General features: G+C 56.5%; 109 protein-coding genes, 1 tRNA gene and 1 pseudogene (1 of these 111 running past the window's edge). 82 read left to right on the top strand and 29 right to left on the bottom strand.

Translation table 11 applies throughout. The features are described from left to right. Positions 1-891: the 3' portion of a lactate racemase domain-containing protein gene (locus H8699_RS04130; protein WP_249284606.1), read on the top strand. The gene continues 531 nt to the left of window position 1, outside the view; 891 of the gene's 1,422 nt are visible here — the last part of the coding sequence; the start codon falls outside the window, past its left edge; it ends in the stop codon at positions 889-891. A 74-nt stretch (positions 892-965) separates the two neighbouring features. Here the strand turns inward: H8699_RS04130 and H8699_RS04125 are convergent, their stop codons facing one another. Further along, on the bottom strand, positions 966-2,315 hold the full coding sequence (locus tag H8699_RS04125; RefSeq protein WP_249284605.1) for an MATE family efflux transporter: 1,350 nt from the start codon (positions 2,313-2,315) through the stop codon (positions 966-968). Between the two features lie 12 nt (positions 2,316-2,327). Then, positions 2,328-2,762, bottom strand: coding sequence for a MarR family winged helix-turn-helix transcriptional regulator (locus H8699_RS04120; RefSeq protein WP_249284604.1), 435 nt, complete (start codon positions 2,760-2,762; stop codon positions 2,328-2,330). A 197-nt stretch (positions 2,763-2,959) separates the two neighbouring features. Here H8699_RS04120 and H8699_RS04115 point away from each other — a divergent pair, with 197 nt between their 5' ends. The 8 genes from H8699_RS04115 (at position 2,960) to H8699_RS04080 (ending at position 10,175) form a co-directional block, all read left to right on the top strand. Continuing rightward, entirely contained in the window at positions 2,960-3,550 is a 591-nt protein-coding gene (locus H8699_RS04115; protein WP_249284603.1) for a helix-turn-helix domain-containing protein, read from the top strand. Positions 3,551-3,597: 47 nt separating this feature from the next. Continuing rightward, a complete protein-coding gene (locus H8699_RS04110) occupies positions 3,598-4,314 on the top strand; it encodes an ABC transporter ATP-binding protein (RefSeq protein WP_249284602.1) in 717 nt (238 codons plus the stop codon). A gap of 15 nt (positions 4,315-4,329) precedes the next feature. Then, positions 4,330-5,931, top strand: coding sequence for a hypothetical protein (locus tag H8699_RS04105; RefSeq protein WP_249284601.1), 1,602 nt, complete (start codon positions 4,330-4,332; stop codon positions 5,929-5,931). Between the two features lie 158 nt (positions 5,932-6,089). Next, positions 6,090-6,941, top strand: coding sequence for a sensor histidine kinase (locus H8699_RS04100; protein WP_249284600.1), 852 nt, complete (start codon positions 6,090-6,092; stop codon positions 6,939-6,941). 98 nt (positions 6,942-7,039) lie between these two features. Further along, entirely contained in the window at positions 7,040-7,549 is a 510-nt protein-coding gene (locus H8699_RS04095; protein ID WP_138295169.1) for an NfeD family protein, read from the top strand. A gap of 105 nt (positions 7,550-7,654) precedes the next feature. Then, entirely contained in the window at positions 7,655-8,641 is a 987-nt protein-coding gene (gene floA / locus H8699_RS04090) for a flotillin-like protein FloA (RefSeq protein ID WP_138295252.1), read from the top strand. Between the two features lie 35 nt (positions 8,642-8,676). Next, on the top strand, positions 8,677-9,372 hold the full coding sequence (locus tag H8699_RS04085; protein WP_249284599.1) for a hypothetical protein: 696 nt from the start codon (positions 8,677-8,679) through the stop codon (positions 9,370-9,372). A 62-nt stretch (positions 9,373-9,434) separates the two neighbouring features. Continuing rightward, positions 9,435-10,175 carry a LytR/AlgR family response regulator transcription factor gene (locus H8699_RS04080; RefSeq protein ID WP_249284598.1) on the top strand — a complete coding sequence of 247 codons (741 nt, stop codon included), beginning with the start codon at positions 9,435-9,437 and terminating at the stop codon, positions 10,173-10,175. A gap of 110 nt (positions 10,176-10,285) precedes the next feature. On the opposite strand, the gene H8699_RS04075 is transcribed toward H8699_RS04080, so the two are convergent. From H8699_RS04075 to H8699_RS04055, 5 genes are all read right to left on the bottom strand, one after another. Beyond that, positions 10,286-10,735, bottom strand: coding sequence for a GNAT family N-acetyltransferase (locus H8699_RS04075; protein ID WP_249284597.1), 450 nt, complete (start codon positions 10,733-10,735; stop codon positions 10,286-10,288). A 103-nt stretch (positions 10,736-10,838) separates the two neighbouring features. Beyond that, positions 10,839-12,095, bottom strand: coding sequence for an HlyC/CorC family transporter (locus H8699_RS04070; RefSeq protein ID WP_249284596.1), 1,257 nt, complete (start codon positions 12,093-12,095; stop codon positions 10,839-10,841). A gap of 62 nt (positions 12,096-12,157) precedes the next feature. Beyond that, complete coding sequence (locus H8699_RS04065) at positions 12,158-12,328, bottom strand: hypothetical protein (protein ID WP_249284595.1); 171 nt, start codon at positions 12,326-12,328, stop codon at positions 12,158-12,160. A gap of 123 nt (positions 12,329-12,451) precedes the next feature. Continuing rightward, positions 12,452-12,853 carry a hypothetical protein gene (locus H8699_RS04060; RefSeq protein ID WP_249284594.1) on the bottom strand — a complete coding sequence of 134 codons (402 nt, stop codon included), beginning with the start codon at positions 12,851-12,853 and terminating at the stop codon, positions 12,452-12,454. Positions 12,854-12,866: 13 nt separating this feature from the next. Then, positions 12,867-13,934, bottom strand: a complete 1,068-nt coding sequence (locus tag H8699_RS04055) for an undecaprenyldiphospho-muramoylpentapeptide beta-N-acetylglucosaminyltransferase (RefSeq protein WP_249284593.1) — start codon at positions 13,932-13,934, stop codon at positions 12,867-12,869. Between the two features lie 231 nt (positions 13,935-14,165). Here H8699_RS04055 and H8699_RS04050 point away from each other — a divergent pair, with 231 nt between their 5' ends. The 7 genes from H8699_RS04050 (at position 14,166) to H8699_RS04020 (ending at position 21,820) form a co-directional block, all read left to right on the top strand. Next, on the top strand, positions 14,166-16,334 hold the full coding sequence (locus H8699_RS04050) for a sulfatase-like hydrolase/transferase (RefSeq protein ID WP_249284592.1): 2,169 nt from the start codon (positions 14,166-14,168) through the stop codon (positions 16,332-16,334). Between the two features lie 232 nt (positions 16,335-16,566). After that, positions 16,567-17,925, top strand: a complete 1,359-nt coding sequence (locus H8699_RS04045) for an MATE family efflux transporter (protein ID WP_147518539.1) — start codon at positions 16,567-16,569, stop codon at positions 17,923-17,925. A 150-nt stretch (positions 17,926-18,075) separates the two neighbouring features. Further along, positions 18,076-18,264, top strand: a complete 189-nt coding sequence (locus tag H8699_RS04040; RefSeq protein WP_249284591.1) for a hypothetical protein — start codon at positions 18,076-18,078, stop codon at positions 18,262-18,264. Between the two features lie 25 nt (positions 18,265-18,289). Beyond that, positions 18,290-19,939 (top strand): DNA polymerase III subunit gamma/tau, encoded by a 1,650-nt coding sequence (gene dnaX / locus H8699_RS04035; protein ID WP_249284590.1) that lies wholly within the window; start codon positions 18,290-18,292, stop codon positions 19,937-19,939. Positions 19,940-19,972: 33 nt separating this feature from the next. After that, on the top strand, positions 19,973-20,332 hold the full coding sequence (locus H8699_RS04030) for a YbaB/EbfC family nucleoid-associated protein (RefSeq protein WP_138295158.1): 360 nt from the start codon (positions 19,973-19,975) through the stop codon (positions 20,330-20,332). After that, the gene (recR, locus tag H8699_RS04025; RefSeq protein WP_249284589.1) at positions 20,333-20,932 is read left to right on the top strand and encodes a recombination mediator RecR; all 600 of its coding nucleotides are present in this window, start codon (positions 20,333-20,335) and stop codon (positions 20,930-20,932) included. It begins immediately after the preceding gene. A 51-nt stretch (positions 20,933-20,983) separates the two neighbouring features. After that, a complete protein-coding gene (locus H8699_RS04020; RefSeq protein ID WP_249284588.1) occupies positions 20,984-21,820 on the top strand; it encodes a sugar phosphate isomerase/epimerase family protein in 837 nt (278 codons plus the stop codon). 63 nt (positions 21,821-21,883) lie between these two features. On the opposite strand, the gene H8699_RS04015 is transcribed toward H8699_RS04020, so the two are convergent. Further along, complete coding sequence (locus H8699_RS04015) at positions 21,884-22,720, bottom strand: helix-turn-helix transcriptional regulator (protein ID WP_147518534.1); 837 nt, start codon at positions 22,718-22,720, stop codon at positions 21,884-21,886. Between the two features lie 144 nt (positions 22,721-22,864). Between H8699_RS04015 and H8699_RS04010 the strand changes: the two genes are divergently transcribed. Continuing rightward, on the top strand, positions 22,865-23,944 hold the full coding sequence (locus tag H8699_RS04010) for a phosphotransferase enzyme family protein (protein WP_249284587.1): 1,080 nt from the start codon (positions 22,865-22,867) through the stop codon (positions 23,942-23,944). Further along, positions 23,945-24,961, top strand: a complete 1,017-nt coding sequence (galE, locus tag H8699_RS04005; protein ID WP_249284586.1) for a UDP-glucose 4-epimerase GalE — start codon at positions 23,945-23,947, stop codon at positions 24,959-24,961. It begins immediately after the preceding gene. A gap of 349 nt (positions 24,962-25,310) precedes the next feature. Here the strand turns inward: galE and H8699_RS04000 are convergent, their stop codons facing one another. After that, positions 25,311-25,907: a hypothetical protein gene (locus H8699_RS04000; protein WP_249284585.1), complete on the bottom strand. Its 597-nt coding sequence runs from the start codon at positions 25,905-25,907 to the stop codon at positions 25,311-25,313. 285 nt (positions 25,908-26,192) lie between these two features. Here H8699_RS04000 and pdxR point away from each other — a divergent pair, with 285 nt between their 5' ends. From pdxR to H8699_RS03950, 10 genes are all read left to right on the top strand, one after another. Continuing rightward, positions 26,193-27,599: a MocR-like pyridoxine biosynthesis transcription factor PdxR gene (pdxR, locus tag H8699_RS03995; protein WP_249284584.1), complete on the top strand. Its 1,407-nt coding sequence runs from the start codon at positions 26,193-26,195 to the stop codon at positions 27,597-27,599. Between the two features lie 127 nt (positions 27,600-27,726). Then, complete coding sequence (locus H8699_RS03990) at positions 27,727-28,107, top strand: hypothetical protein (RefSeq protein ID WP_249284583.1); 381 nt, start codon at positions 27,727-27,729, stop codon at positions 28,105-28,107. A gap of 153 nt (positions 28,108-28,260) precedes the next feature. Then, positions 28,261-30,297 (top strand): sodium-translocating pyrophosphatase, encoded by a 2,037-nt coding sequence (locus H8699_RS03985; RefSeq protein WP_249284582.1) that lies wholly within the window; start codon positions 28,261-28,263, stop codon positions 30,295-30,297. A 15-nt stretch (positions 30,298-30,312) separates the two neighbouring features. Next, on the top strand, positions 30,313-31,332 hold the full coding sequence (locus H8699_RS03980; protein ID WP_138295148.1) for an inorganic phosphate transporter: 1,020 nt from the start codon (positions 30,313-30,315) through the stop codon (positions 31,330-31,332). Positions 31,333-31,356: 24 nt separating this feature from the next. Beyond that, the gene (locus H8699_RS03975; protein ID WP_249284581.1) at positions 31,357-31,971 is read left to right on the top strand and encodes a DUF47 domain-containing protein; all 615 of its coding nucleotides are present in this window, start codon (positions 31,357-31,359) and stop codon (positions 31,969-31,971) included. A 180-nt stretch (positions 31,972-32,151) separates the two neighbouring features. After that, on the top strand, positions 32,152-32,424 hold the full coding sequence (locus H8699_RS03970) for a pro-sigmaK processing inhibitor BofA family protein (protein WP_138295146.1): 273 nt from the start codon (positions 32,152-32,154) through the stop codon (positions 32,422-32,424). Positions 32,425-32,573: 149 nt separating this feature from the next. Beyond that, positions 32,574-33,191, top strand: coding sequence for a uracil-DNA glycosylase (locus H8699_RS03965; RefSeq protein WP_249284580.1), 618 nt, complete (start codon positions 32,574-32,576; stop codon positions 33,189-33,191). Continuing rightward, positions 33,148-33,780: a uracil-DNA glycosylase gene (locus tag H8699_RS03960; protein ID WP_249284579.1), complete on the top strand. Its 633-nt coding sequence runs from the start codon at positions 33,148-33,150 to the stop codon at positions 33,778-33,780. The genes H8699_RS03965 and H8699_RS03960 overlap by 44 nt, the downstream gene beginning before the upstream one ends. 105 nt (positions 33,781-33,885) lie before the next feature. Beyond that, on the top strand, positions 33,886-34,704 hold the full coding sequence (locus H8699_RS03955) for a MerR family transcriptional regulator (protein WP_249284578.1): 819 nt from the start codon (positions 33,886-33,888) through the stop codon (positions 34,702-34,704). A gap of 164 nt (positions 34,705-34,868) precedes the next feature. Further along, positions 34,869-36,056: an MFS transporter gene (locus tag H8699_RS03950; protein WP_249284577.1), complete on the top strand. Its 1,188-nt coding sequence runs from the start codon at positions 34,869-34,871 to the stop codon at positions 36,054-36,056. 45 nt (positions 36,057-36,101) lie between these two features. Here the strand turns inward: H8699_RS03950 and H8699_RS03945 are convergent, their stop codons facing one another. Both H8699_RS03945 and H8699_RS03940 read right to left on the bottom strand, forming a co-directional pair. Continuing rightward, on the bottom strand, positions 36,102-36,899 hold the full coding sequence (locus tag H8699_RS03945; protein WP_249284576.1) for an HAD family hydrolase: 798 nt from the start codon (positions 36,897-36,899) through the stop codon (positions 36,102-36,104). 15 nt (positions 36,900-36,914) lie between these two features. After that, on the bottom strand, positions 36,915-37,757 hold the full coding sequence (locus H8699_RS03940) for a sugar phosphate isomerase/epimerase family protein (RefSeq protein WP_249284575.1): 843 nt from the start codon (positions 37,755-37,757) through the stop codon (positions 36,915-36,917). Positions 37,758-37,885: 128 nt separating this feature from the next. Between H8699_RS03940 and H8699_RS03935 the strand changes: the two genes are divergently transcribed. Then, a complete protein-coding gene (locus H8699_RS03935) occupies positions 37,886-38,266 on the top strand; it encodes a DUF6483 family protein (RefSeq protein ID WP_249284574.1) in 381 nt (126 codons plus the stop codon). A 37-nt stretch (positions 38,267-38,303) separates the two neighbouring features. On the opposite strand, the gene H8699_RS03930 is transcribed toward H8699_RS03935, so the two are convergent. The 3 genes from H8699_RS03930 to H8699_RS03920 form a co-directional block, all read right to left on the bottom strand. Beyond that, a complete protein-coding gene (locus tag H8699_RS03930; RefSeq protein ID WP_249284573.1) occupies positions 38,304-38,897 on the bottom strand; it encodes a nitroreductase family protein in 594 nt (197 codons plus the stop codon). A gap of 216 nt (positions 38,898-39,113) precedes the next feature. Continuing rightward, entirely contained in the window at positions 39,114-40,838 is a 1,725-nt protein-coding gene (locus H8699_RS03925; protein ID WP_249284572.1) for an ammonium transporter, read from the bottom strand. 120 nt (positions 40,839-40,958) lie between these two features. Then, on the bottom strand, positions 40,959-43,055 hold the full coding sequence (locus H8699_RS03920) for a glutamine synthetase III family protein (protein ID WP_249284571.1): 2,097 nt from the start codon (positions 43,053-43,055) through the stop codon (positions 40,959-40,961). Between the two features lie 433 nt (positions 43,056-43,488). On the opposite strand from H8699_RS03920, the gene H8699_RS03915 reads away from it, so the two are divergent. The 7 genes from H8699_RS03915 (at position 43,489) to H8699_RS03885 (ending at position 51,841) form a co-directional block, all read left to right on the top strand. After that, positions 43,489-44,592: a class II glutamine amidotransferase gene (locus H8699_RS03915; protein ID WP_249284570.1), complete on the top strand. Its 1,104-nt coding sequence runs from the start codon at positions 43,489-43,491 to the stop codon at positions 44,590-44,592. A 3-nt stretch (positions 44,593-44,595) separates the two neighbouring features. After that, on the top strand, positions 44,596-46,101 hold the full coding sequence (locus tag H8699_RS03910; protein ID WP_249284569.1) for a glutamate synthase-related protein: 1,506 nt from the start codon (positions 44,596-44,598) through the stop codon (positions 46,099-46,101). A gap of 14 nt (positions 46,102-46,115) precedes the next feature. After that, complete coding sequence (locus H8699_RS03905; RefSeq protein ID WP_249284568.1) at positions 46,116-46,547, top strand: 4Fe-4S dicluster domain-containing protein; 432 nt, start codon at positions 46,116-46,118, stop codon at positions 46,545-46,547. Between the two features lie 5 nt (positions 46,548-46,552). Beyond that, positions 46,553-47,794, top strand: a complete 1,242-nt coding sequence (locus H8699_RS03900) for an NAD(P)/FAD-dependent oxidoreductase (RefSeq protein ID WP_249284567.1) — start codon at positions 46,553-46,555, stop codon at positions 47,792-47,794. Continuing rightward, positions 47,784-48,509 carry a GltB/FmdC/FwdC-like GXGXG domain-containing protein gene (locus H8699_RS03895; protein WP_249284566.1) on the top strand — a complete coding sequence of 242 codons (726 nt, stop codon included), beginning with the start codon at positions 47,784-47,786 and terminating at the stop codon, positions 48,507-48,509. The genes H8699_RS03900 and H8699_RS03895 overlap by 11 nt, the downstream gene beginning before the upstream one ends. A 148-nt stretch (positions 48,510-48,657) precedes the next feature. Continuing rightward, positions 48,658-49,575 (top strand): acyltransferase domain-containing protein, encoded by a 918-nt coding sequence (locus H8699_RS03890; RefSeq protein ID WP_249284565.1) that lies wholly within the window; start codon positions 48,658-48,660, stop codon positions 49,573-49,575. Positions 49,576-49,624: 49 nt separating this feature from the next. Continuing rightward, positions 49,625-51,841 carry a hydratase gene (locus tag H8699_RS03885; protein ID WP_249284564.1) on the top strand — a complete coding sequence of 739 codons (2,217 nt, stop codon included), beginning with the start codon at positions 49,625-49,627 and terminating at the stop codon, positions 51,839-51,841. A gap of 53 nt (positions 51,842-51,894) precedes the next feature. Here H8699_RS03885 and H8699_RS03880 read toward each other — a convergent pair whose 3' ends face one another. Together H8699_RS03880 and H8699_RS03875 are read right to left on the bottom strand one after the other, a co-directional pair. Then, positions 51,895-52,410: an AAA family ATPase gene (locus H8699_RS03880; RefSeq protein WP_249284563.1), complete on the bottom strand. Its 516-nt coding sequence runs from the start codon at positions 52,408-52,410 to the stop codon at positions 51,895-51,897. A gap of 27 nt (positions 52,411-52,437) precedes the next feature. Further along, a complete protein-coding gene (locus H8699_RS03875; RefSeq protein ID WP_249284562.1) occupies positions 52,438-53,361 on the bottom strand; it encodes an AEC family transporter in 924 nt (307 codons plus the stop codon). A gap of 257 nt (positions 53,362-53,618) precedes the next feature. Here H8699_RS03875 and H8699_RS03870 point away from each other — a divergent pair. Then, a tRNA-Thr gene (locus H8699_RS03870) sits at positions 53,619-53,694 on the top strand. 122 nt (positions 53,695-53,816) lie between these two features. Here the strand turns inward: H8699_RS03870 and H8699_RS03865 are convergent. Further along, positions 53,817-54,007: pseudogene (locus H8699_RS03865) on the bottom strand (transposase); the annotation flags it as partial. A 414-nt stretch (positions 54,008-54,421) separates the two neighbouring features. Between H8699_RS03865 and H8699_RS03860 the strand changes: the two are divergent. The 8 genes from H8699_RS03860 to H8699_RS03825 all read left to right on the top strand — a co-directional run bounded on the left by H8699_RS03860 (position 54,422) and on the right by H8699_RS03825 (position 61,500). Further along, positions 54,422-55,495, top strand: coding sequence for an RHS repeat domain-containing protein (locus H8699_RS03860; RefSeq protein WP_249284561.1), 1,074 nt, complete (start codon positions 54,422-54,424; stop codon positions 55,493-55,495). 57 nt (positions 55,496-55,552) lie between these two features. Next, positions 55,553-56,065, top strand: coding sequence for a hypothetical protein (locus tag H8699_RS03855; protein ID WP_249284560.1), 513 nt, complete (start codon positions 55,553-55,555; stop codon positions 56,063-56,065). A gap of 264 nt (positions 56,066-56,329) precedes the next feature. Beyond that, positions 56,330-57,454 carry an RHS repeat domain-containing protein gene (locus H8699_RS03850; RefSeq protein ID WP_249284559.1) on the top strand — a complete coding sequence of 375 codons (1,125 nt, stop codon included), beginning with the start codon at positions 56,330-56,332 and terminating at the stop codon, positions 57,452-57,454. Positions 57,455-57,471: 17 nt separating this feature from the next. Beyond that, entirely contained in the window at positions 57,472-58,008 is a 537-nt protein-coding gene (locus H8699_RS03845; protein ID WP_249284558.1) for a hypothetical protein, read from the top strand. A gap of 179 nt (positions 58,009-58,187) precedes the next feature. Then, the gene (locus H8699_RS03840; RefSeq protein ID WP_249284557.1) at positions 58,188-58,796 is read left to right on the top strand and encodes a hypothetical protein; all 609 of its coding nucleotides are present in this window, start codon (positions 58,188-58,190) and stop codon (positions 58,794-58,796) included. 1,046 nt (positions 58,797-59,842) lie between these two features. Then, positions 59,843-60,475 carry a TlpA disulfide reductase family protein gene (locus tag H8699_RS03835; protein WP_249284556.1) on the top strand — a complete coding sequence of 211 codons (633 nt, stop codon included), beginning with the start codon at positions 59,843-59,845 and terminating at the stop codon, positions 60,473-60,475. Then, positions 60,462-60,614 (top strand): CD1871A family CXXC motif-containing protein, encoded by a 153-nt coding sequence (locus H8699_RS03830; protein ID WP_243125625.1) that lies wholly within the window; start codon positions 60,462-60,464, stop codon positions 60,612-60,614. Before H8699_RS03835 ends, H8699_RS03830 begins: the two co-directional genes overlap by 14 nt. A gap of 4 nt (positions 60,615-60,618) precedes the next feature. Continuing rightward, complete coding sequence (locus tag H8699_RS03825) at positions 60,619-61,500, top strand: 4Fe-4S binding protein (RefSeq protein ID WP_249284555.1); 882 nt, start codon at positions 60,619-60,621, stop codon at positions 61,498-61,500. 33 nt (positions 61,501-61,533) lie between these two features. Here the strand turns inward: H8699_RS03825 and H8699_RS03820 are convergent, their stop codons facing one another. Then, positions 61,534-62,352, bottom strand: coding sequence for an MBL fold metallo-hydrolase (locus H8699_RS03820; protein WP_249284554.1), 819 nt, complete (start codon positions 62,350-62,352; stop codon positions 61,534-61,536). Between the two features lie 303 nt (positions 62,353-62,655). On the opposite strand from H8699_RS03820, the gene H8699_RS03815 reads away from it, so the two are divergent. Next, positions 62,656-63,924: an ROK family transcriptional regulator gene (locus H8699_RS03815; RefSeq protein WP_249284553.1), complete on the top strand. Its 1,269-nt coding sequence runs from the start codon at positions 62,656-62,658 to the stop codon at positions 63,922-63,924. Between the two features lie 57 nt (positions 63,925-63,981). Here H8699_RS03815 and H8699_RS03810 read toward each other — a convergent pair whose 3' ends face one another. The 4 genes from H8699_RS03810 to H8699_RS03795 form a co-directional block, all read right to left on the bottom strand. Then, on the bottom strand, positions 63,982-65,379 hold the full coding sequence (locus tag H8699_RS03810) for a glycosyltransferase (protein WP_249284552.1): 1,398 nt from the start codon (positions 65,377-65,379) through the stop codon (positions 63,982-63,984). A gap of 22 nt (positions 65,380-65,401) precedes the next feature. Further along, positions 65,402-66,553 (bottom strand): DUF1972 domain-containing protein, encoded by a 1,152-nt coding sequence (locus H8699_RS03805; RefSeq protein WP_249284551.1) that lies wholly within the window; start codon positions 66,551-66,553, stop codon positions 65,402-65,404. Between the two features lie 24 nt (positions 66,554-66,577). Beyond that, positions 66,578-67,507, bottom strand: coding sequence for a glycosyltransferase family 2 protein (locus H8699_RS03800; RefSeq protein WP_249284550.1), 930 nt, complete (start codon positions 67,505-67,507; stop codon positions 66,578-66,580). 165 nt (positions 67,508-67,672) lie between these two features. After that, a complete protein-coding gene (locus tag H8699_RS03795) occupies positions 67,673-68,626 on the bottom strand; it encodes a uroporphyrinogen decarboxylase family protein (RefSeq protein WP_249284549.1) in 954 nt (317 codons plus the stop codon). 203 nt (positions 68,627-68,829) lie between these two features. Here H8699_RS03795 and pyk point away from each other — a divergent pair, with 203 nt between their 5' ends. The 6 genes from pyk (at position 68,830) to H8699_RS03765 (ending at position 76,194) form a co-directional block, all read left to right on the top strand. After that, a complete protein-coding gene (gene pyk, locus H8699_RS03790; protein WP_249284548.1) occupies positions 68,830-70,590 on the top strand; it encodes a pyruvate kinase in 1,761 nt (586 codons plus the stop codon). Between the two features lie 143 nt (positions 70,591-70,733). Continuing rightward, entirely contained in the window at positions 70,734-72,080 is a 1,347-nt protein-coding gene (locus H8699_RS03785) for a polysaccharide deacetylase family protein (protein WP_249284547.1), read from the top strand. Positions 72,081-72,186: 106 nt separating this feature from the next. Beyond that, a complete protein-coding gene (locus H8699_RS03780; protein ID WP_249284546.1) occupies positions 72,187-73,401 on the top strand; it encodes a M24 family metallopeptidase in 1,215 nt (404 codons plus the stop codon). 45 nt (positions 73,402-73,446) lie between these two features. Further along, complete coding sequence (gene cysE, locus H8699_RS03775) at positions 73,447-74,151, top strand: serine O-acetyltransferase (protein ID WP_249284545.1); 705 nt, start codon at positions 73,447-73,449, stop codon at positions 74,149-74,151. Between the two features lie 165 nt (positions 74,152-74,316). Next, complete coding sequence (locus H8699_RS03770) at positions 74,317-75,474, top strand: serine hydrolase domain-containing protein (RefSeq protein WP_249284544.1); 1,158 nt, start codon at positions 74,317-74,319, stop codon at positions 75,472-75,474. A 504-nt stretch (positions 75,475-75,978) separates the two neighbouring features. Beyond that, positions 75,979-76,194: a helix-turn-helix domain-containing protein gene (locus H8699_RS03765; protein WP_138295113.1), complete on the top strand. Its 216-nt coding sequence runs from the start codon at positions 75,979-75,981 to the stop codon at positions 76,192-76,194. A 57-nt stretch (positions 76,195-76,251) separates the two neighbouring features. On the opposite strand, the gene H8699_RS03760 is transcribed toward H8699_RS03765, so the two are convergent. Beyond that, the gene (locus H8699_RS03760) at positions 76,252-76,992 is read right to left on the bottom strand and encodes a TVP38/TMEM64 family protein (RefSeq protein WP_249284543.1); all 741 of its coding nucleotides are present in this window, start codon (positions 76,990-76,992) and stop codon (positions 76,252-76,254) included. 246 nt (positions 76,993-77,238) lie between these two features. Between H8699_RS03760 and H8699_RS03755 the strand changes: the two genes are divergently transcribed. The 13 genes from H8699_RS03755 (at position 77,239) to H8699_RS03695 (ending at position 89,190) form a co-directional block, all read left to right on the top strand. Next, positions 77,239-78,039, top strand: a complete 801-nt coding sequence (locus tag H8699_RS03755) for an ABC transporter ATP-binding protein (protein ID WP_249284542.1) — start codon at positions 77,239-77,241, stop codon at positions 78,037-78,039. Continuing rightward, positions 78,005-78,838, top strand: a complete 834-nt coding sequence (locus H8699_RS03750) for an ABC transporter permease (protein WP_249284541.1) — start codon at positions 78,005-78,007, stop codon at positions 78,836-78,838. The genes H8699_RS03755 and H8699_RS03750 overlap by 35 nt, the downstream gene beginning before the upstream one ends. A 152-nt stretch (positions 78,839-78,990) precedes the next feature. After that, a complete protein-coding gene (locus H8699_RS03745; RefSeq protein WP_249284540.1) occupies positions 78,991-79,773 on the top strand; it encodes a transketolase in 783 nt (260 codons plus the stop codon). A gap of 4 nt (positions 79,774-79,777) precedes the next feature. Beyond that, positions 79,778-80,707 carry a transketolase family protein gene (locus H8699_RS03740; protein WP_249284539.1) on the top strand — a complete coding sequence of 310 codons (930 nt, stop codon included), beginning with the start codon at positions 79,778-79,780 and terminating at the stop codon, positions 80,705-80,707. Positions 80,708-80,711: 4 nt separating this feature from the next. Continuing rightward, on the top strand, positions 80,712-81,707 hold the full coding sequence (locus H8699_RS03735; RefSeq protein ID WP_249284538.1) for a LacI family DNA-binding transcriptional regulator: 996 nt from the start codon (positions 80,712-80,714) through the stop codon (positions 81,705-81,707). Positions 81,708-81,719: 12 nt separating this feature from the next. Then, complete coding sequence (locus H8699_RS03730) at positions 81,720-83,195, top strand: FGGY family carbohydrate kinase (protein WP_249284537.1); 1,476 nt, start codon at positions 81,720-81,722, stop codon at positions 83,193-83,195. 79 nt (positions 83,196-83,274) lie between these two features. Beyond that, positions 83,275-84,678, top strand: coding sequence for an L-fucose/L-arabinose isomerase family protein (locus tag H8699_RS03725; protein ID WP_249284536.1), 1,404 nt, complete (start codon positions 83,275-83,277; stop codon positions 84,676-84,678). A gap of 122 nt (positions 84,679-84,800) precedes the next feature. Further along, positions 84,801-85,490 (top strand): DUF3592 domain-containing protein, encoded by a 690-nt coding sequence (locus tag H8699_RS03720; RefSeq protein WP_249284535.1) that lies wholly within the window; start codon positions 84,801-84,803, stop codon positions 85,488-85,490. A gap of 127 nt (positions 85,491-85,617) precedes the next feature. Next, positions 85,618-85,809 carry a sulfur carrier protein ThiS gene (thiS, locus tag H8699_RS03715; RefSeq protein ID WP_138295105.1) on the top strand — a complete coding sequence of 64 codons (192 nt, stop codon included), beginning with the start codon at positions 85,618-85,620 and terminating at the stop codon, positions 85,807-85,809. 3 nt (positions 85,810-85,812) lie between these two features. Next, positions 85,813-86,625, top strand: a complete 813-nt coding sequence (gene thiF, locus H8699_RS03710; protein WP_249284534.1) for a sulfur carrier protein ThiS adenylyltransferase ThiF — start codon at positions 85,813-85,815, stop codon at positions 86,623-86,625. Between the two features lie 25 nt (positions 86,626-86,650). Continuing rightward, on the top strand, positions 86,651-87,424 hold the full coding sequence (locus H8699_RS03705; protein WP_249284533.1) for a thiazole synthase: 774 nt from the start codon (positions 86,651-86,653) through the stop codon (positions 87,422-87,424). 13 nt (positions 87,425-87,437) lie between these two features. Further along, positions 87,438-88,589, top strand: a complete 1,152-nt coding sequence (thiH, locus tag H8699_RS03700) for a 2-iminoacetate synthase ThiH (RefSeq protein ID WP_249284532.1) — start codon at positions 87,438-87,440, stop codon at positions 88,587-88,589. Beyond that, positions 88,582-89,190, top strand: a complete 609-nt coding sequence (locus H8699_RS03695) for a thiamine phosphate synthase (protein WP_249284531.1) — start codon at positions 88,582-88,584, stop codon at positions 89,188-89,190. The genes thiH and H8699_RS03695 overlap by 8 nt, the downstream gene beginning before the upstream one ends. Before the next feature lie 50 nt (positions 89,191-89,240). Here the strand turns inward: H8699_RS03695 and H8699_RS03690 are convergent, their stop codons facing one another. From H8699_RS03690 to H8699_RS03680, 3 genes are all read right to left on the bottom strand, one after another. Further along, a complete protein-coding gene (locus tag H8699_RS03690; RefSeq protein ID WP_249284530.1) occupies positions 89,241-90,350 on the bottom strand; it encodes a GGDEF domain-containing protein in 1,110 nt (369 codons plus the stop codon). A gap of 191 nt (positions 90,351-90,541) precedes the next feature. After that, positions 90,542-91,111, bottom strand: coding sequence for a chromate transporter (locus tag H8699_RS03685; protein WP_249284529.1), 570 nt, complete (start codon positions 91,109-91,111; stop codon positions 90,542-90,544). Then, positions 91,108-91,674, bottom strand: a complete 567-nt coding sequence (locus tag H8699_RS03680; RefSeq protein ID WP_249284528.1) for a chromate transporter — start codon at positions 91,672-91,674, stop codon at positions 91,108-91,110. Before H8699_RS03680 ends, H8699_RS03685 begins: the two co-directional genes overlap by 4 nt. Positions 91,675-91,811: 137 nt before the next feature. On the opposite strand from H8699_RS03680, the gene H8699_RS03675 reads away from it, so the two are divergent. The 4 genes from H8699_RS03675 to H8699_RS03660 all read left to right on the top strand — a co-directional run bounded on the left by H8699_RS03675 (position 91,812) and on the right by H8699_RS03660 (position 96,164). Then, the gene (locus H8699_RS03675; RefSeq protein WP_249284527.1) at positions 91,812-92,687 is read left to right on the top strand and encodes a LysR family transcriptional regulator; all 876 of its coding nucleotides are present in this window, start codon (positions 91,812-91,814) and stop codon (positions 92,685-92,687) included. Positions 92,688-92,903: 216 nt separating this feature from the next. Continuing rightward, positions 92,904-93,188, top strand: coding sequence for a hypothetical protein (locus H8699_RS03670; protein WP_138295096.1), 285 nt, complete (start codon positions 92,904-92,906; stop codon positions 93,186-93,188). A 190-nt stretch (positions 93,189-93,378) separates the two neighbouring features. Next, positions 93,379-95,388, top strand: coding sequence for a glycoside hydrolase family 31 protein (locus H8699_RS03665; protein WP_249284526.1), 2,010 nt, complete (start codon positions 93,379-93,381; stop codon positions 95,386-95,388). A 20-nt stretch (positions 95,389-95,408) separates the two neighbouring features. After that, the gene (locus tag H8699_RS03660; protein ID WP_249284525.1) at positions 95,409-96,164 is read left to right on the top strand and encodes an exodeoxyribonuclease III; all 756 of its coding nucleotides are present in this window, start codon (positions 95,409-95,411) and stop codon (positions 96,162-96,164) included. Between the two features lie 95 nt (positions 96,165-96,259). Here the strand turns inward: H8699_RS03660 and H8699_RS03655 are convergent, their stop codons facing one another. Then, positions 96,260-96,643: a desulfoferrodoxin family protein gene (locus tag H8699_RS03655; RefSeq protein ID WP_249284524.1), complete on the bottom strand. Its 384-nt coding sequence runs from the start codon at positions 96,641-96,643 to the stop codon at positions 96,260-96,262. 395 nt (positions 96,644-97,038) lie between these two features. Between H8699_RS03655 and hydG the strand changes: the two genes are divergently transcribed. The 5 genes from hydG (at position 97,039) to H8699_RS03630 (ending at position 102,115) form a co-directional block, all read left to right on the top strand. After that, positions 97,039-98,478, top strand: a complete 1,440-nt coding sequence (gene hydG, locus H8699_RS03650) for a [FeFe] hydrogenase H-cluster radical SAM maturase HydG (RefSeq protein ID WP_249284723.1) — start codon at positions 97,039-97,041, stop codon at positions 98,476-98,478. A 46-nt stretch (positions 98,479-98,524) separates the two neighbouring features. Beyond that, positions 98,525-99,724 carry a [FeFe] hydrogenase H-cluster maturation GTPase HydF gene (gene hydF, locus H8699_RS03645; protein WP_249284523.1) on the top strand — a complete coding sequence of 400 codons (1,200 nt, stop codon included), beginning with the start codon at positions 98,525-98,527 and terminating at the stop codon, positions 99,722-99,724. Positions 99,725-99,735: 11 nt separating this feature from the next. After that, positions 99,736-100,797, top strand: coding sequence for a [FeFe] hydrogenase H-cluster radical SAM maturase HydE (gene hydE / locus H8699_RS03640; protein ID WP_249284522.1), 1,062 nt, complete (start codon positions 99,736-99,738; stop codon positions 100,795-100,797). Positions 100,798-100,889: 92 nt separating this feature from the next. Then, a complete protein-coding gene (locus tag H8699_RS03635) occupies positions 100,890-101,402 on the top strand; it encodes a ferritin (protein WP_147518594.1) in 513 nt (170 codons plus the stop codon). Between the two features lie 128 nt (positions 101,403-101,530). Continuing rightward, entirely contained in the window at positions 101,531-102,115 is a 585-nt protein-coding gene (locus H8699_RS03630) for a DapH/DapD/GlmU-related protein (RefSeq protein WP_249284521.1), read from the top strand. 142 nt (positions 102,116-102,257) lie between these two features. On the opposite strand, the gene H8699_RS03625 is transcribed toward H8699_RS03630, so the two are convergent. Further along, entirely contained in the window at positions 102,258-103,361 is a 1,104-nt protein-coding gene (locus H8699_RS03625; RefSeq protein WP_249284520.1) for a DUF362 domain-containing protein, read from the bottom strand. 276 nt (positions 103,362-103,637) lie between these two features. On the opposite strand from H8699_RS03625, the gene H8699_RS03620 reads away from it, so the two are divergent. From H8699_RS03620 to H8699_RS03585, 8 genes are all read left to right on the top strand, one after another. Further along, on the top strand, positions 103,638-107,297 hold the full coding sequence (locus tag H8699_RS03620) for an efflux RND transporter permease subunit (protein WP_249284519.1): 3,660 nt from the start codon (positions 103,638-103,640) through the stop codon (positions 107,295-107,297). Further along, entirely contained in the window at positions 107,281-107,889 is a 609-nt protein-coding gene (locus H8699_RS03615; RefSeq protein WP_249284518.1) for a TetR/AcrR family transcriptional regulator, read from the top strand. Before H8699_RS03620 ends, H8699_RS03615 begins: the two co-directional genes overlap by 17 nt. 336 nt (positions 107,890-108,225) lie before the next feature. Continuing rightward, positions 108,226-109,461 (top strand): MFS transporter, encoded by a 1,236-nt coding sequence (locus H8699_RS03610; protein ID WP_249284517.1) that lies wholly within the window; start codon positions 108,226-108,228, stop codon positions 109,459-109,461. Positions 109,462-109,566: 105 nt separating this feature from the next. Further along, positions 109,567-110,760, top strand: a complete 1,194-nt coding sequence (locus H8699_RS03605) for an OFA family MFS transporter (RefSeq protein ID WP_249284516.1) — start codon at positions 109,567-109,569, stop codon at positions 110,758-110,760. 104 nt (positions 110,761-110,864) lie between these two features. Beyond that, a complete protein-coding gene (locus H8699_RS03600; protein WP_249284515.1) occupies positions 110,865-111,296 on the top strand; it encodes a hypothetical protein in 432 nt (143 codons plus the stop codon). Positions 111,297-111,479: 183 nt separating this feature from the next. Then, the gene (locus H8699_RS03595) at positions 111,480-112,322 is read left to right on the top strand and encodes an HAD family hydrolase (protein WP_249284514.1); all 843 of its coding nucleotides are present in this window, start codon (positions 111,480-111,482) and stop codon (positions 112,320-112,322) included. Further along, on the top strand, positions 112,323-113,726 hold the full coding sequence (locus tag H8699_RS03590) for a four-carbon acid sugar kinase family protein (protein WP_249284513.1): 1,404 nt from the start codon (positions 112,323-112,325) through the stop codon (positions 113,724-113,726). A gap of 29 nt (positions 113,727-113,755) precedes the next feature. After that, a complete protein-coding gene (locus tag H8699_RS03585; RefSeq protein ID WP_147518469.1) occupies positions 113,756-114,415 on the top strand; it encodes an aspartate/glutamate racemase family protein in 660 nt (219 codons plus the stop codon). A gap of 52 nt (positions 114,416-114,467) precedes the next feature. Here the strand turns inward: H8699_RS03585 and H8699_RS03580 are convergent, their stop codons facing one another. Further along, a complete protein-coding gene (locus H8699_RS03580) occupies positions 114,468-115,202 on the bottom strand; it encodes a sulfite exporter TauE/SafE family protein (protein WP_249284512.1) in 735 nt (244 codons plus the stop codon). Between the last annotated feature and the right edge of the window lie 141 nt (positions 115,203-115,343).

The following is a 115,343-nucleotide window of genomic DNA, read 5'->3' as shown; positions in this document are numbered from 1 at the left end:
CACGTGCAGTGCAACCCCTACGGCGGCTACAGCGGCGGGTATAAGATGTGCGTGACCGGCATTACCGGCTGGCGCTGCATTGCCAGCCACCACGTGCCCTCGACCATGCACCGGGATGACTTTTTGCCGGTCAATACCGAGCATAGCTATATGCGCAAGCAGTTTGACGCCATCGGCCGCGCGATGGAAAAGGGCATGGGCAAGCGGTTCTTCTGCGTAGATGCGGTGCTGGGCAGCCGCGCCCAGGTGCTGGGCGTATGGGCCGGCGCGCCGGATCTGGTACAGGAGGCCTCCTGGCCGCTGGCGCAAAAGCGTACGGATGTGTTCCTTGAGAATCAGGAGCCGTTTGATATCATGATCTTTGGGCAGCCCAAGACCTTCCACTATGGCCCGGGCATGGGCACCAACCCGATTTTGATCCTCCAGGCTATCGGCAGCCAGGTGGCGCGGCACAAAGAGGTGTTCCGCGAGCAGGGCGTGGTGATCTGCGCCTCTCTTTGCGATGGATGGTTTAACGATGAATGGTTCCCCTCCTACCGCAAGCTGTATGAGAAGCTGCAGACCATTAACGATTTTGGACAGGTAACCCAGTTTGCCGAGGAGATCTCTACCGACCCTGACGATATTGCGGCCTACCGGGCGGGGACGGCGTATCACCCGTTCCACGCGCTTTCCATGGTTTCCATGGGCGGGGTAGCGCTCAACCATACCTCGGCGATCTACCTGCCCGGCGCCAAGGCGGGCGGCTATGCGCGCGGCATGGGCATGCGGCCCACGGATACCTTTAAGGAATCGCTGGAAAAGGCCATCAAAATGGTGGGTAAGGATGCGCGCATTCTGGTGCAGCAAAAGGCGTTCACAGCCGTCTCTGTACATTTGAAGAAGAAATAAAATAAAGGTTGGAAACGAATAAAAGCGGGCTCCCGTACGTTACGGGAGCCCGCTTTTTTAAGAGGCGTTTAATGTTATTGTAGGGCAGCGCTGCGATCGCGGCGCAAAATGCGGGCCATCAGCATTAGGGCCAGGGCTGCGGTCAGCGCACAACCCACAGGAGGGGCGAGCCAAACGCCATTAAGCCCTAAAAATGATGGGAGAATGGCAAGCGCGATGAGGGGGAAGACCAATGCCCGGCAAAGCGCCAGCGTCAGGGACAGGCCGGGGCGATTGACTGCGGTGAAAAAAGCGCTTAAACTGGTCCCCAGCCATCCGGTCAGATAGGATAGAGAGAACAACTTCATGGCGTTGACGCTCATCTCCAGCAGATCGGCTGTACCGTCCGCCACAAAAAGGGAGATTACGCTATGCCCGCCCCACTGCATCCAGATAAGGGCGGCCAGGGATATCGCGGCACACGCGGCCAGCACTCGCTTTTCCAGCGCGAACATCCGCCGGCGCAGGCCGGCCCCATAGCAGTAGCTGATGGCGGGTTGCATGGCGTCTGACAGGCCATAGAGCAGCGAGGCTACAATACTGTCTACATAGAGCACGATAGAGAAGGCGGCTACGGCCATCGCCCCTGAAATGCGCAGCAGCACGCTGTTGAGCACGAGCATCAGCAGGGAACCTGCGATATTGGAGAAAAACTCGGAAGATCCGTTTGCAAAAATGTTGCCCAGCAGCGCCAGCGGAATGCCGCCGCGCGTAAACCTCAGCGCAAGCTTATGCCTTAAAAATGGCGCAAAGCCCAGCAATGTGCCCAATGCCAGACTCAGACAAGAGGCTAGGGCTGCAGCCTCTATCCCCCAGTGCAGCACGCCGACAAAGAGCCAATCCAGCAGGATGTTGAGCAGAGAGATCCCTACGTTAAGCCCCATGCTGTAACGGATCTTTCCGCAGATACGCAAATAGTTGTCAACGGCAAAAAAGACTGTGATAACCGGTGCAAACAGGGCATAGATCCTGAGGTATTTTACGGCCAGCCCGGTCACAGTTGGATCCGCGCCCATGAGGCGCAGCAGCGGCTGGGCTAGCGTATAGCCCGCCAACCCGATCAAACAGGCGATGCCGATAATGAGCAGCGTACAAACGCTGAAAATACGGCTGGCTTCCCGTTCCTTTTTCTCACCCAGGCGAATGGCGATCTGTACGGAAGAACCAACCGCCAGCATATCCGAAAGGGCAAAACTCATCATAATAGGCGGCATCACAAGGTTGACGGCTGCCAAAGCCTCCATGCCGATAAAGTGGCCGACAAAAAAGCCATCGGCCACGGTGTATAGTGCTGTCATCGCCATGCTGAGCATACTGGGCAGCGCGCACCGGAAAAATAAGCGGGTAGGAGATTGCGTCGTATAAAGCTGTTCGTGCAGTGTCATGATTCCCTTCCTTTAGGCGTTTTTAATGTACTCCTGGCTAAAGGTATCCAGTATTTCGCAAAATGTATCGATCTCTTCTTTTTTGAAGCGTGCTTCTACCAGCTGCACAGCGCGCTCAAAGGGCCCGTCGTACGCGCGCAGGGCAGAGACGACCATATCTGTCACGTTTAGGTAAACGACGCGTCGGTCGGCCTGACTGCGGTTTTTTTCAACCAGCCCTAACTTGACCAGATCCCCCACCTTAATCGTAGCTGCGGCGCGAGAGATATGCAGCGTATCGGCCAGAGTCGTCAAGGTGCAGCCCCCCTGCTGGTGCTGGTAGGAGATGACATCCAGATACATAATGCTGTTGTAGGACAGCGTACCACCGCCTGTGCGGCCAAGCTGGCGCAGATCGGCAACCGTTGTATCATAATAATAGCGATTGAGACTATCTCGCAAGTTCATTGACACACCTCATTTTATTAAGCTAATTTAATTAAATTTACTTAAATATACTGCCGGGTAAAAGATTTGTCAATACGTATTGATGGCCGATAAGGACGGTGCATGTTGCTTTCATGCGCGCTGCCCGTCATTTGGGGCAAAAGGGTTTGACATTTTATTATCAGTTTGATAATGTAAAGCAAACAGGAGGGGTGAGGTTGAAAGAGCGCACGATCGATATACTGATGCATCCGCTAAAGGGCAGGCTGATGCTTGAAATATGGCGCCGCGGTGAGGCAACTACCCGGGAACTAGGCAAGGTATGCGCGGATATCCCTCAGGCCACGCTGTACCGCCATGTCCGCGGATTGTTGGATGCGGGGGTGATCGTCGTCGTTCGGGAACAAAAGGTGCGCTCCGTCAAAGAGAAGGTCTATGCGGTCAGCGAGTCTTTCCGGAAGGAGAATGCGTATTCGCAGGATCAGGTGATGACGGGCGACCAGTTTTTGGCCTTGATCGCACATGGCATGGCGAATTTGATGGAGCAGTTCACCGTGTACCGAGGGCAGAAGAATATCGACCTTTCGGGAGATTATGTTTCGTTCCGCGTGGCCGGGTTTTATGCCAGTGATGCGGAAATGGAGCAGATTTTTATGCAGTTGGGTCAAATCATCAGCCGGGCAACGGCCAATGACTATGCGCCCGGGCGCAAACTGCGCAACCTGGCTACGATCTCCACCCCGCCCAGGACGGGGAGATGCGGGACCCCACAAGAGGAAGGCCGCGGGCCGCAAGGCCCGGCTAAATAAAGGCACCCTGAAATCAGGACTGCCAGAGAAAAATGAAGAGGTGCGTTATGTTAAACATCAGGAACCTGACAAAGCAGTACGCCGGAGGCAAAAAGGCGGTAGACGGGCTGACACTGGATGTGCAAAGCGGCGAGATCTTCGGCTTTATCGGGCATAACGGCGCTGGAAAGACCACGACGCTGCGCGCTGTAGCCGGGATACTGGATTTCGACGAGGGAGAGATCACTATCGACGGTAAATCCATTACCAGCGAACCGGTTGCGGCCAAGCAGATCATGGCGTTTTTGCCGGATAACCCGGACATGTATGAGTTTTTAAGCGGCATTGCCTATTTAAAGTTTATCGCGGATATCTACGGTATCCCCAAGGAGAAGCGGGAGGCGCTGATCGCCAAATATGCCGATGCCTTTGAGATGACCGGCGCCCTGGGCAGCCCGATCGCCAGCTATAGCCACGGCATGAAGCAGAAGCTGGCGCTGATCAGCGCTTTTATGCGCCAGCCCAAGCTGCTGATCCTGGATGAGCCCTTTGTGGGGCTGGACCCCAGCGCGGCCCATCTAATGAAGGGCTTTTTGCGCGAGCTGTGCGATGCGGGCGGGGCGGTTTTCTTCTCCACCCACGTGCTGGAGGTAGCCGAAAAGCTGTGCGACCGGGTGGCCATCATCCGGAACGGCAAGCTGGTCGTCCAGGGTAAAATGGCGGACATCGTGGGCGATTCCTCGCTGGAGGAAGTGTTTCTGGAATTGGTCGAACAGGGCAAGTAGGCGGGGTGAAGCGTAATGAAAAAGTTTTGGACCCTATTAAAGCTGGATTTTAAGGCCCTGCTGATGAACAGCAATATGGGCGGCCGGCGCAATAAGCGCCGGGCGGCAACGGGCCTGGGTGCGTTGATCTTGATCTGTGCGGTCATGCTCTACATTTCGGGCATCTATTCGTTTATGTTTGCCCAGGTGCTCTCTCCGGTTGGCGGGCTGGACATCATGCTGATGCTGATGGCGACCCTGGGCGCGGTGATGATGTTCGTCTTTACCGTGTTCAGCGCACAGGGAGTCGTATTTGGCGGAAAGGATAAGGACCTGATTTTTTCGCTGCCGGTAAACGCCTTTACAGTCATGCTCAGCCGGGTGTTTGCCGTGTACCTTGAGAATCTGGTCATCGGGCTGTTTCTGGCCGTGCCGGCGGGCATTGCCTACCTGGTCTACGGCGGCGCGGGCGGCGTCGGGTTTTTGCTGCTATTTTTAGTAGGCATGGCATTTTTGGCGCTGCTGCCTACGCTGCTGTCCCTCATCGTGGGATTTGTGATCTCGCTGATCTCCAGTCGTATGCCCAAAAAGAAGCTGATCAGCAATATCCTTTACTTTGTGGCACTGGCGTTGCTGATGGTATTTGCCTTTAGCCTTAACGCCCAGATGACCGGGATCACCCAAAACCCGGAGGGGATACGCTTAGCGCTGCAGCAATACGTGTTCCCGGTGGCGCTGATGCAGCAGGCGGCCTGCAATGCAGACCTGTTGGCGCTGCTGGCGCTGATAGCCATCAGTGTATTGCCCTTTGTGGCGCTGGTGTACCTGTTCTCCCGGTGCTATAAAAAGGTGATCACAGGCCTTGGGAGCCATCAGCTGCGCAGGGATTATAAGCTGCGCGAGGTAGCGGCGGGCAGCGCCTTTGGCGCGCTGCTCAAAAAAGAGTTTAGCCGCTACACGGGTTCTTCCATTTATCTGATGAATACGGCCTTTGGCATCGTATTGATGCTGGGCGGTGGGATCTATTGTCTGTTTGCCAGCGGCCAGATCGGCGATATGATCGCGCAGATCGGCCTTGATACGCAGGTGATCTTCCCCATGGTGCTGGCGGTCATCCTGTTTATGGTTTCCACTTGCTGCACCACGGATGTATCCATCAGCCTGGAGGGCAAGACGCTTTGGATTTTAAAAGAGGCTCCGATCGATCCTATGGAGCTGTTTAAGGCGAAAATTTTGCTTAACCTATTGGTTGCGGTGCCGGGTACGGCGCTCAGCGCCCTGCTGATCGGGCTGGCCTTCCACTTTACAGCGGCACAGACGCTGATGCTGATCCTTTTGCCGGCGCTATTCTCAGCGCTGGTGGCGGTCTTTGGCCTGATGGTCAACCTTTACCTGCCCAAGCTGGATGGCACCAGCGATGCGATCATCGTCAAACAATCCATGAGCGCCTTTATCGGCATCTTTGGGCCGATGCTGTTGGCCATCGGCCTGGGGCTGTTATATGCGTTTGCCTTGAGCGCGGTGATGGCCTTTGAGAGCTTTTACGCGATCTGCTGCGGCGTACTGGCGCTGGCTATCGCGGCGCTTTGGGGGTGGATGCGCAAAAAAGGGGTCAAACTCTTTTTAGCGCTGAATTAAAGCGTCGTATAAAACGGCGGCACCGCAAGGGATGTGCGGCGCCGCCGTTTTAATACTGATCGAGCAGGAATATCCCGATATGAAATTTTTACATATTGGGCGTACAATGGCCATAATAAGGGTAGTAGGGCTGGGAATGGCCCTGGAGAGAGATGGGTATGAATAAAAAGAACTTGGTCGTGCGCAAAGCGGTGGTGGGGATGGCGATTCTCGCTGCGCTGCAGGTACTGGCGCTGGGGGCGCTGGTGATCCTGCTGATAAACGATGAGGACATCGCCTGGCTGGGCGGCGCGCAGGGGGCGCTGCTGGTGGCTGCGCTGCTGGTGATCCTCAACGGCATCCTCGCCGTGCGGGAGACCATGATGCTCTGGGGCAGCCGCGAGCGCAATGAGATGCTGATCGATACCGTGGGACAGATGGAAAAGCTGAACCTGACGCTGCGCGCCCAGCGGCACGACTTCTTAAACCATCTGCAGGTGTTGCACGGGTTGATGGAGATGGAGGAATATGCCGCGGCGGACGAGTATATCGGCGATATTTACAGCGATATCAAGCGCGTCAGCCGGATGATGCGCACGGCGCAGCCGGCCGTCAACGCGCTTTTACAGGCAAAGGCGGGCGACTGCGAGCAAAAGGGCCTTCAGTTTGAGTTGCAGGTGGGCACCCGGCTTGAGCACCTGGCCATCGAGCCTTGGGCGCTGTGCAGGGTGCTGGGCAACCTGATCGACAACGCGGCAGAAGCGGTAATGCTTGCACAGTGCAAGGGGACGATCCTGGTCGAGCTGAGCGAGGATCTAAAAAGTTACCGGATCAGCGTGCATAATAATGGCCCCGAGATCCCCGCTTCCCTGCGGGAGCAGATCTTTAAACCTGGGTTTTCCACCAAGGGGGACGAGCGGGGCATGGGGCTGGCCATCGTTTCGCATATTTTAGAGGAAAACGGCGGCAGCATCGCGCTGCAATCCGATGGAAACGGCACCACTTTCTCTTTGCGGCTGCCCAAGGCATGACAATTGGGACGCGTGGGTGTATCTTTGGCGCGCCTGGCCTTGTGCAGATCGGGCCGCGCCTCTATACTGAATATAGATGTTGGAAAGGAGGGTCGCCGATGTTGGAGGCATTAACAGCCATCGTATGGCTGCCCATTGCCATGATCGTCTTTGGCGTGATCTTGGTGATCGTGGAGATGTTTATACCGGGCTTTGGGGTGCCGGGCACCCTGGGGATCATTTTACTGATCGCGGGCATCGGCCTGCAGGCCAAATCGCTGATGGAAGCGATTCTATTGGTGATCATCGTACTGGCGGTATTGGGCGTTGCCCTGGCGTTTGCATTGCATTCGGCCACCAAGGGCATTATATCAAGGACGCCGCTGATCTTAAAAGCGCGCCTGAACCGGGAGCAGGGCTTCCGCTCCACGGAGGATATGGAGGTCTTTTTGGGAAAGGTGGGCAGAACCTTGACCACCCTGCGGCCTACCGGCAGCGCAGATTTTGATGGCGTCAAGCTGGACGTGGTCAGCGATGGGGAGTACATCGAACCGGGCTGTCCGGTGGAGATCACCAAGGTCGAGGGCCGGCGGATCCTGGTGCGGGCGCTTGCCAAAGAGCAGGCTTAGTGTAAATCCGCGCTGGACTGTAAACAGGAATTGGGTTGCACCTTCTCGAATATAGAGAGGGACGAGATAGGTTTAACGACAAAAAGGGAGGTACCCCATATGCCAATGGAAATCTTATGGATCATTATCGCCGTGGTGGCGGCGATCATCGTTCTGACCATCTTCTTCACCTTTGTTCCGCTGGGGCTGTGGATCAGCGCCATGGCGGCGGGTGTAAGGGTAGGCATCTTTACGCTGATCGGCATGCGCATCCGCCGCGTGGTGCCCTCGCGCATCGTCAACCCCATGATCAAGGCCGTTAAGGCGGGGTTGGATGTGCAGATCGATAAGCTTGAGGCGCACTACCTGGCCGGCGGCAACGTGGACCGGGTGATCAACGCCTTGATCGCCGCGCAGCGCGCGGATATCCCGCTGGAGTTTGAGCGGGCCGCCGCCATCGACCTGGCCGGGCGGGACGTGCTCCAGGCAGTACAGATGTCGGTCAACCCCAAGGTCATCGAGACCCCGGTGGTGGCGGCGATCGCCAAGGACGGCATTGAGCTGCGGGCCAAGGCGCGGGTAACGGTGCGCGCCAATATTGACCGGCTGGTCGGCGGCGCGGGGGAGGAGACGGTCATCGCCCGCGTAGGCGAGGGTATCGTTACCACGGTAGGTTCTGCTGAGACCCATAAACAGGTGCTGGAAAACCCGGATCTGATCTCCCGCACGGTGCTCTCCAAGGGCCTGGACGCGGGTACGGCCTTTGAAATTCTCTCTATCGACATTGCGGACGTGGACGTAGGGCGCAATATCGGCGCACAGCTGCAGATGGACCAGGCCGAGGCCGACAAGCGTATTGCCCAGGCCAAGGCGGAGGAGCGCCGGGCCATGGCCGTTGCCAAAGAGCAGGAGATGCAGGCCGCGGTGCAGGAGATGCGCGCCAAAGTGGTGGAGGCCGAGGCCGAAGTGCCCAAGGCCATGGCCAGCGCGCTGCGCGAGGGCAAGCTGGGCGTGCTGGACTATTACAATATGCAAAATGTGGTAGCGGATACCGGCATGCGCGATTCGATCTCCCGCATGGGCGCTCCCAAAAACGACCAGCCGCAAAAGTAACCCCTTAGGGCGGCCGGGGCAAGGAGCCTAGATAAATGGACGTTTTAGTATTTATCATCATCGTGATCGTGGCGATCGCCTCAAGCGCGGCAAAAAAGTCGGGCAAGAATGCCCAGAAACAGCCGCCGCAGACGGGTGCGCGCCGCAATCCGGCGGTGGATGAACTTAACGAGCTGATGCAAAAGTACAGCCAGCCGGTGCAAAAAGAGGTTGAAGAGATCCGGCAGGACCCGGAAGTGCAGGCCGCGGGCGGCAGGATCGTCGATACGCTGCAACAGGCCCTGCAGGATCAGCCCTGGCAGGCTGCCGTATCCGCCGCGGTGCAAACGGCGGTGGAGAAAAGCGCCCGCACTAAGCAGACAGAGCAGGGCAGTCTGTTGCAGGCCCAAGGGCAGGGCAGCCATATCCTTGGGGACGGAACCCATTCGCCTGAGGGGTGCGAGACGCTGAGCACCCAGGGCAGGGGGCCTGGAGGCTCTCTGGGAGAATCGGCCATGGATATTGAAAGCCGCAAAATTGCCCTGGAGCGGGAACTGCGCAGGCGGCAGGACGACTATGCGCCTCCGCAGGTAGCGGCGGCCATGCAGGTGCACGGCAAGGCGCAGGATACGGTGATGCAGCTTGAGCTGGACCGGGAGACCCTGTTGCAGGGGATCGTGCTGAGTGAGGTGCTGGGTCCGCCGCGCGGGCGTAGACCCTTCCGGCCGGGCGGCTATGCCAATATCAAGTAGAAAAAGGGCGCGCGGCAGCTTTGGCCGCGCGCCTTGTCTTTGGGTGAAAGGTGGCGTATCCATTGAATATCCGAACGATGGTGGCAGACGATGACGCGGGGATGCGGCTGCTGCTTAAAAAAATCGTGGAAAAAACGCCGGGATTTGAAGCGCCTGTGGAGGCGAAAGATGGGCTGGAGGCGCTGGAGCTGTTTGAGCGCTACCGGCCGCGTCTGGTGTTTTTGGACATTGAAATGCCGCTGCAAAGCGGGGTGGAATGTGCCAGACGCATTCAGGATATCGACCCGCGCGCATTCATCGTGTTTGTAACGGCACATGAGGAGTACATGCGGGAGGCCTTTGAGCTGTATGCCATGGACTATCTGGTCAAACCCTTCAAGGTCGCCCGGGTACAGGAGACGCTGGAGCGGATGCGCCAGATCGAGGCGGGCGAATATTTGAGGGGCATGGATCCTGCGGCATCGATCTCGGCAGGGACGCGCCTGGTCATCAAGCGCAAGGAGAGCGTGCAGGTGGTGGATACTGCCGAGATCATCCTCATCCAGCGGGAGGAGCGGCAAAGCGCGATCTACACCGTGGGCGGACGGGTGCTTTCGGGCGATACCCTGTCGGAGCTGGAGCGCCAGCTGCCGCCGGACCGGTTTTTCCGCAGCCATAAATCCTACATCATCAACGTAGGCGCTGTTCAGGGCATTTATCCCTATGGCCGGTGGACCTACATCGTTAAACTGCGCGGCCTCCAGCAGGATGCGCTGCTGACCTTTGAGCGCTATCCGGAGCTGATGCGGCGGATCGGCGGGTAAGGGACAAAGCCGAATGTAAAAGAGATGAAAAATAAGGAGGGCCTTCCGGATGGAAGCCCCTCCTTATTTCGTATAAAATCAAATGCAGCGCCCGCTGGGAATAAGCGCTTTTAGCGCTCCAAGCGTACAAGATACTCCGTGGTTCCCTCCTCATACTTCCTTTTACCGGTGAGGTGAAAGCCCCTTTGCAGATAAAAACGGAGCGCTCTTTCGTTTTTCTCCAGAGCCCACAAAAAGGTGACCGCATGATGCGCGATGGCATAATTCAATAACTGGGCGCCGATGGACTGGCCTTGTAATACCGGCTCGACAAACAGCTTGACGACCTCGCCACCCTCAATGCGGATAAAGCCTTTTACCACGCCGTCATCATAAACATAAGTGTTTTTTACGTTCTCCTGCGTACGGCGGTAATTCTCTACCGCGTTTGCAACCGTCAACTCGCCAAAGTAGTAGGCGTCATCCCGGAACACCGGGTAAAAGTTAAGGCGGTAATTAAATACCTCGATCTCGGCAAGCCGCGAGATGTCCTCCAGGGTTGCCGGGCGGATATTATCCATACGCGTACCTCCGAAGATCAGAACTAGATAATATTATCATGGCCAGAGCAAAGGCGCCTTAGGTGAAAAGCGAAGCCCTGCGGCAGGGCGAATCTCCGCTGCGCTAGTCCTCCGTTTGTGGGGCGGCCTGGGGGCCGATATGCACTTTGGCCTCTAACACCCTGCGGCCATCGGCCTTGAGTACGGATACATCCAAGTTTTGGTACTGGAAAGTATCGCCTACCCGGGGGATACGCCCCAGGTAATCGGCGATCCAGCCGTTGACGGAGTTGAACTCTACTTCCTCATCCAGCCCGGCCAGCTCGAACAGATCGTCCACATCCGCGCTGCCCAGGACCCGGTAGTAATCGCCGCCCAGGGGTTCAAAATCCTGAACGACTTGATCGTGCTCATCCCAGATTTCGCCCACCAGCTCTTCGATGATGTCCTCCAGGGTGATCAGCCCCAGTGTGCCGCCGTATTCGTCCAGCACGATCGCCATGTGGGATTTAGACTGCTGAAGCTGTTGCAGCAGCTGTGAAATTTTGACCGTGGGCGGGATAAAGGGCACTGTATACAGCACGTCAGTCAGAGGCTGATGCTCGCGCAGGATGAGCTTAAAGAAATCTCGCTGATGTAAAACGCCTATGATGTGATCCAGATCCTCGTGATATACAGGCAAGCGCGAATAGGTATTATCCATAAATGCGGACATGATCTCCTCTGGGGTTGCCGTATCGGCGATACCGGCAATCTCGGTACGGGGCGTGCAGATATCTACCGCGTCCAGATCGTCAAATTCGATGGCGCTGCGGATCAACTCGCCCGCCTGGGTATCGATGCCGCCCTCCTGCTGGGCCTCCTCCACCAGGGTAAGCAGCTCCTCCTCGGTAACGCCCGCATCGTTCCCGCTTTTAAAAAGCCGGCCCAATAGCTTTTTCCACTGGGCAAAGAGAAAATTCAAGGGTTTAAGGAGTATGCAGCACATCTTCAGCGCAGGCGCGGAGAACATGGAAAAGCGTTCAGGATGATCTTTGGCCAGACTTTTAGGCGAAATCTCGCCAAAGATCAACACCACCACAGTCATCACGATAGTGGAAAGCGTGACCCCCATATCGCCAAAAGCCTGGGTGAAGATGATGGTTGCTAGAGAGGCCGAGGCGATGTTGACGATGTTGTTGCCGATCAGGATCGTCGAGAGCAGCCGGTCGTAGTCCTCGGAAAGATGCAGGACAAGCGCCGCGCGTTTATCGCCCTGCGCCGCCATGTTTTTGATGCGAATGCGGTTGAATGTAGAAAAAGCCGTTTCCGTCGCCGAAAAGTAGGCGGACATCGCCACCAACGCGACTAAAACGAGAATGATGATATACTGTGTTTCCAAAAAGCAGCCGTCCTTTCTTTATATACAAATGCTATAACAAATGTGCAAAAAAGGGCGGCCGGTCAAAGCCGGTAATCATATTCCTGCAGGGCTATCTGGATATAGCGCGGGCGATAACCGCCAAAGGCGCTGCCATTTTGCAGGATAATCCCCGCGCAGTGCGCGCCGCAGCCATTAAGGGTAAGAAGTGCCTTCAGGTAAGGGCAAGGTCGTCCGGTACTGTCGTCAGACATGGTACACCATCCTTTTTTAAGTGAAATTGATTCAATTATAAGCGAAGGCAGGGGTTTGCGTCAATAAAAGCAATACAAAAAGCCCTATGGACGGCTATGCCGCCATAGGGCTTTGTATAGGCGTTACTTCTTTTTCTTGGGCTTAGGTTTGGCCGTGGTGAACCGGCTGCTCAGCTCCGGGTCATCCCAGGGGGTGCGCACCCGCGGATATTTTTTCAGCGCCTGTGCATACAGGGCCTCGCGCTTGCGCCAGATAAAGTAGGCGATCAGCAGCCCTGCCAGATACCCGACGATAAACTCGATCACCAGGTAGAGATAAAACGCGTCCATAGCGTAAAAGCTGCCGCCGTAAAGGGATACGCCGATGGCGATCCAGATCAAGGCCATGACGAGAAACAGCACTGTGCCGATGGCGCCGGACCCTACGCGGACGATATATTTTTTAAGCCCGCGGCGGTGAGGCTGCTCCCAGGCGGAGATAAAGATGTCGGCGTTTTCTTTTGTATCGATCGAATATTTGGCCATTAGTAGATTCTCCTTATTTTTTTGCGCTAGCGTAAATTTCCTGCAGAACCCGCTGGGCGCCGCTGCGCCGGGGTTCGCGGCCCATAGCTGCCACGTACTGGCCCCGGTTCTCCCACAAGTCCAGCAGGGCGGCTACCAGCGTCTCTCCGGTCATCTCCTCCTGAGGAAGGACTTTAGAATAGCCCGCTTTTTCAAAATTCTGGGCGTTGAGCAGCTGATCGCCCCGGCTGGCGGCCAGCGGCAGCGGGATCAATAGATTGGGCTTGCCCAATGCCAGTAATTCAAAGATCGCATTGGACCCGGCCCGGGAGAGCACCAGCGAGCAGAGGGCGAACAGGTCCGGCAGCTGGTCGGAAACGTATTCTCGCTGAAAATAACCCGGCGTGTTTTTTAGCTTGGGGTCCAGTCCGCCCGCGCCGCAAAGGTGGATGATCTCAAAATGCTTCAGCAATTCGGGCAGCTTTTCCCGCAGGCAATCGTTGATGGCCTGCGCGCCCAAACTCCCCCCCATCATCAGCAGCACGGGTTTGCGCCCGGGGAGCCCGGTAAAGGCCAAGCCGGCTTTCGCATCGCCGTTAAAAAGGCTTTCTCTCATCGGGGAACCGGTATAGACTGCCTTGGCGCCGATGGATTTTGCGGTTTGTTCAAACGATGTGAGGATCTTTTTGGAAAAGGGGGCACACAGTTTATTGGCCAGCCCCGGCGTCAGGTCCGATTCGTGCAGCACAGTGGGAACGCCGCAAAGCGAGGCGCCGATTACCGCCGGGACGGAAACGAACCCGCCTTTAGAAAACAGCACTTGGGGGCGCAGCTTGCGCATCAGCCTGGCCGATTGCCCTACGCCCTTGATGACGCGGAAAGGATCGCGCAGGTTTTTAATATCCAGGTACCGGCGCAATTTACCTGAGCTGATGGCATGGTAGGTCACCTCTTTATAGGCGGCCATCAGCTCCCGCTCGATCCCATCGGCCGTGCCGACGTAGTGGATTTCCCAGCCGTCCTTTAAGAGCTGCGGGATCAACGCCATATGGGGCGTAACATGGCCAGCGGAGCCGCCGCCGGTCAATACGATTCTTTTCATAAAAGTCCTCCGTTCGCCAAGTGGGTAAATCCCTTGCGTTACTATTTTATTTCCCGCAGGAAGCAAAACATTCCAAAAGATACACGTACCTTTTATTGTAGCGGATTCAGCTGAAAAATCAAGCAGCTTTCCTTTGCAGGTACTACTGGCAGCATTAACTTGCAAAATTGTTGTGTTTGCAGTAGAGTGAAAAATATATATTTAAAATTTGGGTTTTCGGCGGAGGAAATAATGGAGAAAAGCAGTGAAGAAATAAAACTGGAAAATAAGCTGGCGAAACTGCGTGGAGAGACGGCACCAGAACCGCAAATGACAAACTGGAAGACGCCGCTTGGATTGGCTATTTTTCTTTCATTTAGTTTTGCATTTAATATAGCTGTTTTTGGACCTGCGGAGATCTATTTTTCAAATTCCTCCGATTTTTGGTTTGGCCCTCAATCTATTTTGCCGGTAATTGCGGCTATTTTTTTAATTGTTTTTGCAATATGCTTTGTTTTTTGCAAATTTCTTCCCGGAAAAGTGAGCGGTGTGATGGTCTCACTGATTTTCTCGGGTCTAACTGCGTTATATCTTCAGGGAAATTTCATGTCCAACGGATACCCGATCATGGATGGTGAAGCGATTCCGTGGGATGAGATGATAGGACGCGGCTGGCTGAATATGGCCATTTGGACGGCTATTATCGTCATTCCGCTGGTGATTTTTCATTTCCGCAAAAACATATTCCGCACACTGGTAAAGGCTGGATCACTATTGATCCTCGGTATTGAAATCGTTACGCTGATTACGCTGGCTGTGACGGAGTCTTTGCCATCGGGGACGAACAGTTACCTCTCGACGGAGGATATCTATAAAATGTCCCAAAAGGAAAACATAGTTGTTATTGTTTCGGATACATATGAGGCTGAATATATGCGCTGGACTTTGGAAGACCAGCCGCAGGTTGCCGAGATGTTAAGGGGTTTTACATTTTATGAAAATACAACAGGAGTATCTACAAACACATATTTATCCATGGGCACGCTGCTGAGCGGCGGCGAAGTATTTCCTGTAGCCAAAGATGCCAATGCCGGCATGCGGGATTGTATGAGCAGCGAAACCAGCTTGGCCTTCCATAAAAATTTACATGATTTGGGTTATGATATCAATTATTATACGGATGGAAGGTTTATAGGCCCTAATGAAGCGGGGATGGTTGATAATCTAGTTGTACAATCCGTCGTACCCAATGCGGCGGCCTTGACCCGGGTCAGCAAACTGATTTACAAATTTACATGCTTTAAATATATGCCGCATTTTTTAAAACCACGGTTTGTTGTGGATACCGCTGCTTTCGATCAGGCAAAGGCGGAAATTGAAGATTACCCGCTTTATACGTTTGACGATCAGAAATTTTATAACGATCTCAAAAATCGAGGGATTGATCCAACTGCTGAAAGAGGACAATATATCATCTATCATCTATCGGGCGTGCATGCTCCCTATGTGGAAGACCGCAATTTTAATCCCGTAAAATATGATGATAACGTTTCGCTGGCCAGCCGGCGCTATGAGAAAAGCTTAAGCCAAATGAAAACGCTTCAAGAAATGATCCAGCAGATGAAAGATGCGGGGGTATATGATAATACCCATATTATTTTTACTGCTGACCATGGCAATAGAAATCGTTTCAATCCCGTCTTTATGGTTAAACTGGCGGGAGATGAATCGGATTTTAAGGTGTCGTCGGCGCCCGTTTCGCTGGCTGAGGACTATCCACAGCTGATTAAAGAACTGGCAATGGGTAAGGGGACGGACGCGGCATTGTTCCAGATACCAGAAAATGAAAAACGCGAGAGGTTTGTTTACAGTTATTTTAGCTTAAGTGGATATGGCCGGAACAATGATTGCCGGATCACCATTGCCATAAACGGCCATGCGGAAGATATGGACAGCTATGAAATTGTAAAAGATGAGTATGCTGCCGATGAAAGTGAAAAAGAAGAGTATCAGTTAGGAGATGTGATCGGAAACATAGGCCCGAATTGCGAAAATGCGCATGTTCTTGGAATCGATGCGGAGAACGCCGCCTTTTCCAAGACGGCTTCGATCTGTTTGAAATTTACTGAAAAACCCCAAGCCGATATGGAAGCGGTGATTAATTTGAAAGAGGTATTCGGCGAGGAACAATCGATGACGATTCGCGCCGGAGACAAGATGCTTTTTAATGAAGCGGTGCCACAGGGACACAAATCAATTGTATTTAACATACCAGCAGATACTGTGGCAGACGATGGAACGTTGACATTAAGTTTTGATTTCCCGGATACACATGAAAGGATAGAGGATTTTGAAGGCCTATGGTGGTTTGTTTACCAATCTTTTGCCTTTGATACATTGACGCTGAATACAAGTGAATAGTATGGCTTTTAAAGAGCGTTATAAAACAATAATATAAATAGGGCTGGTAATTGCTCCGGAAAGCTTTATAATAGAAACAGGGGGAATTCTGTCTGTTTTTAACCGGCCCTTTTTATCTGGCGGCCGGAAGTTCTGCGCGGCTTGCCTTTCCGCGAAGGTAGCGGGAAACGATGTGGGATGAGGTAGGCCCAGACTGTTTACACGATATAAATAAGGGCGGGGGTATAAACATATGGCGATATTTGTGCGTGATAAAAGCTTTTATAAATCGCTGATCGCGCTGGCGATCCCGATTTCGTTGCAGAACCTGATCGCTTTTGCGGTAAACTTTGCCGATAACCTGATGGTGGGGACGCTGGGGGATGTGGCGATCTCGGGCGTATATATGGGCTCGCAGATTCAGACGATCCTGCAGATGTTCATTAACGGCACGGGCGCGGCCATGCTGATCCTGATTGCGCAGTACTGGGGCAAGCAGGATTTAGAGCGCATCCGGCGGATCACGGTGATGTGCATTAAAATCGTGCTGGGCATCGGCGTTGTGGTATCGATCTTATCCATCGCCCTGCCCACACAGATCCTGCGGCTGCTGACCAATGACGAAGCCGTGGTTCAGGCTGGGCTGCCCTACCTGCAGATCATGGGTATCTCGTATATCTTCTTTTGCCTATCCCAGATTTTGATCTCCGCCATGCGCGGGGTGGAAAATGCAAAAGTCGGCATGTATGTTTCGTTGATGTCGCTGTTCGTCAACATCTTTTTAAACTGGGTGTTGATCTTTGGGCACTTGGGCTTCCCGGCGCTGGGGATCACCGGCGCGGCCATCGCCACGCTGATCGCCCGCATCTTTGAATGCGCAGTCATGGTGATCTACACGTTCTTTATCGAAAAAACGCTGCACTTGCGCTTTGGCGACCTGAGGCTTAAGGCCGGCGTGCTGGGCAAGGATTTTATCAAGTACGGCCTGCCGGTCATGGCGGGGGACTTGGTGTGGAGCGCCAACGTATTTGGGCAGGGCATCATCGTGGGCCGGCTATCCGCTGAGGCCATCGCCGCCTCCAGCATCATGGGCATGATGAACAACTTGACCTTTATCTGGATCATGGGATTGAGCGCGGCGGTAGGCATCCTCACTGGGAAGACGGTAGGCCGCGGCGAATTCGAAAAGATGAAGGCCTACGCCAAGACGATCCAGGTGATGTTTCTGATTATCGGCGTGGCCAGCGGGATTTTGATCCTGCTGATCAAGGGGCCCTTTATCTCGCTGTACGATATCAGCGATCAGGCGGCGATCTATGCCGATCAGCTGATGTGTGTGCTATCGGTCAGCATTGTAGGCACCTGCTACCAGGCCACGGGCTTAAGCGGCCTGGTCAAATCCGGAGGCGATACGGGATTCGTGTTCAAAAACGATTCCATCTTCGTATTTTTGGTGGTGCTGCCCGCCTCGGTGCTGGCGCTGGTGCTAAACGCCCCCGTGTGGGTGGTGTTTGCCTGCCTTAAGTGCGACCAGGTGCTTAAATGCTTTGTGGCCGTGGTTAAAATCAACCGGTTTAACTGGATGAAAAAACTGACGCGGGAAGTGGGTTAACCGATGCGATTGGTCGGGGAGGGGCTTATGGCGGCCCCTCCCTGTTTATGCGCTGCAAGCCCCTTTGCTGGCTGATGAAAATTTGATATAATAAAACAGTACGATATTTTTGCGCCAGGGGATATGCCGGCGGAAAAGGGGGCGAGAGCAATGCGCATCCTATTTGTGATCCTTGCGGCGGTGGTGATGATCGCGTCCTTTGTGCCCCTGGGGTTGGCCTTTCGGTATATGCGCCGCCAGGAGGACGCCGGAGGGTTCCGCAAGCGGATCATCTGGGCCTTTATTGCCCCGGTGATCGGCGGGGCGGTCATTACCGGCCTGGGGTTTTTGATGTTATAACGACCAACGATGGGTTTAGGAGGAAATGATGGATCATTACCGCGCGCTTTACCGGCGTTTCCGGCCGGCGCGCTTTGGGCAGGTGCTGGGGCAGGAGCATGTTGCGCGCACCCTGCGCAACCAGGTGGCATCCGGGCATATCGCCCATGCCTTTTTGTTCTGCGGCCCCAGGGGGACGGGCAAGACCAGCCTGGCCAAGATATTTGCCAAGGCGATCAACTGCCAAAATCCCCAGGAGGGAGAGCCCTGCCTGGAATGCCCCACCTGTACGGCGGGGGAAAACAATATGGATGTGGTGGAGATCGACGCGGCCTCCAACAACGGCGTAGACGAGATACGCGACCTAAGGGATAAAGTGCGCTTTCCGCCCTCGATGGGCAGGTATAAGGTCTATATCATAGACGAGGTGCACATGCTCTCTCCCGGCGCGTTTAACGCGCTGCTTAAAACTTTGGAGGAGCCGCCGGCACACGCGGTCTTTATTTTGGCCACGACGGAGGCCCAGCGCCTGCCGGCGACCATCGTATCCCGCTGCCAACGGTTTGATTTTAGACGCATCGACGTGGCGACCATGGTGGGCCGCCTGCAGGACATGACCCGGGAGCTGGAAGTGAAAATATCCCCCGAGGCGCTGGCGTTGATTGCCCGCGCAGCCGAGGGGGATATGCGCGATTGCCTGTCGCTGCTGGATCAGAGCCTGGCCTTTAGCCCCGACGGGGTAGAGGAAAAAGACGTCGTGCAGCTGCTGGGTGCGGCGGACCCTGCGGCGCTCTCGCAAATGGTGCGCGCCATGCTGCACGGGGATGAGCGCGGGACGATTACCAGCCTTGCCGATCTGCTGTCGGGCGGGGCGGACCTGGGATTTTTGATCAAGGAACTGGCTGAGGAGCTGCGCAGGCTGCTGCTGTGCCAGCTGTTAGATAAGCCGGAACAGCTGCTGGTGTGCGATACTCAGACAGTAGACCGGCTGCGAAAAGAGGGAATGGGCATCCCGCAGGCGGCGATCATGCGGGCGATCGAGCTGCTGCTGCACTGCGAGGCGGAGCTGCGCTTTGCCGCCCAGCCCCGGCTGATCGCCGAGTGGACGCTGTTGCGCATCTGCCGGGCCAGCGATGAAGATTCTATCACCGCGCTTTGTGAGCGGGTAGCGCGCCTGGAAGAGGCCCTGCAAAGCGGCAGTTTTGTGCCGGCGGGCGATGTGCCGTCTACGCCGGTGCAGGATGCACCACCGCCTCCTGACGAGGCGCCGCCCCAGGCAGATGAGGGCGCGCTGCCCTTGCCGCAAGAGGAGCCGGCTGTAGCCGAAACGCCACCGGCCCCAAGCGCACCGGCGCAGCCGCTTGGACAGGAGCAGGTGATGGAGGAACTGAGCCGGCGGGTCAAACGGGAGAAGATCGCCCTGTTTAGCGCCCTGCAAAAGGGCAGCTTTTCCGGCGTGGAGGGCAATCTATTCAAACTCAACTTTGCCCCGGAGAACGAGATCTTTGCCAATATGGTGGAGATGGAGGTCAACCGTAAATTTATCGAGGGAATCTTACAGGAATTGCTGGGGCAAGAGGTGCGCCTGCAGTGTAAGATCGTGGAGGAAAAAAAGGACCCCAAGCAGGCAAACCCGGCCTTGAAACGGCTGGAGGAGCTGTTTGGCAAGGATTCGATCGAGATCGTAGAAGATTAGTAGAGGCGAAAAGCCCGAAAGGAGTAAGTAACTATGGCAAGAGGCGGATTTCCGCGCGGGGGATTCCCGGGCGGCGGTATGGGAAATATGCAGCAGATGTTAAAGCAGGCCCAGAAGATGCAGCAGGATATGGCCAAAGCCCAGGAGGAGTTGGCCCAGGCGGAGATCGAGGCATCTGCCGGCGGCGGCATGGTAACGGTGACGGTGACAGGGGATAAGCAGCTCAAATCCATCGCCATCAAGCCCGAGGCGGTAGACCCTGACGATGTGGAAATGCTGCAGGACCTGGTGCTGGCGGCAGTGAACGAGGCCCTGCGGCAGATGGACGAGTTGACCCAGGAGAAAATGGGCAAGGTGACCGGTGGCATGGGCGGCATCCCGGGGCTTTTTTAAATGCAGACCCATATTGAGCCGATCGCCCGCATGATCGAGCAGCTGGCCAAACTGCCGGGCATAGGCAGCAAAACGGCGCAGCGTCTGGCTTTCTTCATCCTGTCGATGGAGGAAAATGAGGTGCGCCAGCTGGCCGAGGCGATCTATCTGGGCAAGAAAAAAGTACATGCCTGCGCCGTATGCGGTAACCTGACCGACCAGGACCCCTGCGCGATCTGTACCGACCCGCGGCGCAGGGACGACGTATTGTGCGTAGTCTCGGATGCGCGGGACCTGCTGGCGATGGAGCGAACGCGGGAGTTCCGCGGCCGCTACCATGTACTGGGGGGGACGATCTCGCCCATGGAGGGCATTGGGCCCGACCAGCTACGCATTCGGGAGTTGGTCACCCGCATCGGCCGCAGCGAGGTCAAAGAGGTGATTTTGGCGACCAACCCGGATGTGGAGGGGGAGGCGACGGCCGTGTATCTGGCCAAGCTGCTCAAACCCCTGGGCGTCAAGGTCTCCCGTATTGCCCACGGCGTGCCGGTAGGCGGCGACCTGGAATATACCGACGAGGTGACGCTGGGGCGGGCGCTGGAGGGCCGGCGCGAGATGTAGGGCGGATAAGGCGCGCAAGCGCTTTGCCAAATAAATTAAGGGGATGGAAAAATGAGCAAGTTAAAGGCAGCATGGGTAGGCTTCCGCCAGCCGGATGCAGACCCTTGGAAGGTTTATGAGCGTTACGCCGCCATCGGCTATCATGGCATGGATGGCGACCTTTGGGAGATGGAAGGCGACCGGGTAGAGAACCTGAAGCATTTTAACGACCTGGGGCTGGAGGTGGTTTCCAGCTGGGCCGTGCGGGGGGATATGAAAGAATTTGCCGCGGACGACCAGAAAATCGCCGAGGTTATCGAGCGGGCGCACTTTTACAACCTGGACGCGGTGACCATGGGCGGCATCTCGGTCATCTCCAGCTTTAACTCCTATTATGGCAACAACGGTACGTACGACGAGCTGATGTACGATATCGAGGGCATGAACGCCGTGATCGAGAAGCTGGGCCGTGAAGGGATCGGCCTGATGTATCACAACCATTATCAGGAGTTCACCGTCAGCTACGACGGGGTATCGGTAATGGATTATCTGCTCACGGACGTGGACCGCAGGCTCAAGCTCAAGCTGGATGTGGGCTGGGTATGGGTTGGCGGCGTGGACCCGGTAGCGTTTATGGAGAAGGCTAAGGATCGCATCGGCCTGCTGCATATCAAGGATTTCTATGACCAAGAGATCCCCCGCCACCTGGTCAACCAGAAACCGGAGACCCGCATCGGCTTTACCATGCTGGGCACGGGCAAGGTGGATATCCAGGGCTGCCTGAAAAAGGGCGTGGAGATCGGTCAGAAATGGGCGATCGTGGAGCAGGATACCATGCGCAACCTGACGATGGAAGAGGACCTGACCGGCTCCTTCCTGGCGATGAAGGAAAGCGGATACGTGGAATAAAAGGGTATAATAAAAAGCGCGCTGCCCCAATTTTGGGGCAGTGCGCTTTTGTTTTTCACTCGTCTAAAGGCCGGCCTGTTGGCGCGCCTGTGCGCGAAAGGCGGAGGGTGTGCAACCACAGTGCTTGCCGAAAACCTTGGCAAAATAATTCTGGTCGGAAAAACCGCAGCTTTGAGCGATCTGGCGGATCGAATCCTTGCTGCCCGAGAGCAGGCTGCGGGCATGGCGCAGGCGAACCTCGGTCAAATACGCGTTGATCCCCTGCCCGTAGGCGCGCTGAAAAGCGCCTACTAGCGTGGGCTTGCTGCAAAAAAACTGCTGGCTTAAATGATCCAGCGTGATGGAACGGGCAAAGTTTTGATTGATGTATTGGCGGATATCCTCAGCCAGGTTCTTATCGGCCAGATTCATGCGGTTGCTCAGCGTGATATACGCCGCGCAGATATTCATTAGCGCGATGCAGCTGCTCAGCTTATCCTGTGGGATATCGGGTATCTTATAGACCCGCTGTTCCAAAAGCGCGCCGTCCTCCACATAAGGGGCTGCGGTGCGCATGATAGGTGTCCGGTCGGTCTGGGAGGAATCCAAAATCTGTCCCATCATCAAAAAACCGCTGAGAACGCCGTATTGATAAAGCGGCGCTACGGCTTCGTGCAGCCCAAAGGGGCAGCGATAGATGTAGATCTGCCCCTGGCTGCGGACGATCTCAAAGGCGACGGCATCCTGCCGGCGGCATAGGTGATCGGCATGCTTATTTTGCCGTACCAGCGCGCAAAAGGGGCTGAGCGCCTCCGGATAGGCGGCGATCTCTCGTAAATGCGTATCGTATAGGGACATGCGGCAGCCGGAAATATTGTAAAGTTCCTTTAGCACGGAAATAATCTCCGCATCCTGTTGCATGGCCGCACCTCCTATGGGTTGATTGGTAAGATCGCTAAAATATATTTATGATTTTACTAATTATTATCCATTATTCTCTGGAAAAGGCAAGTGCTATTTTTTATAATAACAGTAGCGCAACGAGGAGAGGGGCTGTGCAACAGGATGGAGGAGGCTTTGCGGGCTGCCGCGCATTTTGATTTGAGCGGCCGTGTGGCCCGGGCGCTGCCCTGGGGGCAGGGCCATATCCACCGAACTTTTCGGGTAGGAACGGATGGGGGTAAAGAGTATATCCTGCAAAAGATCAATACCGCCGTATTTCCCCAGCCGGAAAAGTTGATGGAGAATATCCTGCGCGTTACGCGGCATATGGCCGATGGGGCGGGCAAAAGCGTTTTCCGCGTAAGTCTGGCAAGGGATGGGCGCCCCTGGTGGCAGGACGAGCACGGCGGGGCCTGGCGGGTCTATCCGCTGATCCCCAATACCTTTACCCTGCAAGAGCCGCGCACCCCGCAGGATATGCTGGAAAGCGGGCGGGTATTCGGCTGTTTTATAAAGGACTTAATGGGGATGGCGCCTAAGACGCTCTACGTCAGCATCCCCGGCTTTCACGATACGCCGGCGCGGTTTGACGCGCTGCGCGCCGCGGTGCGGAAGGATCCGAAGGGCCGCGCGCAATTCGTAACGGAGGAGCTTAAATATCTGTATAGCTGCGAGGCGCGCGCCTGCCGGCTGTATCAACAGGCCCTGCAAGGGCAGCTGCCCCTGCGCGCGACGCATAACGATACCAAGCTCAACAATGTTCTTTTTGACCGCTCCAGCGAAAAAGGAGTATGTGCCGTAGACCTGGACACCGTGATGCCGGGCCTGGCAGCCTATGATTTTGGGGATGCTATCCGCTTTGGCGCCAGCAGCGCCCCGGAGGATGCGCAGGATACCCGGGCGGTCCATTTGGATTTGCCGCGCTATGCGGCATATGCGCGCGGCTTTTTGCAGGGCTGTGCGGGCGCGCTGACGCATGCGGAGCTGGATTCGCTTGCTGAGGGGCCGTTTTCCATAACCATAGAGCAGGCCGTCCGTTTTCTGACGGACTATATTCTGGGCGATATTTATTACAGGGTCGACCGCCCGGGGCATAACCTGCAACGCTGCCGGGCCCAGCTGGCTCTGGCCAGGGATATGGAAAAAAGGGCGGCGCAGATGCGTGATGTGATCGTTGAGTTGACGGATAGGGAGGAAAACTAGATGGCGATTTTGGTGACCGGCGGCGCCGGCTATATCGGCAGCCATACCTGTGTGGAACTATTAAACCAGGGTTACGAAGTGGTGGTGGTGGATAACCTGAGCAACTCCAGCCGCAAGGCGATTGCCCGGGTGGAGCAGATAACCGGCAAGAGCCTGACTTTTTACGAGGAAGATCTGCTTGATTATGCGGCCCTGGAAAACATCTTCAGCCGGGAGAAGATCGACGCGGTGATCCACTTTGCCGGGCTAAAGGCGGTGGGCGAATCGGTACAGATGCCGCTGGAGTATTACCACAACAACATTACCGGCACCTTGCTGCTATGTCAGGCGATGCGCGAGCATGGGGTGAAAAACATCGTCTTTAGTTCCTCGGCCACTGTCTACGGCCGGCCGGAGACGGTGCCGATCCGGGAGGATTTTCCGCTGTCGGCCACCAATCCGTACGGGCATACCAAGCTGATGCTCGAGCAGATCTTGACCGATCTGTACACGGCCGACCCGGAGTGGAGCGTGATGCTGCTGCGGTATTTTAACCCGATCGGCGCGCACGAGAGCGGGATGATCGGCGAGGATCCCAAGGGCATCCCCAATAACCTGATGCCCTATATTACGCAGGTGGCAGTGGGCAAGCTGCCGCATTTAAACGTATTTGGCAATGATTACGATACGCCCGACGGCAGCGGCGTAAGAGATTATATCCACGTAGTGGACCTGGCGCTAGGACATATCAAGGCGCTGCAAAAGATGGAGGGCAGGCCGGGGGTAAAGATCTACAACCTGGGAACCGGCAAGGGCTATAGCGTGCTGGATATGGTGAGCGCCTTTGAAAAAGCCAGCGGCAAGCCGATCCCCTACAAGATCATGCCGCGCAGGCCTGGGGATATCGCGATCTGCTATGCCGATCCCGCCAAGGCGCGGGAGGAACTGGAATGGACCGCCCAGCGCGACCTGGCCCAGATGTGCGAGGACTCCTGGCGCTGGCAGAAGAACAACCCCGATGGCTATGGCAACGAGTAAAGAAAGAAACGGCCCGCAGTTATTTGCTGCGGGCCGTAGTTTATTGATCCGTACGCCGGAAAATCACCTGCTGCTCCGGCATCTTTTTGTGGACGGCGGGGGATTAGGCGGGATACCCTAGGCGCAGGGCACAAACCAGGCTGCCGGACTGACCGGCTCAAGCATTTAGCTCCCCCTCTGGTCAAATGATACGTCGCGGATTCAAAGAGTGTCTAAGCTTTGACCCCGCGCGGCGAGACAGATGTTTTCTACAGCCGCGTCCATGGAAGGCAGGCGGGTGTTAAACGATTTTTTATCAAAAAAAGGGCGAACAAGCTGTTCGCCCCTTTATTAAATTCATCTTAAAGCGTCACTCCGGCCGCTCTTCCTGGGTGATCTGGGTCTGATACCGGGCAAGCCAGATGCTAAAGACGACTACTGCCACGACGGGAACCAGCCAGGAGCCCACCCCCGGGATGCTGATGGCGATCAGCGCCGCGGGATAGAATAGCCAGCGAGCCGTCTGCTTGATACGGCGCGTGCGTTCGGAAGGCGATTCCAGATCTTTTTCGTCTAAACAGAACAAAAGGCAAAAATCCCGGAGGATAAAGGCTTCAACGCCGCCCAGTATTCGGGCGGAGATCTCTAATCCGTCGCGGTGAGACAGGCCGATGATGATATAACAGGCCACCAGCGCGCAGATACGGCTGATGGAGAAAAGCACCATTTGTAAGCCCGGCCCCGCCTGTGTAACGGCCTTGACGCCCTGGGCCACCAGCGATACGGCCAGCAAACCCAGGTACCAGTTCCATAACTGCTGGTAAGAAAAGACGACAACTTCGCCCCGGTAGTAATTATAGGAATCCACCGCCGTTGCGCCGGCGCTGTTCATAAACCATACGATATATCCCGCAAGCATCGCCCAAAGCAGCAGCGATAAATAGTCCGGATGCCTGCTCTTACGCAATCATTCCACCTCCAAGCCGGGGTATACCGGCTACTGCACCAATGCCTTTTTGCTGCACGGGGTAGAAAGTAAAAAAGATTCTACTCAATAGCAATCGATTCAAAATGACAGGGCGCCATAATTGTACAAAATTATATCAAATTATTTTTATCGTATCACATTTGAGGTGCCTTTGCAAGATTTGCCCGCTTGCCGCAAAAGGGTAGATGCGTTACAATAAAAAAGATGTGACCCTAGAAATAGTTGTAATAGAGAAATAATTAAGGGGTCAGTTTTGGAGGATACATGGAATATTGCCGCTTACAGCTGGATCCTTCGCGCAAAGAGCCGCTGTACCGCCAGCTTTACCTGGCTATCGCCGCCCAGATCCGTTCGGGAACGCTGCCCCAGGGGGAGAAGTTGCCGGGTAAGCGCGCCATGGCCGGGCAGCTGGGCGTCAGCCAAAATACCGTTGAAACGGCTTATGAGATGCTGTTGAGCGAAGGGTATCTGCGCTCAAAACCGCGCAGCGGTTTTTATGTGCAGGCCATGCCCACTCGTCCTCAGGTAACCGCGCAGGGACGGCCGGTCTGTCCGCCGGAACGGCCAGCTCCGCCACGGGCTGCATACGATTTTGCCACATCCGCCGTGGATACGGCCTGCTTTCCCTATGCTACGTGGGCGCGCATCACCCGCGATATCTTCAGCGACCATCGCGAGCTGCTCTCAAGAGGGGAACCACAGGGCGAGATCGAGCTGCGCGAGGAGCTGTGCCGCTATCTGGCCGAAAACCGCGGGATGCAGGTAGAACCTGCACAGGTGGTCATAGGCGCGGGAGTGGAATATCTTTGCGGGTTGATCGTGCGTTTGCTGGGCGGGGGCTGCACTTTTGGCCTGGAGGAGCCGGGCTATCAGCGCAACCGCGAGATCATTTATAACCAGGGCTGCCAGGTCTGTACCCTGCCGGTAGACGGCGAGGGCGTCGATATGGCGGCGCTTGAAAAGAGCAGCGCGCAGGCCGTATATGTGACCCCGGCCCACCAGTTCCCCACGGGAGTGATGATGTCCGCCGCACGGCGGATGGCGCTGCTGGACTGGGCCGAGGCGGCGCAGGGGCGCATGATCATCGAGGACGATTACGACAGCGAATTTCGCTATGAATTCCGTCCCGTGCCCGCCCTGCAGGGCTTGGACACGGGCGGCAAGGTGATCTACCTCAATACCTTTTCCCGCAGCCTGGCGCCGGCTTTCCGCATGGCTTATATGGTATTGTCGCCCCAGCTGCTCAAGCGTTACCGGCAGGATTTTGCCTTTTATTCCTGCACGGTCTCCCGTTTTGAGCAGCAATGTCTGTGCCGCTTTATTCGGGATGGACATTTTAGCCGGCACTTGAACCGGGCGCGCACGCTGTACCGCGCGCGGCGCGACACCCTGATGCAAGAGCTTGAGCGCATGGCGCCCGAGGGCGCGCTCCAGTTTTCCGGGGGCCAGGCGGGGACCCACCTGATCGTAACCGTTGCAAACGGGATGGATGAGGCTGCTTTGGTCGGCGCCTGCCTCAGGCAGGGGGTGCGGGTATATGGGCTCAGCCAATTTTGTGCGCAGGACGGAACGGCGCATAGCGCAAGCGTTGTGATGGGATACGCGGGCATGGAGCGGGGCCGTATCGAACAGGCTGTGCGGCGTATCGGCAAAGCCTGGTTTGGAGATTAGATACATTTGTCAAGCATCTGTCAAATAAGGTTTGACATTTGACAGATGCTGTCCATATAATATAAGGAGTAAAATTTGTTTTTTCGGCAGGATACCCTAAAATAGGATGGATGAGGGGGGATAGCGCGTGCACAAGAATCGGTGGATCCATTGGATCGCTCTGTTCGCCGTGCTGGCGCTGCTGTTCCTTCCCATGGCGGGCAATATGGATTTAACTTCCGGAGCGGCTCATCCGCAGGGTAGCGTTGCTGATCCATTTACGCAGGCTGCGCTGCGCACTGGGGATGTGGTGACCGCTGACGAGGTGCTTTTGCCCCGTGCTGGAGAGAGCTTTGGCTTTTCCGGGCTGCGTCTGATCCTGCTATTTGTGGCTATCGTAGCGCTATCGCTATGTATGTTCCGCATGTTGGTGTGCTACCGGCTGGGGCATTCTTATACCGCTTTCAAATCTTCTATCATCGCCCGGTCGCTGGGCGGGCATGCACCTCCAAAGGCCTTTTCTATCTAACTTTTTTACACAACCTCATACGCGGTATTTTGTGCGGCTGGACTAGGCGGCAGCATTTTGCCATATGATTTTGGTAGGCTGTCTTTAGCTCCTGTTACCGTTTTAGCCGTGTATGGCCAAAATTTAGCGTTAGACGTGAAAAGGATGATCTTGATGAATTGGGCGCTTTTTGCAATTCTGATTTCCGCTTTAGCTTTTATCGTAGCCGGATATTTTTACCGGTGGGTCTCAAAATTACCCGTTGCCGAAGGGCCGCTGCGTCATGTAGGGATGCTGATCCGAAAGGGCGCGTTCGCCTTTCTTAAACGGGAATACCGCATCCTTGCGATCTTCGTGGGCGTTGTTGCGCTGCTGCTGGTGCTGTTTTTCCCCATACCTTTCTGGATGGGCTCGATCCTGGAGAACCTGGGCATGGCCGCCGCATACATCCTGGGCTCGGTATTGAGCGCGCTGGCCGGGGTGATCGGCATCAGCATTGCCACCATCGCCAACGTACGCGCGGCGACCGCTGCGCGCCAGGGGCTGGCCCCCTCCTACATGGCGGGCTTCCGGGGCGGCGCCGTTATGGGGATGGCGGTGGTGGGCAGCTCGCTGTTTGGGGCGGCTGTGCTGTACCTTTTGACCAGTGACCCCAATATCGTGCTGGCCTTCAGCTTTGGCGCAAGCTCCCTGGCGCTGTTTGCCAAGGCGGGCGGCGGCATCTTTACCAAGACGGCCGATATCGCCGCCGACCTGACCGGTAAGGTGGAGCTGGGCATCCCGGAGGATGACCCGCGCAACCCCGCCGTGATTGCCGATAATGTGGGGGACAATGTGGGCGACGTGGCCGGCATGGGCGCGGACCTGTTCGACTCCAACATCGCGGCCATCGCCGCAGCCATGGTCATCGCGCTGCCGCTGGGCCAGGTAGACCTGCTGTTCTGCTTCGGCGCGCTGGGGCTTTTGGCCTCCATCATTGGCGTGCTGACGGCGCGGGTGGGCAAAAAGGGCAACCCAGGCGCGGCGCTGAACCGCGGCACCTATTTAACCTGCGGGATCTTCGCGGTTTTGACGTTTGTAGCTTCTATGATCTATCATTTCGACCTGCGGCTGTGGGGCGCCACGGTGGTAGGGATGGTCGCCGGCGTTGTGATCGGCCTGACCAGCGACTATTTTACCGGCGATAACCGCAAGCCTGTGGCGCGTGTGGCCCACGCCTGTGAGAGCGGGCCGGCCTTTACCATCCTCTCGGGCATTTCCTACGGGCTGATCAGCGCCCTGCCCTCCCTGGCTGGTATCGGCGCAGCCGCGCTGATCGCCTTTAAGCTTTGCGAGCCCATGGGCGCAGGGTACGCCATGCTGGGCGTATCGATGAGCGCCATCGGCATGCTGGCTATCGTAGGCATGATCATTTCTAACGACGCCTATGGCCCCATTGTGGATAACGCGCGGGGCGTGGCTGAAATGGGCGGCCTGGGCGAAGAAGTGCTGAAGATCACCGATGAACTGGATGCGGCGGGCAATACCTCTAAGGCCATCACCAAGGGCTTTGCCATCGGCGCGGCGGGGCTTACGGTCATTGCGCTGCTGGGCGCTTTCCGCGAGATCGTGTACAATGCCACAGGGCAGACGCTGGTCTTTGACATGATGGATCCGCTGATCTTTTTCGGCATGCTGATCGGCGCGGCCATCCCGGCGGTATTTGCCGCCATGCTGATGATGGGGGTCAACCGCAACTCGCAAAAGATGGTTGCCGAGATCCATCGCCAGTTTAATACCATTCCGGGCCTGAAAGAGGGTAAACAGGGCGTTTTGCCGGACTATGACCGCTGTATCGACATCGCCACGGTAGGCGCGGTGCGCGAGCTGATCCCCGCGGGGTTGATGGCCATCGTCGCCACGCTGGTCGTAGGCTTTATCGGCGGGGTGGCCGCGGTAGGGGGCTTTCTGGCTGGCAATATCGTTTCCGGGCTGCTGCTAGCCATGCTGATGAGCAACGCCGGCGGCCTGTGGGACAACGCCAAAAAGTATATCGAAGCCGGACACTGCGGTGGCAAGGGCTCGCCCGCGCACAAAGCGGCGGTCATCGGCGATACGGTAGGCGATCCGTTTAAGGATACGGCAGGGCCCTCCCTCAACACGCAGGTGACGGTCGTCTCTCTGGTATCCTCGCTGGCGGCGGCGCTGTTCATCGCCATATCCATCTTCTAACACAAAGGGGAAAATATGAATCTTGCGTTTTTGATCAGTATGCTGCTGGTGTTGGGCGTAGTCTTTGTCAACGGTTGGACGGATGCGCCCAACGCCATCGGCAGCGCGGTAGCTACAAGGGTGTTTCGGCCCCGCACGGCTATCCTGGTGGCCATGATCTTCAACTTTTTAGGCGTGCTGCTGATGACCGCTATCTCCACGCAGGTAGCCGACACCCTGTCGAACATGGTGGATTTTTCCTCCGCCTCCCATAGCGATGCGCTCATCGTCATGGCTGCGGCCATGTTTGCCATCGTGGTATGGGCCGTGGCGGCCTGGGCCTTTGGCATACCCACCAGCGAGAGCCACGCGCTGATCGCCGGATTGACGGGCGCGGCGATGGCCCTGGGTGGGATCGGCGCCATCAACATGGGCGAATGGCAAAAGGTGCTGATCGGCCTTGCCGTTTCCTCCGTACTGGGTTTTGGGGCCGGCTTTGGCTTTGCCAAGCTGATTGCCCGGCTGTTCTATCGGGCGGACCGGCGCAGGACCGAGCGGTTCTTTACCGCAGGACAGGCTGTTTCAGCCTGCGGCATGGCGTTTTTGCACGGGGCACAGGACGGGCAAAAGTTCATGGGCGTGATGATGCTGGCGTTGTTTTTAAATGGCATGGTACAAAAAAATGCCGGCGGTACCTTTGACATCCCGCTGTGGGTGATGGTACTTTGCTCAGCCGTGATGGGGCTGGGCACCTTGGTCGGGGGCTGGCGCATCATCAAAGCCGTTGGATTTGACATGGTCCATCTGCAAAAGTATCAAGGCTTTGCTTCGGACCTGGCGGCGGGCGGATGCCTGCTGCTCAGCTCGCTGACCGGGCTCCCGGTATCCACCACCCACACCAAGACCACGGCGATCATGGGGGTGGGCGCGGCACGCCGTTTTTCCAGCGTGAATTGGGGCGTAGCCCGCGAGATGATATTGGCCTGGGTATTGACTTTTCCGGGCTGCGGCCTGATCGGCTATGGGATGGCCAAGCTGTTTTTGCACTTGTTTTAGCTGTGAGGATTGGGGAGGTAAGGGATGAAGATCAAAAAAGATGCGGATTATTTTGAATTGCTTTCGAAAATGATCGCCTGCACGCATGAGGCGGCGCGCAAGCTCCACGAACTGGTGGTGGTGTATGACCAGGTACCGGAGCGCTGCGGGAAGATACACGATATCGAACACGCCTGCGACGACCTGCTGCATATCCTTTTAAAGAAGCTGAATGCGGCGTTTATTACCCCTATCGATCGGGAGGATCTGCTGGCGATCGCCAAAGGGATCGACGATATTACCGATGCCATCGAAGATGCGGCCAACGCATTTGATATGTTGTGCGTAGACACCATACGCCCGGGCGCGGTAGAGATGGCGGAATTGATTTTGCAGGCCATGGAGGCATTGGTCAAGGCGGTGGGGGAATTTAATCAATTCAAGAATTCCCAGAAGCTGAGTACCTATATCGTAGAGGTCAACTCCATTGAGGCCAAGGGCGACACGCTGCACCGCCACCTGGTAAAGGACCTGTTCCACCGGGGCGATCCGTTGACCATCCTCCAGTGGAAAGAGATCTTCGACATCATGGAGCAGGTGCTCGATGCAGGCGAAGAGGTCGCCGATCTTCTAGAAGCCATGGCGATGAAGAACCGGTAAGTTTAAGCCCACCAAGCCTTTTTGCCCGGCGCTCCTCCTTAGCGCGGGGTAAAAAGGCATGAAGCCGTACCCCTATGGGGCGCGGCTTTTTTTATCCCCTTTTCGGGACGCATGCAGAGCGAATATCGCAAGGAGCATATGCATAGGATAGGACAAGGCGGGAAGATGGGGGGATTGTTGATGGGTTTGAGTATTCCCTATGAGGCGATCATCGCCTATGCATTGGGATTGGTTTTGTTGTACGTAGTCGGCTATCTGCTGCTGGTGCCGTTCAAAATGGTGCTGCGTTTTATCTATAACGGCTTGCTGGGCGGGCTGATGCTCTGGGGTTTAAACGTGGTCGGCGGCTTTTTCGGCGTTAATATCGCCATCAATTTTGTCACCGCGCTGATCGCAGGGTTTTTGGGGATACCCGGGATCATCCTATTGCTGATCTTACAGATGATCTTATAAAAAAAAGAAGGTGCCCGCCGGGGCATCTTTTTTTTCAGCGATATTTTTCCATGGGTTCGATGAAAAACCGGCAAATGGGTACAATAAAAAGGATTATCAGCCTCCCTTCCCGAATAATGCAAAAAAAGCATGAAAAGGGGCGTAGGGGCATGCAGGTTTCCTGGGCGGAATTATTGGCGCAGATCGACGGTTGCACGAAGTGTGGACTTTGCCGCGCGCGAACCAACCCTGCGCCGGGAGAAGGGGATCTGCAGGCCCGGATCATGTTTGTAGGCGAAGGGCCGGGCGCACAGGAGGATCTGCAGGGCAGGCCCTTTGTAGGCCCGGCGGGGCAACTGCTGGACAAGATGCTGGCCGCCATCGCCTTAAAACGCGAACAGGTCTATATCGCCAACATTGTGAAGTGCCGCCCGCCGGGAAACCGAGTGCCTACGCCGGATGAGGCCGCCGCCTGCCTGCCCTATCTCCGGGCGCAGGTAGGGCTGGTATCGCCCCGGATCATCATTTGCCTAGGGGCCACTGCGGCGCGCTATTGCCTGGGCGGGGAGGTACGCATCACCCGGGACAGGGGAAAGTGGGTACAGCGCAAGGGCGTATGGATGATGGCCACCTATCACCCGGCGGCGCTGCTGCGCGCACCGGAAAAAAAGCGGGAGGCCTGGGAGGACTTTAAGTCCATCCGGGAACGGCTTAGAGCAATGGAATTGGAAGAAGAGGAGCAAGATGATGGCAAAAGCGCAAACGCAGAGCCGGGAGAAGATACATGAACAGATCCGCCAGGCCTGCGTGGATTTTATCGAGCAGATCTATCCGGATCAATCCAAGATCGTGGTGTTTGGAGAGGGAAATTTAAGCGCCAAGCTGATGCTGGTGGGCGAGGCCCCGGGCGAACAGGAGACCCTGCGCCAGCGCCCCTTTGTGGGCAGCGCGGGAAAAAACTTGGACCGGTTTTTGGAATTGGTGCATTTGGAGCGGGAGGCGCTGTATATCACCAATACGGTGAAATTTCGCCCCACCAAGCGCAATGAAAAGACCGGGCGGCTCTCCAACCGCCCGCCGGAGCGGGAGGAGGTGCTGCTGTGCACCCGCTTTTTGCGGGAGGAGATCAACCTGGTTTCCCCGCGGGTGATCGCCAGCCTAGGCAATGTGGCCCTGCGCGCGCTGGCGGGCGACCGGCGGCTGACCATTGGCGCCGAGCATGGGCGCCCGCGGCCCTGCCAGATGGCGGGGGGCGGGGTAGAGTTTATCCTCTTTCCACTCTATCACCCGGCCAGCGTGATCTATAATAACAAGCTCAAAGAGACTTATGAGCAGGATGTGGCACAGCTGGCACAGTATTTGAAAGAACGCATGTAAGGTTGATCCGCCCCTCCAAGGGGCGGATTTTGATTTGCCGCTTGACTCTCCCGCTGGGGGAGGGGATAAAGTGGGTTTGTCGGAAAGGGAAAGGGGCGCGAAGCGATGTACCGGATCGGAGAATTTTCACAACTGAGCAAGACCACCATTAAGACCCTGCGCTATTATGGCGAGGTGGGGCTGCTCAACCCCGCTTTTGTGGACGCGCAGAGCGGTTACCGGTACTATACTACGGAGCAGCTGATCCCGCTGCAACGTATCGTCGCGCTGCGGCAGGCGGGTCTGGGCGTGGAAGAGGTGCGCCAGATCATGTCCGGAGCGGACGCACAGGATATGCTGATGCGCCACCGAGGGCAGATGCACCGCGAACTGCAGCAGATCCAGCGCCAGCTGGCCCGGATCGACACATTACTCAAAAGCGGCAAGGAGGAATTATTTATGAAGTATCAGGCGGTCATCAAACAAGTGCCCTCTTACACGGTGTACTACAAACAGGGCCTTGTGCCCACGCCCGCGCAGCTGGAGGCATTTATTCTGGGCTCGGCGCAAGAATGCCTGGCGGCCAACCCGGGCATTACCTGTGTGGAACCGGACTACTGCTATGTCTCCTATTTAGACCCGGAGTACAAGCCGGAGAACATGTTGGTGGAATACGGGCAGGCGGTCAACGCGGCTGGGACGCAAACGGATACAATCAAGTTTAAGACGCTGCCCGCCACGGAGGTGATCTCCGTTTACCACCAGGGCCCTTACGAAAGCGTGGGCAGCGCCTTTGCCTTTGCCCTCAACTGGGCGAAAGACAATGGCTACCGGACGGCAGGCCTTCCCCGAGAGCGGTATATCGACGGTAAGTGGAATCAACCGGACCCAGAAAAGTGGCTGACGGAGATTCAGATTCCGATCCAATCGGCAGCAAAGATATAAGAAACTATAATCTGTATAAAAAAGCGAAACGGTTGTCCGTTTCGCTTTTTTCATAGATACTGGCTATTGACTTTGAGTCAACTTCAACCTGTATAATGGGTAACGTGACGCCTAGATATCAGATCGAATTTTCGGACTGCATGCTTTTATAGGAGAGGATACACATGATACAGGAAAAATTCTGGTCTAAAGATTATATTTGCATACTATTGGTATCCACCTTTGCTTCCTTTACTAATAATGTATTTCAGGTGATATTCCCCGTATATGTGCTCGATTTGGGAGGGAGTAATGCTTTGACCGGGATGATGATGACGGGTCTGACGATCGCGGGCATCATCATACGGATCGTCATGGGTCCCCTGATCGACGGATGGGGGCGAAAAAAGATGCTGCTTTTAGGTAGCTCACTATACGCACTCAACGCCTTGGCATATTGCTTTGTAACGGATTTTACGGGATTATTTATGTTACGCATCTTTCACGGCGTTTCGCAGGGCATTTTTTTTCCGGTGCCGCCCACCATCGTAGCCGACGTTACGCCCAAGCGGCGGCTGGTGGACGCAATGGGATTTTTTGGTGTTTCCTCCTCCATCGCATTTGCCGTAACACCCACCATTGGCTTTGCGATTTATGAGGCATTCGGGGCGCGTACGCTGTTTTTCTGCGCATTTCTGTGCGCTGCTATTTCGGTATTGTTCGCCGTGCTGGTAAAGGAACGATATCAAAAACCGGTTAATCCGGAATCCCAAATAGACAAACCTAAAAAGAAGGTCAGATTATCTGCAATAATTGAGTTTTCAATCCTCCTACCCTCGATGGTCAGCTTTTTCGTCTACCTTGGCAACAGTTCGGTAACTAGTTTTTTGGCGACTTGCGGCATCGAAAGAGGGATCTCACAAATCAGCCTGTTCTTTATGCTCAACAACATTGTTATGATCGTGATGCGGCTTTTGACTGGGAGGCTGACCCGCTGGTTCGACATGCACAAGATTATCATGGGCGGAATTGCCGCATGCTTTGTCGGGACGTTGATCATCGCCCTTGCACAGGACATTTGGTGGATGCTGGTTGCATCATTGTTATTGGGCATCGGGATGACCGTAGTCATTCAATTATTGCAAGTAAGGGTGTTAAGTTTGGTAGCCGAGAACCGGCGCGGTGTTGCAAACTCAACCTTTATGCTGGTAGGAGATGTTGGTAATGGTTTGGGCGCTGCAGTGTGGGGCGGTGTATCGTCCTACTTTGGTTACTTATGGACTTATCTGCTATCTGCCGTAACGGTTTTGATAGGCGGCATGACACAGATTCTTGATGATAAAAAAGAAAAATACAAACTGACGCATAGCTAACTACCAAAAGCCCCCGCTTAAAGCGGGGGCTTTTTTGCAATCTTTTTACACATCAAACAGGCCGGCGTGATCCCGCAGGGCCTTTGTCACCCCGCCTTCATCATTGCTGGCCGCCTGATAGCGGCAGATGGCCTTGATCTCCGGCTGGGCGTTGGCCATGGCAAAACTGTGGGCGCAGTACGTCAGCAGCTCCAGATCGTTAAAGTAGTCGCCAAAGGCCATGACCTGTTCCCGATCCAGCCCCAGCCGGGCACACAGAGCCTGTACGGCGCTACCTTTGTTGACGCCCGGGTTGGTCAGGTCGGCCCAATGTCGGCCGGATAAGGTGACTTTAAAGCGCCCTTCAAAGTGCAACAGGCGGGCGTAGCTATTCTGTGCGGCGGGCGCATCGTCAAACACGGCGATGCGGCAGATATCGTCATCGATGGGGGTGCAGAGATCGTCCACAAATTGGATGGTTTTATAGTACCGGCGGGCCTGCGCTAAAAAGTTTGGCTGGCGGCAATCGGTATAGGCAGCCTTTACGCCGCAAAACAGGGGATATACGCCTGCCATCCCCCGAATAGCCTGCAGGGGTGCGCCGCAGTTTTGCGCAGGGATCGCGCTTTTGTAGAGCACCTGGCCCTTTTCCATAATCAACGCGCCGTTTTCGGCGATATAGGTCAGTTGGTCTTCCAGGTGAGAAAAATAGCTGCGGATATTATCGTATTGGCGGCCGCTGGCGATGGCAAACCGCACGCCTCGCCGCAACAGCGGGGCGACCACGTCAAAAAAATCCGGCGGGAGCTGTTTTTGGCTGCTCAGCAGCGTGCCGTCCATATCGGCTGCGATCAATTTTACCATAGCGGTGTCTCCTTCTCAGGCATCCAGGGCGATGCCGCTTTCCCGACACAGGTTGCGCACGTGCCGCAGCGCCTCATAATACTGATCGCGCCCCGACAGATGCTCGATTATGACCGGCAGATCGGGATCTTGCGCCTCGATTTTTTGCAGGTAATAGGGGAGGTCCACCTGCCCGCGGCCGGGAACCACTTCCTGCGTGGCCCAAGCCATGCCGGGGAGGATGCGCAGGTCCTTTACATGGCAGCTGCGGATAAAAGGCCCCAGTTTTTCAAAGCAGGCATCCATATATTCGCGCTGGCCCAGCAGCCGGCGCGGGGTGAACAGCAGGTTGCAGATATCCATATGGACCTTAAAGGCCGGCCGGTCGATCTGCGCGATCAGCGATAGATAGCTCTCCGGCGAATCGGGCACCATCCATTGCATGGGTTCCAGCGCAAAACAGGTATGCTGGGGCTGCACAGCGTCGATGATCTCCTGCACGGCGCGCACGGCCAGGGCCACGTGCTCCGGCGTGAAATTCTGCGGATAAGGGGCGTACCATACGCTGCCCGCGCTGCCGGACACGTTGACGCAGCAGCGGGCGTTCAGCCGCTCGGCCAGGGCTAGACGCAGCTTGCCCTGCTCAAGGGCCATCATCCGCTCCTTCGGGTCGGGCGAGACGGGGTTGTTCCAGATGCCCACCTCGGCCACCACAAGACGATGCTGGCGGCAATAGCGCTCAAACAGTGCAACGTTCTCCTCGCTCAAGGACGCCTCCGCCGGGTAGACCACCGCGCGGTAGCCAAGCGATAAATTGATATCCAGATATTCCGCCATGGAAGAGACCTGCCCGTAGGGAAACATTCCGCCTACATGCATACCTGCACCCTCCTTTACTTTGCCCTTATTGTACCATGTTTGGCCGGAGGAAGCAGCCTGTAAGGTGCGACAAATACGGCATAAAGCGGTATAATAAAGAAAAGATACGATAAAGGCGGAAACCGGCTATGTTTGAAAACGATTACATTATGCGCCAGATCGAGGGGCTGACCCGGTTTCTGGCAAAAGTTCTAATGCAAAAGGATATGGGGAGCGCGGATGTGATCGACGAGCAGGGGCATCTGGACCCGGGCAACTTTTTGCTTTACCGGTTGCAGGGCATGGTCGGGCAGGGGGCGATAAACGAGGCGGAGGACCTGCTCTTTGATACGATCAGGGCCGAGCCGCGGGAGGCGTATTTGAAGGTGGCGATCGACTTTTACAGTCTGCTGCAGGGAATGGAGGATGATGCCTTAAAAGCGGCGGATTTTACCCGGCAGGAGATCGCCGAAGGGCTGCGGGACGTGCGCGCGATCTACGGCGCTGACGGCCCGGGTGCATTGGTTTAAATGGATAAAAGGAAGGGTTGCCCGGCAAGGGAATGATTCAAAGCCTCCATTCAACCACCTCTTCAAGCCCTTTGCGCGTGCGCGCCCGGGGAAATTCGTTAGGATAGCCCAAGGCAACCGCTGCTACCAGCTGACCATCGCTGTGCAGCCATTCGCATAATTCTGGATATGCAAAATATATATCACAAATCCACAAGCTGCCGATCCCTCTGTCTGTAGCGGCAAGGACCATATTCTCTATGGCTGCGCCGATGGATTGAATATTGCAGATCTCAGCGATGCGCTCTTCTGTAGTTAGATCCTCCCAAATACTTTTGCCCAATGAATTAGAAACAAATACGATGACCGGAGCCTCTGCCATGATGTCCACGGTATATTTTGCCCCGGCAATATGCTGCTTGCTTTGCGGCAGTAAAGTATAATCGTGCTCTTCCCTTAAAATCCCCCGGCGAAAGGCAGACAGCATTTCTTCTTTGGCCCGCCCCTGTACGACCGTAAATTTCCACGGCTGCCGGTTTTTAGAAGAAGGGGCTTTTATCCCGCTTTGGATGATCGCCTCAATATCCTCTTTGGATATTGGGGCATCTAAAAATTTTCTGATGCTCCGCCTATCATAAACGGCTGAAATCATTATTTATATCCTCCTAAGAATAACTTAACGTTGTTCTCTCGCATTTTAACACAATTAGAGTTTGGGGTAAATCTATGGTAAATTGCTGGGGAGGGTATCCGCAGAACACCGTTACAGACGACAAAACGGCATAGCCATTTTGGCTATGCCGTTTGTATCACTTCCGATTAGGGATATGCCTCCCTGTTATGGAGCGCGATTGGAGGTGGGAACGGATCACTCCTCATCCTGCAGGGCGTCATACCCTTCCTCACCGGTGCGGACCTTGACCACATTCTCCACGTCGTATACGAAGATCTTGCCATCGCCAATGTGGCCGGAATACAGTACCCGCTTGGCCGCCTCGATCACGCTGCGCACCGGAACCTTGCATACCACGATGTCCACCTGCACCTTGGGCAGCAGGTTGATATCCACCGCAACGCCGCGGTAGTACTCGCTGCGGCCCTTCTGCATGCCGCAGCCCAGCACCTGGGTGACTGTCATACCGGAGATGCCCAGCTCGTTCATCGCGGCCTTAAAGGGCTCAAACCGGCTCTGGTTGAAGATCAGCACCAGTTTGGTCATCTTGGGCGTCCCTTCGGCAGGCGTGTGACCGGCGGAAGAATAATCCTGTACCGGGATGGCCTGCTCTACCGGGACGGCAGGGGAAGCGGCCATCGCGGCTACGCTAGCCGGCATGGCGACGCCATCGCCGGTTAAGCTGGCCGGCATGGGCATAAAATCCGCATAGCTGGAGGCCAGGCCGTGCTCTTCGATATCCAGACCCGCGATCTCCTCTTCGGGCTTGACCCGCAGGCCGATGGTCTTTTTGATGATGAAAAAGATGATCGTCATGGTCACGGTAACCCAGGCGATGACGGAAAGTACGCCAACGACCTGGATGCCCAGGAACTGGAAACCGCCGCCGTAAAACAGGCCGCCGTCGGTGGCCAGCAGACCCGTGAGGATCGTTCCGGCCGCGCCGCAGATGCCGTGCACGCCAATGGCGCCTACCGGGTCGTCGATCTTGAGGATCTTATCGACAAACTCAACGCCAAATACGATCAGCACGCCGGCCGCCAGGCCGATGATAGCCGCGCCCAAAGGGCTGACCATATCGCATCCGGCCGTAATGGCTACAAGGCCAGCCAACGCACCGTTGAGCGTCATGGAAACATCCGGCTTTTTGTAACGGATCCAGGTGACGCACATGGCGGTTACCGCCGCGACGGCAGCTGCCAGGTTGGTGGTCATAAAGATCGAGCCCATGCTGGTCAGGGTATCGTCACCCGTGGCGCTTAAGGTAGAGGTGCCGTTAAAACCAAACCAGCAGAACCACAGGATGAATACGCCCAGCGCGCCCAGGGTCAAACTGTGGCCCAAGATGGCTTTAGGCTTGCCGTCCTTATCATACTTGCCGATACGGGGCCCCAGCATCTTGGCGCCGATCAGGGCCGATACGCCGCCCACCATGTGCACGGCGGTGGAGCCGGCAAAATCGTGGAAGCCCATCTCGCTGAGCCAACCCCCGCCCCAGATCCAATGGCCGGATACGGGATAGACGATAAGGCTGATAGCGATGGAGTACAGACAGTAAGAGGCAAACTTGGTGCGCTCGGCCATGGCGCCGGAAACGATGGTGGCCGCCGTGGCGCAAAATACGGTCTGAAAGATCATGAACACCGGGGTGGGCACGCTCAGGCCCAGGAAGCTGTAATCCGCCTGGCTCATAAAATCGAACCAGCCGAAGAACTGATTGCCCGCGCCGAACATGATGCCAAAGCCTACCAGCCAGAAGATCGGCGCGCCCAGGGAAAAGTCCATCAGGTTCTTCATCACGATGTTGCCGGCGTTTTTCGCCCGGGTGAAACCGGTCTCTACCATGGCAAACCCGGCCTGCATGAAAAATACCAGCGCAGCGCCCAGCAATACCCAAATGGTATCAGCAGATGAAAACATACAATCCCTCCTCTAAATAATAAGCGTGCATCCCGCTTGGGGGCCGTGGGCAGCAAACGGTTGCCGCAAGGCCTTGTTTCGGGATGCACGCCTTTGTGCATCGACGATATTTGATTGCGCTTACACGCTGAACAGCAGCGTGGTGTAGGTGGGGAAGGGCCAGTAGCGGTCGCCCACCAGGGTCTCCAGCTCATCGGCTACCGCGCGCAGCTCTTGCATGGCGGCAAATACGGTATCCCGGTAATACTGGGCACAGGCTAGCGGATCGCTGGAGCAATGCTTGCCGCAAAGCAGCGCGTCGTCCAGCGCCTCGGTCTTGTGGTAAAGGCAATTGCCAAGGTCGCTCAGCTTGGTCAGCAGCGCCTTTTCCACTTCGCAGGAGATCCCGCCCAGGGCTTTTTTGGCCGCCGCCGCTTCGCTTAAATCCTTGATGTAGGCACAGACAGAAGGCAGAATGTCCCGCTTGGCCATTTCCAGCATGGTCAGCGCTTCGATATTCAACGCCTTACTGTAGCCTTCCAGCAAAATCTCGTAACGGGCGCGCATCTCTTCCTCGGTAAAGATCTTGTGGCGCTGGAAAAGCGCGATGTTTTCGTTGCTGATAAAATAGGGCAGCGCCTCAGGGGTGGATTTGAGGTTGAGCAGGCCACGCCTTTGCGCCTCTTGCACCCATTCATCCGAGTAGTTGTTTCCGTTAAAAATAATGCGCTTGTGTTCGGCAATGGTCTCGCGGATCAACTCGTTCAGGTCATGCGTAAAGTCGCTGGAGGTCTCCAGCCTGTCGGCAAATTGCGCCAGGGCGTCTGCCACGATGGTGTTGAGCACCACGTTGGGCCCGGAGATGGAGAAGGTGGAACCCAGCATGCGGAACTCAAACTTATTGCCGGTAAAGGCAAAGGGACTGGTGCGGTTCCGGTCTGTGGTATCCCGGGCGAAACGGGGCAGGGTGTGCACGCCGATCTTCATCTCCACCTTTTCCTGCCCATCGTATGTGGAGCCGCTCTCAATGGCCTCCAGCACATGGGTCAGATCCTCGCCCAGGAACATGGAAACGATGGCCGGCGGCGCCTCGTTGGCGCCCAGGCGGTGATCGTTGCCCGCGCTGGCTACGCTGATGCGCAGCAGGTCCTGATGCTCGTCGACCGCCTTGATGACGGCGGAAAGGAACAGCAGAAATTGCGCGTTCTCCTGCGGGGAATCGCCCGGTTCCAGCAGGTTGAGCCCCGTGCTGGTGGATATGGACCAGTTGTTATGCTTGCCCGAGCCGTTGACCCCGGCGAAGGGCTTCTCATGCAGCAGGCAGGCTAAGCCGTGCTTATCCGCTACTCGTTTCATGACCTCCATGGTCAGCTGGTTATGGTCGGTAGCGATATTGGTGGTGGTAAAGATGGGGGCCAGCTCGTGTTGGGCCGGCGCCACCTCGTTATGCTTGGTCTTGGCCAGTACGCCCAGCTTCCATAGCTCCTCGTCCAGCTCCTTCATAAAAGCGGAAACGCGGGGGCGGATGGTACCGAAGTAGTGATCCTCCAGCTCCTGCCCTTTGGGCGGTTTGGCGCCGAACAGCGTGCGGCCGGTAAAGATCAGATCCTTACGTTTTTGGAAGGCCGCCTTATCCACCAGGAAATACTCCTGCTCCGGCCCTACCGTGGTGTAGACCCGCGTGCCGACGGGGTGGCCGAACAGCCGGAGGATGCGCAGCGCTTGGCGGTTGATGGCCTCCATGCTGCGCAGCAGCGGCGTTTTTTTATCCAACGCCTCGCCGCCGTACGAACAAAAGGCCGTGGGGATGCACAGCGTTCCATCTTTAATGAAGGCATAGCTGGTGGGGTCCCAGGCAGTGTAGCCCCGCGCCTCAAAAGTGGCGCGCAGTCCGCCGGAGGGGAAACTGGAGGCGTCCGGCTCGCCCTTGACCAGCTCTTTGCCCGAAAATTCCATGATCACCTTGCCATCCCCGCAGGGGGAGATGAAACTGTCATGCTTTTCGGCGGTCACACCGGTCATGGGTTGGAACCAATGGGTAAAGTGCGTGGCCCCTTTCTCTACGGCCCAATCCTTCATGGCCGTGGCCACGACATTGGCGATCGTCAGATCCAGGCTCTTGCCGGCATCCATGGTCTTTTTCAGCGCTTTGTACGTTTCTTTAGGCAGCCGCTCACGCATGACGGAATCGTTAAAAACCATGCTGCCGAAATAGGTGGGGACATTGGCGCAACTCATCATCCATTCCTCCTTTTAGACGCTTGCCACTTTCTGCGGCAAGCCTAAAACAAAAAAGACGCTGCGGGTAATTGGACTACCCACAGCGTCTTTGCTGTTTGATGAGGCCATTATAGTGCGGCAGGTTAAATTTGTCAACCCTTTCACGGCAAAAATATGCAAGTTTTTTTATGGGACATGCAGAAAAATGGATATTACCTTATATATACGCAAGATAAAAGCTAATTGTTGCAGGAAAAATAGTTAAAATATCAAAAAGAGCGCCGCAAGGGTTGACAAACGCGGAAGGAGCGGCGTATACTTAAACAACAGGAGAACAAAGGAGTTCACGGGAAGTATTTTTATTTCCCATGTGAACTCCTTTTTTTGTTACTCGTAAATGCGGGCGTCAGCCTTAGGGCGGTTGGCGCTTTATGACAAGGAGGAAAGGCTGATGTTGCGGGAAGGACAGGTACGGATTCCATCGGGCTGCGCCATCTCCGGAATATTTGACCGGAGCGGCAGGCGCTTTGACGGCGGGGAGATCATTACCTCCATCGCCACCATGCACGACCGATCCAATGGCCTTGGCGGCGGGTTCGCAGGCTATGGGATCTATCCGGAGTATAAAGACGACTATGCGTTCCATATTTTTTACGATACCGCGCAGGCGAAAGAGAAGTGCGAGCGGTTTTTGGAGCGTCATTTTGATATCGTCAACCTTTCCAAGATCCCCACGCGCAAAAACCCGGCCATTACGCGGGAGCCGCTGATCTGGCGCTATTTCGTAACGCCGCTGCCCACCCGGCTGCAGGAGAGCCAGCTGGAGGAAAAGGAATTTGTGGTGGAGTGCGTCATCAGGATCAATACGCAGATCGAGGGCGCGTACGTATTCTCCAGTGGTAAAAATATGGGCGTGTTTAAAGCGGTGGGTTTCCCGGAGGATGTGGGCCGTTTTTACCGGCTGGATGAGTACGCAGGCTATGCGTGGACCGCGCACGGGCGCTACCCCACCAACACGCCGGGCTGGTGGGGCGGGGCGCACCCCTTTGCGCTGCTGGATCTGTCCATCGTCCATAACGGCGAGATTTCCTCTTATGATGCCAACCGGCGCTACATCGAGATGTTCGGTTACCAGTGCACGCTGCTGACGGATACGGAAGTGATCACCTATATCATCGACTATCTGGTGCGCAAGCAGGGGCTGACCATGGAGGAAGCGGCCCAGGTGATCGCCGCGCCGTTTTGGAGCGCCATCGATAACCTGCCGCCCCAGGCGCGGGATAAGATGCTGTACCTGCGCAATGCGTTTTCCGGATGCCTGGTCACCGGCCCGTTTTCCATTTTGGTGGGATTTGAAGGCGGCATGATGGCACTAAACGACAGGCTGAAGCTGCGCAGCATGGTGATCGGCGAAAAGGGAGACCGGGTGTACATGGCCAGCGAGGAGTGCGCCATCCGCATCATCGCCCCGAAGCTGGATAAGGTATGGGCGCCCCAGGGCGGAGAGCCGGTCATCGTGACGCTGCGCGGACAAGATGCAGGGGAAGGAGTGTAAGAGATGGCCATTGATTTTTTGTATCCGGAATACGAAGTGGTGCGTAATCCTGACCGCTGCATCGCCTGCAGGGTATGTGAGCGGCAATGCGCCAACGAGGTGCACCGCTTTGATGAGGAGCGAGGCAGGATGATCGCAGACGAGAGCAAATGTGTGAACTGCCACCGTTGTGTTTCGCTTTGCCCCACCAGGGCGCTTAAAATTGTAAAGAGCGACCACACCTTCAGAGAAAACGCCAACTGGACGGGCCAGACCATTGCCGAGGTCTACCGGCAGGCGTCAAGCGGCGGCGTACTCTTAAGCTCCATGGGCAACCCCAAGCCCTACCCTGTTTACTGGGATAAGATGCTGATCAACGCCTCCCAGGTGACCAACCCCTCCATCGACCCGCTGCGCGAGCCCATGGAGACCAAGGTATTTTTGGGGAAAAAGCCGCAGCTGGAGCGGGATCAGGCAGGCAATATCCGGACCGATAACCTGCCGCCACAGCTGGAGCTGGAGGTGCCGGTAATGTTTTCGGCCATGAGCTATGGTTCGATCTCCTACAACGCCCATGAGTCCCTGGCCCGGGCGGCCACGGCGCTGGGCACCTATTACAATACCGGCGAGGGCGGGCTGCACGAGGATTTTTATCCCTACGGGCCTCACACCATCGTTCAGGTCGCCTCCGGCCGCTTTGGCGTGTATAAGGATTACCTGGAGGCGGGCGCGGCCATTGAGATCAAGATGGGGCAGGGCGCAAAGCCCGGCATCGGCGGCCACCTGCCCGGGGCCAAGATCGTAGGGGATATCTCCAAGACCCGCATGATCCCCGAGGGGACGGACGCCATCTCCCCGGCGCCGCACCATGATATCTACTCTATCGAGGATCTGCGCCAGCTGGTCTACTCTTTAAAGGAAGCCACCGATTACCGCAAGCCGGTGATCGTAAAGATCGCGGCGGTGCACAATGTGGCGGCCATTGCCAGCGGCGTAGCCCGCAGCGGGGCGGATATCATCGCCATCGACGGGTTCCGAGGCGGCACGGGCGCGGCGCCTACCCGCATCCGGGATAACGTGGGCATCCCCATCGAACTGGCGCTGGCCAGCGTGGACGAGCGGCTGCGCCAGGAGAAGATCAGAGACAACGTTTCCATCGTCGTGGGCGGCTCCATCCGCTCCAGTGCAGACGTGGTCAAGGCCATTGCGTTGGGGGCGGACGCGGTGTACATCGCCACCAGCGCGCTGCTGGCGCTAGGCTGCCACCTTTGCCGCAGCTGCCAGGCGGGCAGGTGCAACTGGGGCATCGCCACCCAACGGCCGGAGCTGGTCAAGCGCCTGAACCCGGATATCGGCTGCCAGCGCCTGATCAACCTGGTATCGGCCTGGAACCACGAGATCAAAGAGATGATGGGCGGCATGGGCATCAACTCTATCGAGGCGTTGCGGGGCAACCGGCTGATGCTGCGCGGCGTTGGGCTGACCGACCGGGAGCTTGCGATCTTAGGGATCAAGCACGCGGGCGAGTAAAGGAGGCAAGGGATATGAAGCGGATCTATGTCAACGAAAAATGGTGCCTGGGCTGCCACCTTTGCGAGTATAACTGCGCCTTTGCCAACTCTGGCAAGCAGGACATGGTGGACGCGCTTAAGGGGAAGAAGATCTATCCCCGCATCCAGATCGAGGAGGGCAAGGATATCTGCTTTGCGGTATCCTGCCGGCACTGTGAGGAACCCTTGTGCGTAAAAAGCTGTATCTCCGGCGCGATGACCCGCACCGATGGGGTGATCCACGTAGATCAGGACAAGTGCGTGGGCTGCTACACCTGCGTGATGGCCTGCCCCTATGGGGCGGTCATGCCGGGGCCGGAGGGAAGCGTGGTGCAAAAGTGCGAGCTGTGCCTGCAAAACAGCTGTGGCGCGCCGGCCTGCGTGGCGGGCTGCCCCAATAACGCGATCTGTTACGAGGAGAGGTGAGGAACATGCGATACGTCATCATCGGCAACGCTGCAGGGGCTATCGGCTGCGTAGAGGGCATCCGGAGCCTGGATAGGGCGGGGGAGATCACCCTGGTTTCCAAAGAGCGGGAACATACCTATGCCCGTCCGCTGATCTCTTACCTGCTATGCGGAAAGACGGATGAGGAGAAGATGCGCTACCGCCCGGCGGATTTTTATGATAAGATGGGCTGCCAAACGCGCCTGGGCGTCAGCGCCGTGGAGATCGACCGGGCGCAAAAGCAGGTGATTTTGGAGGATGGAAGCAAGCTGCCCTACGATAAGCTGCTGATCGCCACCGGCTCGCGCCCCTTTACCCCGCCTATCAAGGGCTTAAGCAGCGTGCGCAGCGCCTATACTTTTATGACGCTGGAGGATGCCAAGGCGCTGCAGGGTATTTTGCGGCGGGACCGGCGGGTGCTGGTGCTGGGCGCGGGGCTGATCGGCCTAAAGTGCGTGGAGGGCATCGCCGGTAAGGTGGCCGCCATCGACGTAGTGGATATGGCTGACCGCATCCTCCCCAGTATTTTGGATGCGCAGGGCGCACAGATGGTGCAGCGCCACATCGAAGAAGCGGGGGATATCCGCTTTCACCTGGGCAAGAGCGTGGACTGCTTTGAGGGGAGCCGGGCGATCCTGACCGACGGGGAGGAACTCGCCTTTGACATATTGGTGGTGGCCGTGGGCGTGCGCCCCAATGTGGGGCTGGCCAAGAGCTGCGGCCTGGCGGTGGAACGGGGAATTTTAACGGATGCGCGCTGCGGAACGGACGATCCGGATATCTTTGCCGCGGGCGATTGTACCCAATCGCTGGATGTGACCACCGGCCAGAGCAAGATCTTGGCGTTGCTGCCCAACGCCTATATGCAGGGCGAGTGCGCGGGCATCAACATGGCGGGCGGGCAGGCGGCGTACGATAAAGCCATCGCCATGAATGCCATCGGCTTTTTCGGCCTGCATATGGTGACCGCCGGAAGCTACGACGGCCAAGCGGATCTCCAGATAGGCGAAGGCCTATACAAAAAGCTGTTTATTAAAGAGGGAAGGTTAAACGGCTATATCATCATCGGAGATGTGCGGCGCGCGGGGATCTATACCGCCTTGATCCGGAATCAAACGCCCCTTGACAGCCTGGATTTTGACCTGATCCGCGAAAAACCGCAGCTGATGGCCTTTTCCCAAAAGGCGCGCAAAGAAATGTTAGGAGGGGTAAGCCATGCGCATTGACGCATCCGGAATGCATTTTAAGGACCTCAACGACCAGATCAGAAATTGTGCGGACGCCAGCATTCAGGTGGAAAATTGCGTGGGTCAGCGCTACCTGGCTGCGGCCATGGGCGAGGATAAGGCATTGGAGATCCACGGCACGCCGGGCAACGCCCTGGGCGCTTACCTGGATGGCGGATGCGTGACGGTATATGGCAACTGCCAGGAAGCTACAGGCAATACCATGAACGCTGGCACCATCACTGTACACGGTTCCTGCGGGGACGCTACCGGTTACGCCATGCGCGGCGGGCGTATTTTTGTGCAGGGGGATGCGGGCTACCGTGCGGGTATCCATATGAAGGCTTATGAGCAAAAGGTGCCGGCGCTGGTCATCGGCGGGCGCACGGGCAGCTTTTTGGGCGAATATCAGGCGGGCGGGGTGATCGTCGTGCTGGGCCTGGGGACGCAAGATCAGGTGCCGGTCGGCCCGTTTTGCGGTACGGGCATGCACGGCGGGCGGATCTATATCCGCTGCAAAACGCCTCCGGAAGGGCTGCCCGCCCAGGTAGCGGCCCACACGGCCTGTGAAGAGGATAAAGCAGAATTGCGCCCGCTGCTTGAAGCGTACTGCGCGGCCTTTGGCCTGGACGCCGAAGCGCTGATGCGGGACGATTATTGCCTGTTGACGCCCAATACACAAAATCCCTATCGGCAACTTTACACGCCCAACTGATGGGCGGCAGGACAAAAGGCCTCCGGCTTTACCGGGGGCCTTTTGCCGCCCTTATCGCCCCAGCGGGATTTATGGTATAATTATATATATAGATAAAAAGCGGCGCGGCCCCAAAGCGGCCCGCAGCTGGGAAACGGGGGAGCTTGGCATGATCGATATTTTGGAATATTGGGATCGGGATGCGGCGGCGCGGCTCTGCGCGGCTATCGGGATGCCGCCGAAGGCTACGGAAGCCATCCTGCCCGAGTATGGACGGTTTGACCCCGCCAGTATTGCGCGGGCCTTTCCGCTGCTACTGGACCGGGCCACCGGCCCAGCGGGCGTGGCGGCGATAGAACCGGTGGTAGCGGCCACCGGCGCGCGGGCGCCCTGGGTATGGCTGGCCATCTTGCTGGCGGCCGCGGCGCGCAGGCGCCAGTTGGACGGGGAGATGGGCATCCCCGAGTCGGTGACGATGGATACGCTGGCTGCGCTTTCCCGCTTTGTGCGGGATTTTTATACCCAGGAGGGCCGCTGGGGCTTTAAGGGCCAAGGCTGGATCTGGCGGCAGTTAAGCGGCGGCATCTACCGCATTGGGGCGCTGGAGTTTGAGCGGTTCCGCTATCCCGGCCTGGCCATTGGGGCGGGCGAAGCCGCGTTGACACCGGGGGAAAAGCTGCTTTCGGTGCACATTCCGGGGGACGCGGTGCTGACAGAGGCCGCCATTGCGGATGCTTACGCACGGGCGGAGGGCTTTTTTGCCCGGTTTGCACCGGATTGGGATTACCAAAAGCTCTATTGCGATTCGTGGATGCTTTCGCCCCAGCTTAAAAAGCTGTTAAAGCCCGCTTCCCGGATACTGCGCTTTCAGCGCGATTATCAGATTTTGGAGTTTAACAGAGAGGATTGCCATTATATCCGCTGGATCTTTGGGGCGCAGACCGACCCCGCACTTTTCAAAGAGGAGACCTCTTTGCAGCGCAGCGTCAAAGCTTATGTGCTTGCCGGCGGCAGGGTAGGGGCGGGCGTAGGGGTGTTTGCCAAGGGGCGCTATGGCCTTATTGACGCGGACCGCCCGATACAGTAATATGGAGAAGGAAAGTTTTAAGGGACAATTTGAGATGGAGGGACGAAATATGGTGAATTTAATCGCGGAAGGCCGCGTGTACCGGGGCGGCGCTTTTGAGCCTTTAAAAGAGGGCAAGCCGGCGCGGGAAAAGACCATGGCCTACCGTATCTTGGAAAAACATAATACTTCGGGGAACATGGATGAGCTCAAGATCAAGTTTGACGCCATGGCATCCCACGATATTACCTACGTGGGCATCGTGCAGACGGCCCGGGCCAGCGGCATGGAGGCCTTTCCGCTGCCCTATGTGCTGACCAACTGCCACAACAGCCTGTGCGCCGTGGGCGGCACCATTAATGAAGATGACCATGTGTTCGGCCTGTCCGCCGCGCGTAAATACGGCGGCATCTTCGTGCCGCCGCATCAGGCGGTCATCCACCAGTACATGCGCGAGCGCATGGCCGGCTGCGGCTACATGCTGCTGGGCAGCGACAGCCATACCCGCTATGGCGCTTTTGGCACCATGGGCGTGGGCGAGGGCGGCCCGGAGCTGGTTAAGCAGCTGTGCCGCAAGACCTACGATATCGCCTATCCGCCGGTCATCGCGGTGTATTTGAGCGGCAAGCCCCAAAAGGGTGTAGGCCCGCAGGATGTGGCGCTGGCCATCATCCGCGCGGTGTTTAAAAATGGCTTTGTAAAAAATAAGGTGATGGAATTTGTGGGCCCGGGCATCGGCAACCTGACGATGGATTTCCGCAGCGGTATCGATGTGATGACTACGGAGACCACCTGCTTAAGCTCCATCTGGGAGACGGATGAGCAGACCCGCGGCTGGTATCAAACCCATGGTCTGGAGGAGCGCTATGCCAAGCTTTCTCCGGAGGAGGGCGCGTACTACGATGGCGTGGTGATGGTGGACTTAGACAAGGTGCGCCCCATGATCGCGCTGCCCTTCCACCCCAGCAATGCCTATACCATTGAGGAGTTTAAGGCCAATGCGCAGGACCTGCTGCGCGGCGTGGAAAAAGAGGCCGAGGGCATCTTCGGCAAGGCCGAAGGGCTGCCCGGACTGGTGCAAAAGGTGCAGGGCGGCGAGGTGTATGTGGATCAGGGCGTGGTGGCCGGCTGCTCGGGCGGCACTTATGAGAACGTGATGACGGTCAACGCCATTTTGCGCGGGCGGCCCATCGGCCAGGGGGTATTCAACCTCTCGGTCTATCCGGCCAGTCAGCCCCAGTTTATGGCGCTGCTTAAAAGCGGCGCGGCGGCCCAGCTGATGGAGAGCGGCGCGATCCTGCGCTCGGCTTTCTGCGGGCCCTGCTTTGGCGCGGGCGATGTTCCGGCCAACGGCGGACTTTCTATCCGCCATACCACGCGCAACTTCCCCAACCGCGAGGGGTCCAAGCCCTCGGGCAACCAGATGGCCTACGTGGCGCTGATGGACGCGCGTTCCATCGCCGCCACGGCGCTGAACGGCGGCAAGCTGACCGCTGCGACCGACGTGGATTATGATGCGCCGGATCTAAGCTATACCTACGACGCTTCGATCTACGACAACCGGGTCTATCAGGGCTGGGGGCATGCCCATCCGGAGGAGGAACTGGTCTTTGGCCCCAATATTACCGATTGGCCCGAGCAGATCGCCCTGCCGGAGAACCTGATGCTGGAGGTGGCCAGCGCCATTTACGATCCGGTCACCACGACGGATGAGCTGATCCCCTCGGGCGAGACCTCCTCTTACCGCTCCAACCCCTTGGGGCTGGCGGAGTTCGCCCTTTCCCGCAAGGACCCGGGCTACGTGGGCCGGGCAAAGGCGGTCAAAGCGCTGGAACTCAAACGCCGCAAGGGCGAAGCTGACGGGGAAGTGAAGGCCTTCCTTGGCGATGCGGCGCCGGAGAATACCGGCATTGGTTCACTGGTGTTTGCCTTAAAGCCGGGCGATGGTTCGGCGCGCGAACAGGCTGCCTCCTGCCAGCGCGTATTGGGCGGCTGCGCCAATATTGCGGGCGAGTATGCGACCAAACGCTACCGCTCCAACGTGGTCAACTGGGGCATGTTGCCCTTTATCCTGGATGGGGCGTCCGAATCCGGTATCGCGGTGGGGGATAAGATCTACCTGCCCGGCATCCGGGAGGCGCTGCAGGACGGCAAGGATGCGGTACAGGCGGAATTGATCCGCGATGGCCAGCGCAGCCCGATCACGCTGAAGCTGCCCGCGATGACCGAGGACGAGCGGGACATCATCCTGGCCGGCTGCCTGATCAACTATTACGGGCAGGAATAAATCAGCCAAATGGATACAAAAAAGCCCTCCGCACTGGCGGAGGGCTTTTTGATTTATGCCGGCGGCGTCTGCGCCCATTGGGCGATCTGCGTTGCCGCCTGAAGAGGGCTGATGGCAGTGACATCCAGCTTGATCGTGTCCAAAAGATCGTATAGCGGCAGGCGGGCGATACTGCCTTGCGCCGCATCCGCCTGGCGCAGGCCGGCCTGTGCGTCCCTTTGGAAGCGGGCGCGCAGCGCCTGGGGCTGGCAGGTCAGGCTGATGTTCAGCAGGTCAAAGTCCAGCGGCTCCAAGCCGCGCAGGATGTCGTCGATAATTTGCTGTTGGTGCATGACCCAGCAAAAGATCACATAGTCCAGCCCGGAATTGGTCAGAAAGCCCCGAAGCAGGTGGCGGATATGGTCCATCGCCATGGCTTTGTTTTCTTCGTTGACGACAAAGGGGTTCAGGTCCCAACACCAGTCCCCATCCAAAAACGCACTGGGCGAAAGCAGCTTGTGCAGTTCCCGGCTGGTGGCGGTCTTGCCTACGCCCATCGTGCCGCCGATCAGGATCAATTTCTTTTTCATTTGGGAAAAGCCCTCCTTTTTTACCGCTCAGGCGACCAGAAGCATGAATACCGGTATCGTAATAATGGAGAGCAGCGTGGATAAAAATACCAGCCGCGAGGCAAAGGGCGCATCCCCGCCGAACATCTCGGCAAACATGGCCGTATTGGCGGCGATAGGCATGGCCGCCTGGATGGTGACCACCCCCATGGCCAGCGGCGGGACCCGGCACAGCTTCATCAATCCCATCAGGATCAGGGGGATGGCTACCAGCCGCAGCGCGCAGGCCAGGTAGACCCCCGCGCCGGCAAAGGCCTCTTTGATGCGCACATCGGCCAGCCGCGCACCCACGATGAGCATGGATAGCGGCGTAGTCATATTGCCCAGCATGCTCAGCGCCTGCATGGGCATATCGGGTAATTTAATGGAAAATACAAACATCACAAGCCCCAGTACTGTGGCGATAGTGCCTGGATTGAGCAACACGCGCTTGATGGCGGCCTTGCGGTCCTCCTTTTCAGACCCGGAGAAAATGCTCATCCCCACCGTCCAAAGGAAGATATTGAAGATGGCGGTGTACATGGAGCCTAGCAGCAGCCCGGTCTCGCCGAAGATGGCCTGGAGCACCGGATAACCCATAAAGGCCGCGTTGGAAAAGATGGCGGCAAATTGCAGAGGTTTGCGCTGATTGAGGGCAAACCGGTTAAAGATTTTTTTGCCCAGCAGCCACATGACGATGTGTACCCCCAGCGACCAGGCCACGGCATGGCCCATATCCAATAGCAGCTGCTGGGAAAATTCGCTTTGGAAGGAGACCAAAACCATGCAGGGCACCGTTACAAACAGGGCCAGCTGGCTCATGGCGCCCAACCCCGCATCGCTTAAGATCTTGGTCTTGCGGGCGATCACCCCCACCAACATGATGATAAAGAGGATGGCTACCTGACCTAAGATCATTCCAATATCCGTCATGACATGCGCGCCTCGCTTTTAAATTTAAATGGTTCAAGCTTTTCAATTATACCATACGGCGCGCCTATGGGGGAAGCGAAGGGCAGGCATTGCAATGTGAAAGAGTGCGGCAGCGCGAGCCGTACTTTGATGAAATATTAATACGAAAGACTAAGATAAATATTCCGATAAAAAACCCAAGATTTCAGCGATATTTCTCTTGCATTTTATAAGCCCTCCCGGTATAATAAATATGCTGTCTGCGGGCAGAAGAGCGTGCTGATGTAGCTCAGGAGGTAGAGCACTTCCTTGGTAAGGAAGAGGTCTCGGGTTCGAGTCCCGACATCAGCTCCAATCATGAATCCCTTGAACCACAATGGTTTGAGGGATTTTTTATGCCTAAAAACTCCCCTCTTGTGGGGCGGGGCTTGAGAAAAACCCACACCGACAGAAAAAATAGCCGGGCGAGGGAGGACGACCAAAATCACAATGTTTTCGTACGCTCTGCCCCAGTTGCGTTGCAGGTAGATACCGCCCAAATAAACGTATGGATATTTCATCCCTGCAAAGGACGGTTCCGTCAAGCCTTGGTGTGGACATAGGATTTCTTGTTCAGCTCGCTGATGGTGGCCGGGGATATTTTGCTGCCCCACAGAGCCTCGGTAATGACATGGTTTACAGACTTCTTTCAGAATGGTGTGTCGCAACTTCATCCTGCCAGAGTTCTGCAATACAAGATGCCTGTTCATTATAAAGAAAGCGATGAATGGGTAGATATCGATAATACACTCACCCCCGTACAGGGTACTCAGGAGAACAGCGCCTCTGCAAGAACTTTTAGTAGCACACAAACCAAGGCTATACAAACCAGCAGGGGATAGCAGCGTAACCTTTGCTGGACAAGCGCAGGCACCGTCATTAGTGCAGATGGAGTCTGATGGGCATAAAATATCCTTTGGCTTTGGCGTGTTGCAAGCAGAGGCAGATCGCCTCGAAGCTGAACAAGCGATTCAGAAAGAAGCTGAATTGGAGCAGAACCAGACGGAATTGGTACTACCCTACTTCTTACAAAGGCTATACAATGATGTGGGAGCATGGCCGCCAGCTGGCTGGTATGAGCAAGAGCGGCAGCACCCTCTCCTTTGATTACGATGCAGATGGCGTGCGCATCAGCAAAACGGTCAACGGAGTGGAGACAAAGTATTATACCGCAGGCGATCAAATCCTGCGGATGGAAAAAGGAGATGACGCGCTAGACTTCCTTTACGATGAAGCAGGTGCAGTGTTTGGCGTACTGCACAATGGTACGCCCTACTACTACGTACGCAATGGCCAAAACGATATTGTCGCGCTGGTAGATCAAAATGCAAATATCATTGGTCAGTATAGCTATGATGCCTGGGGAAAGCCTTTGCAAACTACGGGCGATGCCAAGATCGTATCGCTTAATCCTTTCCGTTACCGCGGCTATGTGTATGACGAGGAAACGGGACTTTATTACCTGCTCAGCCGGTACTACGATCCGGCGACTGGGCGGTATATCAACGCGGACGGTCTTGTTTCGACTGGGCAGGGTATCGGCGGCACGAATATGTACAGCTACTGTGGAAATAATCCGGTAGCAAGAGAAGATCCTTATGGCCAAGCTTGGAGCAATATACAGGAAGCATTTAACGCATCGAGACAAGCGTTTCAGTTTTTATGGCAACTGCCATCATATGATGGAGCGCTACCTGTATTAGACGCTGTAGCAGTTGTTGGCACGGTAATATTGGGACTATATTGTGTCGGATCAGGTATTTTAGGGTCAACTAAATCGAAAATTCAGACTAGAGCAAAACCAACATCAAAAGCTAAAACCAAAGAAAATACACAAGCGATTCCTAAAAATAAAAATGCACCGCAGTATTGGAGTGCCAAAATTATAGCTAAACAGGTTGTACCTCTCAAGGCTTTAACTTACACAGAGGCACGGAAAGTGATTGATAGTGGTGGAGATATTGTCTGCATCAACCGCTCTGCCGCTATTGCTGTCGTGAAATATTACCCTACTGCAATTTGGGATAAAGCGCATGGTTCATGGGAAGATGGCTATTTAGACCACTATCATCTTAGTACTGCGCATACCAATCATATATGGTATTATATGGAATAGGACAACAAAGATTAATTAGGAAGCTTTTAGCAAATACCTGATGAGAGGATAGTAATAATGCACGAAATCTTAAGACTTTTAGAAGTGCGTGATTCAAACTATGAAGAATTTATTAACTATGCTTTAAACAATTCTGATTATTTTATGTTGGTTTATGTACGCTATAATATGGCGCCGGAAAGTATCTTTACAAATAATATATTTAAAGATTTACGGGATTTAACTGTTAAAACGCGTGCAAATCCCAGCTGGGCTGGTACTCCAGAAACGTATAGTAACAATACTGCATACAAAATTACATTCTATAGAAGCGATCCTTCTGCCCAACAAGTGCTAAATCGCGTTAACGGCATATATAATTGGACACGGCCTGAAAATCCGCAAGACTTAGCATTTTATAGGGGAGGGCAGTGCTGGTTTTATTCAATAGGACATGAAAGAATGTCTGGAATTATCGATCCCTCACCGGAGGATAAAACATTTTTTGAGGAAAGGTCGTTAATTGATTCGCTTTTTCGCGTTGATCATGCTTTGGATGGCCAGTTCATTGAAGAAGGCCTAAGTTCATAGATAATCTTATGTAATAATATCGAGGTAACGGTAAATACCTACGATGCAGGAGGCAATATCCTAAGCCGAACCACATATGGTTATGCTTCTCAGGGCGGTGATACTGTCGATACCGCTGCGGAAAACGTGGTACGGAGCCAGAGTTATACCTATGGCGACGCAAACTGGAAGGATAAACTGACGGCGTATACCGATGCAAATGGGACTACCCATACCTTGACTTACGACGCCATCGGCAACCCTACTTCGTACAAAGGATATACAATGACGTGGGAGCATGGCCGTCAACTGGCTGGCGTGAGCAAGAGCGGGAGCACTCTCTCTTTTGACTACGATGCGGACGGCGTGCGCATCAGCAAGACCGTCAACGGCGTGGAGACGAAGTATTACACCGCCAGCGACCAGATCCTGCGGATGGAAAAAGGCGATGATGTGCTGGACTTCCTCTATGATGAAGCGGGCATGGTGTTTAGCGTGATCCACAACGGTACGCCTTACTACTACGTACGCAATGGCCAAAACGATATTGTTGCGCTGGTAGATCAGAATGCAAACATCATCGGCCAGTATAGCTATGATGCCTGGGGAAAGCCTTTGCAGACTACGGGCGATGCCAAGATCGTATTGCTTAATCCCTTCCGCTACCGCGGCTACGTGTACGACCAGGAAACGGGACTTTACTACCTACTTAGCCGCTACTATGATCCGGAAACTGGGCGATATATCAACGCGGACGGTCTTGTTTCGACTGGGCAGGGTATCGGCGGCACCAATATGTTCAGTTATTGCGGTAATAATCCTGTCATACGGCAAGACCCGTCTGGGTGTGGGTTTGAGTCTTTATGGGCGGCAATGCAAAAGAATCTTGCTGGAGATATAGATATTGGCCCTGGATATGAATTTGGCGGGCTTAATACCAGTCTCCCTCAAAGAAAGCCTTCCTCGGCGCCTATCGCGAATCATGTAAAGAAGAAAAGTGCTACTATGCCTACAGCAATGCTTGATTTAGGCACCGCTTTTGGGAAAGTTGGATTTTCAGCTACGAAAACTACAGAAGACAAAAGCCCTGCATTACTTAACAGCTATGAAAATTTTAATTTGACTAGAGGATCAGGGTCAGTTGGGGTTGGCATTAGCGATTGGTTTGGACTAGGCGTGGGTGCCAGTCCAGAAGGGAATGTTTTTGCAGAATTACAATTAACGCCATGGGTTCATGGCGGAGTTTCTATTGGTATAGACGGAATTGGCATTGTGGCTGGTTGGGATGACGCTAGAACCAACACAGCATATGATCTTGAAGCTAAAGCTGGCTGGGGACTTTTTGCAATAGCTTGCGGCTTATACTCAGTGCCTTCGGGCGGTGGACAACCGGTACCGGTATATTCATGATGAAGGGAGTAATGAAAATGAAACGCAGAAAATTGACTGTGCTTGCCTTGGTGCTGTCATTGATATTTTTCTTCGGAACACTAGGCAACTTAGTAATCATGAATACCAGCATACCCTCTGAAGCAAATACCACTGAATTATCAGCTACCGTAACAGGCATAGGAATAAAAGGCGAAGGGGATCATAAATACTGTGTTATTTATTCGCAAGAGTACGGCGATAAACTAAGCACTTATGAGTTAAGAGGAATAAGTGACATAAGCGATTTTACTAGTTTGCAGAGGGGCCAAACCATATTTTTTCGAGTTGAAAAGATTTGGTTAAAGCAAATCATAGAAAGAGAAGGTTGGCCATTTATTCATGTTATTGCCATAAGAACCGAAGAGGATGAAATCGTTTCGTTAGATGATTATAATAAGCAGCGGATTGAGGGGCGTGTTGCGCCTACAATTGCAGGCAGTGTAGTTGTTTCTATCTTCTTACTATTATCCATCCATTGTGCATTGCTACTTAAAGGTATTAATATTTTTCGAAGGTTAAAAAAGCGGCGTTGACAAGGAAGGGCAGATGATATGGGGCGAGATTAACTGCTATTAAGATTTGTAGGATAGTGTAAATCTACAGCTATCTGGGCGAACTTTATCTGTTATCAAAAGGAGTTTTCGCGCCTGATCTTTGGAAAGCGCCACAACCAAACTCAGTGCCACAGCTTGGATACTAGGAGGCGATTTGATTGATATATCATTTGGTAACAGTGCTGAGTATAGTGTCAATTGTAATCTGTATTGCAGCTATTCGATATAGCATTGCTACACCAGTTCGCAAAAAGTTTTTAGTTATATCCAGTGGATTGTTAGGGCTGGTTGTATATTTTTCGGCGATTCCGTTCTTCAACTTAGTTACGCATTTTAAAACACCGGAAGAAGTATTTAAATTTATATCATTTGAACCGGTACAATATCGTGTCGACGGGAAAGAATCCAGTATGCTTATATACTACGATAAGGATGCATATACAGAGGTGTTGGTTCGTAAATGTGGAGATGAATATAAACTTACAAGACAGAACGAAGGATATGCGAACGTTTACTTTGAGGAAAAAGGGCCTTATATTGGAATGAATTTGTTTGGAGCAAAAGGGTCTAATGAATTCTATTTTTGCAGTGGTGTTATGTTTGACACAGATAATATTTCCGTATCTGATAGCAAAGGATCAGATTTTCAAATAGTGTCAGTTGGAAGGGATGATATTCGTGTGTACTTTATATACGGCTATGTAGGCGAAATTACCTCAGACTACTATATAATGTTTGGAGATGAAAAATTAAGGTTGACACAGTAAACGATTTGTCCTCTTTAACTATAAGAAAAGCTGGAGCAAAATGCTCCAGCTTTTCTATATAATAATAACTAAACGATCATATTATCTACTATTGTTTCTAATGCAGCGGCTAATCGAACGACTCTTTCAAACGAAGTACTTTCAGGATGAATGATGCCGGGGAAGAAGTATAAAATACCCGACATCTCCGCCTCATAGTAAGTAATAATATTATGGCATTTCATTTAATTTGTCTATAATGTACCCTCGTCTATGTGCGAGGTAGAAAAGGGCTTAGGCGCCGTAGGGAGTTATTAAAGCCATATGTAGCAGATATTATTTTCACGTTACGCCTACAATAGCGGTATAGCTTTATGGCGTAAAAGTGGCTACAGTTCAATAGAATATACCGCCTTAAAGCGAATATCTGGATAGCGTGGGAGATAATAACTGAAACTGTCCCGTGTGGGGTTCTATAAAAACCCACACCAAACCCCACACCGGCATCAAAAAACAGCATATTTTAAGAAAAGCGAAGTTGCGACAGGATACGAAAGGTAAAACGATAGAACCATTGGTATTGCTGGGTTTCAGCCAATTAAGGTACGACAAGATGCGAAAGGCTAAAACAAGTAAAAATAGCATGGTTTTTAATTGGTAAGGAAGAGGTCTCGGGTTCGAGTCCCGACATCAGCTCCAGCGGCAATTGCCGCATTTAATACCGCAATTTACTTAGGTAAATCGCGGTATTTTTGTGCCGCCAGTAAATATCCATATCGCAAATCTCTGCCAGCGGATCCTGTCCGCGTCAAAATCGCATTTTCTACATGGCCATGCAATTTTTCGTTGCAGTAAAGCGGTTATCCGTATAGATTGCCGTTTTTTCATTCCCCCAAAATAAGATAAGGATGATTAAGTTATGGGCTTTTGGTTAAGGGCCCGCTTTGTGTGAGGGAAATAAAAAAGTTTCTGTAAATATAAAAATAACAGTTGCGGTGCGCTGCTGAAACAGGTATGATAGAGATAAAGAAAGAACCTGAAGTTTGGGTTGAAAGTGGGGGATCGTAATGAAGAAATATACTATGTTAAGCTTTGCGCTGATGCTGGTGGCGGCTATCGCCTTGTCCGGGTGCGCGGTGGAGACACAGCAAGACGCGGCAGGTACGCCGTCCGCGCAGGGCACGCAGGCCGCCGCTTCCACTGCGTATGACCCAAATGGAGAAAAGTCGCTTAGAAACTTTACCGCCACCGATTTAGAGGGTAATACCGTTACGCAGGATATTTTTAAAGAGCACCAGATGACGATGGTCAACGTTTGGGCCACCTATTGCCCGACTTGTATGGAGGAGCTTGCGGATCTGGCAAAGCTGTACGCCGAGAATGCCGACAGGAACATCAACATCGTGGGGATCGTGTACGACGCCAAAAAGAGCGACGGCAGCATTGACGAAAAGCAGGTGGCACTGGCCAAAGAGATCGTGGAGCAGACAGGGGCGACCTATACCCAGCTGCTGCCCTCGGCAGACCTGCAAGAGGCGGTACTGGGGGATGTGACTACGGTGCCGCACACCTTCTTTGTGGATCATATCGGGTTGATGATCAATGATCCCTTGGAGGGCACTAAGGATATGGATAATTGGCAGGAGATCATGGACAAGACCTATCGCGTGTACTATGGAGGTTGCCGTGTCAAAGAATAAGCGAAGTTTCCCCTGGCTGACGGCTGGCTTGATCGCCGCCGGCGCTGTACTGCTGGGGATCGGATACTTCCGCGGAGAGATGGAAACAGTGCTTCGAAAGGCCGTGACCATCTGCCTGGAATGTATTGGGATCGGGTAGCGCCATGGGAAAGATCAAAAGTTTGCGTTTGCTTGTACAGCTTGGTTTTACCGCGCTGACCAATGGATATGTGACAGGCTTTGTACAGGGCAAGATATTTACAGGTCTGAGTAAGGCCGCTTGCCTGCCGGGACTGAACTGCTACTCCTGCCCGGGGGCGCTGGGGGCCTGCCCCATCGGCTCGCTTCAGGCGGTGCTCAATTCCCGCGAGTATCACGTATCGTTTTACATTGTGGGCTTTCTGGTGATCTTCGGCGCGCTGATGGGGCGGCTGATCTGCGGCTGGCTGTGCCCGTTTGGATTGATTGAGGATCTGCTGCATAAGATTCCCTTCCCCAAAAAGCTGCGCAAGCTCCCCGGCGACCGGTGGCTGCGGCACTTAAAGGTGGCGATCCTGGTGGGCTTTGTGATTTTGTTGCCCATGTTTTTGGTAGATGCCTTTGGGCAGGGGCAGCCCTGGTTTTGCAAGCTGATCTGCCCCAGTGGGACGGCGATGGCGGGGCTGCCGCTTTTGGCGGTAAACGGTGCGCTGCGGGATATCGCAGGGTGGCTGTTTGCCTGGAAATGCTTGCTGCTGGGGATCATCGTCCTGCTGTCGATTATCGTATACCGGCCTTTTTGCCGGTACATGTGCCCATTGGGGGCGATCTACGGCTGGTTTAACCCCATCGCCTTATATCGCTACCAGGTGGATGAAGAAAAATGCACCCGGTGCGGGCACTGCCAGCGGACCTGTAAGATGGATATTGATATATACCGCCATCCCAATACGGCGCAATGTATCCGCTGTGGAGACTGCCTGAAAGCCTGCCCTCACGGAGCCTTGCAGCTCAAGTACCGCTGCGGCAGCCGCGCGCAGGAGCGGCCCGGGCAGAGCACGGAATAGAAAAAAGCGCCCCGCTGTTGTGGGGCGCTTTGCTTATAGCCGGTCCAGGTGCCTGGGGCGGTCCAAAGCGATAAGGGCGGGGCCGAAACGGTAAAAATCCCCGTCGAATATATGGATTTGCAAATGCTCGGGATGTAAAGAACCATCCAGAATCCCCTCGATGCAGGCGACCAGGGCGGGTAGAATCTGCGGATCTACAGGGCACTCGTGCCCGCCGCAGAAATCTTGAAATTGCCCGCGCTGGGCCAAAAGGGCGGCGGCATGGGCATAAAAACGGCGTGCTGCATCCATCCGGTCGCCGGGCAGCATCAGCAGGAAAAGGGCGTTATAGGCGTCGCCTGAATAGACGTTGCCGGTGAGCGAATCCACAAAGATCACGGAGCCGGGGGTATGGCCAGGCGCTTCCCGCACGGAAAGCGTGCGGCCGCCCAGGTCAAACACATGTCCTTCACGCAGTGGGAGCAGTTCCGGCTCAAAGCGGGAAGGGGCGAGCGGACTGTGGCTAAGCCGCTCCCCGATCTCGGGATGGGCGCTGACCATCGAGTGGCAGTAATCCCTGCGGGATTCAGGGCTGATGCTTCTGGCCATCTCCCAATCATCGGGGTGGAGATAGACCTGCTCGAACTGGACCGCACCGCCCATATGGTCGCCATGCCCATGGGTAGCCGCCACTGTAACGGGCTTATCGGTCAGCGTGGCGACTAAAGCGGACAGATCGCCCACGCCGGTGCCGGTATCGATGAGCAGCGCCCGAGCCTGGCCGATGATGAGATAGCATAGATCAAGGCCGGCTTCGTCGATGCAGTAACTGTCCGGCGCGATACAGGTGACCTTAAAAGGGGAGTGCTCCATGGGAATTGTCCTTCCTTTCTCAATTTATAGCACTGCGCGTCCTGTCAGGGTATTAGCGCCTGTGCCGCCAGGGGTGATGGATGAATATTGCCTTGTGGCAACACGCGCAATTTCTATGTTGAATATGGGCAAATAGGGTTCACACTATGTACAGTTTCAGTTATAATCATATTGTATAGAAGAACTGGGCAAAAGGCAAACGAAAACGACAAAAAAGAAACGCTAGAACGATTGACTTTCAATAATAAATAGTTGATAATAAACTTAGTTATAAAATTTGACCAGGATTTTAGGTGAGGAAGAATGAATAATGATGGAACGCGGCCGGCAAGGCTGAGCAATAAGCCCAAAAATATCCGTTACCATAACCAAAAATTGGTGACCTCGCTATTCCGTACGGCAGATGTGCTGTCGGTCAGCGAGATATCGGAAAAGATCAATCTGAGCAAGACCACCGTGACCAAAATGATGGGGGATTTTGTGGCCAGGGGGCTGATCAAGTCCGCCGGCAAGGGGTCCTCTACCGATGAGGGCGGCAAAAAGCCGGAATTATTTGAGCTGAACGCGGACTACGCCTATATCGTCGTACTGGTGCTGCGCTACGAATCGGGACTGATGCAGATCGACGGGGCAGTGGTAGACATGAAGTGCCGCGTACTGCATAAGGCGCTGGAAAAGGTAGAGGAGCCGCGCAGCTATGAGGGGACGATCAAACAGCTGGCCGATGTTACGGTAAAAATGGCGCAGGATATGAACATCCCTCAGGAAAAGATCTGTACAGTAACGCTGGGTTTTGCAGGTGTGTGCGATGCTGATAACGGCATTATTTACTATCCCATGTATCCGGGTTGGCCCCGAGATTTGCCCGCACGCGCGGATATGGAAGCGGCGCTGCCCTTTGAGACGGCGGTCTATATCGATAATGATTCCAGGTTCCGCGGCTACTCTGTGCTGCAAAATGAAGAGAACCGCCAGCTGCAAAGCATTGCGATCATCTCCAGCGGCACGCGGGCCGGCGGATGTATTTTGGAGAACCACGCGCTCAACCGCGGGGTAAATGGCTTTGTAGGCGAGTTTGGGCATATGGTGGTAGAGCCTTACAGCAAAGAGCAGTGCAGTTGCGGCGGGTATGGCTGCTTTGAAAGCATGGTTTCTACCGATACGGTGCTGCGCCGGGCTTATGAGGTGTGCGATAACTATCCCCACTCCGCCATCTATCAGGCGGCCAAGGATAAGACGCTGGAGATGCAGGATGTTTTTGCGGCAGCCAAGCAGGGGGATGTGCTGGCCACGCTGCTCATGGATCGGGTGATCCATTATTTCTCGATCCTGATCCATAACATCATGCTGGTGTGCGATCCTTCCAAGTTTATTATCCAGGGTGCGTTTACCCAGGCTGGCGATTACTTTTTGGATCATATCCGCGAGGAGGTCAACGCCTTCCCGTTCTTTAACATCAAAAGCCAGTTGAACATCTCCTTCTCCCCCGTGCCCTGGAAAGAGGCGTTTTACGTTGGCGCTGCGCTGTATGCCACGCACCGGTTCTATAATGATGACGAGCTTTACAATTAATTGGTGATTAAACGCAAAGCGGGCCGCATTTTCGCGGCCCGCTTTTCTTATCATGCTTTATGCGTCCTGCCCTGCGAGAGGGACGGGCCCATAACATTGCTTCATCCGCTTATAGTGAGCTTTGGCGGTAAAACGCTCCTTATCGCTCTGGGCGATGGCATAACTGGCCTGGGCAAGTTTTTCGGGCTCATCCAGCAATTTAGCCAGCACTTCGCGCAGCGCATGGGCATCTCCCGAGGAGAACAGCCAGCCGGTGACCTCAGGTTCAATATAATCGGCGAAGCCGACGGAATCGCTGAGCACCAGCGGAATATTTTTTAGATACCCCTCCAGCGCCACAAAGCCGAAAGTTTCAAACCATACGCTGGGGACCACCACCAGGTCCACATCGTCCAACAGCGTGTTCAGCTCGCCTCGAGTAAAGCTGGGCAACAGGGTCACCCGGCTGGGCGAGATATCGCGCAGATCTACTTTGGCACCCGTACCCAGCAGCTTTAAGCGGAAATCATAGCCCTTTTTCTCTAACCGGGAGAGCGCGCGGATCAGTAACTCCGGCCCCTTTTCAATGGTGGCGCGGCCGATAAAGGCAATGCGCACCGGGTGGCCGGGCAGCGCACCTTTGCGGGGGGTGAGCTTTTCTACCCCTTCGGGGATCAGCGGGAACAGAGCGTACTGCCCCTCGAACCCATAGCGGCGGTAGACCTCCAATACCGCGTGGGAGGCAAACGTGGTCACGTCACAGGCGCTGATAGCGGCCATCAGCCTTTCGCGCCGCAGGGCGTAATCCTCTGGAGTGGCCTCAGCCCGCCCTCCACCGGATGGTGAAGACGAAAACAGCCTGCGCGCCAGCGCGGCGGCCAGGCTTTTAAAGCGCTTGCTGCGCCGTACAGGGTAAAAGGCCGGGTTGTCCCGCAACGCACGCTCAAATACAGAAGGGGCGTGGCGGTTGCAGGCTAAACAATCATCGCAGCCGTGGTCCTCATCACAGCGAAGAGCCTGCGCGTTCATCAAATTGACCGTAGGGCAGATGGGATAGTAATCGTGCGCGGTGTAGATAACGCGGATGCCCATCTGCTGGGCCAGCGTGACCAGATAGGGCCCAAAGCCGATAAAAGAATGGATGTGCACCACGTCCGGCTCCAGCTCCCTTAACAAACCGGCATAGGCCCGCGCGGCCTCGGGATGGTCGATATCCCGAAGCGGCTCTTTGATGCCGCCCAGCAGGCCGATGGGCGCGGGGTTGGTCAGCTCATAACAGGAAACCCCTTCCAACTTGCGCGGCCGGGAGCGGATATGAGAATGGCTGAACAGCAGCGATTCCCGCCCGGGATACAGCAGGGCGATCTGCCCAATATCCGGGTCTTGCTTTTGCAGGGCAATCAGCTTTAGCACATAACTGGTCAACCCCCCGCTGCGCAGCGGGGGCAGCCCCAGTGTGACGTGTAAGATCCGCATAGCGCCCTCCTTTTAAGCCGGCCTACAGCGCGCCGGCGATCAGCCGTTCGTATAGGGCCGTAATCCGCTCCCAGTTGTAATACTCTTGGATCCGCCGCGCGTTAGCCTGGCGCAAAGGCTCCAGCAGTTTATCGCCCTGGGCTTCCATCTTATCAAACAGTACGGCGAGCCGCCCCTCTTCCTTGCTAAAGAACAGGCCGCCCTCCTGCAATACCTCCCGGTTAAAGTCCACATCCAGCGCGCATACGGCGCTGCGGCAGCCCATCGATTCCAGCAGAGAGGGGTTGGTGCCACCCACCTCATGGCCGTGCAGATAGCAATAGGCGCCATAGCGTATGCGGGCCAGCAGCGGCGCATCGTAAATAGGCCCTACCAGGTGCACTTTGCCAGCCCGGGCCGGGTGGGCCTGGAGCAGGGTTTCAACTTGGCGCATCAGCGCGCCCTCATCTGGATTGGTGACCATGAGCAACGGCAGCTGCGCGTGGCTTTGCAGGTATTCCCGCAGGATCAAAAGCAGATTATTCTCCGCTACGAAGCGGCCCACGGTCAGGTAATACTGGCCCTGGCGCAACTGGTATTTTTCAAGGAATTCACTATAGCCGCCCTCTGGCGCGTTCTCGGGGTCAAAAAACGGCGCGCCGTATTCGATCACCGGCGTCTGGGCAGCGGGGTGGCTGTGCCGCTCATGCGCGGCGATGGCGGCGGAATCACAGATGATCCGGTCCGCCTGGCCGCAAAGGGCGCGCTCGCCCAAGCGGAGATAGAGCCGCCCATACCAGGGCCAGCGCGAGCGTTTCCATTCTAGCCCATCAGGATTGATCCAAAACTGAACGCCCCGCTTTTGAAGCTTGCGCACCAGGAAAAAGCCGAAAGGCCCCAAGCCGTAGCCCAGCAGCATGCACTTATCGCCCCGCTGGGCGCGGGCCAGGATCAGCTTGAGCGCGGAGCGGTCGTTTACGATAGAGGCGGTCACGCTTTTGGCAGCTGCGGGGAAGATCAGCCTCTCGACGCCCTGCCACCTATCGCTTTGCGCTTTTTCCCCCTCGCAGGTGACACTGACCGGATAGCCATCCCGCGCCAGGCGGGGGGCCAGCTGCTCTACAAAGGTCTCAAACCCGCCATAGCGCGCGGGGATGCCCCGGCAGCCGGCGATATACAAATGCGGTCTTTCCATAAATGTACTTCCTTTGGTTAAAGGCTATGCGTCCTGCGCCAACAGCGCGGAGAGCTCTTCGCGCCAGGCGGCGATGCACGTGCCATAATATTTTGCGGCATCATGGCGGCCCGCCAGGCGGCAGGCCAGCCTTTTCAGCCGGAAAGAGACAAGGTTGATGCGGCGGATGCGCGCGGCCCGCCCCTGGGTACCGTATTTTTGTAAAAACAGGCGGGTGCTGGCGATCACCCGGACGATGCGCCTGTCCCCATATCGCTTGGCGGCCGATACGTTGTGGGCGTGGACAACGCTGCCACCGGCCCAATAATAGACCGGGCGCCCCAGACGGTTTAGCTTAAAGCACAGGTCCATATCCTCGCCGTACATAAAATAATCTTCGGTCCAGCCGCCGGCGCGTTCAAAATCTTCCCGGCCAACCAGCACGAAGGCCCCCATGATCCAATCCACCGGCCCGGAGCGGGCATAGTTCCGATTGGGCAGGGAGAGGCGGGTGCGCAGCCCCTGGGGCAAAAGGCGGCTTAAGTAAAATTTATCCAACACCTCGCGCCCGGCGGTGGGGAAAAAGCTGCAGCTTTTTTGCAAAGCGCCGTCCTCCCCCAGCAGGCGGCAGCCCAGGGCACCATAATGGGGACGCAGTTGGGCAAAGGCCTGTAAGGCACGCGGCAGGCTGTCGTCGGTAAAATAGGTATCGGGGTTTAAAAACAGCAGGTCCCGTCCGTGCGCGTGACGAGCACCGACGTTATTGCCGGCGGCAAAACCCAGATTATCCCGCTGGGCCAGCAATGTTGCGCCATAGCGGGTACAGCTGACGCGTAGGGCGTCCAGATCAGCCGAGGCGTTATCTACCACGATGACCTCGCCATCGGGATAAAAGCGGGATAGCGATTGCAGGCAGGCTTCGGCCTGCTGCGCGCAATTCCAGGTCACGATGATCACGCTCAATTCCGGCGCCACAGCGTTTCAGCTCCTTTAATACGGTCTACAAAAAAGCACAGATATATTTAGTATACCACAACTGCTTTATGGAAACCACGTTTGCCTCAAGCGGTGTTTGCATAAAAAGGGCGGCAGCCATTTAGGCTGCCGCTCGCAATGCAATTTCCCTAAAAGGGTACAGGCTTAGATCAGGCTATCTAGCGCTTCCCCGATCCAAACCAGCCGCTCGTAGGGGATGGACTCGTCCAGCGAGCAATCCGAAGAGAGGACGAGGCCATCCTTCCCGGCCTGGGCCACCAGCTCCCGGGTATACTGCTGCAAAGCGGCCTTATCGGCGTGGTAGATCACGCTTTGAGCTTTGTTGTCAAACCCGCCCATCACCGCGTTGCAGTGGGTAAAGTAAGTTTTGCCCTCTTTTAACGACATCTTGTCGGTATGCACATCCCAGTTGATGACGGCGGCCGGATAATCCCGCCAGGCGTCCAAATGGTTTTGGATGCCCGCCCAGCCGCAAAGATGGACGATATTATAATCCGAAACGGCGTTGGCTGCGCGGATGGTGACAAGATCGCTGGGCGAGATGTATTCCTTATATTCCTCCACGCTGAAGCGGTCCCGCTCGCCGCCCTGGATGGGGAGGAACACGCCGGTGGCGCCGCCCTCCTGCACAAAAAGCCGGGCCATCTCGGCCGAAACCTGGGCTACTGCGTCCAGCGCGCGCAGCACGGCGGGCCGGTTCTCCCGCATGTGGGCCATCACCAGTTCATCGCTGGTGGCAAAGCGGATGTTGGAAAAGGCGGCGAACATGTTATAAAATACGCAGGCCTCCCCCTCCAGATCGCGGAACATCTTGATCTTATCCACCTGCTGGGTGATAAATGGATCATCCAGCTTGGGCAGGCGGATATGGTCCCAATCGGAAGCGGACTTGACCTCGATCCCCAATGGGGTGTACATATACCCGTCGCACATCATTTTGAGAAAATCCTCACCGCTTTCCCGGTAGAATTTAGCGTGCGCCGCTACGTTGGGTCTGCCGAAGGTCTGATCTCCGCTAAAATGGTGCCAGAAGGTGTACGGCGGCCGGTCGACTTTTTCGCCCCGAAAGGCCTTGAGTGTGCGCGTTTTTTTATCCATGATATAAGCCCCCCTTTAACTGCTTTATATACTTTATTATAGGCCTGGTTTTCCATACAAAGCAATAAGAGGCTGCCTCTTGTGCAATAAAAACTGCAAGTTCATCATTGTTTGCAAGCTGACAAGAAAAAAAGCTTGTGAAGTTGACGCGGGGAAAGTACAATGGCATTGGTGGGAAATTTGCCTTTTAAGGAAGGGATCCTATGATTAAAACAAAAATTATCTGTACGCTGGGCCCGGCAACGGACAAGCCCGGCGTCCTGCGGGAAATGATCGAGAGCGGGATGAACGTGGCCCGGCTGAACTTCAGCCATGGAGACCATGAGGAGCACGCCCGGAGGATCGCTCTGGTCAAGCAGCTGCGCGAGGAGATGCACCTGCCCATTGCCATCTTGCTGGATACCAAGGGGCCGGAGGTACGCACCGGAGATTTTGCCGATCCGCCGGTGATGCTTGCGGCGGGGGAGACTTTTACGCTGACCACCCGCCAGATCGTAGGGGATGAGACCCAGGTCTCCATCACCTATAAGGACTTGCCCAAGGATGTCAAGCCCGGCGCGCGCATCCTGGTGGACGACGGGCTGATCGAGCTGGAGGCCAAACGGGTGACGGAGGAGGACATCATCTGCCAGGTCATAAACGGCGGGGCGCTGTCGAACAAAAAGTCTATCAATCTGCCGGGCATCATGCTGAACCTGCCCTATATCAGCGAAAAGGATGAGGCGGATATCATTTTCGGCGTGGAGCAGGGCGTAGACTTTATCGCCGCTTCCTTTTGCCGCAGCGCGTACGACGTGCTGGATGTTAAGCGTATCTTAGAACAGCACCACGGGGAGAACATCAACGTCATCGCCAAGTTGGAGAACAGCGACGGCGTGCGCAACCTGGAGGAGATTTTAAAGGTTTCCGACGGCATTATGGTGGCCCGGGGTGACTTGGGCGTGGAGATCCCCTTTGACGAGCTGCCCATCGTGCAGAAAAAGATGATCAAGCGTTCGCTGGCCATGGGCAAGCGGGTGATCACCGCCACTCAGATGTTGGATTCGATGATCAAAAACCCCCGACCCACCCGAGCGGAGGTGAGCGATGTGGCTAACGCCGTGTACGATGGCACCAGCGCCATCATGCTCTCGGGGGAGACGGCGATGGGCGCTTACCCGGTGGAGAGCGTGCGCACCATGGCGCGCATAGCCTGCCGGGCGGAATCGGATATCGATTATATCAAACGCTTTAACCAGCAAAAGCAGGACCTGAATATGAGCGTGACCAACGCCATTTCGCATGCGACCTGCACCACTGCACACGATTTGAGCGCTGTGGCGATCATCACCTTTACCATCTCGGGCCGTACGGCCAAGCGGATATCGTCCTTCCGGCCGGCCTGTCCGATCATCGCCTGTACCACGCTCAAACAGGTGTACCACCAGCTGGCCCTGTCCTGGGGCGTGACGCCGGCGCTGTGCACCGAGATGACCGCCACCGACGAGATGTTCGACCAGGCGGTGGAGAGCGCAGTGGCTACCGGGCAGGTGAAAAACGGAGACCTGCTGGTGATCACCGCGGGCATCCCCATCGGGGTGACCGGCAATACCAATATCCTCAAGGTGCACATCGTAGGCAACGTGCTGGTCAAGGGCCTGGGCGTCAACCGGCTTTCAGTCAGCGGGCAGCTGTGCGTGGCGCACAGCGCGCAGGAGGTACAGGAGAACTTTAACGAGGGCGATATTCTGGTGGTGCCGCGGGCGGACGAGCGGATGATGCCGGCGCTGAAAAAGGCCCGGGCGATCATTACCGAGCAGGAGGGCATGACCAACCTGGCCGCCATTGTGGGGCTTACGCGGGATATCCCGGTGATCTGCGGCGCGGAGAACGCCACCTGCATACTAAAAAGCGGCACGGTGGTCACAGTAGACGCGGCCAGCGGCCAGGTCTACAGCGGAGTGACCCGCACCCAGGGGCAATAAACCAGACGATTCTAAAGGGACGTGCAGTATGCGCGTCCCTTTTTTGCTGCGCTGGTACGTGGATAAAGGCCTGCCGAAACAAAAACGGTGGGCTTTTTTGGCGTTTTAGTTTATATACTGCTAGGAGGAGAGGAGGCTTTAAAATGCGGAAAAGAAGAATGTTCATGGCCCTGGCGCTGGCGGGGCTATGCTTTTTAACGGCCTGCGCGGCGCCGGAGGATGTCAAGATGAACGCGCAGCCCCAAACCCGGCAATTTGGAGAGATCGCCATTTCCTCCCTGGTAGAGGGTCAGCCGGGCTGTGAGATCAGCGGAAAAATTCCCCTTACCGGGGTAGAGGCGGTAGACAATACCCTTATGCAGTGGGCCATGGGGCAGGTTGACGCCTTTAAACAGCAGGCCGGGGACCTGCCCACGATGGCGGGCGCCCCCTGCAGCCTGACGATGGAATACCAGCCCATCTGGTATAATACGGATACGGTCACCTTCTATTTTAAACAATATCAGGACCTGCTGGGAGCCCACGGGGCGTATCTGCTCGACACCTTTACCTTTAATCTGGAAAGTGGGCAGCAAACCACCTTGCAGGATATTTTCGATCCGAATACCGATTATCTGGCCACGCTATCCAAGCTGGCGTTGCAAAAGCTGCGGGAGCAGCCCGAAAGCTATGACGAATACATGGCCAGTGTGGGGCTGACGCCGAAGGAGGAAAACTTTGCGGTGTTCGCCCCGGAGCCTGAGGGGCTGAGGCTGTTTTTTAGCCCCTATCAGGTAGCGCCCTGGGCTTATGGGATGCCGGAGGTGCTGATCGGGTGGGATGAATTGCAAAACGTGCTGCGCGCGCAATACCTGCCGGTGGAACTGAGGTTGACGGGCAGCCCGAAAGAAGAAAAGCTGATCGCCCTGACGTTTGACGACGGGCCACACCCCACCAATACCGTTAAACTGTTAGACGGGCTGAAAAAGCGGGACGTGCGCTGCACCTTTTTTCTTGTAGGGGAGCGGGCGCAGGAACAAAAAGAGCTGATCGGACGTATGGTGGCAGAGGGGCACAGCATCGGCAACCACACCTATTCCCACCGCGGGCTCAACGGCCTTTCCCTATCCCAGGTACAGGAGGAGCTGAACAAGGCGGATGAAGCGATCGAGGCGGTTACAGGGCAAAAGCCCAAGCTGCTGCGCCCGCCCTTTGGCTTTTGGGAGGAGGAATACACCCCTTTTATAGGCAAGTCTGTGGTGTTTTGGTCCATCGACCCGGACGATTGGGGGCACCGCAACACCAGCTACCTGGTCAAACATATCGTCAAAAATGCCCACGACGGCGACATCATCCTGCTGCACGATATGCTGCCGACCAGCGTGGATGCCGCCCTGCAGGTGATCGACCAGCTGCAAAAGGATGGCTTTACCTTTGTAACGGTGGATGAACTGATGGAAAAGCGGCTGGCCGATGCCAACCCCAGCCAGAGCTTCCGCAAACTGCCCTGAAGCGGGCCGGTACCGGTTGCCCTAATGGCGGGGTTGCTATATAATAGAGAATAACTATGAATTTGAGCTGTAAGCAGTACGCAGGAAGAGGGACTAGGAAGAAAATATGACGAGGATAAAAAATGTCGATTTGGATTATACAGGCGATTGGACGGAGGCGCTGATACAGGGCGATTTTGCCAAGCGGATAGAACGGGTGCGCGCGCAGTTGAAACGCATGGACGCGCAGGCCGCCCTTTGCACCGCCAACCCCAACCTTTTATATCTGACGGGCGGCATCTGCGATGGATTCTATTACCTGCCGGTGGAAGGGGAGCCGGTTTTCTTTGTGCGGCGGGGAGAGCCTGAAGTACCGGTGGGCCAGGTCGTCCGGGTGCGCAAGCCCGAGCAGATCCCATCGTGGCTGCAGGGCGAGGGGATGCCCCTGCCCGACAGGCTGGCGTTGGAAGATGAAGACATCTCCCAGGCGCTGTATGCGCGTTTAGCCGGAGCTTTTCCCAAGGCGCAGGCGCTGCCGGGCAGCCGGGCGCTGCGCCTGGCGCGCAGCGTAAAAACGCCCCTGGAGCTTTCCCTGATCGCCCAGGGGTGCCAGATTCAATCGGAGATCATCGCCGGTGCGGCGGAACTTTACCGCGAGGGAATGACGGATTGGGACTTTGCCTGCGCGGTGGAATATGCCTGCCGGCGCGAGGGACACCTGGGCGTATTCCGAACCTTTGGGGAGCGGATGGAGGCCCATATGGGCACGCTGCTGGCTGGAGACAACGCAGCGGCGGTTTCGCCCTACGATTTTGCCCTGGGCGGCGCGGGACGGCATCCTTCCTTGCCGGTGGGCCAGTGCGGCGCGCCGATCCTGGATGGACAGACCGTGATGGTGGATTTTTCGGCCAATTATAATGGCTATTTGGGGGATATTACCCGCGTATTTGCTAAGGGCGTGTTGCCCAAAGAGGCATACGCGCTCCACGAGCTGTCCCTGCAGATCCAGCGGGAACTGGCCCTGATGGGTAAACCTGGGGCATGCTGTGCGGCGCTGTACGAGCGCGCGCTGGAGATCGCCCGAGAGGGCGGCGCCCAGCGCTGCTTTATGGGGCTGGAGCGCCAGGCACGCTTTGTGGGGCACGGCTTAGGCATCCAGATCAACGAATTGCCGGTGATCGCCCAAACGGATACGGCGCTGGAGCGGGGCATGGTCATCGCGCTGGAGCCCAAGTTCATCGTACCGGGCGTGGGCGCGGTAGGTACGGAGAACACCTATGTCGTGATGGAAGAGGGCATGCGCTTGCTGACGCGATGTCCGCAGGATATCCTGCCGCTGTGAACCCATGGATGGGCCGCTAAAGGCCAGAATAGGAGCTAGAAAAGGATGTTCAAACACTGGAAAAAGGATATCGATGCAGTATTAAAACGCGACCCGGCGGCGACCAGCGCCTTTGAGGTATGGCTGTGCTATCCAGGGCTGCGGGCCATCCGCCGCCACCGCAGGGCCCATTGGCTGTACAAGCGCGGACATAAGCTGCTGGCGCGCATGGTCTCTCAGCGGACGCGGCGCATCACCGGCATTGAGATCCATCCCGGCGCGGTGATCGGCGAGGGCGTGTTTATCGACCATGGCTCGGGCGTGGTCATCGGTGAAACGGCGGTGGTAGGGGATTACTGCACCCTTTATCAGGGGGTGACCCTGGGCGGCACGGGAAAGGATACCGGCAAGCGCCACCCTACGCTGGGGCATAATGTGATGATCGGCTCAGGCGCAAAGGTTTTGGGCCCCTTTACGGTTGGGGATAACAGCAAGATCGGCGCGGGCTCTGTGGTACTTAAGGAGGTGCCGCCGGGCTGCACGGTGGTGGGCAACCCGGCGCGCATCGTGCGCCGGCCCGAACCCATTTTGCCGGACGAGGGCGAGCAGGCGGTGGATCTGGATCAGGTAAGGCTGCCAGACCCCATCGACGAGGAGATCTGCGATTTGTACAAGCGCATCGAACAGTTGGAAAACCGCTGCAAACGCCATACGGCCCAGCTGCTTTCGCAGGGCAAATTAGACCCCGGAGAGGAAAAATGCGGGGATTGAACCTAGAAAGAGTGGAAAAGGCGGCGCCAATTTGGCACCGCTTTTTTTAATTTCTTTGTACACAAGAGCGCGGATTCGTCTGTTGAGCGGGCGCGCAGGAGTGTGGTAAACTTGAACCAAGTAGGCTGCGCCTGACGAGAGAAAATTTGAAGGGGGCTAAACAAAATGAAAGAATACCTAACTTCGTTGCTGGAAAGTTTTGTGGCTAAAGAAGATGTAGCTGGTGTAAACGTGCTGGTCACTAAGGATCTGGAGCCGCTTTACCAAAAGAGCCTGGGTTTTGCGGATTTGGAGAACCGTACGCCCATGGCGCCGGATACGATCTTTCGCATCTTTTCGATGAGCAAGGTGATCACCTCGGTATGTATGCTGATCCTCTACGAGCGGGGGCTGTATAAGATGTATGACCCGGTGGAGGCTTATCTGCCAGGCTTTAAGAACCAGCAGGTGGCATCGGAAGGGTTGGATGGACGTATAACCCTGACGCCGGCGGCGCGGCCCGTGGCGATACGCGACCTTTTCACCATGACCAGCGGGATCCCCTATGGCAATGAGATTGGATACGTGGCCCGCAGGATGCAGGAGCTGTTTGAGGATGTAGCCGCTAAGGAGGGAACGGGGCAGTGCTATGATACGGTCTCTTTAGCTAACGCCATCGGCCAGGTTCCGCTTTGCTTTCAGCCCGGCGCGCATTGGATGTACGGCTTGTCCACCGATATTTTAGGTGCCCTGGTTGAGGTGATCGACGGGCGGACGCTGGGCAAGTTTATGCGCGAAGAGATCTTTGAACCTTTGGGTATGCGGGATACCGGATTTAAAATGCCGGCGGAAAAACAGGGGCGCATCGCCAAGATCTATGAGGTGGAACAGGGCTACCGGGTTTTTGACGCGAAGAGCAGCGGCATGTGCGAGCTTGAACGGATCGAATCCGGCGGGGGCGGGCTGATGAGCACTGCGGCGGATTATACGCGTCTGTGCCAGATGCTGATGATGGGCGGCACGCTGGATGGGCAGCGGATCCTGGGCCGTAAAACGGTAGACCTGATGCGTACCAACCACCTGACGGATGAACAGCGCAGGACCAGCGTTTGGGAATCTCAGCGCGGATACGGATACGGGCTGACCGTGCGGGTGCTGCAGGACCGTGCAGCCGCGGGTTCTAACGGCTCTGGCGGCGAGTTTGGATGGGACGGTATGCCGGGAACCTATATGTGCATCGACCCGGTGGAGAAACTCACGGCGGTATACCTGGTAGGGCGCATACCCGGCGCGCATGCGGACTTTATCCCGCGTTTCACCGCGGCGATGTATGCGATGCTGTAAGGGGAACGGAAGAACCAATGTAATAAAAAGTGTATAGCGGGTGGTGTAGAGCGAAAAGGGTTAACCCTTTTCGCTCTTTTTTATGTGATATTATAGTAGCTTTTATATACTGACAGTTGTAATACAGAAGGAAGAAGAAAGATTAGAATAACAAATATTTGGGATATATCCAACACTTTTTACTGAAGGAAACTACATAATAGTGACATATCAATCACTTCTTTGTTTTAGCTGGGATAAGCCCTTATTATACCGATATATTGTTGCTTTTGGGGGCATAATTCGGTGAAAGGCGGCGATTAGCTTCAACAGCGCACCACCTTTGCGTGAATTGAATCTGATTAATGCGCGACTTCTGTATAGATAAGTGACTTGTGATTTTGTGAGGGTGCAGAATCATGCGTTTGCTTGGGATGAGGTCGCTTAATACTACTAAATGGTAGCATAAATGCGGGTTTTATGCCACAAAATAGTAGCATTTCAGGCAAGGGGTGTTGATGCACGATGTACTTTCAGCGTCTGGAAGATCTACGAATTGACAAAGATAAAACCCAACAGCAGATTGCGGATATGCTGCACTGCAAAAGGGAGGTTTATCGTAGGTATGAAAAGGGAATACGGGAAATTCCGGTCTGGGCGCTTATCAAGCTGGCCTATTATTACAATACGTCTACGGATTATATCCTGGGCCTGAGCGATAAACGAGACCCGATACGATAAACTCCATCTGCCCAAACGAGCACCAAAACGCCGAAATCATGAGGCGTTTTTTGTTATTCAACCGATTTTTCTTTTCCCTTCCAGCGGTGCGGCTTCGCGCTTGACCAGGTGGCGGTAGGCGCCCGCGCCGGCCAGGGTCAGGATGGCGATCAGGCTCAAGAGCAAACCGGCCCCCCAGTAATTGGACTGCCCCAGGGCCTGGCCGCTAAAACAGGTGCTCAGCACCGCTGGTAGCCGGGCGGCCAGCATCAGGGGCAAAAAGTGCCTGGCGCGGCAGGGCGTTAGGCCGGACAGAATCACCAGGGTGGTTTTAGGCGTCCCCGGCACGAGAAAGAGCAGGTATAAAAGTAGGTTGAGCCTTTTCGCATCGGAAAAAAGCGGCAGGGCATAGACCCGCTGCATATCGATAAACAGCCCCGCCAGGCGCGTGGCAAATTTGCGGACGCAAAAGAAAAGCAGCGCGCTGGCCAGGGCGATCCCCGCAAGACAGAGCAGGGCGCCGGGCCACGCCCCGTATAAAAAGCCTGCGGCCACTTGTATCACGCTGGCTGGTACCACGGGCAACGCGGCCTGCAGGGCGGAAAAGCCGGCGATCACGGCCCAACCCCAAATGCCGCAGCGCTGTGCCAGCGCGTGGAGCTGGCGAGGGTCTTGAGCCAGCGCCAGGGCATCCCGCCCCAAGGTGAGCAGCAGAAACAAGAGCGCAGCGATCAGCGCCGCGGCAACGCCCAGGATCAGCCACCGCTTGCCGCGCAGACGGGCTCGCTCTTCAGGACTTATGATAAGATAACTTGTCAAGCGGGCAAACCCCGCCGCAAGTCGATTTTTTAAGCGCACGCCCAGGGCTCCTCTCCTATTTATAACACCGTTATCACAAAAAGTTTATCATTTTTACGCGCCGGATGCAAAGCAGACGCCTGCATTGCGGCGCTTTGCTATGCCCCAATGCGGCCGCACCCTGCCAGCGGGTGATGAATATACTGCATTATGGACCCCCGTAATTTCTCATGGCGGGCAAATGAATCATTAAAGGAGGCGTTTCCTATGGACACATCTCCCTTGGTCAAACTATCGGCTGTGGACTTGGTGTATCACACGCCGGATGGTGAAACCCAGGCGCTTGACGGGGTGGATTTTGAGGTTTACTCCGGCGAGTTTGTGGCCCTGGTTGGACCCAGCGGATGCGGAAAGAGCACGATCTTATCCCTGGTGGCGGGGTTGCTTGAGCCCAGCAGCGGCGAGGTGCTTTTAGCCGGGCAAAAGGTGAGCGGCCCCTCGCCCAGGGTGGGATATATGCTGCAGCAGGACCATCTTTTTGAATGGCGTACCATCTATTCAAACGCGATTTTGGGGCTGGAGGTACAACACAAACTGGATGCGGAGAGCCGGGCGTATGTGGAAGGGCTGTTACATACCTACGACCTATGGCAATTCCGCAATTATTTTCCCCATCAGCTGTCCGGCGGCATGCGCCAGCGGGCGGCGCTGATACGGACGCTGGCCGCAAGGCCCGATCTGCTTTTGCTGGACGAGGCTTTTTCGGCGCTGGACTACCAGACAAGGCTGGTGGTGTCCGGCGAGATTGCCGATATCATCCGCCGGGAGGGCAAGACGGCGCTGATGGTCAGCCACGATATTCCCGAGGCGATTTCGCTCAGCGACCGGGTGCTGGTCTTTAGCCAGCGGCCCGCCCACGTGCAGACCAGTATCCCCATTAACCTGCCCGCTGGCCCGGGCTTTGCCTTAAGCCGCCGGCACCACGCCGGCTTTAACGCCTACTTTAATCGCATTTGGAAGGAGTTGGATGTCCATGGGAAACAAGAAGCGGCCGATGCCGCCGTCTAGCCCGGCAAGCCCCCAGCAAGAAGCGTATCTGCACGGTCTGCGCGTCCATCACCGCCGGGTGATCTACGCGCGGCTGGGCCTGCTGGTCGGCTTTTTTGCGCTGTGGGAGCTGGCGGCGTTTTTGGGCTGGATCGATCCTTTCATCGCCAGCTCCCCCAGCCGCATGATGCGTACCCTATACGATCTAGTGGCTCAGGGGCAGCTTTGGCACCATCTTTATACCACGTTGTATGAGACGGTGATCGGCTTTGTACTGGGTACGGTACTGGGCACGGCCATCGCCATCGCGCTGTGGTGGTCCGCCACCCTGTCGGAAATATTGGAGCCTTATTTGGTCGTGCTCAATGCCCTGCCCAAAACGGCGCTGGGCCCGGTACTGATCGTATGGATGGGTGCGGGCACGCAGGCCATCATCACCATGGCGCTGCTGGTCTCGCTGGTGGTGACGATATTAAACGTGTTAAACGGCTTTTTATCGGTGGACAGCAATAAGATCATGTTGATGCGGACCTTTAACGCCAGCCGCGGGCAGCTGCTGCGCAAGGTGGTACTGCCGGCCAATGTGCCGGTGATCATCTCCGCGCTCAAGATCAACGTGGGCATGAGCTGGGTAGGCGTTATCGTAGGGGAATTTTTGGTCTCCACCGCCGGCCTTGGGTACCTTATCGTCTACGGCGGGCAGGTATTTAAACTGGACCTGGTCATGGCCTCGACCTTGCTGTTGGCCATTGCTGCTGCGCTGATGTATTATGGTGTAGCGCTGCTGGAGAAAAAGGCGCTGGCCATGCGCAACAATTAAAGTTGAAATAAAAGCAATGCCCCCATGATATGGGGGCATTTTCTTTAGCCAAATATTAAATATATTTAGTATTTGACGAGGGCGTTTAGCTGGATATATACTTGATCTAACGGGATTATGGGACTAAATTAATTTATTGAGGTGGCGGGAAGATGGATGTATTGCAGTTGAAGCAGATCGCGCTGGAACGCAGGCGGGATATCGTCCGGATGGATTATGCCTCCAGCGCCGGGCATGTAGGCGGGGCGCTGAGCTGTATCGATATCCTGGTGGCGCTCTACTTTGACGCGATGGGGGAGAAGGATCACTTTATCCAGAGCAAGGGCCACTGTGCAGAGGCGCTGTACAGCGTGCTGGCGGAGAAAGGGAAGATCCCCAAGGAGGAGCTGAACACCTATTGCCAGGCTGGCTCCAGGCTGTACGGGCATCCCACGGTCAAGGTGCCGGGGGTGGAGGTGTGCACCGGCGCACTGGGGCATGGGCTGCCGGTGGCGCTGGGGATGGCCAAAGGGCTTAAAGCCTCTGGCGGGCGGGTATTCGTTCTGCTGGGGGATGGGGAAATGGCGGAAGGCTCTAACTGGGAGGCAATCATGGCCGCGGCGCATTATAAGCTGGATAATCTGGTGGCGGTCGTGGACCGAAACCATCTGCAGATCAGCGGGAACACCGAGCAGGTGCTGGCAGCTGGCGATATGGCGGCCCGCGCGCGGGCCTTTGGTTGGGCCGCGGCCGATGTGGACGGGCATGACATGGCCGCGCTGACAAAGGCGCTCACGACGCTGCCGCTGGAGGCGGGTAAGCCCACGATGCTGGTGGCCCGCACCATAAAGGGCAAGGGCGTTTCCTTTATGGAGAATGACCCGCACTGGCACCACGGCGTGATGAACGCGCAGCAGTATGCCACGGCGCTGCGGGATTTGGGAGTGGAGGAGTAAGCATATGGAGAAGTTGGATTGCCGCAAGGCCTTTGCCGATGAACTGCTGGAGCTGGCCCGTAAGGATCAGGACATCATGCTGGTGGCCACCGACTCCCGCGGGTCCGCGGTGGTTGGCGAGATTGCCCAGGCGCTGCCGGAGCAGTTTCTGGAGATGGGCATCGCAGAACAGGACGCGGTGGGGGCCGCCGCCGGGCTGGCGCTCACGGGCAAAAACGTATTCGTTTGCGGGCCGGCCTGCTTTTTGGCCATGCGCAGCGCAGAGCAGGTGCGCATCGATGTGGCCTACAGCCATACCAATGTAAAGATCGTGGGGGTCAGCGCCGGGGTGAGCTATGGTTCGCTTGGGTCTACCCACCATACCACCCAGGATTTTGCGGTGATGCGCACCCTGCCCGGGATGCTGGTGCTCTGCCCCTCGGATGGGCGGCAGGCGGCGGCCATGGCCCGCTACCTAGCGGGATATGAGGGCCCGGCCTACCTGCGCATGGGGCGCGGGCCGGTGCCGGTGATCTACGATACGGTGGAGCGCAGCTTTACCCCAGGCAAGATCAACGTACTGCGGGAGGGCAAGGACATTGCCTTGATCGCTACGGGCGAACGGGTCTATTACGTACTGGAAGCCGCTAGAGAGCTGGCGCGCCAGGGGGTGGAGGCCGCGGTGCTGGATGTGAGCACGATCAAGCCCTTTGATGTGGAAACAGTGGTGCGCTATACGCAGGGCTGCCCGGCTATGACGATTGAGGAACATCACCCCTTTGGCGGATTGGGGGATGCGACGGCCTGTGTACTGGGGCCGCTGGGGCGCAGGCTGCACCGCCTCTCCCTGGGGGACGAATGGGCGGTGTGCGGATCGGCCAGCGAGATCGCCGCGCACAGAGGCATGGACGTGAAGGGCATCGTGGCCAGCGCGCTGGAGCTGACGCGGGGGTAGCAAGATGGCGAAGGTGACGTTTAAGGAGATCGCAAAGCAAGCGGGGGTATCCCCCTCCGCGGTCTCCATTGCGCTGAACAACCAGCAGGGGATCAGCGACGGCACGAGGGCCCGCGTGCTGGCCGCCGCGCGGGAGCTGGGGTATGTGCGCAAGCCCCTGCCCACGCTGGCGCAGGTGATCCCGGTGCGGCTGGTGTGCTACCAGAAGCACAGCCTGGTGGTGGAGCAGACCCCCTTTTTTGACGCGCTGTTTGACGGGATACAAAAGAGCTGCCGGCGGATGGGCGCGGCGCTGCAGATCTATTACGTGCAGGAAAGGGACGGCAACGAGGAGGAGATCCAGCGCCAGCTCAACCTACATCCCGAGCAGGGGGCTATATTACTGGCCACGGAGATGAACGAGGCGGATGTGCGGCGCTGGATGGATAAAGTGCCCAAACTGGTGGTGCTGGACAGCTACTTTGGCACGCTGAAGGTGGATACCGTCGCCATTGATAACGAAGAAGGGGCCTATGAGGCTACCCGGTTTTTAATCGACAAGAGCTATGAAACCATCGGGCATCTAAAAAGCGCGGTGGATATCAACAACTTTAGGGAGCGGGAACGGGGCTTTGTGCGCTGCATGGGCGAGGCCGGGCTGCAAAGCAGGGCGGATATATCGCTGGAATCCACGCTGCACGGGGCCAAGCGGGATATGGAAGCTTACCTGAACGCGGGCGGAACGCTGCCCCGGGCCTTGTTTGCAGATAACGACATTATTGCGCTGGGCGCCATACGCGCCATGCAGGAAAAAGGCATCGACGTGCCTGGACAGGTGGAAGTGGTGGGCTTTGATAACCTGCCCTACAGCCAGCTGGCCAGTCCGCCTTTTTCCAGCTGCTGTGTGTTCAAACACCAGATGGCCCGCATCGCGGTGGGGCGTTTGGCGCAGCTGCGGGAGACGCGCACGGGCGCGCACCAAAAGATACGCGTGGCCACCGAGTTGGTAGCGCGCGGATAAGGGGGAAGAAAATTGCGGTATATTTTAGCGATCGATCAAAGCACCTCCGCCACCAAGGCGGCGATCCTTTCGGAAGAAGGCGAGCAGGTATGCTCGGCCAGCCTGCGTCACCGGCAGATCTATCCCAAACCCGGCTGGGTGGAGCACGACGCGCAGGAGATCTACCAAAACGTGCTGCAAACCTGCGGCCAGGTGCTGGAGCACTTTGAGGCCCAGGGCGGGGGAGAGCTGGCCGCTATGGGGATCTCCAACCAGCGGGAGACCGTGGTGCTCTGGGATCAGGCGGGCAGGCCCGTGGGCAACGCCGTGGTGTGGCAGGACAGCCGCGCCCAGAGCGTAACGGACGCCTTTACGAAGGAGCAGGCCGACCTGGTGCGCAGCCGCACGGGGCTTAAACTCTCGCCGCTGTTTGGCGGGGCGAAGATCGCCTATCTGCTGCAGGGGGACAAGGCCCTGCGCGAGATGGCGGACGCTGGCAAACTGATGGGCGGTACGGTGGACGCGTACCTTTGTTACCGGCTGACCGGGGAATTTAAGACCGATTACTCCAATGCCAGCCGCACCCAGCTGATGAACCTGGAAGCGCTGGCCTGGGATGAAGACTGCCTGAAGCTCTTCGGCATCCCCAAAGAGATGCTGCCCCGGCCCGTGCCCAGCGACAGCGTGTTTGGCTATACCACACTTGGTGGGCGGCTCAAAGCCCCCATCCCGGTCTGCGGCGTACTGGGGGATTCCCACGCGGCCATGTTCGCCCAGGGCTGCCATGGGGTAGGGGATACCAAGGCCACCTATGGCACGGGCTCCTCCATCATGCAAAATACGGGCGGGGAATTGAAGTGGGTCGAGGGGATATCCACCACCATGGCTTACGCCTGCGGCGGCAAGGTTTACTATGCGCTGGAGGGCAACATCAGCCACGCCGCGGATACCGTCAGCTTTTTGCTGGACCTGGGCGTGCTGAAGGATGCGGCGGACAGCGAGGAGATGGCAAAGGCTCTTTCCGGGAACGATGGGGTATACCTGGTGCCCGCCTTTACGGGGTTGGGGCCGCCCTGGTGGGACGCCCATGCTCGGGCGCTGATCTGCGGCATCAGCCGGGATACGGGGGCGGGGCATCTGGCGCGGGCGGCGCTGGAGGCCATCGCCTATCAGGTGGAGGATATCCTGGGGTGCATGGCCCAGGCCGGCCTGCGGCCGACCCAGCTCAAGACGGACGGCGGGCCTACGGCTAACGGGTTTTTGATGCAGTTTCAGGCGGACGTCAGCCAGGTGCCGGTGGACGTGGCGGACGGCAGCAACCTGTCGCTGCGGGGCGCGGCGATGATGGCGGCGCTGGGCGCCGGGGTGTTAAAGGATGAAGCACAAGCGGTCGCCCTGCGCCACAGCGCGGGCCGGTATGCGCCCAAAGCCGACGCCGAAAGCGCGGCAAAATGGATGGAGGGCTGGCACGGCGCCGTGCAGCGGGCCACCCTGCGGCCCGGGCAATAGCGCATACTTCCCAAGTTGCCAAACATAACGTGAATGAATTGAACAGAAAATGGACGAAAGATAGAGGAGGTTTTGGGTCATGGTGTATGGCGTAATCGTATCCAACCGCAGCTTTTTCCCCGACCATCTGGTAGAGGAGGGGCGCGCGGAGCTATTGGCGCTGTTAAAGGAGATGGGTCACGAGGTGGTGACCCTGACGCCCCAGGATACCGAGCTGGGCGCGGTGGAGACCGTAGCGGATGGGGATAAATGCGCGGCGCTGTTCAAATCCCGTCAGGATATCGAGGGGATCATCTGCTGCCTGCCCAACTTTGGCGACGAGGTGGCGGTGTCCACCGCCATCCGCCGCAGCGGGTTAAACGTGCCGGTACTGGTACAGGCCTGCGACGATGCGCTTGACAAAATGGACCTGGCGAACCGGCGGGACGCGTTTTGCGGCAAGCTCTCCCTTTGCAGCGTGCTACGGCAAAACGGCATCCCCTATTCGCTGACGCAACTGCATACCTGCGCGATCCGCAGCCCGGAGTTCCGGGCGGATCTGGAAAGGTTCGCGGGTATCTGCCGGGTGGTAAACGGCCTGCGGCGCGCGCGCATCGCGGCCATCGGCGCCCGGCCCACGGCCTTCCAGACGGTGCGCTATTCTGAAAAGCTGCTCCAGCGGGACGGCATTTATGTGACGGTGTGCGATATGGCCGAGATGATCGGCCGCACGGAGGCGCTGAAAGAGGAGGACCCGCGCGTGGTCCAGGCTTTGCGAAAGCTGACGGGCTACGCGCCCAGCCCTGCCGCCAAGCCGGAGGAGCGCGTGCGCATTGCCAAGCTGTATGTGGCGATGAAGGAATACCTGCAGGAGAACAATTGCGACGCGGGCGCCGTACAGTGCTGGGACGCGCTGGAGAAATACTACCACTGCGCCCCCTGCGTGGTGATGAGCATGCTGGGGCAGGAGGGCATCCCCCTGGCTTGTGAGATGGACGTGATGGGCGCGGTGTCCATGCTGGCGCTGCGGCTGGCTGCGGGCCTTGCCCCCGGTTATATGGACTGGGACAACAATTATGGGGATGACCGGGATAAGTGCGTAAACGTGCACTGCTCCAATTACCCCAAGGACTTTTTCGGCGGCCCGATCGACGAGGTGGGGCATCTGGACATCCTGGGGACGACGCTGGGCCGGGAAAACTGCTTTGGCGCCTGCAAAGGGCGGGTAGCCCCGGGGGAGATGACCTTTATGAAGGCTTCTACGGACGAGTTTACCGGCAAAATGCGGGCCTATATGGGCAAGGGCGAATTTACGGACGATCCGTTAAACAGCTTCGGCGGGGTGGCCGTGTGCCATGTGCCGGGTTTGCAAAAGCTGTTGCATACTCTGGCGGAGGAAGGGTTTGAGCACCACGTGGCCCTGACGCGTGGGGACTGCCTTTCCATCCTGCGCGAGGCGCTGGGCAAGTACATGGGTTGGGAGCTCACCGTGCACGAGGGTTAAACCAACAAAGTGGATACAGGAAAGCCGCCGGAAATTTTCCTGCGGCTTTTTGCCGGTTTGATTTGCCAGACGGTTTCCGCTATGATGATAAAAAGGATATAATGGCAGGGAGGCTTAAAAGAATGTATATGAGCAAAGCCGATAAGATGGTGCGCCTGATGTGGCGCATTTTTGCCGGCATGGGCGGGCTGTTTGTGGGGATCGCACTGGCGGTTGCCCTGCTCCAGTTCCAGGATCTGGAAGGGCGTGTGGAAACGCAGGCGCAGATCGTGGATTTTGGAAATGGGGGCTACCCCATTGTGGCCTATGAGGCGCAGGGGCAGCGCCTGACCTGCCAGCTGAACTTCCGCTCCAGCAGCATGCAGCTGGGCCAGCCCATCACGGTCTATTACCGGCCGGAGGACCCCGGGCAGGCCAGCGTAAAGGAGTATCTGTTTCCGCTGATCTTCGGCGGTATCGGCGGGCTGTTCCTGATCCTGGGCAGCATAGGGTTAGCGGTGCTGCGCCGGGGGCAGCGGCGGCGCGAGCAGGTTTTTTACCACGGCCGGCGGATCAAAGCACAGATCACCGGTTACGGACTGAATTATTCGGTCCGCATCAACAACCGGCATCCGTTTATCCTGACCTGTCAGTATTACGATGCGGCCGGCAATACGCTTTATACCTTTAAAAGCCGGGGGATTGACTACAACCCTTCGCAGTTTTTGGCCGGCAAACAAGAGATAGATGTGTACGTGGATGGCGAGAATTACCGCAATTATTACGTGGACCTGGGCAGCGTATTGCCGGATGTAAAAGTGGTACAGGGTTGACAAACCGGAGCGCATGTGGTATTTAATTGCATAGAGTGAAGGCCTAAAGGCATCACGAAGGGGTACACCACCACGGGTGTAAATCTCTTTGTGGTGCCTTTTTTTGTTGCGGAAAGGGGCGAAGAAGATGACGGTAAACGGAAAGATAGTAGGGCAGGAGGAGCGGAACTTAAAGCAGCTGCTGCAAACGCTGGGGTATGACCTTGCGCGCATCGCAGTGGAGCGCAACGGGCAGATCGTTCCCCGGGCGGAGTATGCGGAGACGGTGCTGGATATGGAGGACGAGCTGGAAGTGGTCAGCTTTGTGGGCGGAGGTTAAGCAATGCGCATCAGGCTAAACGGACAGTGGAAAACCTGCGATGTGCGGCGCCTGCATGCCCTGCGGGAGGCGGAGTGCGGCCCGGAGGCACAGGATTTTATCACCATCTATAACGGCTTTGCCACCCCGGAGGATCAGCCCCTGCAGGAAGGGGATGAAATCGTTCTGATCCGCCGGGGCGAGATGCCCCCGCCCGAGGCGTTTGAGGCCATGCTCAGCGCCCGGCATACGCCGGGGGTGTACCAGAAGGTCAAAAAGGCGCGCGTAGCCGTGGCGGGCCTGGGCGGCCTGGGTTCGGCCATCGCGCTGGCGCTGGCGCGCACCGGGGTAGGGCAGCTGCACCTGATCGACTTTGACCGGGTAGAGCCTAGCAATTTAAACCGCCAGCAGTACCGCATCTGCCAGCTGGGCCTGTATAAGGCGCAGGCGCTAAAGGAGGAGATCGGGCAGATCGACCCCTATATCAAGGTGCAGGCGGACTGCCTGCGGTTGACGGCGGAAAACGCCGCGCAGGTGCTGGCGCGGGATGAAATCATCTGTGAGGCCTTTGACGGGGCGCAGGATAAAGCCATGCTGGTGGATACGGTGCTCGGGCAGCTGCCGGGCAGGCCCATCGTGGCGGCCTCGGGTATGGCGGGATACGATAGCGCCAACGCCATCGTGACCCGGCGGCTGGGCGAGAACCTGTACCTTTGCGGAGATGGACACAGCGCCGCCCGGCCCGGCTGGGGACTGATGGCCCCGCGGGTGGCGGTATGCGCCGGGCACCAGGCCAACATGGTGCTGCGGCTGATTTTAGGCATAAAGGATGTTTAAAAAAAGGGATTTGGAGGAATGGAAAATGGCAACGGATGATGTGTTGAAGATCGGCGGGCGGACGTTTACCTCCCGCTTTATCCTGGGTTCGGGCAAGTATTCCCACGAGCTGATCAGCGCGGCGGTGCAGCAGGCCGGCGCCCAGATCATCACCCTGGCGCTGCGGCGCGCCAATACCGGGGTGGATAATATTTTGGATCATATCCCCGAAGGGGTCACGCTTTTGCCCAACACTTCCGGCGCGCGCAATGCACACGAGGCGGTGCGCATCGCCCGCCTGGCGCGGGAGCTGGGCTGCGGGGATTTTATCAAGATCGAGGTGATTCGGGACAGCAAATACCTGCTGCCGGATAACGGAGAGACCCTCAAGGCCACCGAGATACTGGCGAAAGAAGGCTTCGTCGTGATGCCCTATATGTATCCGGACCTCAATGTAGCCCGGGATCTGCGGGAGGCCGGTGCGGCCAGCATCATGCCGCTGGGCGCGCCCATCGGCTCCAATAAGGGATTGTGTACCCGGGAGTTTATTGGGATTTTGATCGACGAGATCGACCTGCCGGTGATCGTGGATGCGGGCATCGGCAAGCCCTCTCAAGCCTGCGAAGCCATGGAGATGGGCGCTGCGGCGGTTATGGCCAACACGGCTATCGCCACGGCCGGGGATATCCCCAAGATGGCCGCGGCGTTCCGCAAAGCAGTGGAAGCCGGGCGGGCAGCCTATCTGGCCGGGATGGGGCGCGTGCTGGCAAACGGCGGGGCGGCCTCCTCCCCGCTGACCGGATTTTTACAGGAAGCGTAGGGAGGGAATGTAGATGTGTGAATGTAACGACCCTATGGTCTACCTGCCGGATATGCAGCAGATATCCGATGATATCATGAATCAGGTGCTTTTGGCGCGGGAGAGCTACGATGAAAACCGTTATACCGGGCGGGATGTGGAACGCGCGCTGGGCAAGGATTATCTGAACGCGCAGGACTTTGCGGCCCTGCTCTCGCCTGCGGCGGGGGAGTATCTCGAGCCCATGGCCCAGCGAGCCAGGGCGGAGACCCGCAAGCACTTTGGCAATGCCATTAACCTTTTTACGCCGCTGTACATCGCCAACTATTGCGAGAACCATTGCATCTACTGCGGGTTTAACTGCACAAACCAGATCCACCGGGCCAGGCTGAATCAGGCCCAGATCGAGCAGGAGATGCAGGCCATTGCCCAAACCGGGCTGGAGGAGATTTTGATCCTGACTGGGGAAAGCCCGAGAATGAGCGATGTACACTATATTGGAGAGGCCTGCAAGCAGGCCAAGCGCATCTTTAAGGTGGTGGGGCTGGAGGTGTACCCCATGGATGCCAAGGACTATGCCTATCTGCACGATTGCGGGGCGGACTATGTCACCGTATTCCAGGAGACTTATAACACCCGGCAGTATGGAAAGCTGCACCTGGGCGGGCGCAAGCGCATCTTCCCCTACCGCTTTAACGCGCAGGAACGGGCGCTGATGGGCGGCATGCGGGGCGTGGGCTTTGCCGCGCTGCTGGGCCTGGATGACTTTAGGAAGGATGCCTATGCGACCGGCATCCACGCTGCCCTGATCCAGAAAAAATACCCTCAGGCGGAGATCGCCTTTTCCTGCCCCAGGCTCCGGCCCATCATCAACAACGATAAGATCAATCCCCGGGATGTACACGAGCCGCAGCTGCTGCAGGTGGTGATGGCTTACCGCATCTTCATGCCCTTTGCCAGCATTACCATCTCCAGCCGGGAGGGCGCGCGCTTCCGGGATCATGTGATCGGCATCGCGGCCACCAAGATATCCGCCGGGGTGGACGTGGGCATCGGCGGACATACAGGCGAGGCCAAAGGGGACGAGCAGTTTGAGATATCCGACGGGCGGGGCGTAGAAGAAATCTATAAAATGATCGCCGCCCAGGGCCTGCAGCCGGTGATGAGCGAGTACATCTATGTTTAAGCTCATCTGCGTTACGGCCCGGGCGCTTTGCCGGGAGGATTTTTTGCAGCGCGTCGAAAAACTGGCCTTTTCGGGAGTGGATGAGATCATCCTGCGGGAAAAGGATTTAGATGAGGCGGCTTACCGGGCGCTTGCAGAGAGGGTGCTGCCCCTATGCAGGCAGGGAGGCGTGCCCTGCACGCTGCATACCTATCCGCGGGCGGCGCAAAGCCTGGGCGTTAACCGGTTGCATATGCCCCTGCCGCTGCTTATGGAACAGCCGGAGTTGAGAAAAGATTTTGGCGTAATTGGCACCTCGGTGCATTCGCTCCAGCAGGCGCGTTCAGCCCGGGAGCTGGGGGTCGATTACGTGACGGCGGGCCATATCTTCCCAACGGATTGTAAAAAAGGGTTGCCGCCCCGGGGGCCTCAATGGCTAAGGGAGATATGCCGGGCGTTTAACGGGCCGGTCTACGCCATCGGCGGCATAAACGCGGGCAATATTCTATCGGTGCGCCAGGCGGGCGCAGCCGGCGCCTGCATCATGTCGGGGCTGATGGCCTGTGCGGATGTGCGGGCCAAAGCCGCCTCCCTTAAGGCTGCGGCCGGAATAGACGGATAAAAAAACAAGCCGTGCTGAGCATCTTTCAGCACGGCTTGTTTTTTACTATGTCATGGAGCGAGATAGATAGCATTGCGCTGTTCTTTCGCCCGGTACAGGGCCTGATCGGCCCGCTCTAGCAGCTGAGAAGCCGATTCGCCCTTGCGCCCTGTGGCGATGCCGGCGGAAAGCGTGATGGGCTGGGCAACCTCCAGCCTTGTCTGCGCTAGATAATCCCGCTGCATGCTTTGGATGCGGCTGACAACCTCGTCAGAGGACATGTTCTCAAAGAGAAGGCAAAATTCATCCCCGCCAAAGCGAAAAGCGGTATTGATAGAGCAATGATTATGGATGGCTTTGCCGACGATGCGCAGGGCGATATCCCCCTGCAGGTGCCCCAGCGTATCGTTGACTCGCTTAAAATCATCGATGTCCATCATGACGATATGGAAATTCGCTATCTTTTCCCGCTCGTCGAGATGCTCGAGAAAATCCCGCAGGGCCACTTTGTTATAGATGCCTGTTAAGTCATCTGTCAAAAGTTCGCGTTGAAGGCGCCGACGTTCCTGTTCATTTTTAAGGATAATCAGGTGACGTTTATTGTCAAAGCGAATGATGACAAAGCAGATAATGTAAACGAAGACCAATATCAGCAGGGCCACCAGAATCTCTGCGTAGTAATCGGCACCATAGACTTTATCCAGATCCCAATGGATGAAAAAGGCACTGATCAGCTGGAGCAGGACGCAGGTGCCCGCCGTGACACTGGTCAAGCGCACATCCCGGTAAAACGCCGTCAAGATCACGGGGATGGCAAAGCCGGAATAGGCGTTTAGAAAGGTTTCGTGGACAAAAGAAAGCACGAAAGCTGCCAAGGAAAAAGCCAATGACAGTACGTACCGCTTGGCTTTTTCGGACAGGCGCGGGGTATTCACCGCCCACCAGGCCAGCACGACGCAGCTCCCATCACAGGCGGTGGGAAACAGCAGGTATTTCAATAGATAAACCTGCGGCGAACTGGTGATAAGGTTATCGGTATTAAGAATAAAATACATGGCGATCTCAGCCAGCATAACCAGCGCCGCCAGCAGCGACAGGATGACCACGTGCAGCCGCAGCCATTGGGCATCCAATTTCCGGTACTCATCTTGTACCAAATGGAATTTATCTAATCGATCCACGCGATCAAATCCTCTTTGTAAACAAATTGCCGGGGAGAACTGAACTTCTTCCGGCAAGGTTATCATAACACAGTTGTGGGAGGGTTTTCAATTGCGAAGCGTGTTCATTTTTTGCGCAATTCACCATATAAGGGAAAAATGCGGAATGAATAAAAAAACGGGGAGACCCCCGTTTTTTATCCGGCAAAGCCCTAAGCCGCCAATTGAAAGATAATGCCAAATGCAGCCGCCGCGCCAATATAGACGATGGGGTGCTTGTTAAATTTTTTGATGCCCATATAGATCAGCAGCGCCAGCACAACTTCCTTCCAGTGGAAGAGATTGGAAAGGGTATAGATGGAGGTAAGCGCGCCCACATCCAGCAGCGAGATCTGCGCTAGCCCTAAGCAGGCTGAGGCGATCAGCCCCGTAGAGGCGGGGCGCAGGCCGTAAAAGATATCCTGTACCAGGCGGCTGTCCCGAAAGCGCTTGAGAAAGTGGGCGATTACCAATATGACGATGATGCTGGGGGCGACCAACCCCAGCGTTGCGATGATGCAGCCGGGGATCCCTGCCACCGTCATGCCCACATAGCTGGACATATTGACCCCGATAGCGCCGGGGGTGGACTCGGATATGGCTATCATATTGGCAAGGTCTGTATAGCTGAACCAAGCCGTGGCATCGGAAAGGGAATAGAGGAAGGGGATGGTGGCCGCGCCGCCGCCCACGGCAAACAGGCCGATCTTAAAAAACTCATAGAATAACTGCAGCAAGATCATGCGTTTTTCCCTCCTTTATCCTTGGCAAAGCGCCTGCCGATGGCTTTGGAAACGGCGCCCGCCGCCCCGGCCAGTACCACCAGGATGATGGGGGAGACAGGCGTAAAGGTAGCTGCCAGGAAAACCAGCGCGCAGACGATGCCGGTAACGATATCCTTGACGGCGCCCTTGCCAAGCTTGATGACGGCATTAAAGATCAGCACGCATACGCACACCCGGATGCCGGCAAAGGCGTGTTTGACTACCATAGCATCGGCAAAGGCGCTGATAAAGGTGGCGATGATGGCGATGATCACGATTGAGGGCGCGATAAAGCCCAGCGTGGCGATAATGCCGCCCAAAATCCCCTTGAGCTTAAAACCGATAAAGGTGGAAACGTTGACCGAGATGATGCCCGGGGTACATTGGCCGATGGCGTAATAATCCATCACCTCGTCCTCCGTGGCCCAGTTGCGCTTTTCTACAATCTCGCGCTGCAGGATGGGGAGCATGGCGTACCCGCCGCCAAAAGTAACGGCCCCCAGCCTGGCAAATACCCCGAACAGCTGCCAGAGTTCTTTCAAGTAGAGCACTTCCTTTCAAAATCGTTACCGGTTAAAAAAGCTTATATATTCTGGCCAAAGGCGCGGCGCGCTTTGCGCCGGGCCCGGCTTGTGTTATGATGGTGATAAAGTCACAACCCACTAAAGGGGCATCAAGAATGGACCTGAAGCAATTACAATATTTTGTAACCATCGCCGAGGCCGGCAGCATCACCGCCGCGGCTAAAAAACTCCACCTTTCCCAGCCGCCGCTGAGCATGCAGCTCAAGCTTTTGGAAGAGGAGATGGGGACCCTGCTCATCGAGCGGGGGCCGCGCAGCGTAACGCTGACGGATGCGGGGCGGCTTTTATACCGGCACGCCAAGCAGATTTTGACCATGGCGGATAACGCCCTGCACGACTTGGCCGATTTTAACCAGGGCCTGCGGGGCACGCTGCGCCTGGGGATGGTATCCTCCTCCGTTGCGCCGATGTTGGAACACTGCATACCCCTATACCATGCGCAAAATCCCGGCATCCGATTCCAGATACAGGAGGGCACCACCTTTGAGCTGCTGGAGATCCTGGCCCGCAACATGATCGAACTGGCGGTGGTGCGCACCCCGTTTCTGGACGATGGGGTGGTCAGCCATCCGCTGGTGCCCGAGCCTATGGCTGCCGCGGCTAAGCCGGCCTTTTTTGAGGGGCTGCCCAAAGGTCCGCTCAAGGCCTGCCATTTGCAGGGCTTGCCGCTGATCTATTACCGGCGCTATGAAACCCTGCTGCACGCCGTGATGCAGGCCCGGGGCGTGGAGGCCGATGTACTTTGCCTGAACGACGACGCCCGTACCACCCTGCTTTGGGCCGGCGCGGGTTTAGGGGTAGCGCTTTTGCCGCTCTCAGCCTGCCGAAACCTGACCGCGGAGCTGGATGTGCGCCCGCTGGACGAGGTGGAGTGGCAGATATCCCTGGCGGTGATCCACCGCAAGGGCATCGCCCTTTCCAGGCCTGCGCGCCGCTTTATCGAAACCTTTGAAAGCGAAAGGCAGCGGTAATGGAGCACTATTCCCTACTTTAGGACAAAACGGGTAATAAGTAAAATATATATTTGCTATTTATGCCATATGATTTATGTATGGAGAGAAATTTGAAGAAAAAACCAGCTATCGCCAGAAAAACCGGCCCTGCGGCCATGGCTTCCGGGTTGCCAAGCGGGGCGGCGGTAGGGTAAGATAATTTTCGGGTTAACACGATGTTGAGGAGGAGTATGTATGAGTATTTTTGAGGCGATGATGTTGATCTGTTTTGGCCTGGCCTGGCCCATGTCGATCTACCGCTCGTATACCAGCCGCACGGCCAAGGGGAAAAGCATCGCTTTTTCTTACGCGATCCTGGTAGGGTATGCCGCGGGCATCACCCATAAGATCCTGTACAGCCCGGATATCGTGCTGTGGCTGTATGTGTTGAACTTTGTGATGGTGATGGCCGATACGCTGCTTTATTACCGCAACCTGCGGTTGGACCGGCAACGGGACGCCCAGACAAGCGGCGAGTAGGTATGGAGGAAAGCAAGGCACGCAGGCAGGAGCCCTGCCCGTGCAAAAAGCACAAATGCCCCCGGCATGGGGATTGTAAAAACTGTATGATCTATCACGAGCAGCATCCGCGCTACGCCCCGGCTTGTATGAAAGGGGATAAAAAGCGGCGGAAAGAAAAATAGGCAAAAGGATAAAAGGGGGAGAAACGATGGCAGTTTTAAAACAGGAGGGCGACAAGCTGGTCTACCGTTTCGACGGGGAGACGCTGACGATTGAGCCTTGGGGCCGGGATGGGTTGCGGGTACGCGCGGCCAAGGTATCCAGGATCGACGAGGCGCAGGATTGGGCGCTGCTGGAACGGCCCGCGCACGGTGCGGTCTCCATCGCGTGCGATGGACAGCTAGGGCAGATCGAAAACGGCAACATCCGCTGCAAGGTGGGCCAATATGGCCGGCTGACCTTTTTCAACGCCGGTGGAGAAAAGCTCTTGGAAGAGCGCTGGCGCAAGAAAGAGGACTACAACGACCATAGCCCCCTGGGCATCGACGCGCGGGAGTTTCGCCCCATCCCCGGCGGGGACATGCATTTGACCCTGCGGTTTGAGTCGGACCGGGAGGAGCGGATCTTTGGCATGGGGCAGTATCAGGATCCGTTTTTCAACTTTAAGGGCTGCACGCTGGAATTGGCCCAGCGCAACAGCCAGGCCACGGTGCCCTTTGCGCTCTCCAGCAAAGGTTACGGCTTTTTGTGGAACAACCCGGCGGTGGGCCGGGCCACCTTTGGCATGAACTATACCGAGTGGGTGGCCGAATCCACCCGTCAGATGGATTATTTGATCATCGCCGGGGATAAGCCCAGCGATATCGTAGAGCGCTTGGCCGATGCCACCGGCAAGGTGCCCATGATGCCGGAATACGGCATGGGCTTTTGGCAGTGCAAGCTGCGCTACCGCACCCAGGAGGAACTTTTGGAGGTGGCGCGGGAGTACAAGCGGCGCGGCCTGCCGCTGGATGTGATCGTGGTGGATTTCTTCCATTGGCCCATGCAGGGCTCCTGGCGGTTTGACCCGGACTACTTCCCCGACCCGGCGGCCATGGTCGAGGAGCTGAACCAGATGGGGATTGAGCTGATGGTATCGGTATGGCCCACGGTGGACCAGAACTGCGAAAACTATAACGAGATGCTGGAAAACGGGTATCTGGTGCATACCGACCGGGGCGTGCGCACCAATATGCAGTATTTGGGCAACCAGGTGTTTATGGACCCCACCAACCCCGGCACGCGGCAGTTTGTTTGGAGCAAGGCCAAGCAGAACTACTTTGATAAGGGCGTGAAGATCTTCTGGCTGGACGAGGCGGAGCCCGAGTACAGCGCCTATGATTATGACAACTACCGCTATTACGCCGGGCCGGACCTGCAGGTGGGCAACATCTACCCCTGCGCCTACGCCAAGACCTTTTACGATGGCATGATCGCCTCGGGCGTTGAGGCCCCCATGAACCTGCTGCGCTGCGCCTGGGCCGGCATCCAGCGCTATGGGGCCATCGTTTGGTCGGGAGATATCCAGTCCGATTTTAACGCCCTGCGCACCCAGATCCCCATCGGGCTGAACATGGGGCTGTGCGGCATCCCCTGGTGGACCACGGATATCGGCGGCTTTACCGGGGGCGACCCCAGCGACCCCGAATTTAGAGAGTGTTTGGTGCGCTGGTTCCAGTTTGGGTGTTTCTCGCCGGTATTTCGGCTGCACGGATACCGCAAGCCCTTCACCATGGATTATAAGGAGGCGCAAAACGGCGGGGGCAGCTTTGGCACCGGCGGGCCCAACGAGGTTTGGAGCTATGGCGAGGATAACTATGAGATATTAAAGGAATACTTATTCCTGCGCGAGCGGCTGCGCCCCTATATCCGGGAGCTGATGCGGCAGGCCCACGAAAAGGGCACCCCGGTGATCCGCCCGCTGTTTTACGAGTTCCCGCAGGACGAGGCCGCCTGGGGCGAGGAGGACAGCTACCTGTTTGGCGAAAAGCTGCTGGTAGCCCCGGTTACGCAGATGGGCGCGCGAGAGCGCCGGGTATATCTGCCCAAGGGCTCTAAATGGACCTGCGCCTGGACCGGCCAGGTTTATGAGGGCGGCCAGACGATCACTGCGGCGGCGCCGCTGGAGCGCATTCCGCTCTTCCTGCGGGATGGGGCTACCCTGCCCATCCAAGGCTAGAAATAAGGAGTTAGACGCGAATGAAGATCGTTTCCTGGAACGTTAACGGGTTAAGGGCCTGTTTGCAAAAAGGCTTTTTGGATTTTTTTAATGCCGTGGATGCGGATATCTTCTGCATACAGGAGACCAAGATGCAGCCCGGGCAGGCGGAGGTGGAGCTGCCGGGTTATCAGCAGTTTTGGTACAGCGCTGAGAAAAAGGGCTATTCCGGCACGGCGGTATTTACCCGTATTGAGCCGCTGTCGGTACGTTATGGGCTGGGGATCGACGCGCACGACCATGAGGGCCGTGCCATCACCCTGGAATATCAGGATTTTTACCTGGTCAACGTCTACACGCCCAACGCCCAGGCAGAGCTTAAACGCCTGCCCTATCGGATGCAGTGGGAGGACGACTTTAGAATGTACCTGCTGGCCCTGAATGCCCAAAAGCCGGTGATCGTCTGCGGGGATATGAATGTAGCGCACCAGGAGATCGACCTGAAAAATCCCAAGACCAACCGGGGCAATGCCGGCTTTTCCGATGAGGAGCGGGGCAAGTTCAGCCAGCTGCTGGACAGCGGGTTTACCGATACCTTCCGCTATTTTTATCCGGAAGCGGAGGGACAGTACACCTGGTGGAGCTACCGGTTCCGCGCGCGGGCCAATAACGCCGGTTGGCGGATCGACTACTTTCTCGTGTCCAAAGCCCTAGAGCAAAGGGTGGGCGACAGCCTGATCTACGCGGACATACAGGGGAGCGACCACTGCCCGGTGGGGCTGGAAGTAAAGGCGTAACCCTGGATGCGCCGGGCGGCGTTTTCATGATGGATCAAGCGGTTAGAAGCATAGCAAAAGCACCCCGCCGGAAGGCGGGGTGCTTTATCATACCTTTAGACCTCGGCTTTCCAAAGGCCGTGCAGGTTGCAATAGGCGTAAATGGCGATGGCTTTGTCCTGATCCAGGGTGAACTGCACCTGCGGCGCTTCATCGGGCTGTAGGTATTTAAGCTGCCCGCCTCGCTGGGTTTGCAGATAGACCCAGCGGATGGCGTGCTCCTGGGACATGGGATGGTGGGTGGAACCCACGCTGACCTGTAGAACATTGCCATTGACCTGGGAAACGGGCAGGTGTTTTTCCTGGGCGGCTTCGGCCGTATTGGGGTGCAGGCGGTGCATGGGCTCGCCGCAGCAGCCGATGGGCACGCCCGCGTTCTCCAGCAGGTGGATCAGGTTACCGCAATGGTTGCAGATAAAAAATTGGGGTTCGCTGTTCATAGCTTTTTCTCCTTTGCCTGGTTTGGTGCTAGTTTGCGCGTCGGGGCGGCGTTTCATGCGGCGGAGAAAATGAATATTAACGATATAGTAAATTAATAGATATAAAATATTAGAAATATTTTCCGAATAACATTGTTAAATCTCTAACGATGTGATAAACTGAAATTGCTTAAGGGCGAGGGCAACGGCCCGAACCCAAAAGCACAATAATTTATCTTTATCGTTTGTTCTAACGGCGAGGGGCTTGGCCCCGAGCGGGAAGGGAAGCGCAAAGCTGGAATGGTACTGCAAGCGTATTGCAGGGCCCGGCGGGTTGCACCCTTGCCGGGCCCTTTTCATTTGGGCTTAGGCGCCCCGCAAGGCCGCCGCGATGGGGGAAGGAGATTGTTATGGCTATCTATGACGTAAAGAGCAACAAGGCGGAAGAGTTTATTAACGACGGAGAGATCAGGGAAACGTTGGCCTATGCCGAGGCCAACAAGCATAACGAGGCGCTGATCGACCAGATTTTGGAAAAGGCCCGCCCGCACAAGACGGCGACCGGTTACCACTGCGCGGGGCTGAGTCACCGGGAGGCCTCGGTTCTGCTGGCCTGCGATATTCCGGAGAAAATTGAAAAGATCTATCAGATCGCCGAAGAGATCAAGCAGGCGTTTTATGGTAACCGCATCGTGATCTTTGCGCCGTTGTACCTGTCCAACTACTGCGTGAACGGATGCGTGTACTGCCCGTATCATATGAAAAACAAGCATATCCCCCGTAAAAAGCTGACGCAGGAAGAGGTGCGCGCAGAGGTGATCGCCCTGCAGGATATGGGGCATAAGCGTCTGGCCATCGAGGCGGGGGAGGATCCGGTGAACAACCCCATCGAGTATATTTTGGATTGCATCAAGACGATCTACAGCGTGCACCATAAAAATGGGGATATCCGCCGGGTGAACGTCAATATTGCCGCTACCACGGTGGAGAACTACCGCAAGCTCAAAGAGGCGGGCATCGGCACCTATATCCTGTTCCAGGAAACCTACCATAAGGAGAGCTACTTAAAGCTGCATCCCACCGGCCCTAAGCACGACTACGATTACCATACCGAGGCCATGGACCGGGCCATGGAGGGCGGCATTGACGATGTGGGCCTGGGGGTATTGTTCGGCCTTGAACTGTACAAATACGAATTTGCGGGGCTGTTGATGCACGCGGAGCATTTGGAGGCGGTGCATGGCGTGGGGCCGCATACCATCAGCGTGCCGCGGGTTAAACATGCCGATGACATCGACCCGGACGCCTTTGATAACGGCATTTCCGATGAGATATTCGCTAAATTGACGGCCTGCATCCGCCTGGCGGTGCCCTATACGGGTATGATCATCTCCACCCGGGAATCCGAGGCGGTGCGCTCGCAGCTGCTGCGGCTGGGCATCTCCCAGGTCAGCGGCGGCTCCCGCACATCGGTGGGCGGCTATACGGAAAAGGAACGCCCCCACGATACCGAGCAGTTTGACGTATCGGATCAGCGTACGCTCGATGAGGTGGTGCGCTGGCTGATGGAAAACGGCCATATCCCCTCCTTCTGCACGGCCTGCTACCGGGAAGGGCGCACGGGCGACCGGTTTATGGCGCTTTGCAAGAGCGGGCAGATCGTCAACTGCTGCCACCCCAACGCCCTGATGACGCTGAAAGAGTACCTGGAGGACTACGCCAGCCCGGAGACCCGCAAGGTGGGTATGGAAGTGATCGAGCGGGAGATCCCCAAGATCACCAACCCCAAGGTGCGCCAGATCGCGGTGGAGCACCTGCACGACATGGAGGGCGGCAAGCGCGATTTCAGGTTCTAGGAGCCTGTAAGGGCAAAAGCCTTTGACGGAAGGGAGAAAGAACAAGATGAGCCTTACCAATACGCCCAACGCCAACCGGCTGCACATCGCCCTTTACGGGCGGCGCAACAGCGGCAAATCCTCGCTGATCAACGCACTGACCGGGCAGAACACCGCTCTGGTCTCGGAATACGCGGGCACCACGACAGACCCGGTCTATAAGGCGATGGAACTGCACCCCATCGGCCCGGTGCTCTTTATCGATACCGCCGGCTTTGACGATGAAGGCGAGCTGGGGCGCCTGCGCGTGGAAAAGACCGAGCAGGCCGTGGCTCGCACGGATATGGCGCTGGTACTGCTGAGCGAAGGAGAGCTTTCTTTAGAAAAGCAGTGGATCGAAAAGCTGAAAAAGCGCAATATCCCCGTGATCGCGGTGATCAATAAGATCGATATTTTGAAGGACGCGCAGGCGCTGGCGGCCCGGGCCGAAAAGGCGCTGGGACAGACGCCCGTTTGCGTCAGCGCGCTGAAAGGGGAAGGGATCACTGACTTGCGGGAAGCGCTGGTGCGCGCCCTGCCGGAGGATTACGAACGCAAGAGCATAACAGGAGACCTGGTAGGCGACGGGGATCTGGTGATGCTGGTGATGCCCCAGGATATTCAGGCGCCTAAGGGCCGGCTGATCCTGCCCCAGGTGCAGACCACCCGGGAACTGCTGGACAAAAAGTGTGTGATCATCTCCACCACGGCGGACCGCTACGAGCTGGCGTTAGAGCAGCTGGCGCACGCGCCCAAGCTGATCATTACCGATTCCCAGTGCTTTAAACAGGTGTATGAGCATAAGCCTCAGGAGAGCCTGCTGACCTCTTTCTCGGTCCTTTTTGCCGGTTACAAGGGGGATATCAATGCCTTTGTGGCGGGCGCCGCGGCCATCGACAAGCTGGGGCCGGGTTCCCGCGTGCTGATCGCCGAGGCCTGCACCCATGCGCCGCTCTCCGAGGATATCGGCCGGGTCAAGATCCCCCGGGCCCTGCGCGCCCGCTATGGACAGCAGATGCAAATCGACATCGTGGCGGGGGTAGATTTCCCCAAGGATCTGTCGCCCTACGATCTGGTGATCCACTGCGGCGGATGCATGTTCAACCGCAAGTATGTGCTCAGCCGCATCGAAGCGGCCCAGGCGGCGGATGTACCCATTACCAACTACGGCGTGGCGCTGGCAAAGCTGACTGGGATATTGGATAAGATCAGCTTTGCCGGACGATAAAGGAGGCGGCCATGGCCCATTGGATGGACCGTTTAGCATCGGGAGAGCAATTTGATACCCGGCAATGGGTGGAGATCCTCAGTCAGTATCAGAACGAAACGGTGCGCGAAGCGCTGTTTGCCCGTGCCCGGCAAACCGCCCAGCGCTACTATGGCAATGCGATCTACGTGCGCGGCTTGATCGAATTTACCAACTACTGTAAGAATGATTGCTTTTATTGCGGCATCCGCCGCTCTAACGCCTGTGCGCAGCGCTACCGCCTGACGAAGGAGGATATTCTATCCTGCTGCGAGGAAGGCTATGCCCTGGGTTTTCGTACCTTTGTATTGCAGGGCGGGGAGGACGGCCGCTTTACAGATGATGCGATATGCGATATCGTGTCCGCCATGCGGGAGGGCTGGCCAGATTGCGCCATTACCCTGTCCATTGGCGAGCGCAGCGAGGAAAGCTACCGCCGGCTCTTTGCGGCCGGGGCGAACCGCTACCTGCTGCGGCATGAAACGGCCGACCCGGAGCACTACGCCAGGCTGCACCCGCAGGGATTGACGCTGGAGCACCGCAAGGCCTGCCTGTATGCGCTAAAGCGCATCGGTTACCAGGTGGGCAGCGGCTTTATGGTAGGCTCGCCCTACCAAACGCTGGAGCACCTGGCACAGGACCTGCAGTTTCTATCCCAGCTGCGCCCGCATATGGTGGGCATTGGGCCCTTTATCCCTCATCGTGATACGCCCTTTAAGGACTTTAAGGCGGGCAGCTTGGAGATGACGGTCTACCTGCTGGGCATTTTACGCCTGATGCTGCCGGGTGCCCTGCTGCCGGCCACTACGGCGCTGGGTACCATCAGCCCCAAAGGGCGGGAGATGGGGATCCTTGCGGGGGCCAACGTGGTGATGCCCAACCTTTCCCCGCTCTCCGTGCGCAAAAAGTACCTGCTTTACGATAACAAGATCGCCACCGGCGAGGAGGCAGCCGAGCACCTGGCCGCCCTGCAAAGAAGGATGCAGGCCATCGGGTATACCATCGTGACCGACCGGGGAGACTGTAAACCGGCGGCAAAGGGGACCCGCTGCTAAAATTTCCCTGAAAGGCTTGAAAAAGTCCGATATTTGATATATAATATCATTAAGAAGCTGATATTAATAATATTTTAACGGAGGGATAAATGATGCTGCATCCTAAGGTACACGAACTGCTGAACGACCAGATCAATAAAGAGCTGTATTCCGCCTATCTCTATATGGATATGGCCAACTACTATCAAGATGTAAATCTGAATGGCTTTGCCAATTGGTTCACCATCCAGACCCAGGAAGAGCGGGATCACGCGCTGCTGTTCATGACCTATCTGCAGAATAACGATGCGAAGGTGACCTTAAAGACCGTGGACGCGCCGGACAAGGTGTTCGACTCCTTCCGCGCGCCGCTGGCCGCCGCGTACGAGCACGAGCAGTATGTGACCAGCCTGATCCACAACATTTACGATGCGGCGTTTGAACAGAAGGATTTCCGCACGCTGCAGTTCCTGGATTGGTTCGTCAAAGAGCAGGGCGAGGAAGAGAAAAATACCGACGATCTGATCAAGCGTTTTGACCTGTTCGGCAGTGACGCCAAAGGGCTGTACATGCTGGATGCGGAGCTGGGCGCGCGGGTGTATGCTGCCCCTTCGCTGGTGCTGTAATTCTGATTGCCTCTTTGAAAAGGCGCGGCTTAATAGCCGCGCTTTTTGGTTCCCGGCAGGAGGATTTGAGGCGGGACGGGCCGAATAACCCTATAAGCGTAAACACTTTTGGAACGGGGGATGAGGAAATGGAGCTGAAAGAATTTTTAGAGATTATGGACAGCGGCAAAGAGGTCGATGCCACTTCGCAGACGCAACAGTTTATGTTGGACGCCGCGCAGGAGGCACTGAAACTAACAGCCGAATTAAACAGTGGTTACCACACGCCCCAGGAGATCTGCATGATTTTCTCCAAAATTATAGGAAAGCGCGTGGACCCCAGTTTTAGATTGTTTCCGCCTTTTTATACGGATTGCGGCAAGAACATCACTATAGGAAAGAATGTATTCTTTAATGCCGGATGCAAATTTCAGGATCAGGGTGGCATCACGATTGGGGACGATACGCTGATCGGACATAATGTGGTATTGGCTACGCTGAATCACAGCCTTTCTCCGGAAAAACGGGCGAATACGGTTCCCGCGCCCATCAGAATCGGTAAAAAGGTATGGATTGGCTCAAATGTAACGGTATTGCCTGGTGTGACGATTGGCGATGGTGCGGTGGTCGCCGCTGGGGCGGTCGTGACCAAGGACGTCCCTGGCAATACTGTTGCCGCCGGCGTGCCGGCACGGGTTATTAGATCAGTCGATTCATCCGACGGCAAAGTTTAATAAAAAGTAGAGGGAAAGGCATAACCGCTTTTGGCGGCCTTAGATATATCTTCATTTTGGTAATGTTTTTTTCAAAGAAAAAACGGCCCCCGCGTGACCAACGCGGGGACCGTTCTTTGCATTCCTTTAAGCGGAGAGATGGTTAGATCTCCACCAGTTCATAGTCCATATTGCCCAGGCCGATCTTCTGCCCGTGCTCCAACTGGCACTGCCAGCGGACGACCGGGTGCACGGCGGTAAAGTTATCCTCGCCCTCGTGACGCTCTTTATCCAGCATGCTGCCCGGGTTGGCGGGCTGAGCGTTGAACAGATCCGCACAGGCGGCGTCCAGCGCAACCGGGTCAAAGGAGGCCAGCATGCCCACATCCGGGACGATGGGCACATCGTTTTCCGCATGACAATCGCAATAGGGGGACACATCCACGATAAAGCTGATATGGAAGGCGGGCTTGTCCTTGACGACGGCCAGGGTATACTCGGCGATCTTCTTATTCAGAATGTCAAACGCCTCGTCCTGGGCAGCGTGCACCGCATCCGCCGGGCATACGCCGATGCAGCGGCCGCAACCTACGCACTTGTTATGGTCGATCTGCGCCTTGCGCGCTACAAAGGAGATGGCGTCATGCGCGCAGTTTTTACGGCAGGCGCCGCAGCTGATGCAATCCTCCTGCTGCACATAGGGCTTGCCGTTGGAGTGCATCTCCATTTTGCCCGCGCGCGAGCCGCAGCCCATGCCGATGTTTTTCATGGTGCCGCCCAGCCCCGCCTCTTCGTGGAGCTTAAAGTGGGTGATGGAGATCAGCACGTCCGCATCCATCACCGCGTGGCCGATCTTGGCCTCTTTAACATACTCGCCATCGATGGGCACCAGCTTTTCATCCGTACCCTTGAGCCCGTCGCCAATAATGACCTGGCAGCCTAGGGTAAAGGGATTGTAACCGTTCTCATAGGCGGCGTCCAGATGATCCAGCGCGTTTTTGCGCCGGCCCACATACAGGGTATTGCAATCCGTCATAAACGGCCGGCCGCCCTGCTTTTTGACCAGATCCACGATCACCTTGGCATAATTGGGCCGCAGATAGGCCAGGTTGCCCGGCTCGCCGAAATGGATCTTGATAGCGGTAAACTTGTTTTTAAAATCGATATTTTCGATACCGGCCGTTTTGACCAGGCGCTCCAGCTTCTGGAGCAGGTTCTCGTCAAAAGTGGCGTGAAAATCAGTAAAATAAACCTTGGATTTTGCCATTTTTTCTTCTCCCCTTTACATTCATACACCCTATTACAAATTTGCAAGACTATTTTATAATATCATTTTCTAATGTTTTTTCAAGGGTATATGCAAGAAACTTAGCGCTTGCTAAGGTTTTCTGGCAGAAGCCCCCCATTTTAATAGAATTGTGAAAAATTGTGCAAACCGTTGACGGGACGAGCGGGGCGCAATTATACTCAAAAGGACTGTGACTGACCAGTCAGTCACCTTCGGCCCCCTGGGGATGGGGACTAAAGGAGGAGCGGACCGATTATGTTATCTAAATTCAGCGTCAAAAAGCCGATGACTATCATGGTCGCCGTGATCACGGTGATCGTGCTGGGCATCATTTCCTTTACAAAAATGCAGACGGACCTGCTGCCCAGCATCAACCTGCCGTATGTGGCGGTGATCACGACCTATCCTGGCGCCAGCCCGGAAAAGGTGGAGCAGGGCGTGACCAAGCCGCTGGAAGCCGGGTTGGCTACCACCAGCGGGGTGGAGGAGGTCACCAGTATCTCCAGTGAGAACATGAGTATGGTGGTACTCAAGTTCACTGAGAGCACCAATATGGACAGCGCCATGATCGAGATGAGCGGCAAGGTGGATCAGATCAAGGGCCGGCTGGACGATGCGGTGGGCACGCCTCAGATGATGAAGATCAATCCGGACCTGATGCCGGTAATGGTAGCGGCGGTGGACGTTGACGGACTGAGCCAGGAGGAGGTATCCCAACTGGTCAGCGAAGAGGTCATTCCCTCTTTTGAACGGATCGACGGGGTGGCGCAGGTCAGCTCCATGGGCCTTGTGGAAAAGCAGCTGAAGGTGACGCTGAACCAGGAGAAGATCGACGCGATCAACGATACTATTTTAAGATCGGTAGACAGTAAGCTGGCGGATACGAAAAAAGAGCTGGATGAGGGCGAGGCCAAGCTCAAAGATGCCAAGAGCCAGCTGGAAAGCCAGAATAAGACCCAGACCCAGAAGTTGTTGGACGCGGAAGAGCAGCTTAACGAAGGGCGCTCGCAGTTGACCAGCGGGCGCGAACAGCTCAACAGTGCGCTTTCCCAGGCGGCCGATAAGCGCGCGGAACTGGAGACCCAAAAGCAGCTGGCAGATGTCGCCATCCAAAAGATGCAGGAGCAGGGGCTGGAAGTACCCCAGGAACTGCTGGATACTCAAACACAGTTGGCCGCGGGAATGGAGGCGGCGGACGCGGGTATCGCCCAGATCCAGCAGCAGCTGGAAGCGCTTAAGAGCAAAGAGAGCGAGTTGAATAAGGGGCAGACCCAGCTAGAGCAGGGCAAACTGGCACTAAGCCAGGGCATTGCCACGGCGCAGGCGCAGCTGCTGGTGCAGGAGGGAAAGCTGGCCGAGGGCCGCGCCCAGTTCGACCAGGCCAGCGAGGGCGCCTACGAGCAGGCCAACCTTTCGGGGCAGCTGACCAAGGATACCATCGGTCAAATACTCTCGGCACAAAACTTCTCCATGCCGGCGGGCAATATCGTAGAGGATGAAACGGCCTATGCGGTAAAGGTGGGGGACCTGTTTGAAAACGAAGAAGACCTCTCCTCGCTGGTGCTTTTCAACTTGGGCTTAGATGAGCTGGATACCGTTACGCTTGCGGACGTGGCGGATATCAGCTTTACCGATAACAGCGGCGAGATGTACGCTAAGATCAACGGCAACGATGGGATACTGCTCACCTTCTCCAAGCAGAGCACCGCCTCTACGGTGGAGGTATCCGATAAGCTGCGCGGGCAGATGGAAAAGCTAGAGCAGGAATATGAAGGCATGCACCTGACCGCGCTGAGCGACCAAGGCGTTTATATCAATATCGTGGTCAACTCCGTGATGGAGAATCTATTGTGGGGCGGCCTGCTGGCGATCCTGATCCTGCTGGTCTTCCTGCGCAATGTGCGCCCGACCATCGTGATCGCGCTGAGCATCCCCATCAGCCTGCTTTTTGCGATAGCGCTGATGTACTTTACCGGGGTCACCCTCAACATTATCTCCCTGGCCGGTCTGGCGCTGGGGGTAGGGATGTTAGTGGATAACTCCATCGTCGTGATCGAAAACATCTACCGCATGCGGGCCCAGGGCCTTTCGGCCGCCAAGGCCGCGGTGCGGGGCGCCGGGCAGGTGGCCGCGGCCGTTACGGCCTCTACGCTGACCACGGTATGCGTTTTCCTCCCCATCGTCTTTACCGAGGGGCTGAGCCGCGAGCTGTTTACCGATATGGGGCTTACCATCGCCTATTCGCTGGTGGCCAGCCTGATCGTTTCGCTGACGCTGGTGCCGGCGCTTTCCAGCTGGCTGTTGAAAAAGCCGGAGAAAAAGGGCCACCGCCTCTTTGACAAATTTACCGCTGCCTATGGCAAACTGCTGGCGCTGGCGCTGCGGCGCAAATCGGTGGTGCTGATCCTGGCACTGGTTCTGCTGGGGGTAAGCATCTATGGCTCCGTGCAGATGGGCACCTCTTTTATGCCCGAGAGCGACAGCAACCAGATCGCCGTGACGATGGAAATGCCCAAGGACAGCACCACCCAGGAGACCCGAGATATGGCCGACAAGGTGGCGGGCATCGTTGCCGAATTGCCGGGCGTGGACACCGTAGGCGCGATGGAGGGCGGCGGGCTGATGAGCGGCTCCTCCTCCGGCGGGGCAATCAGCATGTACGTGATTTTAGATGAACAACGCGACCAGAATTCTAAGGCCATCGCCCAGAATATTATTGACGCGACCAGCGAACTGCCCTGCGAGATCACCGCCAGCGGTACCGGTATGGACAGTATGACCGAGATGATGGGCGGCTCTGGCATCCAGATCGACATCTCCGGCGACGATATGGATCAGCTTAAAGCCATTGCCAAAGATGTGACCGCCATGCTCTCGGAGGTGGAGGGCACCCAGGAGATATCCGATGGCATGGAGGACGCCGAGATGGAAACCCGGGTGAGCGTGGATAAAAATAAGGCCATGGAATATGGGCTGACCACAGCGCAGGTCTACCAGCAGCTTGCCGCAAAGTTGGTAACCGAGACCACCGCGACAACTGTGACGCTGGGCGGGGAGGATTACCCCCTGATCGTCGCGGATGACCCGGGCGCGGCGCTGACGCGCGAAACGCTGGGCGAGCTCACCCTTTCGGGGACTAAGGACGGAGAGGCTGTTGACGTTCCCTTACAGGATATCGCGCAGATCACCCAGGCGCAGGGACTGACCAGCATCAACCACGAGAACCAGACCCGGCTGCTGTCTGTCACCGCGGCGGTGGACGCGCAGCATAACATTGGCCTTGTCAGCCGCCAGGTCGAGAGCAAACTGGCCGACTATGAGGTGCCGGAGGGCTACGAGATCGTCATCGCAGGCGAGACGGAGATGATCAACGATACGCTGGAGCAGCTGGTGCTGATGGTGGTGCTGGCGGTGGTACTGATCTACCTGATCATGGTCGCCCAGTTCCAATCCCTGCTCAGCCCCTTCATCGTCATGTTCACCATGCCGCTGGCCTTTACGGGTGGATTGCTGGCGCTTTGGATGTGCGGGATGGAGATCAGCATGATCTCGATGCTGGGGTTCCTGGTGCTGGCCGGTATCGTCGTAAACAATGGTATCGTCTTTATCGATTACGTCAACCAGCTGCGCGCTTCCGGCATGGAACGGCGTGACGCCCTGGTGCGCGCGGGCCAGACGCGCCTGCGCCCGATATTGATGACGGCGCTGACCACCATACTGGGCCTGACGACTATGGCGATGGGCATCGGCATGGGCGCGGAGATGATCCAGCCTATGGCGGTGGTCACTATCGGCGGGTTAAGCTATGCGACGCTGCTGACGCTGTTCGTGGTGCCTGCGCTTTACGACATCATGCAGCGCCGGCCGGTAAAAAATGTACAGTTAGAGGGGGAGCAAGTTGACCAGGCGTTATAGTGAAAAGGAGACCGCCATCTTTGCCGGCGTCATGGAGTTGATGCGCCGGGGCGAAGATCTGTATGCCATCAAGGCCGCGGATATCGCCGCCGCAGCGGGGATTGGCAAGGGGACGCTGTACAACTATTTTGCTTCCAAAGAGGAGATCATCCTGCAAACCCTGATCTATAACCTGCATACCGAGCTGGAGCGGGTGACGGCGCAGGTAAATGAAGCGGGCACGTTTATAGAAAAGTGCCGCATCGCCTTGGCCTTTGTGGAAAGCGGAGAGCGCAACCGCAACAGCATCATCCGCTATATCTTCCTGGGCAATGCCGGCGAGGATGCGCAGGCCCTGGTGCTTGAGGGGATGCAGGCCATCCGCAAAGAAAAAGAGCGGCTGACGGATTGCTTTTCCCGCGCGGTGGCCTGCGGCGCGCAAGAAGGGCTGTTTGCGCCCTGCGCAGACTTGGCCTATATCTCGCAGGTCTTTATCAGCGCGCTGATGGGCTTTGCGCAGTGCATCTGCCAGGAGGCAGGCCATTGTTCGGAAGATGAAGTAGAACGTTACCGGCAAAATGCCTGCCGGATCATCATCAAAGCGTTGCAATAAAATTGCGCCCCGGTACAAACCGGGGCGCTTTTTTTGAAGCGATTGATTGGACCTTTAGGTTGACAGATAAGACCCTCCATGCTATGCTGTATAAACTCTCATAAAATTAATGTTTATGCATAGGAGGAAAGCATGCCGTTCAATTTTTAATCGCTGGGTTCATATGCCTTGTTTGTACTTTTACATAGGCGTATCCTTTCAGCGTTGGAAGAAGAGCGGAGGCTTGCCTGGGGCGCAATAGTACCCTTATGTTGATTTAGCATCCGCTTAGGCGAATCGCCAGGCGGATGCTTTTTTGCTTTCCGCCCGCCAGACTTAAAGGGGAAAGGACGATACATGAAAAAGATCGAAGCATGGAAAAAGACGTTTGGCTGGATCTTGTCCGGCCAGGCTTTCTCGATCATCGGCTCGGGCGCGGCGCAGTTCGCGCTGATCTGGTGGATCACCACGACGACGGGCTCGCCCATGGCGCTGACGCTGGCGGCCGTGGCCGGTTTTTTGCCTCAGGCATTGGTAGGGCCTTTTGCCGGCGTATGGGTGGACCGGCTGGGGCGCAAGGCGGTCATGATGGTAGCGGATGGCTTTGTCGCGTTGGTCAGCGCGATACTGGGCATCGGCTTTATCGCCGGTGTGGCAACGGTAGAGTGGATCTATGCCGCGCTGCTGCTCAGAGCCGTGGGCACCGCCTTCCAAATGCCGGCGGCGCAGGCTGTGCTGCCGCTGTTGGCGCCGCCCGAGGCATTGACCAAGGTGAACGGTTGGAGCCAGTTTATCCAATCCGGCGGGATGATGGCCGGGCCGGTATTGGGGGCGCTGGCGCTGGAGGGGCTGGGCATGGCCGGAGTAATGGCCATTGACGTAGCCGGGGCCCTGCTGGCGGTGGGGACGCTGGTATTTATCAAGATTCCGGAGTTGGCCAAGCGCGCGGAAAAGCCGCACGTGGGCCGCGAGATGCTGACCGGGCTGCGCGTTTTGACCCGGCACAAGGCCCTGATGGCCCTTTCTATCCCGGTGCTGCTATGTATGCTGGTGTATGTGCCGGTAGGGTCGCTGTTTCCGCTGATGGTCAACGGCCATTTCGGCGGCAATGCGTGGCACTCCAGCATGGTAGAGCTGGCCTTTGCGGCCGGTATGCTGCTCTGTTCGGCCGCGCTGGGGATATGGGGCGGCGCCAAACGGCAGTTTTTGATGATATCGCTGGGGATCGCTGGCTTTGGCATATTTTTGATGGTCAGCGGCTTTCTCCCATCCTGGGCGATCTGGATATTTGTGGGGCTCAGTTTGCTGATGGGAGCGGCTGGAAACCTGTTTTCCGTGCCCTTTATGGCCTATGTCCAGGGTGCGGTGCCCCCGGAAACGCTGGGCCGGGTGATGAGCATGATCACTACCGCCATGGCGCTGGCTACGCCGGTAGGGCTTTTTATCGCCGGACCGGTGGCGCAGGCCATCGGCATCGCTCCATGGTTTGCCTATTCGGGCGGGGCGATCATCCTGATCGGCCTGCTGTGCCTGGGGATGACGCGGCGCTATGAGCGAGGCACCTCTGCTATGGAAGAGCAAACAGAGCGGTAAAATACCGGTGCGGTTCAGGCTTTTGGGCTTGTTCCGCACCGCTTTTTCATTGTATAATGGGGGAGCTTTGCAGTTTGAACAAACGAGAAGGGACGCTGAATATCAATGGCTCGCAGACGCTACCTGATCCTGGCGAACAGTTTTGTCATCCTCCTGGTCATGGGGATCTCCTACGCCTGGTCGATCTTTGTCGGCCCCTTGGAGGCGGATTTCGGGTGGAACCGTGCACAGACCTCCATGGCTTTTACGCTGAACCTGATCGCCTTTTCCGGCGGGACGATATTGACGGGGATCCTCTCAAAGCGTATCTCCTTTACCCGGATCATCCAGATCGGCGCGGTGATGCTGGGCGCGGGCTTTTTGTTGACCACCCTGATCCAGACCCCCTGGCAGCTGTACTTAACCTATAGCCTGTTGTGCGGCGGGGCGGTAGGCATGTGTTACAATGCCATCGTATCCACCGTGCCGCTGTGGTTTCTGGATAACCAGGGCGTGGCCACCGGTACGCTGATCATGGGCTATGCCTTTTCCAGCAGTATCTTGGGTCCTGTTTGTCACGCGATCATCACCGCCCAGGGGTGGCGGGCCGCCTTTGTGGTGCTGGCGGTGGTCAATATGGTGATCCTTTTTGCGGGCAGTTTCTTGGTCAAAGTGCCTACGGGCGAACAGTTGACGGCGTTGCCGCAGCCGGCCAAAGCGGCCCGCCTGGGCAAGCGGGATTTTACCGCCGGGCAGATGATCAAGACCCGCAGTTTTTACCTCTATTTCTTCTATGTTATTATCCTGGCGGGCGTGGGTCAGGTGATCATCAACCACCTGGGGCCGGCCATTAGCCAGGATATGGGCCAATCCGCCGCGTTTGCCGCGGGCGTGGTCAGCGCCATCTCCATTTGCAATGGCGTGGGACGCGTGTTTTGGGGCATTGTGTTCGATAAGATCGGCACTAAAAAGACGCTGCTGGTGATGTCCGCCATCTACACGCTGGTGTTGGGGCTGGTCTACCTGGCAGTTGTGATGAAGGCGGCCATGCTGGCAGCGGTGGCGGGTTGCATGCTGCTGTTCACCTATGGGGGCAACGCTACGACGATCCCCACCATTACGCGTAAGCTGTTTGGCGAGAAGCACTTTTCCATGAACTATTCGGTGATCAGCCTGACCAACCTTTTGGCCGCGCTGATGCCCAGCATCGCCGGGATGATGCAGACCAGCCAGGGCAACTATACCATGGCGTTTTTAAGTATCGTGATCTGCAGCGCGCTGTCGATCGGCCTGGCGGCCATGATGAAAAAAGAAGATTAAACGAAGCGGCCCTGCTTTTTCGACATAGAGCGGCGGTTGCATTACCATATGCGATGGCCTATACTAAGAATAAGAAATGAAAGAAAAGGGATACGGAGGACGATATGGCTAAACGGATGCAAAAGATCGGCGCCATTTGCGCCTTGCTGGCGATATGCGTAGCCTTGTGCGGCTGCGGACAGGAGGCGCCGGAGGCCAGCGCGACGCCGGAGGCGCCCACGCAGGCGGCGCAGGAAACCCCGGAAGCCACACCCCAGCCCAGCGCGAGCGCGGCGGATGATGAGACGCGCGCGCAGGCCTTGCAGGATGCGGCGCAGAACGTGGCGCATTATCTGTATGAAGAGCTGGAGCCCAAAGTGGAGCCTTATTCGGGCAAGGCGCAGGATAAACTGACGCTGGAGGGCAAGACCTATTTTGCCTATACCGTGCGCGATGGCGGGGACGGGACGGACCTGGGATATGTCGCGGTATCGGATGAGGGCACGGAGAATTACTTTAAAGGCGTGGACGATACGGAATTTAAAAAGGTATATTAATGCTTGTCGGAATATAGCGCCGCGGCTGATGGATGCCGCGGCGCTTTTTGTCCAGAAAACAGAGGGGTTTACCCCCTGGCTGCGGTTGACAGGGCCGGGCGCGAAGGGCATAATAATAAGGGCAGGTAGGACCTGGACGTTTAATAACCGGGTTAAAATAGGCGCCGCCGTGAAAGGAAGCAAATGACCAGGGAGGACGTGCTTTACATTTCGGATATGGATGGCACCCTATTGCGCGGAGATGCCACGCTTTCCCCTGCGTCCCGGGAGAAGCTAAAGCGGATGCTGGGCGAGGGGCTGCGCTTTACCGTGGCTACGGCCCGTTCGCATCATTCGGCCCTGCAGATCTTGGAGGGGGTGCCCCTGAACCTGCCGCTGATCGCCAACAACGGGCTGACGCTGGTCGCCCCGGATGGACACGTGATCGACCGGGCGCTGCTGACCCCGCGCGAGAGCAGGCTGATGATTGAGGCTTACCTTGAGGCGGGGCTTTTGCCCCTGGCCATGGTGATGGAGGCGGACGGCAGCCAGCGGGTGTATCATCCGCCGGCGCGGGACGAATACCAAAGGCAGTACCTGGCCGGGAGAAGCTCCGATCCCCGGCTGCGGGAGACCGGCGATCTGTACGAGGTGGTGGAGATGCCGGTGGTATCCATCAATGCCAAGCAGACCTTTGCGATCATGAACCCGCTGTGTGAAAAGTTCCGCCAGGCGGGCATCGGCTGCCATTTTTCCGAGGATATCTATACCCCGGGGCTGTGGTGGCTGGAGACCGGCAACGCTGCCGGCAGCAAAGCGGCCCGGGCGCTGCAGTTAAAGGAGCTGACCGGGGCAAAGCGGCTGGTCTGTTTTGGGGATAACCTCAACGATCTGTCCATGATGGAGGCGGCAGATGTGGCGCTGACGGTGGATGAAGGCAAGGCGCAGGTCAAGGCGCTTGCAAAAGGCGTGATCGGAAGCCATGAACGGGACGCGGTAGTCCGGTATATAGAGAAACTTTGGGATGAAAAGGAGAGCCTAAGTTAAGTGGAAACGTTGAATTTTGAAAAGGCCATGGCGGGGCTGCCCGCCCTTCCGGATGCGGAAAAGATCGATGCGATTTGGAAAGCGGCGCTGGAGAAGATGCACGGCGTGCGCATCATGGTACTGGACGACGACCCCACCGGCGTGCAGACGGTGCACGATATCCCGGTGTTTACCGATTGGAGCGAGGAGGCCATCGGCGCGGCCATGGCGGGGGATTATCCCTTGAGCTTTATCCTGACCAACTCGCGGGCCTTCTCCGCGCAGGAGACCGAAAAGGCCCATGAGGAGATGGCGCAGCGCATTGCCGCAGCCGCGAAAAAGGGCGGCTATGGCTACCTCATCATGTCCCGGGGAGATTCCACCCTGCGGGGACACTACCCACTGGAGACCGACGTACTGCGCCGCACCATGGAGCGGGCAGGGGATAAGGTGGATGGCGAGATCATCTGCCCCTACTTTGCCGAGGGCGGACGCTTTACCATCGACAGCGTACACTACGTCAAAATGGGGCAGGAACTGGTGCCTGCCGGGGAGACCGAGTTTGCCCGGGATGCGACCTTTGGCTACCGTGCCAGCGACCTGCGTGATTGGGTAGAGGAAAAGACGGCTGGACGGATCCAGGCGGCACAGGTGGAGAGGCTGACCCTGGCAGAGATCCGCAGCGGCGATGTTGAAGGGATAGCGGAGAAATTGGCCGGATTAAACGGCAGGGCGCTGGTGGCGGACGGCGTGTGCGAAGGCGATATGCGCCTGCTTTCGGCTGCCATTGCGCTGGCCGTGGCCAGTGGCAAGCGCTTTATCTTCCGTACGGCCGCGGGCCTGGTCAAGGCGCTGGGCGGCATCGAATCCCGGCCGCTGCTGGGGCGGGAGGAGTTGCGCCTGCCCGGCGGCAAGGGCGGGCTGATCTTGGTGGGTTCCCACGTGCAAAAGACCACCGCGCAGCTCAATAGCTTGCTGGAGTTGGAGGGCGTGGTGCAGCGGGAGTTCGATATCACAAAACCGCTGGAGCAAGAGTCCCGTGCGGCCAGGGCCTGGGCCGAAGAAGCGCTGCAAAAGGGCCAGGTGGCGGTGATTTACACCTCCCGCAAGCGGGCGCAGGTGCCCGGCGGGCCGGAGGAACAGCTCAAGTTCTCGGTGGCGGTCTCAGCTGCGGTGACCGATATTGTAAAGCAGCTGGAGGTAACGCCGGGTTTCCTCATCGCTAAGGGGGGCATAACCTCCAGCGACATCGGCATTAAGGGCCTGGGCGTAAAAAGGGCCATGGTAGCCGGTCAGGCCGCCCCGGGCATCCCGGTATGGCGCTGCGGAGAGGAGAGCCGCTTCCCCGGGCTTAGTTACGTCATCTTCCCCGGCAATGTGGGGGATGAAGATACATTGCGCAATATGGTTGCGGGGCTGCGTTAGCCCTGCGAAAATGTAAAGGAGAGAACAAAATGGGTAAAAAAGTAGCTGTGGTCCATACCAGCCTGGTCTCGATCAACGAGCTCAAGGCGCTGTTTGCCGAGATCTTGCCGGACGTTACGATGTACAACATCATCGATGAGAGCCTGCTGGCGGAAGTCAAGGCCAACGGCGGGGTGACCCCGGGCATCCAGAAAAGGATGAACGCCTATTATGTCTGCGCGGATTCGCTGGGGGTAGACCTGATCCTCAACCAGTGCTCATCTGTTGGCGAGGCGGCGGACATCGCGGCCAAGCAGATCACCACCCCGGTGCTCAAGATCGACAAACCCATGGCCGAGGAAGCTGTGCGCCTGGGCAAGAAGATCGCTGTGGTGGCCACGGTGGCCTCTACGGTGGCCCCGTCGGTACGCAACGTAGAGAATACCGCCAAGGAAATGGGCAAGGAAGTGGAGGTCGTCCCCTATCTGGTGGATGGCGCGCTGACCGTGCTGATGGAAGCCGGCGGGCAGGAAAAGCACAACGCCATGGTGATGGGCGCGGTGGAAAAAGCCGCCCAGGAGTGCGACGTGGTGGTGCTGGCCCAGGGTTCTATGACGGTATTGATCCCGTTGCTGGGCGATATCAAAGTGCCGGTGCTGACCAGCCCGCGCATGGCGGTCGAGCGCATTAAAAAAGAACTGGGTCTGTAAAGGATGATAAAAAAAGGCTCCGGACATTCCGGAGCCTTTTTTTGATTGCCTTTTATTGCAGCAAAATGACCAGGCCGGATAGCGCCATAAAACCATAGATCAGCTTTTGCAGATGATCCGCACGGATCTTTCGGGCAAAGCGGCGCCCGAAGAACATACCGAAGATCACCACCGCAAGGCCCATGCCAAAGTATTGCAGCACTTCTAGGGTGATCACCCCACTGAAGGCCCGAAGCGCGGTGGTATATAGATTGGTGATCAGCGAAAAGCCCTGCATGTTGGCAAAATACTGCTCCCCATCCTCCCCGGCGGTGGAGAGAAAATAGACTACGACCGGCGGGCCGCCCATGCCGAACAGCCCATCGAGCACTCCGCTCAGTCCCCCGGCGATCAGCCCCGCGCGCGGCGAGGGATGGATGTGAATTTTAGAAGAGAAAAAGACGAAATACAGGCTCATGGCCACCAGCACCCCGCCCAAGCATTTTTTGAGAACCGCCGCGGGCATGGCGCCCGCCACCACCAGCACCATGACCGCGCTGACCACCAGGTAACTGGCCAGCGTGGGCAGCACGTGCCGCCATACGATCTTTTTGCGCATGCGTATGGCCATGGGCAGCGTCATCCCCAGCGAGAGCATCACCGAGATCGCCACCGAGATCTGCGGGCTGGGAAGGAAAAAGGGGAAGACCGAGATCACAAAAATGCCAAAGCCAAAACCGCTGATGGATTGGATCAGGCTACCGCCCAGTACGGAGGCCAAAAACAGTGCGATAACGGTAAAGTCCAAGGGCATAGCCTCCTTCTATAGCCTGAATTCGTACAGAAATAACCATATCATAACAAGGCAGCGTTAGACAAGGGTTTGGCATGCGGGCACATCTAATTTTGTGGCAAAGCGGATGTAATTTTGGGCCAGATGCGCTAAAAT

Origin of the sequence: Luoshenia tenuis, assembly GCF_014384745.1 — a bacterium.
Taxonomy (GTDB): Bacteria; Bacillota; Clostridia; order Christensenellales.
Note: the sequence above shows the minus strand (reverse complement) of the source record. Positions and strands in the feature narration are given on the sequence as shown.

Bases quoted from the DNA above. Each gene is read 5' to 3' on its own strand.
- pyk (WP_249284548.1), top strand. From the start codon at position 68,830: ATGATTAAAACAAAAATTATCTGTACGCTGGGCCCGGCAACGGACAAG.
- H8699_RS03955 (WP_249284578.1), top strand. From the start codon at position 33,886: ATGTACCGGATCGGAGAATTTTCACAACTGAGCAAGACCACCATTAAG.
- cysE (WP_249284545.1), top strand. From the start codon at position 73,447: ATGTTCAAACACTGGAAAAAGGATATCGATGCAGTATTAAAACGCGAC.
- H8699_RS03825 (WP_249284555.1), top strand. From the start codon at position 60,619: ATGGGAAAGATCAAAAGTTTGCGTTTGCTTGTACAGCTTGGTTTTACC.
- H8699_RS04065 (WP_249284595.1), bottom strand. From the start codon at position 12,328: ATGTCTGACGACAGTACCGGACGACCTTGCCCTTACCTGAAGGCACTT.
- H8699_RS03915 (WP_249284570.1), top strand. From the start codon at position 43,489: ATGTTGCGGGAAGGACAGGTACGGATTCCATCGGGCTGCGCCATCTCC.
- H8699_RS03980 (WP_138295148.1), top strand. From the start codon at position 30,313: ATGAATCTTGCGTTTTTGATCAGTATGCTGCTGGTGTTGGGCGTAGTC.
- H8699_RS03695 (WP_249284531.1), top strand. From the start codon at position 88,582: ATGTTTAAGCTCATCTGCGTTACGGCCCGGGCGCTTTGCCGGGAGGAT.
- H8699_RS03890 (WP_249284565.1), top strand. From the start codon at position 48,658: ATGATCGATATTTTGGAATATTGGGATCGGGATGCGGCGGCGCGGCTC.
- H8699_RS03820 (WP_249284554.1), bottom strand. From the start codon at position 62,352: ATGGAGCACTCCCCTTTTAAGGTCACCTGTATCGCGCCGGACAGTTAC.
- H8699_RS03905 (WP_249284568.1), top strand. From the start codon at position 46,116: ATGAAGCGGATCTATGTCAACGAAAAATGGTGCCTGGGCTGCCACCTT.
- hydF (WP_249284523.1), top strand. From the start codon at position 98,525: ATGAGCCTTACCAATACGCCCAACGCCAACCGGCTGCACATCGCCCTT.
- H8699_RS03925 (WP_249284572.1), bottom strand. From the start codon at position 40,838: ATGTTTTCATCTGCTGATACCATTTGGGTATTGCTGGGCGCTGCGCTG.
- floA (WP_138295252.1), top strand. From the start codon at position 7,655: ATGGAAATCTTATGGATCATTATCGCCGTGGTGGCGGCGATCATCGTT.
- H8699_RS03885 (WP_249284564.1), top strand. From the start codon at position 49,625: ATGGTGAATTTAATCGCGGAAGGCCGCGTGTACCGGGGCGGCGCTTTT.
- H8699_RS04015 (WP_147518534.1), bottom strand. From the start codon at position 22,720: ATGCAACAGGATGCGGAGATTATTTCCGTGCTAAAGGAACTTTACAAT.
- H8699_RS03930 (WP_249284573.1), bottom strand. From the start codon at position 38,897: ATGATTTCAGCCGTTTATGATAGGCGGAGCATCAGAAAATTTTTAGAT.
- H8699_RS04030 (WP_138295158.1), top strand. From the start codon at position 19,973: ATGGCAAGAGGCGGATTTCCGCGCGGGGGATTCCCGGGCGGCGGTATG.
- H8699_RS03985 (WP_249284582.1), top strand. From the start codon at position 28,261: ATGAATTGGGCGCTTTTTGCAATTCTGATTTCCGCTTTAGCTTTTATC.
- H8699_RS03860 (WP_249284561.1), top strand. From the start codon at position 54,422: ATGATGTGGGAGCATGGCCGCCAGCTGGCTGGTATGAGCAAGAGCGGC.
- H8699_RS04060 (WP_249284594.1), bottom strand. From the start codon at position 12,853: ATGGCCAAATATTCGATCGATACAAAAGAAAACGCCGACATCTTTATC.
- thiF (WP_249284534.1), top strand. From the start codon at position 85,813: ATGCGCATCAGGCTAAACGGACAGTGGAAAACCTGCGATGTGCGGCGC.
- H8699_RS04055 (WP_249284593.1), bottom strand. From the start codon at position 13,934: ATGAAAAGAATCGTATTGACCGGCGGCGGCTCCGCTGGCCATGTTACG.
- H8699_RS03630 (WP_249284521.1), top strand. From the start codon at position 101,531: ATGGAGCTGAAAGAATTTTTAGAGATTATGGACAGCGGCAAAGAGGTC.
- H8699_RS03600 (WP_249284515.1), top strand. From the start codon at position 110,865: ATGGCTAAACGGATGCAAAAGATCGGCGCCATTTGCGCCTTGCTGGCG.
- H8699_RS03655 (WP_249284524.1), bottom strand. From the start codon at position 96,643: ATGAACAGCGAACCCCAATTTTTTATCTGCAACCATTGCGGTAACCTG.
- H8699_RS04010 (WP_249284587.1), top strand. From the start codon at position 22,865: ATGGAGGAGGCTTTGCGGGCTGCCGCGCATTTTGATTTGAGCGGCCGT.
- H8699_RS03945 (WP_249284576.1), bottom strand. From the start codon at position 36,899: ATGGTAAAATTGATCGCAGCCGATATGGACGGCACGCTGCTGAGCAGC.
- H8699_RS03585 (WP_147518469.1), top strand. From the start codon at position 113,756: ATGGGTAAAAAAGTAGCTGTGGTCCATACCAGCCTGGTCTCGATCAAC.
- H8699_RS03755 (WP_249284542.1), top strand. From the start codon at position 77,239: ATGGACACATCTCCCTTGGTCAAACTATCGGCTGTGGACTTGGTGTAT.
- H8699_RS03900 (WP_249284567.1), top strand. From the start codon at position 46,553: ATGCGATACGTCATCATCGGCAACGCTGCAGGGGCTATCGGCTGCGTA.
- H8699_RS04045 (WP_147518539.1), top strand. From the start codon at position 16,567: ATGGCGATATTTGTGCGTGATAAAAGCTTTTATAAATCGCTGATCGCG.
- dnaX (WP_249284590.1), top strand. From the start codon at position 18,290: ATGATGGATCATTACCGCGCGCTTTACCGGCGTTTCCGGCCGGCGCGC.
- H8699_RS03935 (WP_249284574.1), top strand. From the start codon at position 37,886: ATGTTTGAAAACGATTACATTATGCGCCAGATCGAGGGGCTGACCCGG.
- thiH (WP_249284532.1), top strand. From the start codon at position 87,438: ATGTGTGAATGTAACGACCCTATGGTCTACCTGCCGGATATGCAGCAG.
- H8699_RS03920 (WP_249284571.1), bottom strand. From the start codon at position 43,055: ATGAGTTGCGCCAATGTCCCCACCTATTTCGGCAGCATGGTTTTTAAC.
- H8699_RS03705 (WP_249284533.1), top strand. From the start codon at position 86,651: ATGGCAACGGATGATGTGTTGAAGATCGGCGGGCGGACGTTTACCTCC.
- H8699_RS03845 (WP_249284558.1), top strand. From the start codon at position 57,472: ATGAAACGCAGAAAATTGACTGTGCTTGCCTTGGTGCTGTCATTGATA.
- H8699_RS04110 (WP_249284602.1), top strand. From the start codon at position 3,598: ATGTTAAACATCAGGAACCTGACAAAGCAGTACGCCGGAGGCAAAAAG.
- H8699_RS04105 (WP_249284601.1), top strand. From the start codon at position 4,330: ATGAAAAAGTTTTGGACCCTATTAAAGCTGGATTTTAAGGCCCTGCTG.
- hydE (WP_249284522.1), top strand. From the start codon at position 99,736: ATGGCCCATTGGATGGACCGTTTAGCATCGGGAGAGCAATTTGATACC.
- H8699_RS03950 (WP_249284577.1), top strand. From the start codon at position 34,869: ATGATACAGGAAAAATTCTGGTCTAAAGATTATATTTGCATACTATTG.
- H8699_RS03635 (WP_147518594.1), top strand. From the start codon at position 100,890: ATGCTGCATCCTAAGGTACACGAACTGCTGAACGACCAGATCAATAAA.
- H8699_RS03740 (WP_249284539.1), top strand. From the start codon at position 79,778: ATGGAGAAGTTGGATTGCCGCAAGGCCTTTGCCGATGAACTGCTGGAG.
- H8699_RS03665 (WP_249284526.1), top strand. From the start codon at position 93,379: ATGGCAGTTTTAAAACAGGAGGGCGACAAGCTGGTCTACCGTTTCGAC.
- H8699_RS03785 (WP_249284547.1), top strand. From the start codon at position 70,734: ATGCGGAAAAGAAGAATGTTCATGGCCCTGGCGCTGGCGGGGCTATGC.
- H8699_RS03880 (WP_249284563.1), bottom strand. From the start codon at position 52,410: ATGAAAAAGAAATTGATCCTGATCGGCGGCACGATGGGCGTAGGCAAG.
- H8699_RS03855 (WP_249284560.1), top strand. From the start codon at position 55,553: ATGCACGAAATCTTAAGACTTTTAGAAGTGCGTGATTCAAACTATGAA.
- thiS (WP_138295105.1), top strand. From the start codon at position 85,618: ATGACGGTAAACGGAAAGATAGTAGGGCAGGAGGAGCGGAACTTAAAG.
- H8699_RS03780 (WP_249284546.1), top strand. From the start codon at position 72,187: ATGACGAGGATAAAAAATGTCGATTTGGATTATACAGGCGATTGGACG.
- H8699_RS04040 (WP_249284591.1), top strand. From the start codon at position 18,076: ATGCGCATCCTATTTGTGATCCTTGCGGCGGTGGTGATGATCGCGTCC.
- H8699_RS03625 (WP_249284520.1), bottom strand. From the start codon at position 103,361: ATGGCAAAATCCAAGGTTTATTTTACTGATTTTCACGCCACTTTTGAC.
- H8699_RS03765 (WP_138295113.1), top strand. From the start codon at position 75,979: ATGTACTTTCAGCGTCTGGAAGATCTACGAATTGACAAAGATAAAACC.
- H8699_RS04075 (WP_249284597.1), bottom strand. From the start codon at position 10,735: ATGGATAATATCCGCCCGGCAACCCTGGAGGACATCTCGCGGCTTGCC.
- H8699_RS03660 (WP_249284525.1), top strand. From the start codon at position 95,409: ATGAAGATCGTTTCCTGGAACGTTAACGGGTTAAGGGCCTGTTTGCAA.
- H8699_RS03675 (WP_249284527.1), top strand. From the start codon at position 91,812: ATGGACCTGAAGCAATTACAATATTTTGTAACCATCGCCGAGGCCGGC.
- H8699_RS03875 (WP_249284562.1), bottom strand. From the start codon at position 53,361: ATGACGGATATTGGAATGATCTTAGGTCAGGTAGCCATCCTCTTTATC.
- galE (WP_249284586.1), top strand. From the start codon at position 23,945: ATGGCGATTTTGGTGACCGGCGGCGCCGGCTATATCGGCAGCCATACC.
- recR (WP_249284589.1), top strand. From the start codon at position 20,333: ATGCAGACCCATATTGAGCCGATCGCCCGCATGATCGAGCAGCTGGCC.
- H8699_RS03910 (WP_249284569.1), top strand. From the start codon at position 44,596: ATGGCCATTGATTTTTTGTATCCGGAATACGAAGTGGTGCGTAATCCT.
- H8699_RS03895 (WP_249284566.1), top strand. From the start codon at position 47,784: ATGCGCATTGACGCATCCGGAATGCATTTTAAGGACCTCAACGACCAG.
- H8699_RS03810 (WP_249284552.1), bottom strand. From the start codon at position 65,379: ATGCGGATCTTACACGTCACACTGGGGCTGCCCCCGCTGCGCAGCGGG.
- H8699_RS04050 (WP_249284592.1), top strand. From the start codon at position 14,166: ATGGAGAAAAGCAGTGAAGAAATAAAACTGGAAAATAAGCTGGCGAAA.
- H8699_RS03670 (WP_138295096.1), top strand. From the start codon at position 92,904: ATGAGTATTTTTGAGGCGATGATGTTGATCTGTTTTGGCCTGGCCTGG.
- H8699_RS03720 (WP_249284535.1), top strand. From the start codon at position 84,801: ATGTATATGAGCAAAGCCGATAAGATGGTGCGCCTGATGTGGCGCATT.
- H8699_RS04020 (WP_249284588.1), top strand. From the start codon at position 20,984: ATGAGCAAGTTAAAGGCAGCATGGGTAGGCTTCCGCCAGCCGGATGCA.
- H8699_RS04095 (WP_138295169.1), top strand. From the start codon at position 7,040: ATGTTGGAGGCATTAACAGCCATCGTATGGCTGCCCATTGCCATGATC.
- pdxR (WP_249284584.1), top strand. From the start codon at position 26,193: ATGGAATATTGCCGCTTACAGCTGGATCCTTCGCGCAAAGAGCCGCTG.
- H8699_RS03805 (WP_249284551.1), bottom strand. From the start codon at position 66,553: ATGGAAAGACCGCATTTGTATATCGCCGGCTGCCGGGGCATCCCCGCG.
- H8699_RS03605 (WP_249284516.1), top strand. From the start codon at position 109,567: ATGGCTCGCAGACGCTACCTGATCCTGGCGAACAGTTTTGTCATCCTC.
- H8699_RS03770 (WP_249284544.1), top strand. From the start codon at position 74,317: ATGAAAGAATACCTAACTTCGTTGCTGGAAAGTTTTGTGGCTAAAGAA.
- H8699_RS03750 (WP_249284541.1), top strand. From the start codon at position 78,005: ATGGGAAACAAGAAGCGGCCGATGCCGCCGTCTAGCCCGGCAAGCCCC.
- H8699_RS03850 (WP_249284559.1), top strand. From the start codon at position 56,330: ATGACGTGGGAGCATGGCCGTCAACTGGCTGGCGTGAGCAAGAGCGGG.
- H8699_RS03725 (WP_249284536.1), top strand. From the start codon at position 83,275: ATGGTGTATGGCGTAATCGTATCCAACCGCAGCTTTTTCCCCGACCAT.
- H8699_RS03940 (WP_249284575.1), bottom strand. From the start codon at position 37,757: ATGCATGTAGGCGGAATGTTTCCCTACGGGCAGGTCTCTTCCATGGCG.
- H8699_RS03595 (WP_249284514.1), top strand. From the start codon at position 111,480: ATGACCAGGGAGGACGTGCTTTACATTTCGGATATGGATGGCACCCTA.
- H8699_RS03610 (WP_249284517.1), top strand. From the start codon at position 108,226: ATGAAAAAGATCGAAGCATGGAAAAAGACGTTTGGCTGGATCTTGTCC.
- H8699_RS04085 (WP_249284599.1), top strand. From the start codon at position 8,677: ATGGACGTTTTAGTATTTATCATCATCGTGATCGTGGCGATCGCCTCA.
- H8699_RS03970 (WP_138295146.1), top strand. From the start codon at position 32,152: ATGGGTTTGAGTATTCCCTATGAGGCGATCATCGCCTATGCATTGGGA.
- H8699_RS03835 (WP_249284556.1), top strand. From the start codon at position 59,843: ATGAAGAAATATACTATGTTAAGCTTTGCGCTGATGCTGGTGGCGGCT.
- H8699_RS03975 (WP_249284581.1), top strand. From the start codon at position 31,357: ATGAAGATCAAAAAAGATGCGGATTATTTTGAATTGCTTTCGAAAATG.
- H8699_RS03965 (WP_249284580.1), top strand. From the start codon at position 32,574: ATGCAGGTTTCCTGGGCGGAATTATTGGCGCAGATCGACGGTTGCACG.
- H8699_RS03735 (WP_249284538.1), top strand. From the start codon at position 80,712: ATGGCGAAGGTGACGTTTAAGGAGATCGCAAAGCAAGCGGGGGTATCC.
- H8699_RS04125 (WP_249284605.1), bottom strand. From the start codon at position 2,315: ATGACACTGCACGAACAGCTTTATACGACGCAATCTCCTACCCGCTTA.
- H8699_RS03685 (WP_249284529.1), bottom strand. From the start codon at position 91,111: ATGATCTTGCTGCAGTTATTCTATGAGTTTTTTAAGATCGGCCTGTTT.
- H8699_RS03745 (WP_249284540.1), top strand. From the start codon at position 78,991: ATGGATGTATTGCAGTTGAAGCAGATCGCGCTGGAACGCAGGCGGGAT.
- H8699_RS03960 (WP_249284579.1), top strand. From the start codon at position 33,148: ATGATGGCAAAAGCGCAAACGCAGAGCCGGGAGAAGATACATGAACAG.
- H8699_RS04100 (WP_249284600.1), top strand. From the start codon at position 6,090: ATGAATAAAAAGAACTTGGTCGTGCGCAAAGCGGTGGTGGGGATGGCG.
- H8699_RS03620 (WP_249284519.1), top strand. From the start codon at position 103,638: ATGTTATCTAAATTCAGCGTCAAAAAGCCGATGACTATCATGGTCGCC.
- H8699_RS03815 (WP_249284553.1), top strand. From the start codon at position 62,656: ATGAATAATGATGGAACGCGGCCGGCAAGGCTGAGCAATAAGCCCAAA.
- H8699_RS03795 (WP_249284549.1), bottom strand. From the start codon at position 68,626: ATGGATAAAAAAACGCGCACACTCAAGGCCTTTCGGGGCGAAAAAGTC.
- H8699_RS04120 (WP_249284604.1), bottom strand. From the start codon at position 2,762: ATGAACTTGCGAGATAGTCTCAATCGCTATTATTATGATACAACGGTT.